Below are 115,343 nucleotides of genomic sequence, written 5' to 3' on the forward strand. Positions count from 1 at the left end.
GTGGCTGGGGCTGACCAACGTGCTCAGCAAGGGCAGCCAGGCCGTGGTGACGCTGGCGCTGGCGGCCCTGCTCACCGAGGGCGAACTCGGCTCGGTGGCACTGACCGTCGCGCTGGTGAACATCGGCCAGGTGGTGCAGTCCATGGGCGTCTACGACGTCATCAGCCGCACCGAGGGCGACCCGAAGCGGGTCGCGGGCACCGTGCTGACCCTCAGCGTGGGCGTCAGCGCCGCCCTCGCCCTGGCGCTCGCGCTCGCCGCGCAGCCGATCGCGACCGCCGTGGGCGGGCCGGAAGCGGCCTCCCTGGTGCGGTTGGCGGCGGTGAGCCTGCCGTTCTCGGCGATCGGCGGCGTGCAGATGGCCCTGATGCACCGCGACCTGGACTTCCGCCGCCGCCTCCTGCCCGACGCCGGGAGCGCCATCCTGGGCGCCCTGGTCACGGTCCTGCTGGCGCTCAACGGGTGGGGGCCGCAGTCGGTGGTGATCGGCGTGGTCGCCACGGCGGTGGCCCAACCGCTGCTCGGCGCCGCGATGGGCGTGCGGTCGGTCCCCGGCTGGGACACCGCCGCCGCGCGGGAGTCCCTGCGCTGGATCGCCGTCGTGGGCCCGGCCGCGATCGTGGCCATCCTGCTGGTGAACCTCGACTACCTGGCCATCGGCCGCGTGCTGGGCCCCGACGCGGTCGGGCTGTACTCGCTGGCCTACCGGATCGCCTGGATGCCCTACATCGCCGTGGCCGTCGTGCTCGGCGCGGTCGCCTTCCCGGTGTTCACCACGCTGCTGCGCACCCGCCGCCGCGACGAGCTGCCCACGGCGGTCAGCCGGTTCACCAGGGCGGTCCTGGTCCTCACCGGCGGGCTGTACCTGATCACCGCCCTGCTGGCGGACCGGGTGACCCTGCTCGGCGAACGCTGGGCACCCGCCGCCGGGGTGCTGGTGCTGCTCTGCGCCTACGGAGTGGCGATCAGCATCCTCCAGGTCTGGTACCAGGCGATCAAGGCCGCCGGGCACCCCCGGCGCTACCTCGCGCTGGAGACCGCCCACCTGGTCGCGTTCACCGCGGGCCTGATGTTCGCCACCCGGCACGGCATGGCCGCCGTCGCGCTCACCCAGGTGGTCGTCGCCTGGGCGCTGGTCGCCCTCACCTGGTGGGTGATGGTGCGCTCGGCGGTGGCCTTCCCGCTCGCCGAACTGACCCGCATGGGGGCGGGCGTGGCCTGCTCCGGGCTGCTGTGCGCGGCGGCGGCACTGGTCATGACCGTGGTCGGCGTGCCCCAGACCCTCGGGGGAACGCTCGTCGAAGGCGCGGTGCTGGTGCTGGTCTACACCGGTGCCACCCTGCTGACCCAGCGCGGCACCCTGAGCGAGCTGCGCGCGGTCAGCCCACGGCCTTCCCGCGACACCCCCGCGCGCACGGGGGACCGCCGGTGAAGGTCGTGCACGTGACCCAACCGGTGGAGGCGGGCGTGGCCGCTGTGGTCCTGCACCTGGCCGTCGCCCAGCGGGACCTCGGCTGGTCGGTCGGCATCGCCTGCCCGCCGTCGGGTTGGCTGCCCGAGCGGGCCCGCGCCGTGGGAATCCCGGTCCACCCCTGGCCCGCGACCCGCGGACCGGGGCCGGGCACCCTGGCCGAGACGACCGCGCTGCGCCGCCTCCTGACCGCCGCCGCGCCCGACCTGGTGCACCTGCACAGCTCCAAGGCCGGGCTGGCGGGCAGGCTCGCCCTGCGCGGCGGCAGGCCGACGATCTTCCAACCGCACCTGTGGTCGTTCCAGACCGCCGACGGCCCGCTGGCCCTGGCCTGCTCGCGGTGGGAGCGGCTGGCCTCCCGCTGGACCCACCACCTGGTCTGCGTCAGCGACGACGAACTCGCCGCGGGCCGCGCCGCGGGCGTCATTACCGACGCGGAAGTGGTGTGCAACGGGGTCGACACCACCCACCTGCGGCCGGGGGACCGGGCAGCCGCACGACGACGCCTGGGCCTCCCGGCCGACGCGCCCACCGCGGTGTGCGTCGGCCGCCTGGCCCACCTCAAGGGGCAGGACCAGTTGCTCTCCGCCTGGCCGTCGGTCCTGGCCGAGGTGCCCGACGCCCGCCTCCTGCTGGTGGGCGACGGCCCGATGGGTGCCGCGTGGCGGACCGGGCACCCGGCGGGCGGGCACGCGTCGGTGCGGTGGTGGGGCCACAGCCCCGCCCCGGCCGACTTCTACACCGCCGCCGACGTGGTCGTGGTGCCCTCCCGGGCCGAGGGGATGGCCCTGGTGCCCCTGGAGGCCATGGCCTGCGGGCGCCCGGTGGTGGCCTTCGACGTCGGCGGGGTGCGCCAGAGCGTGGCCGCTCCCGGCGCGGTGGTCCCCGCCGGGGACACCGGCGCACTGGCCGCGGCGGTCACCCGGCGGCTGACCGACCCGGCACTGGCGGCCGCGGAGGGGTGCCGGGGCAGGCAGCGGGTCGAGCACCTGTTCAGCCTCGACCGGATGACCGACCAGGTCGCCACCCTCGTCGACAAACTCGTCCCCTCGGGAGGAACACCGTGACCCGGCGCCTGCGCGTGGCCCACCTGCTCACCCAAGACCGCGGCGGCCCCGTGGACGTCACGCTGGACCTGGCCGCGGCGCTCCTGGCCACCGGCGAGGCCGACGTCCGGATCTTCGGCCCACCGCCCGCCCGGGGCACCGACGCGATCGCGGGCCACCACGAACCGGTCGACCTGCCCCGCAAGGGCGACCTCGCCGCCGGGCTGCGGGTGCGCGACGCGCTGCTGGCCTGGCAGCCGGACGTGGTCCACGCCCAGGACCGCCGCGCGGGCCTCGTCGCGGCGAGCCTGCGGCGGCGGCTCCCGGTCGCCCACACCTACCACGGCGTGCCCGACGACGTCGGCGAGCCGTGGTTCCGCCGCCAGTCCGGTGCCCTGGGGCCCTCGGCCTACACCCGCGTCGTGCTCACCGCCGACTCCGCGCTCACCCGCGCCCTCGACCGCACGGTCGTCCCCTCGCCCACGATGGCCCGCTTCCTCCGCGATCGCCTGCGCGTGCCCGCCGAGCGGATCACCCACATCGACAACTGCGTGCGGCTGCCGGAGAGCTCCCCACCCACCGATCCCGTGCGGCGCCTGGTGTTCGCGGGCCTGCTGGTGGAGCGCAAGGGGCTGCTGGACCTGCTGGAAGCCCTGGCCACCCCCGGCACGATGCCCGCGGGCGCCACGCTGACCGTGGTCGGCGACGGCCCCCAGCGGCAGACCGCCCAGCGGCGGGCCCGCCGCCGCGACCTGGCCGGGCGGGTGCAGTTCCTGGGCTTCCGCGCCGACGTGCCGCGGTTGCTGCGCGAGCACGACGCGCTGGTGCAGCCGTCGCGGATGGAACAGCAACCGCTGGTCGTCGCCGCGGCGATGGCGGCGGGCAAACCGGTGCTGGCGACCGACACCGGCGGGGTGGCCGACATGCTCGCCGTCCCGGGCGCGGTGCCCTACTTGGCCGAACCCGGGAACGTCGCCGACCTGGCACGCGTGCTGCGCGCCTTGTTCGCGGATTCCGACCCCGGTCGCACCGGCAGGCTGCTCGCCGCCCGCGCCCGGGAGCGGTTCGCGCCCGAGGTCTGCGCGGACCGCCACCTGGCGTTGTACGGGGAACTGCTGCGGTCCCGCGAAGACCGCGGGCAGCCGGTGCCGGTCAGGGAGCGGGAACGGAGCTAGGAACGGGACCAGGGGTGGGGATGGCGGTGGGCGTGGGAACCGGAACGGCGCTGGGCGCGGGGATGGAAGTGGGAACGGCGGACGTGGGCGCGGGAACGGACGTGGGGGTGGGCGCGGGCGGGGCGTTGAGCAGCACGGCGCCGTCCGCCGCGGCCAACTCCAGGTCGGTGACCGCTCGCCCGTCCAGGTCGACCAGCCCGGTCGGCGGGGTGACGCGCACGCTCGCGGCCGTGGGGTTCACCGCGACCCAGCCCCGGGTGAACCGCCGGGTCCACACACCGTTGCCCTGGCGGCCCGCCGCGTCGACGGCCTCCCCGAGGTCGATCTGCTGGTAGCGCGACCACTCGGCGTTCATGTAGGTGGGCGTGGTGGCGCCCAGCCAGCAGGTGTAGGGACCGGCCAGCAGGGCGGCGCTGGCGTACCCGGCGCGTTCGCCCCGGACGTCGTTCACGCGGGTCACCAGCAGCAGCCAGGACTCGCCGAGGGCGGCCTGGGCGCGCAGCTCCTTCCACTCGTTGCCCTGGAAGGTCAGCAGTTCCCCGGTGCCGCCGTCGTCGTGGAAGCCGAAGTTCTCCTCCATGGCCCCGCTGAACCGGGAGTGCGCGGTCCAGCGGCCCGGGATCAGGTGCGTCTCCGACACGTTGGGCACGAAGATCTTTCCCGCGTCGCGCAGTGATCCGCCCGCCACGCCCAGGAACGCGTCGAGGCCCTCGCGCAGCACCCGGTCGGTCTCGGCGGTGTCCTTGGTGCCCTTCAGCACGGCGGGGGAGTAGTGGCTCAGGGAGTTGAAGTCGTTGTCCGCCAACACCCCGTCCCACCCCTCCCGGACGACCTCCTCGGTGACCGCGGCCGCCCACGCCTTCTGGTAGGCCGGGTCCCACACGGTCATCTGCCAGTGCTTGGGGTAGCCCCGCCACTCGATGCGCCGCCCGGCGGTGTCCTCGGCGAACCACTCCGGGTGCGTCTTCCGCGCCGCGTTGTACCCGATGCCGCTGGGCAGCCGGTCGGCGTCGGTGTCGCCGTTCACCGCCCCGGGGTAGTTGCGCGTGCTCGACAGGTCCTTGTAGACCAGGATCTTGACCTTCGGGTTCAGCTTGCGCAGCTTGCGCATGGCCTCGGCCTCGGTGGCGTTGAACACCACCAGGTCGTAGCGCTTGGCCGCGAGCGCGAGTTCGGCGTCCGCCGGCGGTTTGCCGATGCCGTACCACCACGCGCACGGCGCCAGCGGGACCGGCGAGGGCTTGGCGGGCTGTTCCGCCCACCCGGACGAGCACCCCGAACCGGGGCCGCACAGGACCAGGACGAGCGCGCAGAGCAGCACGTGCCCCACCCGGCGGCTCACCGATTTCCGCGCCACAGCAGCTCCCCCACGGTCAACAGCACGATCTTCAGGTCCAGCCACAGCGACCAGTTGGCGATGTAGTAGTTGTCGTACCGGGACCGGTCGGCGATCGAGGTGTCGCCGCGCAGGCCGTTCACCTGGGCCAGGCCGGTCAACCCGGTGGGCACCCGGTGCCGCGCCCAGTACAGCTCGTGGATGGCGGAGAACTCGCGCACGAACCCGGGCCGCTCCGGGCGCGGTCCGACGATGGACATGTCGCCGCGCAGGATGTTCCAGAGCTGCGGCAGTTCGTCGAGCGACGTGCGGCGCAGGAAGCGCCCCACCGGGCCCACCCGGTCGTCGCCGACCACCGACCACCGGCTCTGCGAGTCGTCGACGCGGCCCTGGCGGACGCTGCGCAGCTTGAAGATGGTGAAGGTGCGGTTGTCCATCCCCACCCGGACCTGCCGGAAGATGATCGGCCGACCGCTCTCCAGCAGCACCGCCACCGCGCACAGGGCGATCACCGGCGCCAGCGCGACCAGCGCCGTGGCGGCGAGCACCACGTCGACGCCGCGCTTGACCCACCAGCTCGGGCGGCTGGTGGGCGCGGTGCTCAGCCGCATCAGCGGGTAGCCGCGCAGCCGCTCCACGTCGAGCCCGTCGGGGCACAGCTCGAACATGCGGGGGACCACGAGGGTGGTGCAGCCCAGGCGGTGCGCGGTGATGGCGGAGTCGACGACGGGGGACTCCTGGGCGTGGGAGAAGGCCAGGACGACCGTGCCCGCCCGCTCCCGCCGGATCGCCGTGGCCAGGTCCTCGTCGAGGAGGGGGGCGGGCAGGCGGTCGTGGTCGGTGTCGCAGTGCGGGTCGATGAAGCCCACCGGCCGCAGCCCGTACTCGGGGTGCTGGAGCATGGTCCGCACCAGGTCGACCCCGACCTTGCCCGCGCCGACCACGATCGACCGGTCGCAGCGGTCGAACCGGCGCCTGCACCAGCGGCCGAACGCGAACACCAGCAGCCGGGCGACCTCGCTCGCCCCCGCGAAGAGCAGCACGGTCCCCTGCACCGCCGTCGCCGCGGCGGTCTGGTGCCCGACCAGCAGCGCCAGGCAGGTGCTCAGCGCGAAGGCGGTCATGGTCGTGGTCATCGACCGCGGCAGGTCGTGGAACCACGACAGCCACAGGCGCCTGCGGTAGACGCGCCCGCTGGTGCGCACCCCCAGCAACGCGCCCGCGGTGACGAGCGCCCACCCCGGGTTCGGCTCCACGACCGCGGCCGCGCCCGCGAAGGCCAGCACGTCGACCACGACCAGCAGCACCGCCACGGCGTTGACCCGGCGCAGCACGTCCTGCAGCGGCGTCTCGCGCGCCGGTCGCCCGGGCAGCCTCGGCGACCACCGCCGGACGGGCACCGGGGTCGTGGCCGTCGCGGTCACCTCCGCCACCGCGATCCGCCCTCCGGGCGTGTCCGGTCGAGCCGCCCCGCTGCCGCCGGTGCACCCCCGGCCGCGTCCCACCGCATCCTGCGATCCTCTCCTCCCGCACCGATCCGGTGATGTCGTCGCGAGTGCCGCGATCGAAGGTTCGTCGCGTTTCCGGTCCTTCGGGGCCCGCACCGACAGGACCATGGTTCTCCATTCGAGTGAACTCAGCGCATCCGTTTCGCTGTGTCACTCTTTGGGGGTAGGAAAATCCCCCGGTCGGTGACAGTTTCGCGTGGACACTCGGATCTCATTGTCGTCCGCTGGCACATTTTCGCAGCACAGGGAAAGCTTCGGCGAGTCGGTCGGACATCCGCCGGCCCCCGGGGGCGGACCATTCCGCCGCCATTCGACGACGAACTACGACAAGAGGACCTGTGGCACTGGAAGAAACTCAGCCGCGCGTCGTGTCGATCCCGCTCCCGCGCCCGGTCGAGGTGACCGGGCCCGCGCGCGACGGCGGCCGGACGCACGTCGTGCTGCCCGCCTACAACGAGGCGGCGAACCTGCCCGCGCTGCTCGACCGGTTCGCCGCGCTGGAGTTCGCCGACGGGGTGACCGTCTGGGTGGTCGACGACGGTTCGTCCGACGACACCGCGGCCGTGGCGCTCGGCGCCGCCGGGGTGGATCTCCAGTTGGTGCGCCACGAGGTGAACCGCGGCCTAGGCCAGGCCGTGCACTCGGGGCTGCGGGCGGTCCTTCGGGTGGCCCACCCGGACGACATCGTGGTGGTGATGGACGCCGACGACACCCACGACCCCGCCCTGATCGAACCGCTGTGGGCGGAGGTCGCCGCCGGGGCCGACGTGGTCATCTGCTCGCGCTTCGTCGACGGCGGCGACGACGCCACCGCCCCGCCCGTGCGCAGGCTGCTGTCCCGCTGCGCCGCCGCGCTGTTCCGGCGGATCGTGGCGGTGGAGGGCGTGGCCGACTTCACCAGCGGCTTCCGCGCCTACCGGGTGAGCCTGCTCGACCGCGCCGCGCGCCACTGGGGCGAGCGGCTGGTCGAGGAGAAGGGCTTCGCGTGCATGGTGGAGCTGCTGCTCAAGCTGCGCCACTGCGAACCGGTGATCAGGGAGGTGCCGCTGCTGCTGCGCTACGACCGCAAGCGCGGGGCGAGCAAGCTGCGGCTGCGCCGCACCCTGGCGCAGTACCTGCGGCTGCTGGTCCGCGACCGGCTCGCGCCGCCGCCGCACTGGGCGCTGCGAGGCCCCGGTGCGTGACTCGCCCGACCACGTCGTCGTCCTCGGCGGCGGCATCTGCGGTCTCGCCGCCGCCCACGGCCTGGCCCGCGCGGGCAACCGGGTCACCCTGCTGGAGGGCAGCGACCAGCTCGGTGGGCTGGGCACGTTCTTTCCCTGGCGCCAGGCGTGGGTGGAGCGCTTCTACCACTGCGTCATGCCCACGGACGACGACCTCCTGGAGTTGTTGGGGGAACTGGGGTTGCGCGACGAGGTGCGGTGGCGCCGCACCAGGATGGGCATGGTCGTCGACGGCCGCCACCACCCGTTCAACACGGCCGGGGACCTGCTGCGCTTCACCCCCCTCGGCCCGGTGGACCGCCTGCGCTTCGGTGTCGTCTCGCTGCTGCTGCGCAGGCTCGGCAAGGGCAAGGACCTCGACACCACGCGGACCGAGGACTGGCTGCGCGGCCTCTACGGCGAGACGGTGTGGACGACCCTGCTGGCACCGATGTTCGGCTCCAAGTTCGGCGCGTCCTTCGGCGACGTGCCTGCGCTGTACGTGTGGCAGCGGCTGGGACGGGAGAGCAACGTCTCCACCCGCGGCTACCCCATCGGCGGCTACAAGCGGATCATCGACACCCTGGCCGCCGCCCTGCGCGCCGCCGGGGTCGACGTGCGCACCCGCGCACCCGCGGTGGGCATGTCCACCACGACCACCTCGGCCCGGATCACCACCGCGGGCGGCGAGGTCCTCGACGCCGACCGCGTGGTGTCCACGCTGCCGCTGCCCCTGCTGCGCGGCATCGCCGACGCCGACCTCGCCGACCACCTGCCGTGCCCGTCGGTGTCCTACCAGGGCGTGGTCAACGCGGCGTTCTTCCTCAAGCGCCCGCTGTCCGGGCACTACTGGACACCGGTCCTGCGCTCCGGCACGGACTTCGACGGCGTCGTGGAGATGTCCGCCCTCACCGGAACCACCCCGTACGAAGGCCGCCACCTCGTCTACGCCATGCACTACACCGACCGGGGATCACCGCTCTACCTGGAGGACGACCGCACCCTCGCCCACCGCTGGACCGAACAACTGGTCACCCTCTACGCCGACTCAGGCCTCACCGCCGACGACGTGGAGGAGGTGCGCGTGTTCAAGGCACCGTTCGTCGAACCGGTGTACCCCCTGGGTTTCCTCGCGTCCCAACCCGCCGTCCGCGTTCCCGGCGCACCGGTGTTCCTGGCCACCACCGCGCACGTCTACCCGGACGTCACAAGCTGGAACTCCAGCGTCCGCCTGGCGAAGCGGGTCGTGGCCCTGATGGGCGAGGCACCCACCACCCCACCCGCGGCGAAACCCCTCCACCCATCAGAACCAACCCGCACGGCCTAGCCAGGGGTCTGTCCTCAAGGCCAGCCCCCCACGAACCGGCGGCTCGGCCAAGCGACTACCAGGGTGGGTGGATGTGCGCTGGCCAGCCCACCACCCCGAAAACCGGCGACCCGGCTACGCAACTGCCAGGGTGGGCGGAGGCGCTTGCCCACCGGCCACCCCGAAAACCGCCGCCCCGGCGACCGAATGCCCGGGTGGGTGGATGCCCCGAACGCAGGCCGACCACCCCGAAAACCGCCAGCCCGACCAAGCAACTGCCCGGGTGGGTGGAGGTCCTGAACGCAGGCCGACCGCCCCGAGAACCGGCGGCCCGGCTGCGCGACTGCCCGGGTGGGTGGATGTGTTTGGCCGGGGGTGGCGATCATGTGACAGCCTCTCTGGGCGGTGGGGCATCTTTTCAGCCCCACCTGACACGCTGGAGCACATGATCGCCATAGGGGCCCCGGCCAAACACATCCACCCAGCCGGGCACCACCCACACAAAGACCGGACATCCCGGCCAAGCGCACCCACCCACCCCGGCAAGCCCAAAACCGGGCTTCGACGCTGTGCTACCCCACCGCGTGCGCAACCAGAGGCCGCCCGTCCACGTCGTGCCCGCGGGCCAGCGCGTCGACAGCGGAGGCGATGCGCAGCGACGGCGATCCCGTCCCGTACGGCGAGGGGATCTCCCGCAGCCGCGCCCGGTGCCGCCCGACGTCGTCCAGCCACCGCAGGACCTCCGTCCGGATGCGGGGGCCGGGCGGCACCAGCGTGCCGAAGCTGCCCTCGATCTCAGGCCGCTCCGTGCTGCGCCGCACCACCACGATCGGGCGCTTGAGCACGCTGACCTCCTCCTGCAGGCCGCCCGAATCCGACACCACCACCGCGGCGTTGCGGGCCAGGGCCAGGAAGGCCGGGTAGGACTGCGGTTCGATGGTGCGCAGGGCGGCGAGGCAGTCCCGCAGCCCGAACGCCGTGACGCGCTTGGCCGTGCGCGGGTGCAGCGGCAGCACCACCGGCAGCGGCAGGTTGCCCAGTTCGGCCAGGATCGTGCGCAGCGCCCCGGGGTCGTCCACGTTCTCCGGGCGGTGGATCGTCGCCAGGACGTAGTTGTCCGCCGCCAACCCGTGCGCGGCCAGCAGCGCGCCTTCCTCCTCGACCCCGGGCAGCGCGGCCGCGAGCGCCTCGACGACGGTGTTGCCGGTCACCGCGATCCGGCCCCGCGGAATCCGCTCGGCGAGCAGGTTGTCCCGGTTGAGGGCGGTCGGCGCGCAGCACAGGTCGGCGAGGTGGTCGATCACCACCCGGTTGTGCTCCTCGGGCATCGCCCGGTCGAAGCTGCGCAACCCCGCCTCGACGTGCACCAGCGGCAGGTCGTTCGCGTTGGCGGCCAACGCCCCGGCGAGGGCGGAGGTCGTGTCCCCCTGCACCAGCACGACCGCGCCCGGGTGCCCCCCGAGCACCCCGTCGACAGCGTCCACCGCCTGCCCCAACTGGGCACCCCGGCGCATCCCGCCGAGCGCCAGTTCGTGGAAGCTCCCCGGCTCGGCGACGTCGCGGCGGATGATGGAGTACATGGACCGGTCGTAGTGCTGCCCGGTGTAGATCACCGACGCCCGCTCGCCGAAGTGCCGGATCAGCGGCGCCAGCTTGATCAGCTCCGGTCGCGTCCCGCACACCATCGCCACCGTCGCCCGTTGCCCGCCGTGGTGATCGGTACCGCTCGCCGCGGCTCGCGGGGGGACTGACCTGCTCCGCGGTGGCGCGACCCACCCGGAAGGCTCCACGAACGACACGCTGTTTCCTCTCGACGCCCACCCCGGTGCGGCGCCCACCCAGGGATGACGCCGCACTCCCGATCAGGCAACGTACTTCTCCGCGTCCGCCGCCCGTGTGCGTCTCAGTCGATCGAGTGATCCCCTGTGTCGCGCTCCACCGCACCGCGGTCCCGCACTCCACGGCAGGCCGGAGTCCACCGCGTCGAGGATCGGCGGGAAAGCGCCGATTTGGGAGCGCTCCCAGAGCGAATCAACGCCGCTTGGCGGACAAAACTGCAGGTCAAGCGCTGCTCACCCCTGTTAGATGCTCTCAACCGACCTGAGAGGCGCTTGACAGCGGTCAGTAATCCGGCTCACACTCGGCGCATCCTGACTGGGAGCGCTCCCAGTCGCTTGTTCACCCGCCGGGGAGCCCCACTGACGAACCCGGCAGAGACCCCGAGGGGTTGATGTGCGCCAACGAATGCGGAGGGCTGTGGCCCTTTCAGTCGCCATCACGGTCGTGGGCGGGACGCTGGCCGCGTGCGGCGCGGGCGACGCGGACACCGGTGCCGACGGGAAGGTCGAGCTGAGCATCGGCACGTTCACCGAGTTCGGCTACGAAGACCTCCTGGTCGAGTACCAGCGGCTGCACCCGGACATCACGATCAAGCACAACAAGACCGGCCAGGGCGGCCCGTACCACCAGCAGTTGTTCACCAAGCTCGGCGCCAACCGGGGCCTGGAGGACGTGGTCGCGGTCGAGGAGGGCCACCTCTCCGACGTGCTGGCCAAGTCGCGGCTGTTCAACGACCTGGCCGAGATCGGGCCGAAGGACGTGACCGCCGACCGGTGGCTGGACTGGAAGTACAAGGCGGGCACGGACAAGAACGGCGCGCTGATCGGCTACGGCACCGACGTGGGGCCGCTGGCCATGTGCTACCGCAAGGACCTGTTCGAGGCCGCGGGCCTGCCATCGGACCCGGAAGCGGTCAAGCCGCTGTTCGCGACCTGGGAGTCCTACTTCGCCGCGGGTGACCAGTACGTCGCCGGGACCGGCAAGGCGTGGTTCGACTCCGACGCGCAGATCTTCAACGCCATGCACAACCAGTTGCCGACCGGGTTCTTCACCACCGCCGACAGCCTGGACATCGAGTCCAACCGGGACATCCGGGCGAACTGGGACGCGGTCACCGCGGCGGGTGCCCGCGGGCAGTCGGCGAAGCTGACCGCGTTCTCCAACGAGTGGAACTCCGGTTTCAAGTCCGCCGCCTTCGCCACCAAGACCTGCCCGGCGTGGATGCTCGGCGTGATCAAGGGCCAGGCGGGTCCGGAGAACGCGGGCAAGTGGGCGGTCACCGCGGCGTTCCCCGGCGGGGGCGGCAACTGGGGCGGGTCGTACCTGACCGTGCCCAAGCAGAGCGCGCACCCCAGGGAGGCCGCTGAGCTGGCCGCCTGGTTGACCGCGCCGGAACAGCAGGTCAAGGCGTTCGTCAAGACCGGGAACTTCCCCAGCCAGGTCAAGGCGCTGTCCGCGCCGGAACTGATCACGGCCACCGACGCCTACTTCGGCGGGGTCGAGTCCGGCAAGCTCTTCGCCGAGCAGGCGGGCAAGGTCGCCGAACCGCAGTACAAGGGCCCCGGTGACGGGCGCATCCAGGAGACCGTCACCACCCCGGCGTTGCAGGCCGTGGAGCAGGGCACCAGCCAGGCCGAGGGCTGGCAGCGCGTGGTCGACGGCGCGAAGAAGATCGCGGGCTAGCGGGTGGCCGCCGACACCCGGCAGTCCCCGGCTCCCGCACCCGTGCGGGAGCCGGGGCGCCCGCCCCGCCAGGTCTGGCGGGACCGGCTCACCCACTGGGACTACAAGGTCTCGCCCTACCTCTACATCGCCCCGTTCTTCCTCGTCTTCGCCGTGGTCGGGCTGTTCCCTCTGCTCTACACCGGGTACCTGTCGCTGTTCGACCGCGACCTGCTCGACGACAGCCCCACCTTCGTCGGGCTGGGCAACTACCTCGACCTGATGGGTGACGAGCAGTTCTGGAAGTCGCTGGTCAACACGCTCAGCATCTTCCTGCTCTCGACCGTCCCGCAGATCACCATCGCCGTCGGGCTCGCTGCGCTGCTCAACACCCGGCTGCGCGCGCCCACCGGCTGGCGGATCAGCGTGCTGCTGCCGTACGTGGCCAGCCTGGTTGCGCTCGGCATCATCTTCGCCAACCTGTTCGGCCCGCAGTACGGCCTGGTCAACGGCGTCCTGGAAACCCTGGGCCTGGACCGGGTGGACTGGCAGGCCGACCGGTTCTCCAGCCACGCGGCCATCGCGGTCATGGTGAACTGGCGGTGGACGGGCTACAACGCGCTGATCGTGCTCGCCGCGATGCAGGCGATCCCCAAGGACCTGCACGAGGCGGCCACGGTCGACGGCGCGGGCGCGTTCCGCCGGTTCCGGTCGATCACCCTGCCGCTGCTGCGCCCCACGCTGATCTTCGTCGTGGTCACCTCGACCATCGGCGGGTTGCAGGTCTTCACCGAGCCCAAGCTGTTCGACGCCATGCCCGGGTCCAACAACGGCGGCGCGGCCAACCAGTTCCAGACGGTGACCCTCTACATGTACCAGTCCGCGTTCGAGACCCAGCAGCTCGGTTACGCCTCGGCCATCGCCTGGGTGCTGTTCCTGGTGATCATCGTCATCGCGCTGGTCAACTTCCTGCTGACCCGGCGCCTGGCGGACTCCGGGGGTGACCGGTGACCACCACCCTGCCGCGCGCCCTGCGCCGGTCCGCGCGGAGCGAGGAGCGCTCCTCCGGCGGCCGCGCCCGGTTCTGGACCTACGGGCTGCTGCTCGCCTTCGCCGCCGGGTCCGCGTTCCCGTTCTACTGGTCGTTCCTCGTCGCCAGCCGCGACGCGAGCATCCTCACCGACAAGGTGCCGCCGCTGCTGCCGGGCGGGAACTTCCTGGCCAACGCGCAGCGCGTGTTCGACTCGGTGCCGTTCTGGAAGGCGCTCGGCAACAGCGTCGTCGTCTCCGGCACGGTCACCCTCACCACCGTGCTGTTCTCCACGCTGGCCGGGTTCGCCTTCGCCAAGCTGCGCTTCCGCGGTCGCGACGGGCTGTTCCTGTTCGTCGTGGCGACCCTGGCCGTGCCCACCCAGCTCGGCATCATCCCGCTGTACCTGGCCATGTCCGAGCTGGGCTGGGCCGGTGGGTTGCAGGCGGTGATCGTGCCCAACCTGGTGACCGCGGTCGGGGTGTTCTGGATGCGCCAGTACACCGTGGAGGCCGTGCCGTTCGAACTGGTCGAGGCCGCCAGGGTCGACGGCTGCTCGATGATCCGGGTGTTCTGGCACGTGGTGCTGCCCGCGGTCCGCCCGGCCGCGGCGTTCCTGGGCATGTTCACCTTCATGACGAGCTGGAACGACTTCCTCTGGCCGCTGGTCGTGCTCGACGCGGACAACCCGACCGTGCAGTTGGCCCTGGAGCGGCTGCAGTCGGGGTTCTACGTGGACTACTCGCTGGTGCTGGCCGGGACCACCCTGGCCGCCGTTCCCGTGCTCGTCGTGTTCCTCCTGCTCGGCCGCCACATCGTGGCCGGGATCATGCAAGGTGCCGTGAAGGGATGAAACCGTTGTCCGTGCAGAGCGAACCCACCACCGGTGCGCTGGAGTTCCCCCCGGGCTTCACCTGGGGCGCGGCGACCGCCGCGTTCCAGGTGGAGGGTGCCACCACCGCCGACGGGCGCACCGCGTCCATCTGGGACACCTTCTGCCGCGAGCCCGGCCGGGTGCTGGGCGGGCACACCGGTGACCCCGGCGCCGACCACTACCGCCGGGTGGCCGAGGACGTGGCGCTGATGCGCTCGCTGAACCTGGGCGCCTACCGGTTCTCCGTCTCCTGGCCCAGGGTGCGGCCCGACGGCGGCGACCTCAACCCGGCGGGCATCGGCTTCTACGACCGGCTCGTGGACCACCTGCTCGACAACGGGATCACCCCCGTGGCCACCCTCTACCACTGGGACCTGCCGCAGGCCCTGGAGGACCGGGGCGGCTGGGCGCACCGCGACACCGCCGCCCGCTTCGCCGAGTACGCCGAGACCGCCACCGCCGTCCTCGGTGACCGGGTCTCGATGTGGACCACGTTGAACGAACCGTGGTGCTCGGCGTTCCTCGGCTACGGCTCCGGCACCCACGCCCCGGGCCGGTCCGACCCGTCCGCCGCCCTCGCCGCCGCGCACCACCTGCTCCTGGCCCACGGCCTGGCCATGCCGGTGATCAGGGCCAACGCGCGCGACGCGGTCGCCGGGATCACCGTCAACCTGTTCCCGGTGCTGCCCGCGTCGGACTCCGCCGCCGACGCCGACGCCGCCCGCCGGGTCGACGGGTTGCAGAACCGGCTGTTCCTCGACCCGGTGCTGCGCGGCGCCTACCCGGCCGACGTCCTCGACGACGTGCGCCACCTGGGCCTGGCCGGGTGCGTCCGCCCCGGCGACGAGGAGGTGATCGCCGCCCCGGTCGACTTCGTCGGGGTCAACTTCTACCGCGACCACCACGTGGCCGCGGCGGGCGCGGGGGAGCGGGCGGGCGGGGCGTGGCCGGGCAGCGAGGACCTGGTGTTCCCGCCGCGCGACCTGCCGGTGACCGCGCTCGGGTGGGAGGTGCGCCCGGAGGGGCTCACGGAGCTGCTGGTCGGCCTGGACCGCGACTACCCGGGAACGGCCTGGTACATCACCGAGAACGGCGCCGCCTACGACGACGAGCCGGTGGGGGGCGAGGTCGACGACCACGACCGCGTGTCCTACCTGGACGGGCACGTGCGCGCCGCGCACGCGGCCGTCACCGCCGGGGTGGACCTGCGCGGGTACTTCGCCTGGTCGCTGCTGGACAACTTCGAGTGGGCCGAGGGGTACGCCCAGCGCTTCGGCATCGTGCACGTCGACTACGCCACGCAGGTCCGCACCGTGAAACGCAGCGGCCGGTGGTATGCCAAGGTGGCCGCGGACAACCGGGTACCCGGCGGCGCGGAGGTGTGGTGAGCGGACTGGACGCGGGGGAGCGCGACGCGGCGACCCTGGAGGAGGTCGCGCGGATCGCCGGGGTGTCCCGGTCGACGGTGTCGCGGGTGGTGAACAACGCCCCGGGGGTCAGCCCCCGGGCCAGGGCGGCGGTCGTCGAGGCGATCGCCGCCACCCGGTACGTGCCCAACCAGGTCGCCCGCAACCTGGCCACCCGGCGCACCAACACCGTCGCCCTGGTGGTCTCCGAGGACGGCGAACGGGTCTTCGGCGACCCGTTCTTCGCCGGGGTGCTGCGCGGCGTGTCGGCCACCCTGGCCGACGCGGACCGCCAACTGGTCCTGATGATGAGCCACGGCGGCGACCACGAGCGGCTGGAGCAGTACCTGGCCGCGGGCCACGTCGACGGCGCCGTGGTGGTCAGCCTGCACGGCATGGACCCGATGCCCCAGCGCCTCGCCGACTCCGGGGTGGCGGTGGTGCTGCTGGGCCGCCCGCTGGCCGCCACCACCGTCGCCCACGTGGACGCGGACAACCTCGGCGGCGCCCTGGCCGCCACCCGCCACCTGGCCGCCACCGGCCGCACGCGGATCGGCACCATCGCGGGCCCGCAGGACATGGGCGCGGGCATCGACCGCCTCCTGGGCTGGCGCCGCGCCATGGGCGAGCTGGGCCACCGCACCGACGCGGTCGCCCACGCCGACTTCACCGTCGAGGCGGGCGCGGCGGCCATGGCCACCCTGCTCGCCGGGCACCCCGACCTGGACGCGGTGTTCGCTGCGGCCGACCTGCTGGCGGTCGGTGCGCTGCGCCACCTCACCGCCGAGGGCATCCGCGTCCCCGACGACATCGCCCTGGTCGGATTCGACGACTCGGTGCTGGCGACCACCACCACCCCGAGGCTGACCACGGTCCGCCAACCGGTGGAGGAACTGGGCCGCACCACGGCGTGGCGGCTGCTGGCCCAGCTCTCCGGGGAGGAGAACCTGCCGCTGTCGATGCTGCTGCCCACCGAACTGGTGGTCCGCGAGTCAAGCTGAGCGGTGCTGCGACGACCACGGCCTGCGAGGATGGGTCATGACCGTGACAGCGACGGTCATGGACAGCGTGGACAGCGAGCGTGGGGCAACGGGGGTGGTCGTGGGCCGTGGCAGCGGGCGAATCATGTCCAGGAAGGCCCGGACGGGAATGGCGGCGATCTCGGCGGCCTTCCTCGCGTGGATGACCGTGGTCACGGTTCAGATAGCAACGGCACCGCGGGGAGGTGAGGAATCCCCGGAGCGGTTGCGCGCGGCGGTGGTCGACGCCCTCACCTCGGATGATGCGGGGCGGGTGCAAGCGCTCTTCCACGAGCGGACAGCGGGTTCGCACCACGCCGAGGCTCTGGTCGACCGGTGGGCGGGTGTCTCCGGGGTGGACGCGCGGATCGTGGAACGCGACCACCGGTACCTCCGGCTCTCCGCTCGGACCCCGTCGGGCGCGGAGTGCTTCGCCTGGCCGATCGGGGAGTCCGGAGGCCGCTGGTTCCTGGATGCGACGCCCGCGCCCGCGGACCTGTGCCGGGGATGAGGGCGCACCGGCAGCAGTCTCCGCCGAGGCCGGGTCGGGTGGCGGTACCAGGCGACTCCGGGACTCGCCAAGCGTGACGTCCATGCTGGTGGACTACTCCTTCCGGGTGGTCACACCATGTTCACGCGCCTGGCCGAGTTGACCTCTTCCGGGCGGTTGTCCCGCGTCGTAGCATCACCTCCGGTCGAATCCCGGCGGCACCATCGCATGGGGCGGAAGGTCCACTCACTCCGAGCACGAAGGTGTCAGCCGATGAGGTCGGTGGGTGTCGGGCGCGCGCTGCGCGGCGTGGTGTTGGCCATCGTGATCGCCACGGGGACCGCGACGGCGGCCGTGGCCCTGCCCCCGCCCACCGACAAGCCGGAGGCGGCGGAGGAACGCACCCCGCTCGCCGACGCCGCCAAGTCCCGGGCACCCGAGGTCCCCGACAGGACCTGGGAGGTGACCCCCGGTGGGGCGTTCAGCGACAAGATCCCGATCTCGGTCCCGGCCTTCCACGGGATCACCCCCGAGCTGTCGCTGGGCTACGAGTCCTCCGGCGGGAACGGCTGGGTGGGCGTCGGCTGGCGGGTGGACGGCGTCGGGGAGATCGAGCGGGCCGGGGCGGGGCGGGGAGCACCGCGCTACGACGCGACGGACGTGTTCGTGGTCGGTGGTGAGGAGTTGGTCCCCTGTGCCACGGGCAGCGCGAGCCCGAGCTGCACGACGGGTGGCACCCACTCCACGGAGAACGAGAGCTACGCCAGGTTCGCCCTGACCGGCACCGGGGCCGCCGGCCGGTGGACCGTGACGGCGAAGGACGGCACGCGACGGGTCTACGCGCCGGTCTACTCCGCGGGCACCGACCTGGTGTTCCGCTGGGGTCTGAGCCAGGTCGTCGACACCGTAGGCAACACCGTCACCTACACCTGGGGGAGCAGCCTGTTCGGCGGCGGCTGGGAGTACGTCGACTCGATCGCCTACAACGGCACCACCATCGCGTTCCGCTACGAGACCCGGCCCGACACCGAGCAGGCCGCCATCGGCAACGGCGCGCTGACCACCCTCCGGGGCCGGGTCAAGACCATCGACGTGAGCGTGGACGGCAACCGCCTGCGGACGTACCGGTTGGGCTACACCGTCAGCACCACCGGGCGGTCACTGCTGACCGGCGTGCAGCAGTTCGGCAAGGACGCCGTGCTGGACGACGCCGGAACCGTCACCGGCGGCACGAGCCTGCCCGCGCTGAGGAGCGCCTATTCCACCGCGACGACCGCGTTCGCCGCGGGCGCCAACGACACCAGCATGGGCTACAAGGCCGACTCCCGGTACCTGCCGATGGACATCAACGGCGACGGTCGGACCGACATGCTGGAGCTGTACCCGTCCTGGTCGTCCTACGAGCGGCACACCTGGCTCTCGAACGGGACCGGGTTCACCCTGGCGTCGAACGGGGTCGACGGCATCGGGCTCAGCACCGACACGCGCTTCCTCACCGGCGACGTCAACGGCGACGGCAAGTCCGACCTGATCGAGATCTTCCCCAACGGGTTCAGTTGGGGCAGGCGCCTGTACCTCTCCGACGGCACCGGCTTCGTCCGGCAGCCCGCCACGGGCAACTCCGCGGGCCGCTTCAGCGCGGACTCCCGCTTCTTCGCGATGGACGTCGACGGCGACGGCAGGTCCGACGTGGTCGAGCTGTACACCTGCGGGCTGTTCCCGGTGCACCTGTGCCGCGCCACCTCGTTGTCCACCGGCACCGGCTTCGCCCTCGCCTCCTCCAACGAGACCGGCATCGGCTCCGGCGCCGACCACCTGGTCCACCCCGCCGACGTCAACGGCGACGGCAGGCAGGACCTGGTCGAGCTGTACCCGGCGGGCCTCGGCGCGGGCGGCAGGCACATCTGGCTGTCGAACGGCACGGGTTTCGTCTCCGGCGCCATCGACACCGGCATGCAGTTCAGCACGCCTGCCGCCGACGGCACCGGCAGCCGGTTCCTGATGCTGGACGTCAACGCCGACGGCAAGACCGACATGGTCGAGCTGTACCCGTACTTCGCCATGTACACCCGCCGCACCTGGATCTCCACCGGCTACAGCTTCGTGCTGGCCGCCACCGACGGCGCCATGCCCTCGGCCGCGACCACCCGGCAACTCGTCGCCGACGTCAACGGCGACAAGCGCGACGACCTCATCGAGCTGTCGCCCTACGGGCTGTCCACCAAGCGGCGCATCTGGCTGTCCACCGGCGGCGGTTTCGCCGAGGGCGCGACCGACACCTCGATCGCGCAGTTCAGTTGCAGCAAGGGCAAGTGCACCAGCGAGTTCCTGGCGGTGGACGTCAACGGCGACGGTCTCGATGAGATGACCGAGCTGTACAACGCCAACTTCGGCGGGAGCAAGGGCCGCCGCGTCTGGGGGATCGGCGGGGCGGTGCCCGACCTGCTCACCTCCCGCACCAACGGCTGGGGCGGCACGACGAAGGTGGCCTACACCCCGTCGTCGGCGTGGCCGAACACCAACAACCCCACCCTGGTGCAGACCGCCTCGGCGGTGACCGTGGACGACGGCCGGGGCGGCGTGGCGACCACCGGCTACACGCACGCGGGCGGGGCCTACGACCGGGCCGAACGCCAGTTCCTGGGGTTCCGCCAGCAGCGGGAGACCCAGCCCTGCATCGCGGGGGAGACGACATGCCCCTCCACCGAGACGACCTTCCGCCAGGACCTGGGCGCGGCGGGCGCGGTGGAACGGGTGGACCGGCGCGCGGGTGACGGCGCGCTGCTGGCCTCGACAGTGCACGAGTACACCACCAACGGCACGACGGTGCCGAGGACGTCGTTGCCCACCGGCACCTGGCAGACCGCCCACGCGGGCGCGGCCTGCCCCGGCGCGGACTGCAAGCGCACCTATACGACCCGGCAGTACAACGCCTACGGCGAGGTCACTCGGCAGGTCGAGCACGGCGACAACGAGGCGGCAGGCGACGAGCGCACCACCACGACCGCGTTCGTGCCCAACACCGCCGCCTACATCGTCGACAAGCCCGCCGACGTGATCACGTACGAAGGCGTCGGCAGCGGCGGGGCCAAGCTCACCGAGACCCGCACCTCCTACGACGGCGCGGGCACCTGGAACCAGGCCCCGTCGGCCGGGCTGGAGACGAAGAGGGGGAAGTGGCTCTCCACCACCGGTTCGTTCGTCGAGACCGGCAAGGAGTACGACGCCCGGGGCAACCTCACCGCGGAGGTCAACGAGCTGGGCGCCCGCACCACCCTCGGCTACGACCCGGCCCACCGGTTCCAGACGTCGGAGACCAACGCCCTGTCCCAGCAGGTCACCGCCACCTGGGACGCGGGCTGCGGCGTGCCCACCCGGGTGACCGACCTCAACGGCCAGGCGACCACGGTGGCCTACGACGCGCTGTGCAGGCCGACCGAGAAGCTCGAACCCGGCGGCCGGTTCGAGCGCCGCCGGTGGGTCGACCTCGGCAACGCGGCGACGCAGCACGAGCAGGTCGAGCGGCCCGCGGCGGACGGCACGGGTGCCCCGCGGTGGAGCAGGCGCTACGTCGACGGGGCGCAGCGGCCGTGGCGCACCGTCGAGAAGGGACCGGACGCGGCCACCGGCGACATCCACGTGGACACCGCCTACAACGCGCGCGGGCAGGTCGCCTCGAAGACCGCCGCCTACTACTGGGTCGCAGGCCGGCCGCAGCCGACCACCCACCCCACGACCACCGACTACGACGCGCTCGACCGCCCGACCAGGGTGACCCTGCCCGGCGGTGCGACCCAGACCACGAGCTACGGCCCGTGGTCGAGGACCGACACCGACGAGAACGGCCACGCCACCACCGAACGGGTGGACGCCCACGGCAAGCGCGTCGCCAGCGAACAGGTGGTCGGCGGCGCCACCAGGACCGCGAACTACACCTTCGACCCGCGCGGCAACCTGATCCGCTCGACCGACCCGTCCGGCTACGTGATCAGCTACGACGTGGACTCCCTCGGCCGCACGACCAGGATGGTCGACCCGGACTCGGGCACCACCACCTACGAGTGGGACGCCGCCGGGCAGCTCACCGCCCAGACCGACGCCAAGGGCCAGCGCACGACCCTGCGCTACGACGCCCTCGGGCGCAAGACCGGCAAGACCACCAGGACCGGCACCCCGGGCGCCGTGACCGCGTCCTGGACCCACGACGAGGTCCGCGCGGGCTTCGCCAACATCGGCAAGGTCACCACCATGACCGACGGCGCCGGGACCAAGACCTCCGACCACGACGCCCTCGGCCGCGTGGTCAAGGGCGTGCGCACGATCGACGGCACCGGCTACACCTTCCGGTTCGGCTTCGACACCGCCGACCGACCGCTGTGGACCACCTACCCCGACGGCGACACGCAGGGCACCGCGGCCGACCCGCTGCGCTACGACGCCGCTGGGCGGCTGGTGTCCATCCCCGGCTACGTCACCTCGGCGCGCTACGACGCCGCGGGCGAGCTGATCCGGGTCGACAACGCCAACGGCACGGTCACCACCCGACCGCACGACCCGCGGCGCGGCTGGCTCACCGGCATCTCCACGACCGCGGGCGGCACGACGATCCAGGACACCACCTACACCCGCGACGCCAAGGGGAAGATCACCCGGGTGGACAGCCCGTTCCCGAACGAGCGCTGGACCTACGCCTACGACGAGGCGGGCCAGCTCACCACGGCGACCAACGGCGCCGTCGCGGCGCGCGGCCAGACCCTCGCCTACGACGGGATCGGCAACATCACCGCCAACGCCCGCGTCGGCGACTACTCCTACGACCCGGCGCACCCGCACGCGGTGACCACCGCGGGTGCGAACACCTACGCCTACGACGGGGCCGGTCTGATGACCTCGGGCGCCGGCCGCGAGCTGACCTGGGACGGGGACAACCTGCTGGCCTCGGTCACCCGGTCCGGGGTGACCACCACCCACACCTACGACGCCGAGGGCACCCGAATCCAGCAGTCGGACGGCACGGGCACCCACCGCCACCTGGGCGAGGGGTACGAGGTCGACGTCACCGCGGGCACCACGACCAAGTACGTCTCGATCGCGGGCGTCCTGGCGGCCCGCAAGGACGGGGCGAGCACGTACTGGGTGCACACCGACCAGCAGGGCTCGATCCAGGCCGAGACCGACGCGGCCGGGGCCGAGGTGCACCGCAAGGAGTACGCCGCCTTCGGCGAGATCACCGCCTCCGGCGGGTCGCTGGCCACCGAGCCGCGCGGCTTCACCGGCCAGCGCCAGGACGCCTCCGGGCTGGTCTACCTCAACGCCCGCTACTACGACCCGGTGCTCGGCCGCTTCATCTCGCCCAACCCGGTCGTCGACGGCGAGGACACCATCGGCCTCAACCGCTACGCCTACGCCGCGAACGACCCGGTGAACCACACCGACAAGAGCGGCCTCGACTGCCACGACGACTCCGGCGCCCCGTGCGACCAGGACAGGGTGGAGTTGGAGATCGACTACAACGACCAGGACAGCGGGGACTACTGCGGTCCGGCCTCGGTGCGCAACGCCCTGAGCGCGCTCGGGTACGACATCGACAACGTCTACACCGAGAACGCGCTGGCGTCGATGATGGACATCGTCGACCTCGCGCAGACCCCCACGGCCGAGTACACCACCAGGATGCTCAACCAGGCCACGGGGAGCAGCTTCTACGAAACCAAGTGGATTCCCGGCAGCATGGCCACCGACGCGGAGAAATCGCGGCTGCGCGCGGACGTCGTCTACGACATCGTCGAACGCAACCACCCGATCGTGGCCAACATCGCCGGCACCGGCAACGACATCTCCGACGACGAGAACAGCGCCCACACCTACAGCGGCGGGCACTACATCGCCGTCGTCGGGGCGACGCGCGGCGGCGATTACGTCAAGATCGCCGACTCCGCCTCCGCCAAGGAGACCTACTGGATGCGCACCGACAGCCTGGCCGACTGGATCGGCACGCGCGCCTACTCGGCGTGAGCGTCGCGGGTGCCACGCGGCCCCGGCCTGTTGCTACCGTCACCGGTTGTGGACGTTCGGGACATGGAGTTCTTGGTGGCGGTGGCGGAGACCCAGCACTTCGGGCGCGCCGCCGAGCGGTTGGGCGTGGGGCTGGAGGAGCTGACCCGGTGGTCCCGCGAGGTCGAACGGGAAACCGGGCTCGGGCTGTTCGAGCGGACCGTGCGGCGGGTGCGGCTGACCGAGACCGGCACCCGGCTCGAAGCGGGCGCGCTGGCGGCGCTCGCGGCGGTGCGCGGGGTGACCACGCTGGTGGAATCGTTGCGGCACGGGTGGTCCGGGTCGGTGGCGCTGGCCTACGTGCCGGGCTCGGCGCACCTGGTCCGGGGGCTGGTCGCGCGGGTGGAGCGGGACCGGGTGGGGTTGGAGGTGGAACCGCAGTCGATGTGGGGGGTGCGGGCGCTCGGGTCGCTGGGGCGCGGGGAGGTCTCGTTCGCCGTGGTGCGGGACCCGCTGCCGGAGGAGGGGGTGGAGTCGTTGGTTCTGGGGGCTTACCGGGATCGGCAGGTGGCTGTCGCTTCGCCCGGGCCGTTGGCGGGGCGGGAGCAGATCGGGCTGGCGGAGTTCGAGGGGCAGGGGTTCTTGCTGACCGAGCGGGAGGTGGGGCCTGCGGTGCACGACGCGACGGTGCGGTTCCTGGCCGAGCACGGGGTGGCTCCGGTGTGGCGGCACCACCGGTTGCAGGAGCAGGACCAGCAGTTGGCCCTGGTGGCCGCCGGGGTTGGTTCTGCTTTGGTGCATCCGCACGAGGATGAGGTCTTGCACCCGGGGGTGGCTGTGGTGCCGTTGCGGGAGCAGGGGCCTGAGCACCGGTTCCACCTGGTGTGGCGGGCTGATGACACCTCGCCGCTGGTCACTGCTGTGATCGCGGCTGCTGAGGCCATGACCACTGGGCGGCGGGCGGTGCAGCGCGGCTGATCGGTGTTGCTTGCTCCTTGGGAAAGCCCGGGATGTTGTGGGGATGCCCGGGTGGGTGGATTCGCTTGCTGTGTGGCGAGAATCGGGGATTTTGCGTGGGGTGCCCGGCTGGGTGGATTCGCCTGCTGTGTGTGAAGAACCGGGGATTTGTGTGGGGTGCCCGGCTGGGTGGATTCGCTTGGGTGGGGGCCCCTACGGCGATCATGTGCTCCAGCGTGTCAGGTGGGGCTGAAAAGATGCCCCACCGCCCGGAGAGGCTGTCACATGATCGCCACCCCCACCCAAGCGAATCCACCCACCCGGGCAGTTGCTCGTCGGGCCTGCGGTTGCGGGGGTGGTCGGCGGCTGCGCACGGTGGGGTTCCAGGTGGCCGGCCGCCGGGCGGCGGTCGTGGGGGTGGTCGGCGGCTGCGCCGCTGGGGTCCCGGGCGGCTGGCCGTTGGGCCGCCGGTATCGGGGGTGATCGTGGCGGCTGCGCGGGTGGTTGTCGGGTTTGGGGGTGGGCTCAGCCGAGGACGGCTGGTCTGCCGCCGAAGGGGATGCGGTCCGCTCCGCCCAGGACGATCTCGGTGTCGCTGCCGGTCAGGGGCTCGCCCACCAGTGCCCGCACTGTGGCGGCGGCCAGGCGCAGGGCGGGTTCGGCGGGCGGTTCGTCGGTGATGTCGAGGTGGTGCACGGCCAGTTCGACCGCCCAGGTGGCCAACAGGTCGCCGCTGGTGAGGACGTGGCCCTGGAACTCCACCGCCGTGTCGCCGAGTCGGTCGGCGGCGCGGGCCAGGCCCTCCAGGGTGGGGCGCAGGTGTCCGATCAGACCCGTGGGCCTGCGGTAGGCGGCGCTGATCCGGCGGGCGAACACCAGACCGTCGATCCCCTCGGCGTCGGGGTCGGTGGTGGGTGGGGTGGCCCGCCAGTAGTCGGCGGCGTCGGTGGTCGGTTCCGCACCGGTGGTGTGTTGCATTCCGAGCAGGAGTTCTTGGAGTCCCAGGTGGACGTGGGCGAGGACGTCGGCGACCACCCAACCGTGGCAGCGGCTGGGGTTGAGGGCGCGTTCGTCGGTCAGGGACTCGCACACGCGGTCGAAGGAGTCCAGTGCCGCCAGGAACGCCGTGAGTCCGTCAGCGTGGTCCACTCGCATTGCCCCACCCTGCCACGGGGTCCGGCTCCCGGCAGGGTGCCGGGAGCCGGACCGCTGGTGGGCGTCAGGGGTTGGGGCGGGCGCGGCGCCAGATCTCGCGGGAGGCCGGGATCGGGTACGGGCCGTCGGTGATCGGGGTGTTCCAGGTCCTGGTGTGCGGCTCGTCCAGGGTGAACTCGGGCCAGCCGGGGTCGCCGGTGGCGGCGAAGGTGGTCCACGACTCGCGCAGCGCCTCGGACAGGGGCTCGAAGTCCGGGGGGACCGGGGTGCCCAGCAGCAGGGCGCCGATCGGGGTGTTGCTGGTGCCGAAGGTGAACGGCACGTCGATGCTGTGGCAGGCGCCCAGGGTGGGGCCCGCCCAGGCGAAGTCGTAGAGCCAGGTGCGCCCGCCCGCCCTGGTGTGGGCCTCGGCGCTCCACGTGGTGGGCATCCGGAAGACCGCGTCGGACAGGATCACCTCGACCAGGGTGGCGTCGGGGAGGTCCGGGTAGGCGACGCGGTAGTCGGCGATGGCCTCGGCGGGCAGCCGCTGCGGGGCCGCCACGTCCTCCGGGCGCACGCCGGACATGTCGGTCAGCGCGGTGAACAGGCGGAACTCCTCGTGGGTGAAGCCGCAGACCAGGTCGACCTCGCGGCCCGCCCCGGTCTCCAGCACGTTCCACGGCCTGCCGGTGATCAGTTCGTGGTCGATGACCGGGCCGAAGGCGGTGATGCCCGCGACCTGCCCGCGCACCGGGACGTGCTGCACGGCCAGCAGCGCCTCCGGGGCCAGCGCGGCGAAGCCCTCGCGGGTGGCGGGCACGCCCAGCTCCGCCGCCAGCACGTCGGTGATCGCCCCGGCCTGCTCCAGGCTGCGGTAGCCCGTCGGGATGCTCTGGGCGATCGCCCGGCGGAACAGGCCCTTCGCCCGCGACGAACCCAGCAGCACGGCCACCGACCCGGCCCCGGCCGACTCGCCGAAGACCGTCACCAGGTCCGGGTCACCGCCGAACGCGGCGATCTCCGCGCGCACCCACTCCAGCGCCGCGAGCTGGTCCAGGTGCCCCCGGTTGGCCGGGGCGCCGGGCAGCACGCCGAAGCCCTCGAAGCCCAGGCGGTAGTTCATCGTCACGACCACCACGCCGTGTGCGGCCAGCCTCGACCCGTCGTAGGTCGGCAGCGCCGAGGAACCCTGCTGGTAGGCGCCGCCGTAGATCCACACCAGCACCGGCAGCCCGGAGCCGCCCGCGTCCGGCGCCCACACGTTGACCGACAGGTGGTCCAGCCCGTGCTCCGGCAGCCACGGCGACGGCATCCCCGGGGCGGGCGGAAGTTGCGGCGGGGACGCGGAGAACGCCACCGCGTCCCGGGTGCCTTCCCACGGCGCGGGCGGGGCGGGTGCGGCGAACCGCAGCGGGCCCTCCGGGGCGGCGGCGTACGGGATGCCCAGGAACCTGCTCACCCCGCCGTCGCTGACCCCGCGGACCGACCCCGCCGACGTGCGTACCACCCGATCCATGGCGTCCCCTTCGACGACTACTTCATGTTCGCCGCGAGCGTGCCCTGCTCGCCGAACAGCTCCGCGGACCATCGTCCCAGCAGTTCGGTGTTGTCGTTGTCCTCGGGGTGGAAACCGACCCGGTTGTAGTCCTTGACGCGGGCCACGACCTCCTTGCTCAGGAAGGGGGAGTGGCGCAGCGCGGCGATGCTCCGGAACAGCCGCTTCGGGTTGTAGGTGGCGCGGTCGGCCAGCATCGACAGCACCGTGTGCATGATGACGGCGAACAGGAAGCTGAACGTCATGAACCGCATGGTCTTGATCCGGCGCCGCTCCGAACCGCCCGCCGCCCGGTAGACGTCGAACGCCACCGACTTGTGCTCGGCCTCCTCGAAGGCGTGCCAGAGCAGCACCGAGCGCACCTCGCTGTCGCCGAGCATGGCCAGCGCGCGCTCGTCGGTCAGCAGCGTCTCGGCCAGCGCGGCGGTGTAGTGCTCCAGCGCGGCGGTCACGGCGAGGCAGGACAACGCGGGGAGCTTCTTCTCGTAGAGGCCCAGCCCCCGCTTCGCCGCCCGGTCCACCCGCCGCGTCGGGTAGCCCATCTCCTGGAGGCGGTCGTTGAGCGCCCGGTGCTCGCGGCCGTGGGTGACCTCCTGGCCGATGAACCCGGCCACCTGCGCCTTCAGCTCCGGGTCGGTGACCTGGTCGGAGAAGCGCCGCACCGACCGCACGAAGAAGTCCTCGCCCTCGGGGAACATCGCCGACAGCACCGCCACGATGTGGCTCATGACCAGGTCGCCCTGGACGTAGTGGCGGTCCACACCGGTCTTGAGGCCGGTCTTGTCGCCGTAGTCGAACCGGATGCGGCGCGGCTTGGGCAGGATGGGCATGGGGATCTCCTCGGGGGTCAAGCGGGGTCGAAGGCGACGATCTGCGGCATCGCCGAGACAATGATCTTGAGGAAGGCGCGCACCTCCGCGCCTCGGCCCGACCGGTCGCCGTCGGGCAGGGCGTTCAGCGCCAGGCCGCTGAACAGGGCGTGCACCGCGCGCAGCGCCTCACCCAGGAACGGCCGCCCGGCCAGCTCCGGGAAGAACTCGGCGAACACGTCCGCGCTGACCTCGGCGATCCGCTCCGGCACCGGGGCCATCACCTCGGCCAGCTCCCGGTTGTGCCGGGCGGCCACCATCAGCTCCAGCAGCACCAGGCCGCCGGTGTCGTCGTAGAACGACCACAGCACCGACAGCGCCTCGGCCGGGGTGCGGCGGTCCGGGGCCATGGCGGTGAACCGGTCCCGGAAGTCCTCGACCCGCCGCTCCAGCAGCCGCTGGGCCGCCGCGCTGACCAGGTCGGCCTTGGTGGGGAAGTGGTGCGCCAACGCCCCGCGCGAGACCCGGGCGCTGCGCACGATGTCGTTGGTGGACATCCGCCCGTAGCCCAGCTCGGCGACGCACTCGATGGTCGCGTCGATCAGCCGGGCGCGCATCGCCCCGGCCCGTTCGGCCTGCGACACCCGCGCCCGCTCCAGCGACGCCCGGCGGTGGTGGTGGCCCATGGCTCGACGGTAGACCCGGATCACACAAACAGGCAAGCCTGCCGGTTTGATTGACCGTGGTCGTGCCCAAGGTGGACCGTCCTCGGTTTGACCAGGTCAGACGCCTGCTTTGGCACTCGGGTGAGCGAATCCGGCCAGCGGTTCCCGGAGTGGTGGACCGGTCCTGTGAAGGTGCCTCACAAACTCCCGCGGATCTGGTAGGCCCGCTTCGGGTCCCGGTGGGCGGCGTCGAGGTGGTGGCGCAGGTCTGCCAGGGCGGCCTGGTAGTTCTCGCCGTGCACCTCGCCGTGGGCCTGGGCGGCTTCTCGCCACAGGGCGACCGAGCGGCGCAGGGCGGTGAGGGCTTCGGCCGGGCGGTCGAGGCGGTCCAGGCAGTGGGCGCAGGTGCGCAGGGCCGCCGCGAGCAGGCCGATCGTGGCGGTGGGGTTGGTGTCCATCAGCTCGCGGTGCACGGCGATGGATTCCTCGACCACCTTGAACGCCTCCACGTCCTCGTCGGTGGCGAGGAGGTGGGCGGCGAGGGCGTGCAGCCACGCGCCGAGGTGGGGCAGTGCCCGGGACCGGTTGTCCTCGGCCATTTCCCGGCCGTGTTCGACCGCCGCGCGCAGAGCGGCCACCGCGTCCCGGGGGCGTTCGGTGCGGCGCAGGCACTCGGCGCGGACGGTGAGGGCGGTGCCGAGGCCGCGCAGGTGGGCCCGGCGGTCCAGGGCGACCAGGACGCGGAAGTGGCCGAGCGCCTCGTCGACCACGGGCAGCGCTTCGCCGGGGCGGCCCGCCGCGCACAACCGGTCGGCGACCGCGAGCAGGGTGGTGGCCAGGTCGGGGATGCCGTTGGGAATGCCGTCGGGGAGGCGGCGGCGGTGCCGGAGGGCCTCCTCGACCGCGGTCAGCGCCTCGTCGGGGCGGCCCAGCTTGTCGAGGCGGTCGCTGAGGCTGGTCAGGACCGTCGCCAGGGCCTCCAGGTGGCCCGCGTCGTCCTGCCCGCGCAGGAGGGCCACCGCGGCGCGGCCGGTGTCGACGGCCTCGTCCGGTTTGCCCGCGAAGTCGAGGCTGACGCTGAGGCTGTCCAGGTCGCCCGCCAGGCGCAACCGGTCCTCCGGGGTCGCCGCCCGCCTGCCGGTGATCTCCGGCCGGGCCACCGCGACCGCCTCGTCGTAGCGGCCGAGGTGGCGCAGGCGGTCGACCAGGGTTGCCCGGACCCACCACAGCAGGGCGGCCGACCCGGGGACGTCCGCCCCGCGTTCGAGGACCCCGACCGCGTCCTGGGCGGCGGTGAGCGCCGCCTCGGGATCGCCCAGGTCGAGGAGGCAGTTGCTGATGGAGTTGAGCGAACCCGCCACGCCGAGCACGGTGTCGGCCCGCTCCCGCGCGCCCCGCCAGAGCGCCAGCGCCTTGCGGTGCGCCACGACGGCGGAGGTGGCGTTGCCGAGCACCCGCCACTGCGTCCCCACCACGTCCCACGCCCGCGCCGCGCTCGCCCGGTCGGTGTCCGCCCGCGCCAGCAGCCCGTGTATCCGGCGGACCGCGAGGGCGAGCCGCACCCGGGGGAACCCCGCCGGCGCCTCCTCGGCGGTCACGTCGACCGGGTGCGCGGACCCCCGCACGACGGCCGCCAGCGCGGAGTCCACCGCCGCGTCCTGCGACAGCAGGGTGAACACCGCGCGCAGAGCGGGACCGAGGAGGGCCTGGTTCGCGGTGAACGCGTGCGCCAGCAGCGGCAGGAACTCCGGGAACTCCTGGTAGGTCCTGGTGAGGGTGAGGAACACCGGGGTGGCGGAGTCCTCGGGCAGGCCGGTCACCGCCGGTTCGGTCAGGTGGCGGGCCAGCAGCCACGCCGCGACGAGCCGGGGGCGGATGTCCAACCGGTGGTCGGGACCCGGCGGGTGGCGCTGCCACGCCCAGTCGACGAGCGGGTACAGCTCGGCGGTGGGGCGGTCGGCGAACCGCGGTAGCGCCCGCAGCGCGATGACGGCGCGGTACTGGTCCGGGGCGGGCACCAGGGCCAGGGTCGCGACCGCCGCCAGCAGGTCCGGGTCGCCGACCGGCGCGCCGCGCCAGCGCGCCGTCTCCAGGGTCAGCAGCTCGGCGGCGACGTCGCGCGGGGTGGCCGAGCGCGGGTCGGACCGGTGCACCACGGCCAGCAACGCCCTGGCGTGCACCAGGAACACCGTGTCGCCGTCCGCGCCGACCGCGGCCGTGCCGAACGGCGGCAGCGCCCGGCCCAGCACCCCCGCGTACGCCCGCGCCGCGTCGGTGTACCAGCGAATCCGGTCGGTGGTGCCGCCGAAGGGCTTCAACACCAACGGGTCCGCGTCCAGCAGGTCCGCGAAACCCCGTGTGCGCAGGGAATCCCGCAGCCGCGGCGCGTCCCGGGCGATCAGCAGCACCCGCAGCGCCGCGGGCCCCCGCCGCACCGCCTCCAGCAGCGCGGGCAGGTCCGACCGCAGGTCCGCGTCGTCCACCAGCACCAGCGCCGGGCCGCGCACGACCTCCGCCAACCCCTCGACCCGGCGCAACCAGCCCGAGGACCACGCCCTCGGCAGCGCCTCGGCCACCGCCAGCGCCAACCGGCTCTTGCCGACCCCGGCGGGACCGCCGAGCACCCGCACCGCCGGACCACCGCCGACGCACCACTCGACGAGTTCGCGCCGCTCCCGCCTGCACCCCCAGAGCCGGGTCGCCGACCCCGGCGCGGTCAACACCCGCAGCGGCGAGGCCGGACCGTCCGGTCGCAACCGCTCCAGCACGCGTTCCCTGGCCGCGACCCGCCGGGCACCGCGCGCCCGCCGCCGCACCAGCCCAGCCGCCCCGACCAGTGCGGCCACCACCCCGCTCCCCACCACCACGCCCGCCGCGACCCAGTCCACACCCCACCTCCAGCGAGGTCGCGCCGCCCGTGGTCGTGGTACGGCCCGTCCACGGTCGCACACCCCCCGACCGTTCCCCAGCCTCCAGAAGAGCGGTCACCCCCGGCACTCTCCGCAGCAAACGGGAGGCCGGTCACCGGGGTCTGGTCACCCGTTCGGCCCGGTCCGCCGCCACGGGTGTGCTCCGGTTGGAATCGCCGCGTCCCCCGATTGCGCAAGCGGGCGGCGCGGGTGGGGTTCGGAGTTCCTGATCCAAGCCGCCCGTACTGGTTGGACTGGGCGCTCGGGGCAGGCGCGGCGCTGCGAGGGACGATGTCGAGCTACGAAATCAGTGGCGCCGCGCAGAACGTCGTCCAGGCGGACCGCGTCCTCGGCGGCGTGCACTTCCACCAGCACGCAGGTCCCGACCGGCCCGACCGGGTCGTCAGCGGCGCCCTGCCCGAGTCCCGCACCGGCTCCGCCGCACGTTCAACACCCGCGAGGACCCGGCCCTGCTCGTGTTCGACAACGTGACCGAGGCCGACGCGGTGCACCCGCACCTGCCCGCTGGGGGTGCGGTGCAGGTGGTCATCACCAGTCGGGCCGGGCATCGTTACGACGATGAACGTTGGCCTCGGCCAACAACCTCGCCATCGCGCTCCAGACCGACGGTCGGTCCGCGGAGGCGGTCGCCCTGAACGAGCAGGTGTGGCGGGCGCGGCGGAGGGTGTTGGGCGCCGACCACCCGCGAACGCGGTGCTGGAAGCAGCCGCAGCCGGTGCCTGCGGACTGCCCCGGGGCACGAGCTGCGCGAGGAGATCACCGAGCGGCTGGAACCACTGCGCTGACCAACCAGGTGGCCAGGTCGACGGTCTCATCAAGGCCGTGCGGGACACGGTTTAAGGTCCACTCACCCACCGCCCCGACCACCCGGGCGCGACCCGAGGCGCACCAGAAGGAAGGCAGTCCCATGCGGACCACCCGATCGGAGACCCCGGACGACACCGAGGCCATCCACGCCGTCAACGCCGCGGCCTTCCCGACCTCCGAGGAGGCCGACCTCGTCGACGCGCTGCGCGCCGACCCGCTGGCCTGGATCGACGGCCTGTCGATCGTGACCGAGACCGCCGACGGCGAGGTCGTCGGGCACGCCCTGCTCACCCGCTGCCACGTCGGCGACGCCCCGGCGCTCGCGCTGGCGCCGTGCGCCGTCCTGCCCGCCCACCAGCGCACGGGCGCCGGGTCCGCCGCCATCCGCACCGGCCTCGACGCCGCCCGCCGCCTCGGCGAGAACCTCGTCGTGGTCTTGGGCCACGCCGACTACTACCCGCGCTTCGGTTTCACCCCCGCCTCCCGGTTCGGCGTGCGCGCCCCGTTCGAGGTCCCCGACGACGCCTTCCTGGCACTGGCCCTCGACCCCACCCGCCCCACCCCGACCGGCGTGGTCCGCTACCCGGCGGCCTTCGGCGTCTAGCACGGCGCACCTCGTCGGCCGTACGGCCGGGGCGGGGCGGTCGAGGGCCGTTCGGACGCCGCCGTTGGACTGTCCGGTACCCGGGTTTGCGGCGCTTGTCCGAATCTCTCCGCCGGGGGCCGCCGCGCTGTTACGCGGCCGGTCCGCGACGCGATGGGCGGATCGACATCCGTGCCGCCGTTCGCGTTGCCGGTCAAGGAGACTGACGTGCGCCAGAGACGACGACTGCCCTCGGTCCTGCTGTCCGTCCTGGCGGTGGTCGCCTCGACGGTCACGGCCGTCAGCGCTCCCGCGCAGGCCGCACCGGCCCCCACCCCCGCAGCCGCAGCCGCTCCCGCCCGGGCCGCGGCACCCCAGGCCGACCCGCCGCCCGGCGCGGCGTCCTACGCCTACGACGCCGCGGGCAGGCTGGTGGGCGTCGTCGCCGCCGACGGGTCGATCGCGCGCTACACCTACGACGCCACGGGCAACGTCCTGTCCGTCGACCGGTTGGGCACCCCGGCGGTCGCCGTGCTGTCCGCCGTGCCGAGCCGGGTGCGGGCGGGGGACACGGTCACCCTGACCGGCAAGGGGTTCGCCACCACGACCTCGGCGAACACCGTCAAGGTCAACGGCACCACGGCCACCGTCAAGACCGCCGCCGCCGACAAGCTCACCATCACCGTGCCGACGGCCGCGACCAGCGGCGCGGTCACCGTCACCACCTCGGCGGGGACGGCGTCGCTGGCGGGTGTCACCGTTCTCGCCAACGACAAGCCGACGATCTCCGACTTCACCCCGAAGACCGCCGCGGTCGGCACCCCCGTCACGCTGACCGTCACCAACCCCGACCCCGAGTTCGCCAACAACCTGGTGCGGGTCAACGGCATCCTCGCCGCGGTCACCGCCCGCACCGCCACCACGCTCACGATCACCGTGCCGCCGGGCGTCGGCAGCGGCACCGTGCAGCTCAGCACCCCGGCGGGCACCGCCACCAGCACGGCCGTGCTGGTCGTGCCCCCGGGCGCGGCGACCCCGGCCACCCTCGACACCGCCGCCGCCATCCCGGTCGGCACCGCCACCCCGGTCCCGGTCGCGGCGGGCAAGTACGCCCTGCGCCACTTCGCCGCCGCCGACGGCGAGCGGTTCGCCGTCTCCCTCAGCGGTGGCACGTTCGGCTACTGCGGGCTGGACTCGTGGACCTACGACGAGCGCAACAAGCAGGTGGGCGCGGCGAACTGCGTCGGCACCGGCGGTTGGATCGAGCCCGGCCCGGCGACCGGCCCCGGCCTGCGCTCCCTGCTGCTGTACAACAACACCGGCTCGGCGGGCACCACCACCGTCACCGTCCACAAGGTCCCGAAGGACCTCGCCGCGGGCACCCAGCCGCTGACCGGCGCCGCCAAGGTCGTGACCATCGCCAGCCCCGGCCAGAACGCGTACACCACGTTCACCGGCGCGGTGGACCAGCGGGTGCTGATCCAGTCCAGCGCGGCGTCCCCGGCGTTCGGCTGCTGCGGGTTGGAGTGGTGGCTGGAGGCCCCGGACGGCACGCGGGTCGGCAGCACGTTCTACCCGAACTACACGATGAACACCACGACCCTCACCCAGGCTGGCACGTACAAGATCTGGATGAACCCCTCGGGCCCGAACGTCGGTTCGCTGACGTTCTCCGCCTGGACCGTGCCCGCCGACCTCAACGCCGGTGCGCAGCCGCTCAACGGCACGGCCAAGACCGTCAGCACCACCAACCCCGGCCGCAACGCCTACACCACGTTCTCCGGCACCGCGGGCCAGCGCGTGCTGATCCAGTCCAGCGGCGCCTCCCCGGCCTTCGGCTGCTGCGGCCTGACCTGGTGGCTGGCCGCCCCCGACGGCACCCGGGTCGGCAGCTCGCAGTACCCCAACTACACGCTCAACACGATCGCACTGCCGCAGACCGGCACCTACAAGGTGATCGTCGACCCGGACAACGCCCTGGTCGGCTCCCTGACCCTCACCGCGTGGAACGTCCCGGCCGACGCGGACGCGGGTGCGCTGCCGCTGACCGGCACGGCGAAGACCGTCACGATCGCCAACCCCGGTCAGAACGCGTTCACCACGTTCTCCGGCACCACGGGCCAACGGGTCCTCATCCAGTCCAGCGGCACGTCCCCGGCCTTCGGCTGCTGCGGCCTGAACTGGTGGTTGCAGGCGCCGGACGGCACGCGGGTGGGCGGCACGCAGTACCCGAACTACACGCTGAACACGACCACCCTGCCGCAAACGGGCACCTACAAGGTGATCGTCGACCCGGACAGCGCGTTGATCGGGTCGATCACGTTCACCGCCTGGAACGTCCCTGCCGACGCGGACGCGGGTGCGCTGCCGCTGACCGGCACGGCGAAGACCGTCACCATCGCCAACCCCGGTCAGAACGCCTTCACCACGTTCTCCGGAACCACGGGCCAGCGGGTGCTGATCCAGTCGAGCGCCACCTCACCCGAGTTCGGCTGCTGCGGGCTCACCTGGTGGTTGCAGGCGCCCGATGGCAGCCGCGTGGGTTCCACGCAGTACGCGAACTACACGCTGAACACGACCACCCTGCCGCAAACGGGCACCTACAAGGTGATCGTCGACCCGGACAGCGCCCTGGTCGGTTCCACCACCTTCACCGCCTGGAACGTGCCCGCCGACGCGGACACCGGCGCCCAGCCGCTCGACGGCACCGCCAAGACGCTCACCATCTCCACCCCCGGCCAGAACGCCTTCAGCACCTTCTCCGGCACGGCGAACCAGCGGGTGATCATCCAGTCGTCCGCCACCTCCCCGGTATTCGGGTGCTGTGGGTTGACCTGGTGGTTGCAGGCGCCTGACGGCAGCCGCGTGGGTTCCACCCAGTACGCGAACTACACGCTCAACACGACCACCCTGCCCCAGACCGGCACCTACAAGATCTGGGTCGACCCGGACAGCGCCCTGGTCGGCTCCACCACCCTGACCGCCTGGAACGTCCCCGCCGACCTGGACGCGGGTGCGCAGTCGCTCACCGGCACCGCCAAGACCGTCACCACCACCGACCCCGGCCGCAACGCCTTCACCACGTTCTCCGGCACGGCGAACCAGCGGGTCATCATCCAGTCGTCCGCCACGTCCCCGGTGTTCGGTTGCTGTGGGCTGACCTGGTGGTTGCAGGCCCCCGACGGCAGCCGCGTGGGCTCGACCCAGTACCCGAACTACACGCTCGACACCACGGTCCTGCCGCAGACCGGCACCTACAAGATCTGGGTGGACCCGGACAGCACGCTCGTCGGCTCCACCACCCTCACCGCCTGGAACGTCCCCGCCGACCTCGACGCGGGCGCCCTGCCGCTCACCGGCACGGCCAAGACCATCACCGTCACCAACCCCGGCCAGGACGCCTACTCCGGGTTCTCCGGCACGGCGGGCCAGCGGGTCGTCATCCAGTCCTCGGCCACGTCCGCCGCCTTCGGCTGCTGCGGGATGACCTGGTGGGTCACCGGCCCCGACGGCAGCCGGGTCGGCTCCACCCAGTACCCGAACTACACCCTCGACATCACCCTGCCCACCACCGGCGCCTACAAGCTGGTGATGGGTCCGGGGGCCGCGCTCGTGGGCGGCAGCACCTTCACCGCCACCGTCACCACCGCCCTCGCCGCCGTCCCGCCCGCCAACCCGCCGCCCGCGCCCAAGGCGACCCAGCCGGTCAGCCCGGTGGTGGCCGCGCAGGACGAGACCAAGCGCCTGGCCGCGCTCGACCGCACGCCCGCCCCGGTCGGTGCCCCGCCCACCCGCGAGGCCGTGGTCGACGCCGCCCCCGACTCGCCGAACGCCGCCACCCCGCTGCCCGACGGCGACCCGAGGACGTCCGCGGCCTGGAAGCCGGACGCGGGCAGCCTGGCGGGCCGCGACTGGCTGACCCGCCGCTCCGACCCCGGTCCGGTGGCCGACCTGGTGGCCGACAAGGGCGTCACCGCCGTCAGCGGCCACGTCCGCGGCCTCGACGGCACCCCGCTCGGCGGCATCCCCGTCCGGGTGGACAACGTCCGCACCACCACCGACGCCCAGGGCCGGTTCCTCGTCCGGGGGGTGCGCGCCAACGCCACGACGGTGATCGTCGACGGCCTCGCCGCGAAGACCGAACCCGCCCGCTACGGCACCTTCCGCATCCGCGCGAAGGTCGTCGAGGGCGCCACCACCGCGCTCGACGCCACGGTGTGGCTGCCGCGGCTGGACACCAAGCACACCCAGAAGCTCGACGCGCCGACCGCGCGGGACACCGTGCTGAGCACCCCGGACATCCCCGGGCTGGAGGTGCGCATCCCCGCCGGGTCGGTGGTGCGCGACATGGACGGCAACGTGGTGCGCGAGCTGGGCATCACCGCCATCCCGCTGGACCGGTCGCCGTACCCGCTGCCGCGCAACGGGATCGTGCCGGTGTACTTCACCGTGCAGCCGGGCGGGGCGTCGATCTTCCCGCAGGGCGCGAGCGTGGTGTACCCGAACTACACCGGGCTGCCCGCCGGGTCCGATGTGGACTTCTGGAACTACGACCCGCTGGACAAGGGCTGGTACGTCTACGGCCACGGCAAGGTCAGCGCCGACGCCCGCCAGGTCGTGCCCGACGACAAGACCCGGCTGTGGACCCTCGACGGGGCCATGTTCAACACCGGCGGCAACCCCAAGCCGGACAAGCCGTGGTGGCAGGACCTGCTCGACAAGCTCTCCGGCGACCCGGTGGACCTGTCCACCGGCCTGCTCACCGACACCCACACCGACCTCGGCCTCAACGACACCCTGCCCATCTCGGTCAACCGCCAGTACTGGCAGGGCGACAACCACAGCCGCGAGTTCGGCCTCAACTCCGGCTCCGACTTCAACCTGTTCCTGGCCTCCGAGCAGCAGTACCAGGAGGTCGACGTCTACACCCCCGGCGGCGGGCGGGCGCACTACACCCGCACCTCTCCCGGCACCGGGTACACCGACGCCGTCTTCGGCGCCGTCGGCTCACCCGGCAGGTTCACCGGCTCCACCATCGCCCAGGTCAACGGTGACTGGGTGCTGTCCCTGCGCGACGGCACCAAGTACTTCTTCCCCTGGTACGCCCGCGCCCGCGCCATGCAGGACCGCAACGGCAACCAGATCACCTTCGTGCGCAACGGCGGCAGCAACGGCGAGGTCTCGCAGATCCTCTCGCCCAGCGGCCGGTGGATCGCCTTCGACTACGACTCCTCGGCCCGCGTCACCCGCGCCTACGACAACATCGGCCGCCAGGTCCTCTACACCTACGACACCGCGGGCCGCCTGGCCACGGTGACCGACGTGGCGGGCAAGGTCTCCAGCTACACCTACGACTCCGCCAACCGCATCACCCGGATGACCGACGCGCGCGGCGTGGCCTACCTCGACGTCGTCTACGACGCCAACGGCCGGGTGCAGCGGCAGAACCTCGCCGACGGCGGCAGCTACCAGTTCGCCTACACCCTCGACGCGGCGAACGAGGTCACCGAGACCAGGGTGACCCAGCCCAACGGCTCGGTCCGGCGCGTCACCTTCGACGCCAACCACATGGTCGCCTCCGACACGACCGCGTTCGGCACATCGCTGGCCCGCACCACCACCTACGTTCGCGGCCCCGACAACCGCATCGATGCCGTCGTCGACCCCTACAACCGGCGCACCAATTACACCTACGACGCCCAGCAGCGGCCCACCGCGATCACCGCCCTGGTGGGCACCGCCGACCAGTACGTGACCGGGCAGGTCACCTACGGCCCGTTCGACCAGCCGCTGACCACGACCGACGCGGCGGGCAAGACCACCACCTACACCTACGACGCCAAGGGCAACCCGCTCACCGTCACCGACCCGCTGGGCCGCAAGTCCACCATGACCTGGACCTCGGCGGGCCGGGCGGCGACGGTCACCACCCCCGGCGGCGCCGTCACCACCATCACCCACGAGGCCGGGGCACCGGTCTCGGTCAAGGACCCGCTGGGCCGCGTCTCGACGATGTTCGTCGACGCCGCGGGCAGGCCGGTGAAGGAGACCGACCCGCTCGGCGCCTCGACGCTCACCCAGTACGACGCGCAGAACCAGCCGATCGCCATCACCGACCCGAACGGGGGCGTCAGCCGCTACGCCTACGACGCGGGCGGCAACATCACCACCTTCACCGACCAGCGCGGCAAGGTCACCCGCTGGGCCTACGACGGCCAGGACCGGGCCACCTCCACCACCGACCCGCTCAACCGCGGCGCCACCACCACCTACGACGCCGCGGGCCGACCCACCGCGTCGGTGAGCCGCGCGGGCCTGCGCACCGAGACCACCTACGACGCCCTCGACCGCCCGACCAAGACCCGGTTCGGGGTGACCAGCGCGACCGCGCAGCAGTCGCAGGTCACCTACACCTACGACGCCCTCGACCGGCTCACCGCGCTGACCGACAGCGCGGGCGGCACCACCACCCACACCTTCGACGCCCGCGACCGCCTGGTCAGCACCACCGGCCCCAACGGCACCGTCGGCCACGGCTACGACGCCGTCGACCGGCACACCACGACCACCCTGCCGGGCCTGCCCACCACGACCTACAGCTACGACGCGGCGGGCTGGTTCACCGGGGTCACCCGCGGCACCGAGTCGGTGACCGTCGCCCGCGACACCACGGGCAGGCCGACCACCGTCACCCTGCCCGGCGGCTGGACCCAGACCTACACCCACGACGCCGCCAACCAGGTCACCGGCATCGCCTACGCCCAGGGCGGCACCGCCAAGGGCGCCATCGGCTACGCCTACGACCCCACCGGCAGGCTCGCCGCGGTCACCGGCACCCTCGCCAGGACCACCCTGCCCACCGCCCGCACCGCGCAGACCTACAACGACGCCAACCAGCTCGTCGCCGCGGGCGTCACCTACGACAACGACGGCAACCTCACCTCCGACGGCACCACCACCTACACCTGGAACGCCCGCGGCGAGCTGACCGGGACAAGCAAGACCGGCCTCACCGGGACCTACTCCTACGACGCGGCGGGCAACCGCAGCGCCCGCACGGTCGGCGGTGTCACCACCAGGTTCCTCTACGACGGGGCGAACGCCGCCGCCGAACTCGACGGCACCGGCGCGCTGTCGGCGAGCCTGCTGTCCGGGGGAGTGGACCAGTGGTTCGCCCGCACCAAGGCCGGGACCACCGACACCACCCTCACCGACGCCCTCGGCTCCCCGATCGCCCTCGGCCGCGCCGACGGCACCACCGCGGCCGACCTGGCCACCGACCCGTTCGGCGTGCCGACGACCACCGGCGACAAGCGCGGGTCCGACCTCGGCTTCACCGGCCGCCAGGACGACGGCACCGGGCTGATGCAGTACCGCGGCCGCTACTACAGCCCCGGCACGCAGCGGTTCGTCTCCGAGGACCCGATCGGCATCCAGGGCGGCACCAACCTCTACGCCTACGTGGAGAACTCGCCCACCAACTACACCGACCCCTCCGGCAACAACCCCATCGTGGTCGGCTGCCTGGTCGGCGCCGCCTCCGGTGCCGCGATGGACTACCTCGGGCAGCGCCTCTCCGGCCGCAAGGTCGACTGGGGCTGGGGCGGTGTCGGCGGTTCCGCGGCGGCGGGCTGCGCGGTGGGCGCCCTCGGCGGCTGGCTCGGCTCGGCGGGCAAGTCCTTCCCGGGGATCAAACCCGGCTCCTCCGGCGGCCCCACCGCGGGCAAGCGGTTCCCGGAAAGCGTGCGGCAGCAGGCACTCAAGGAGAACCCGAGCACCTGTGTGTATTGTCGGATGGAGACCAAGACCCCGCAGGTCGACCACGCGATCCCCCGGGTGAAGGGCGGCGACGCCACCCTGCCGAACGCGCAGACGACCTGCCCGCACTGCAACGCGTCGAAGGGCTCCGGGACCGTGCCGAAGACACCGCCTGCGGGCTACCGCGGCAGTTGGCCGCCGAGCTGGTGGCCGCGGTGACCCAGGACGCCGTGCACCCAGAACCGGTGTGGCGGGAGCGCTCCGACTTCATCATCGGAGCGCCCCTGCCGGAACCCGGCCGCAGCGAGCAGTTGTGGGCCCGCAGGCTCGGCGAGCACCGGTTCGAGGTGTGCTGCGTCCCGTTCTTCCTCTACGACGTGGCCCTCGGCGACGTCGTCACCACCGACGCCGCCTACGACCTGGTCGAGGTGCGGGTGCGCTCCGGCCGCTCGGTCCTGCGCGCCTGGTTCGGCGAGTCCCCGCTCGGCAGGGCCGAACGCGACGCGGTCGCCGCCGACCTGGCCGCCGCGGGCGGCCTGCTGGAGTGGTCCTCGCCCAACCTGCTCGCCGTGGACGCCGCCGACGCGGCGGTGGCCGACGCGGTCACCGCCCGGCTGACCGCCCGGGAGGACCGGGGCCACCTGGTGTTCGAGGTCGGCAGCCGCCCCGGCGGCAGCTCCGGATGAGCCCGCTGACCCGGCGGGAACTGCTGGGCCGCGCGGCCGGACTCGCCGCCCTGGCCTGCCTCGCCGCCTGCGCCGACCCCGGTGCACCCCCGGACCGGTCCGGGTTGCACCCCGCGCTGCGCACCCCGCGCCCGGCGGGCGCCATCGCCTTCCTCGGCGCGGCCCCCGCCGCCCGCGAGGCGCTGCTGGCCGCCCGGGCCCCGGACGTCATGGTCGGCCTCGGCGCCACCCTGGCCCCCGAGGCGGGCCGGATGCCGGACTTCCCCGGTGAGGTCCTGCTCCCCGAACGCACCCACCCGGACGCCTTCGTCCAGGTGGAGGGCGACGACCAGGCCGAGTGCTCCCGCCGCCTCGACGACGTCCTCGCCGACCTCCCCGGCCTCGCGGTCCGCTGGCGCACCCCCGTCCGCCGCGACGTCGTGGACGCGGCGGGCAGCAAACCGTTGCAGCGCAACCCCTTCGGCTTCGTCGAAGGCCAGACCAACACCGCCGACGCGATCCTCTTGCCCTCCGGCGCGAGCCTCGTCGCCGTCCGGGTCATCCGCATGGCCCACCAACTCTGGGACGCCGACCCCCCGGAAACCCAGCGCCGCGTCCTCGGCCGCCACCCCGACGGCACCTGGCTCGACGGCACACCCCCACTGGGCACCCCCGACTTCGGCGCCGACCCCGACGGCGCCACCACCCCGCTGGACTCCCACGTGCGCACCATGAACCCGCGCACCCCCGGCACCCCGGCCCCGAGGATGCTCCGCCGCTCCTGGATCTACGAGGGCACCCCGGCGGGCGCTCCCCGCGACGACGGGGTCGTGTTCATGGCCTTCCAGGACGACTTCGCCACGGGGTTCGCCCTCGCCCAGCAGCGCCTGACCGCCGACGCCCTGCACCCGTACCTGCTCGCGGTGGGCGGCGGGTACTTCGTGGTCCCGGCCTGAGTGTGGTCCCGGCCCGGGGACTGTACGGTCTCCGCATGTCGGAACCGCCCCACCCGCCGCGCAGGCCCCACCCGGACCAGTGGCGCGAGCAGGGACACCCCGCGCAGCCCCACCGCGACCGGTACCGCGAACCCGGGCACCCGGACCCCGGGTACGGAGGCGGCAGCCACCAGGAACACGGGTACCAGGCCCACGGGTACCAGGAACACGGGTACCAGGACCACGGTCACCGGGACCGGTCGGGTGTCGGGTACCAGGACGGCGGCCACCAGCCCGCGGGCCACCGCCCGCGGCCCCGCGCCCAACGGCCGCCCGGCCCGCGACCCGAGCGGCCGCAGCGGTCCGAATCGGGCGGCGGCTTCCGCATCCCCGGCCTCGGCGTGGTGCTGGCGCTCCTCGGCACCCTGGTCCAGGTCGTCAGCCTCACCCTGCTGCCCTGGCTCACCGGCGCGGGCGGCGACTCCGCCTCCCTGATCGACCTGTGGAGAACCGTCTCCGCCGACGGCGGCCCCAAGGACTTCGGCGACTGGTACGTCCTGCTGTTCAGCTACCCGCTGGTCGTGCTCGGCGTGCTGCTGGCCTTCTCCGCTGTGCTGGAGTCGGTGGCGATGAAGGTCGTCTGGGGTGGGCTCGCCCTCCTCGGACTCGGGTACGTGGCACTGCGCTTCGGGCTGGGGCCGTTCACCGGGCTGTTCGGCGTCGAGCAGGGGTTCAGCGCCGAGCAGTTGGCGATCGGGGCGGGCGCGCTCGTGCTGGCGGTCGGCGTGGCGTTCGCGTTGAAGACGGCGATCAGCATGTTCCGCCGCATCGCCGGGGTGGTCCTGCTTGCGCTGTCCGGGGTGCACGTGTCCGCCGTGGTCGACCTGGCGAAGGGCGTCGACCTCGCCGACCTCAGCCTGGGCGCGTTCGGCCCCACCGTCGGCTACCTGCTCATCGGCATCGCCGCACTGGTCGGCCCCCGCCGGTTCGCCTGATCGGCACGCACCCCGGCCCGTCAGCGCAGGGGAGTGGCGTCCTCGGGCACCCGCTCGGACTCGCGGGTCGGGCCGGGCGGGGTGCCATCGCCGAAGGGCCTGCCGCCCAGGGACTCGCGGCCGTGCGGGGTGACCCAGTCGGACAGGTCGGGTCCGGCGGGGACGATGCCGGTGGGGTTGATGTCCTTGTGCACGATGTAGTAGTGCTGCTTGATCTGGGTGAAGTCGGTCGTGTCGCCGAAACCCGGGGTCTGGAACAGGTCGCGCGCGTAGGCCCACAGGGCGGGCATCTCGGTCAGCCGGTTCCGGTTGCACTTGAAGTGCCCGTGGTACACCGGGTCGAACCGGGCCAGGGTGGTGAACAGCCGCACGTCGGACTCGGTGATGGTGTCGCCGACGAGGTAGCGGCGGTCGGTGAGCCGTTCCTCCAGCCAGTCCAGCGCGGTCCAGAGCCGGTCGTAGGCCTTGTCGTAGGCTTCCTGACTGCCCGCGAACCCGCACCGGTAGACGCCGTTGTTGACCTCGGTGAAGACCCGCTTGTTGACCTCGGCCATCTCGTCGCGGTGCTCCTCGGGCCACAGGTCCGGTGCCCCGGCGCGGTGGTGCTCGCGCCACTCGGTGGAGAAGTCCTCGGTGATCCGCGGGAAGTCGTTGGTGACCACGGCGCCGGTGGTGGTGTCCACAATGGCGGGGACGGTGATGCCGCGCGGGTAATCCGGCTGCCGCTTGAAGAACGCCTCCTGCAACCGCTCGATCCCCAGCACCGGGTCCCGCCCGCCCGGGTCGAGGTCGAACGTCCACGACCGCGCGTCGTGCGTGGGACCGGCGAGCCCCATGGAGATCGCGTCCTCCAGGCCCAGCAGCCTGCGCACGATGATCGCCCGGTTCGCCCACGGGCACGCCCGCGCCGCGATCAGCCGGTACCGCCCGGGCTCCACCGGGAACCCGTCGCGCCCGTCGGCGGTGATCCGCGTGCTGATGTAGTTGGTGTCCCTGGTGAACTCCTTGCCCGCGACGGTGTACTTGCCGCCCTCGGTGTGCTCGGAGTTCTCGCTGCCTGCCGGGGTGTCCGTGCTCTGCTCTGCCACGCCACCAACCCTATCCCCGCCCGCGCGGGCAGGCAGCCCGTCCGGCGCGGTCAGTGGTCGCCGAGGACGTCGCGGAGTTGGTGGCGGCCGCTGATGCCCAGCTTCGGGTAGGCGGCGTGCAGGTGGGAGCCGACCGTGCGGTGCGACAGGAACAACTGCTCGGCGATCTCGCGGTTGCGCAGGCCGCGGGCGGCCAACCGCACGATCTCGCGCTGCTGCGACGTCAGGTCCGCGAGCGGGTCGGCCGCGGGCGCGGGGCCGGGTGCGGCGCCGCTGGCGCGCAGTTCGGCCCGGGTGCGGTCGGCGAGGTCGACCGCACCCAGCCGGGTGAAGGTGTCCAGTGCGGCGCTGAGCAGGGGGCGGGCCTCCAGGGCGCGGCGGCGCCTGCGCAGCCAGCGGGCGTAGTGCAGGCGGGCGCACGCCCGTTCCAGCGGCCACTGCTCACCGGCCGGGTCGACCACGGCCAGCCGGTAGGCGCGTTCGGTGTCGGCGAGCGGGGCCGGGCCGTCGGCGCGCTCGACCTCCCCGACCAGGGCTTCGGCGTGGCGCAGGAGCAGGCGCATCCGGGTGGTGGGCTGCCCGCCGTGGCGGGCGCGCTCGGCCGCGACCAGGGCGGCGGTGTCGTCGGCGTGCCCGGCGTCGCCGGTGAGGCGGGCGGCGGCGGCGAGGTCGGCGACGGAATGGGCGGACAGCACGTGGTGCAGGGGCGTCCCGTCGGCGGCGAAGAGGGCGCGGAGGTGGCGGTAGGCGGTCTCCCCGTCCCCGTCGACCAGGGCGGCCAGGCCCGCGGCGCGCAGGAGCCTGGCGTGGGTGGCGCGGTTCTCGTCAAGTTCGATCGACGGCCACCCCGGCGCCACCCGGGCCCCCGGACCGCCGCGCAGGACCACCAGCTCCGCGCGCAGCGCCGCCACGTCGGCGGCGAGGTGGTGCAGGCGGTGCACGGCCGCCACCACCGAGACCTCGTCGAGCAGGTCGTCGGCCTCGGCCCAGCGGCCGGTGGCGATCAACGCCGAGGCCAGGGCGGGCGCGCACCGGACGACCGCGCCGGTCGACCGCTGCGGGTGCGGCGCGGCGAGCGCCTGCCGGAACGCGGTGACGGCGGTGTCGGACTCGTCGGCGAGCCAGGCCACCGACCCCAGGCACAGCAGCCGGGTGACCTCGGCGGCCCCGGTCAGGCCCCGGTGCACCGCGGCGTGCTCGGACCGGACGATGCGGACGGCGTTCGCGGCGGGGTCGGCGTGGGCGAGCAGGTCCTCCCGCAGCACCGCCCACACCTGCGGAGCGGCCGGACCGGTCGCGTCGCGGTCGAGGCGGGCGAGCAGGTCCGGCAGTGGCGCGCGGTGCTCGGGCAGTCCTGACTGGACCGACACCGCGGCGAGCGCGCCGGTCAGCGCCAGCGCGGTGCCCACCGCCCGCGGGCGGTGCTCGCGCAGGCCGGTCAGGAGCAGGGTGAACGCCTCGCGCTGGCGCGCCGACAGGGACAGGGCGCGCCCGGCCCCGCAGGCCGCCACGCCCAGCACGTCCGGGTCGTCGGTCAGCCGGGTGACCTGCCGGTGCAGGTCGCGGACCCAGGCGGGGTCGCCGACGTCGTCGGCCGCGGTGATCGCCCCGGCGTACCGGCGCGCCCGCTCCCCGGGGTCGGGGGTGCACTCCGCGGCGCGTTCGAGGGCTCGCGCGGCGGCGAAGACCCCACCGTGCAGCCGGGCCAGGGCCGCGGTCCCCTCCAGGGCCGCGGCCACGTCCTCGTCCGGTCCGACCGCCGCCGCGGCCAGGTGCCAGGCCCGGCGGTCCGGGGTCGCGGCCAGGGCGTCGGCCAGGTCGCGGTGGGCGCGGGCGCGCAGCGCGGCGGGTGCGCCGTGGTAGGCGGCGGCGCGGACCAGCGGGTGCCGGAACCGCACCCGCCCGTCCGCGATGGACAGCAGGTCCGCGTCCTCCGCGGGCGCCCAGCGGGTCAGGTCGTCGCCGATGCCCGCGGCGGCCATGGTGGTCGCCAGGTCATCGTGGTCGGCGGCGGCGTAGACCAGCAGCCGCCGGGTGTCCTCGGGCAGGTCGCGCAGCCGGTCGGCGAAGACCTCCCGCACCCACGGCGCGGCGGTGCCGCCCACCGCCCGCGCCAGCTCCACCAGGGCCAGCGGGCTGCCCGCCGCCTGCCGCAGCACGTCGAGCCGGGCCCGGCCGGTCGGGGCGCCGGGCAGCGCGTCGAGGAGCCGGGCGGCGTCGCCCTCCGACAGCGGGCCCAGCACCACCGCGGGCACGGCCTCGTCGACCCGGGACGGTCGGACCGCGCCGCGCGCGGCCAGCAGCACCACCAGCCGCTCGGTGCTCAGGCGGCGCAGCGCGAAGCCCAGCACCGCGCAGGAGTCCCGGTCGGCCAGGTGCACGTCGTCGACCACGAGCAGCACCGGCCGCCGCGCGGACAGCGCCCCGAGCAGGGTCAGTACCGCCACCCGCAGCGACGTCGGGTCCGGCGCCCCCGGGACCAGGCCGAAGGCGGTCAGCACGGCGTCGCGCAGGTGCGCGGTCAGGTCGTCCACAGCGGTCAACACCGGGCGCAGCAATTGGTGCAGGGCGGCGAACGGCTGCTCCGACTCCGCCGGGCACCCCTGCCCGGCCAGCACCAGGTACCCGGCCGCGGTCGCACGCTCGGTGCCCGCGGCCAGCAGCGTCGTCCTGCCCTCGCCGGGGTCGCCGAGCAGCAGCAGCGCCCGCGGCCCGGAAGCCGCGCCGTCGACGGCGTCGCGGACGGCGGTGTGCTCCGCCGTGCGCCCGACCAGGTCCACACGCGCCTCCCGGGTGCTCCGCCGACAACCCCCTCGCCTGTCCCGGAACGGTACCTCCGAATGGCCGGGGAGTGGTGGGCGCGGCGCCCCGCGCCGTAGGATCACACCGAGGTGAAGCCGATGGAATCCGACCGGATCGACGTGGGTGACGTCCCCCCGGAGCGCGTCCCCGTGGTCCTCGACCCCGCGGTCGACCGGTTGGTGCGCGCCTCCGCCGCCCCGCCGCACCTGCAACAGCTCGGCCCGGACGACGGCAGGCTGGCCCTGCTGGAGTCCCAGGAGCACGCGGGCGACGACGAGCGCGTGCACGCCCGGTTCGCCGTGGCACCACTGGAACCGTCCGGCCTGGTGGGCTTCACCGTGTTCCGCCCGGCCCACCTGCCCGGGCCCCTCCCGGTCGTCCTCTACGTCCACGGCGGACGCTGGATGCTCGGCGACGGCCGCACGCACGCCAGGCTGGTCCGCGAACTCGCCCTCGCCTCCGGGGCGGCGTTCGTCGTCCCCGAGTACACCCGCACCCCCGAGGCCCGCTACCCGGTCGCGATCGAGGAGTGCTACTCGCTGCTGACCTGGGCCGTGGCCAACGCCACCGACCTGGACCTGGACGGCACCCGCCTGGCCGTCGCGGGCGACTGCGCCGGTGCGACCCTGGCCACCGCCCTGACCATGCTGTCCAAGCAGCGCGGCGGCCCCCGCATCCGCGCCCAACTGCTCTACTACCCCCTGACCGACCCCGGTTGCGGCAGCCGCTCACACCGCCTCTTCGCCGACGGCTACCTGCTCAGCAGCGAGCAGACCCACTGGTACTGGCAGGAGTACGCCGACCGCCCCGCCGACCTCACCGAGCCCACCGCCGCCCCCCTGCGCGCCACCCCGCAGCAGCTCACCGGCTTGCCCCCCGCCCTGGTCGTCTCCGCCGAAGCCGACGTCGTACGGGACGAGGCGGAGGAGTACGCCCGCAGGCTCCGGGCGGCCGGAGTGGCGGTCACCGCAACCCGCTACCTTGGCACCACCCACGACTTCGTGTCACTGCGTGCCCTGCAACACACCCCGGCGGCCCGAGCGGCGATCAGCCAGGGCGCCGCCTTCCTCAGCGAAGCGCTGGCACCGCGCTGACCCCACTTGCGTCGTTCGACCGATGCGCGACCGGGGCCGCGCGGCGCAGGCTGGCGGCATGACCGACACACCGGTACTCGAACCCGCCGCCCAGGAATTCGCCGACGCCACCAGCAAGCCCCCGTTCCTCTACGACCTCGGCCCGGTCGAGGGCCGCAAGGCCGTGGACGGTGTCCAGTCCGGCGAGGGCGTCGAGCGCCTCGACGCCGACATCACCGACCTGACGATCCCCGGCGGCCCCTCCGGTGAGGTGTCGATCCGCGTCGTCCGCCCCGCGGGTGCCACCGGCGTGCTGCCCGCCGTCCTGTACACCCACGGCGCGGGCTGGGTGTTCGGCAACGCGCACACCCACGACCGCCTGGTCCGCGAGCTGGCGGTCCGCGCGGGCGCCGCGGTGGTCTTCACCAACTACAGCCTCTCGCCCGAGGCCCGCTACCCGGTGGCGATCGAGGAGGTCTACACCGCGCTCCAGTGGATCGCCGCCAGCGGTGCCGAGCACGACATCGACCCGACCCGCATCGCCGTGGCAGGCGACTCGGTCGGCGGCAACATGACCGCCGCGATCACCCTGATGGCCAAGCAGCGCGGCGGCCCCGCCCTGGCCGCGCAACTGCTGTTCTACCCGGTCACCGACGCGAACTTCGACACCGCGTCCTACGAGGAGTTCGCCTCCGGCTACTTCCTGTCCCGCGACGGGATGCGCTGGTTCTGGGACCAGTACACCACCGACCCGGCCCAGCGCGCCGAGATCACCGCCTCACCGCTGCGCGCCACCCTCGACGACCTCGCGGGCCTGCCCCAGGCCCTGGTGATCGTCGGCGAGGCGGACGTCCTGCGTGACGAGGGCGAGGCCTACGCCGCCAAGCTGCGCGCCGCGGGCGTGCCCACGACCGCGGTCCGCTACCAGGGCATCATCCACGACTTCGTCATGGTCGACGCCATGCGCGACACGCACGCCGCGAAGGCCGCCACCCGCCAGGGCGGCGACTTCCTGCGCGACGCCCTGCACGCGTGAGCGCCGCCACCGTCGTCCTGGTCCACGGGGCCTTCGCCGACGCCTCCAGCTTCGCCCCGGTGATCTTCGCCGCCGACGTCATCGGCGAAGCCCTCCGCGCGGTGGGAGGGGACGCGTGACCCGGTCCGAACCGCCTGTCCTGGTCCTCGGGGCCACCGGCGGGCAGGGCGGCGCCGTGCTGCGCGCCCTGCGCGACGCCGGGCGGCCGGTGCGGGCGCTGGTCCGCGACCCGGCCGCCCCGGCGGCGGCCCGGCTGGCCGCCGCCGGGGTCGAGCTGGCGGTGGGCGGGTTCACCGACCGGGCCGCGCTGGCCGCCGCCATGTCCGGGGCGGCCGCGGCCTTCGCACTGACCACGCCGTTCGAGTCCGGTGTGGACGCTGAGGTGGCGCAGGGCCGGGCGATCCTCGGCGCCGCCACCGACGCGGGCCTGCCGCACCTGGTGTTCGCCTCCGTCGCCGGGGCCACCGCCGGGACCGGGGTGCCGCACTTCGAGAGCAAGGCCGCGGTGGAGCGGGAACTGGCCGCCGGGGACGTGCCCCACACGGTGGTGGCGCCGACGTACTTCTTCGACAACGCCCTCGGCGGCGCGGCGCAGTTGCGGGCCGGGGTGCTCGCGCTGCCGCTGCCCGCCGACCACCCGCTCCAGCAGCTCGACCGCGACGACCTCGGCCGGTTCGTCGCCGAGGTCCTGGCCGCCCCCGGCGAGTACGCGGGTGCCCGCGTCGAACTCGCGGGCGACGCCCCCACCCCGGCGCAGATGGCCCACGACCTGGGCGCGGCCCTGGGGCGGCCCGTGCGCCACGAGCACGTGCCGCTGGAGTCGATCACCAGCCCGGACATGTCCGCGATGTGGCGCTTCCTCAACGGCGACGGCTACCAGGCCGACATCGCCGCCCTGCGCCGCGATCACGGTACGGTCGGCTGGACCCGCTTCGGCACCTGGGCGGACCGCACCTTCTCCGGAGACAGCGACTGATGGAACTCTTCCCCCCGATCCCGTACGCCGAGTGGTCGGACACCCTGGCGACCCTGCACCGCTTCGCGCAGGTGGTCGGCAAGGTCCGCCTCGCGGCCAGCCCCCGCCGCAACCACTGGTGGAACGTGCCCTTCCACCTGACCGGCCGGGGCATCACCACCCGCCCGATGGGCGTGGACCCGACGTTCGCGGTGGACTTCGACTTCGTCGAGCACACCCTCGCGGTGAACGCCATCGACGGCCGGTCGGCGTCGTTCCCGCTCGGCGGCCACTCCGTGGCGAGCTTCCACGCCGAGGTCCTGGGCGCCCTGCGCGCCGTCGGGGTCGACCCGGCGGGCATCGTCGACGCCCGGCCGTTCGACCTGCCCGACGCGGACCGGCCGTTCGCGCAGGACACCGAGCACGCCACCTACGACCCGGCCGCCGTGACCCGGTACTGGCAGGTGCTCAGCCAGGTCAACGTGGTGCTGGAGGAGTTCGCGGGCCGGTTCTCCGGCAAGACCAGCCCGGTGCACCACTTCTGGCACACCTTCGACCTCGCCCTGACCCGCTTCTCCGACACGGTCGTCGACCACCCGCCGACGACCGACCCGGTGACCCGGGAGGCCTACTCCCGCGAGGTCGTCAGCTTCGGCTTCTGGTTCGGCGACCCGACCTTCCCCGACCCGGCGTTCTACTCCTACACCGCCCCCGAACCGGCGGGCACCACCGACCACCCGCTGCCCGCCGGGGCGACCTGGGTCGACCGGGGCGGCAGCCACCTGGCCGTCCTGCCCTACGACGCGGTCCGCGGGGCGGGCGACCGCCGCGCCGCCGTCCTCGACTTCTACGAGGCCGCCTACCGAGCGGGCGCCACCGGCGCGGGCTGGGACCTCGCCAAGTACGCCTGCGCCGACGGTGCCACCGACCCGGCCCTGGGCTGAGCGCGCCGATCACCCGGGACGCGCGGCGGTGACCCCCGGTCACCGCCGCGCGACCTTCACCGCCGCCTCCACGAAAGCGGCCAGCGGGCGCGAGCGGGAGTCCTCCGGCCAGGCGATCGCCATCGTCGTCATCGGGGCGTCGGTGACCGGGACGCTGACCAGGTCCGGGCGCAGGTGCTGCCTGGCTGACCCGGGCAGCAGCGCGATCGTGCGCCCCAGGGCGATCAACTGCATGAGCTGGGCGGTGTCGCGGACCAGCGGGCCCCCGTTGGGCGGGTGGCCCGGCCAGTGCGGGAACTGCTCGCCGTCCAGGTCCGCCATGGTCAGCGACCCGCGGGTGGCCAGGCGGTGCGTGCGGGGGAGCACGGCCACGTCCTGCTCGGTCAGCAGTTCCTCGTGGGCGAAGCCCGCCGGGTCGTCGTGGGGGAAGCGCAGCAGGGCCGCGTCCGCCTCACCCGCGCGCAGCAGCCCCGACTGCTCGCCGATGCCGCAGATCCGCACCTCCACCTCGATCGAGGCCGGGTCGGCCGCGTAGTCGGCGAGGATTTCGCCCAGCAGGTCGCCGTCGCTGACCGGTTTCATCGCCAGCACCAGGCGCGCACTGCCCGCCCGCTGGGTGCGCCGCTCCGCGGCCGTCAGCGCGGTCAGCGCCCGCCTGCCCTCGCGCAGCAGCACCTCGCCCGCGGCGGTCAGCGCCACGGAGCGGCTGGTGCGGTCGAGCAGCGCGACGCCCATCCTGCGCTCCAGGTGCTGGATCGCGCGGGACAGGGGTGGCTGCGCCATGCCCAGCCGCGTCGCCGCCCGGCTGAAGTGCAGCTCCTCGGCCACCGCGACGAAGTACCGCAGCTCTCGGGAATCCATACCCCCAGGGTATCGAGAGCCACCCAACCGGTCTTGGACCCCGCGCTGAGCAGGCACAACACTGGGGACATGACCACAGCACTGGTGACCGGCGCCACCAAGGGGATCGGCCTGGAGATCGTCAAGCAGCTCGTCGACCGCGGGCTGACCGTGCACCTCGGCGGCCGGGACGCCGAGCGGGGGGAGAAGGCCGCCGCCGACACCGGGGCGCGCTTCCTCCAACTGGATGTGACCGACCCGGCCTCGATCCAGTGGGCGGCGGCGAGCCTCGACCGGCTCGACGTCCTCGTGAACAACGCGGGGATCACCGGCGGCAAGCTCAACGCCCCCGGCGAAGCCGACCTCACCACGATCCGCGAGGCGTTCGAGACCAACGTCTTCGGCGTCATCGCCGTCACCGAGGCCCTGCTCCCGCTGCTGCGGGCGTCCGGGCACGGCCGGATCGTCAACGTCTCCAGCTCCGTCGGCTCACTGGCCGGGATGGCGGCAGGCACCTCACCCCCGTCGCTGGCCTACGTCCCGTCCAAGACCGCGCTCAACGCCGTCACCGCCCTCTACGCCAAGGTCGAACCGGGGCTCCGGGTCAACGCGGCCTGCCCCGGCCACTGCGCCACCGACCTCAACGGCCACTCCGGGCACCGCACCGCCGCCCAGGGCGCCGCCACCCCGGTGATGCTGGCGACCCTGGACGACGACGGCCCCACCGGCGGCTTCTTCGACGACGAGGGAACCGTCGCCTGGTGAGACCGACCCCGGGTGCCTCGAACGGGCACCCGCCCGGCGCGGATTCGCTAACCTCCGGTTCGGCGGTGACGTGGGGCCGGAGGGAGCGGGTCGTGCGCGTGGGTGTGCTCGTGGGGGTCGTGTCCTGCGTGGTGGCGGCCGGGTGCTCCACCACCGTGTCCGGTACCGCGTCGGACGCGGGTGTCAGCCGGGACGCGGGCGGGGTCGCGGAGTTCCGGCCGGTGTTGTCGGCGGTGGCGCCCGCGGTGGGCTCGGCGGTGCCGACCTCGCCGGGTGCCGTCGCGCCCCCCGCCTGCGCCGAGTACCGGGACCGGCCGTCGGTGGAGGCGGGGAAGGCGTGCAGGCAGGACCCGCTGCTGGGGATCTCGGACGAGTACCGGGCGGGAGTGGCCTCCGCGTTCGGCTGCGGCGACCGCGCGCTGGACGGCAAGACCGACTCCGACCTGCCGCTGGCCACCTGCGACGAGGACGGCGCCGAGTCGTTCGTGCTGGACCGCGCGATCCTCGGTGGCGACGACATCTCCGCCGCCACCGCCTCCCCGGACCCCAACGGCACCGGGTGGACCGTGCAGTTGTCCTTCCGCTCCGCCGCCCAGGCGGTGTGGGCGGAGTACACGGGGGAGCACGTGCAGGAGCGGGTCGCGTTCACCGTCGACGGCCGGGTGGTGTCCGCGCCGACCATCCAGTCCGCGATCGTGGGGGAGACCACGGTGTCCGGCGGGCAGGGCGGGTTCACCGAGGAAGAGGCGACCACCCTCGCCGCCCGGCTCGGCGGCTGAAGCCCACCGCGCCCAGCCGTGGAACGAGCCCGCGTCCAGTTCGTGCAGCGGCACCCAGTCCGGGTCGGCGGGCGGGGCCACCGCCGCACTGTCCACCCGCAACTCCACCGCAGGCGCGGGCCGCTCGTCCACCCGCATGGACAGCGCGTACAGGGTCGCGAGGACGTGGACGCAGGGGCGTTCGCGCGTCCGGCAGCCGCACGTGCCCACCTGCTCGCCGATCGGGACCGCGATCCCGGCGGCCCGCAGGTCGGCCTCCAGCGAATCCGGCAGGTCCCCGGTGGCCAGCCCCCGGTGGGCCGCCAGCGCCCCGGCGATCAACCGCTCCGCCGCCGCCCCGGTCTCCGCGCGGCCCTGGGCGCCGTGCGGCTCTCCGAACCCCCATCCGGAGAGTCGCACGGCGCCCCATCTCTTCGTGCGGCGGGTGGGGTACTGCTCGATGTCCCGCCACGTCATCGACGTTCACCGCGGCCACGCCGCACTGCCCAGCGCGGGTCACCACCCGTCGGTGCCTGCCGCTGCGGACAACCCCGCGCGGCCGCTCGACCCACGTCAGGGGGACAGTGCCGCCCAGCGCAGTGGGCGGTCGATCGCCCCGCCGATGACGCGCATCCCCCGCGGCGTGATCGTGGAACCCGGTCTGACGGTGGACTCCGCCCTGGTCGGGCCGGACCGGCCCGATCACGGACGAGCCGCGTTCACGAACTGGTCGTGGTCGGTTCGTGCCGGACGGGGAAGTTCACCGAGTTGGCGATGAAGCACGTGTCGTGCGCCCGCTCGTGCAGCGCCTCGGCCCGCTCGACCATGGCCGGGTCGGCGACGGTCACCTCCGGCCGCAGCACGACCTCGGTGAACCGGCCGCTGTTGCCCGGTTCCTCCCGCATCGCACCGGTGGCGGCGTCCACGTAGCCGGTCACCACGACGCCTGCCCGCGCGCACAGCGACAGGAAGGTGAGCATGTGGCACTCCGACAGGGAGGCGACCAGCAGCTCCTCCGGGTTCCACCGCTCGGACGTGCCGCGGAACGCGGGGTCGGCGCTGCCCTTCAGCACCGGCTTGCCCTCGACGACCACGTCGTGGTCGCGCACGTAGTCGCGGTAGCCCGCTCCGGTGTCGCCGCTCCAGCGCACCGTGACCCGGTAGTCGTGCTGCCTGCTCACGTTTCTCCTCCTCGTTCGGTGAGAACGGACATCGTGGACAGGACGTGTTCACGCGCGTGGGCGGCAGCCCGCTGCGGATCGCCCGCCGCGATGGCGTCGATCAACTGCCGGTGCTCGTCGTCCACCAGGACCGGCCGGGCAGGCGCGGTCAACGAGGCCCGCGTGGAGACGGTGATCTGGTCCCAGATCCGAACCAGCACCTCCGACGCCGCCGGGTTGTCCGCGAGCGTGGCGACGTACCCGTGGAACACCCGGTTGTGCCGGACACCCGCGACCAGGTCCCCCTGCCGCGTGGCCTGATCAGCCAGGTCGGCGTGCTCGACGAGCCGGGCGAGGTTCGCCGGGGACAGCTCGCCGTCCCGCTGCCTGCGCGCGGCCGACTCCGCGGTCAACGCCTCCAAGCAGGCGCGCACGAGGTAGGCGTCCCGCAGCGCCTTGGCATCCAGTTCGACGACGGTCACACCGCGCCGCGCGGCCCGCACCAGGCCGTCGCCCTCCAGGCGCCGCAACGCTTCCCGGACCGGCGTGCGGCTGACGCCGAGCCGTTCGCACAGCTCCAACTCGGTGATCGGCTGTCCGGCGGGGTACGTGCCGAGCACGATCAGGCCGCGGACCTCGTCGTAAACGTCCATTGCATGCAATGTATACAAACAGCGGGTCGAGCGGAAGGGGCTCCACCGACCCGGCCGAGCCACGCGGTGTCCCCGGCGGCCGTGTCGGTGGCGGCCAGGTCGGGTTGGCCATCGGCTTGCTCACATTCCGGGGCATGGCGAAATCGCCGCGGTGCTCGGGATGGCGGTGTCGAACCAGAGCGGTGTTCGGGGTTCGCACCGGGGGAGTGGTTCCCGGCGGGGCCTGGCTCCGATTCGTGGACCTTCGTCGAATCGGAGGCGGGTTTTCATCCGGCTTCCCATCGCCGCTTCGGCCAAGGCGGGTTCGAGTTGTCAGGGTGTGTTTCGAGGCGTGTTCACCTGCGCACGCGAGTGGTGGGCGCTCTGCGCGCCCGTGCGCGGTGCGGGTACGGTAAGTCCGTTTCGTGGACACTCGGGCTGGAGAATGACAATGGGACACGCTGTCCCCTCGGTGGCTTCCGCTGCGGAACTGCGCTCGATCATCGGTGCCGACCTGGAGTTCCTGGCCTCCGAGCAGGCGGACATGTTCCTCGCCGTGTGCGTCGAGATGGTGGCCAACGCCTTCGACCACGGCGGCGGCATCGGCGGCTTCCGCGTCCGCCACGACCACTCCCGCGGGCTGCTCACCGTCGAGATCGACGACTTCTCCAGCGCGCCACCGCGCGTGGTGTCCGGTGACCCGACCCGGCTGCGGGGCCGGGGGATGGCCATCGTCGACGGGCTCACCGAGTGGGGGGTCCGCCGCTCCCGCGACGGCAAGACCGTGTGGGCCGTGATGACCTGCGTGTGCAGGTCGTCGACGAGGTGTGCGGTCAGCGCGGGCTGATCCGCTCTCCCACTCCCGCGCCACTTCGAACGCTGCACCACCTAGAGGCGACTGATCGCTCCCAAATCAGGTATTCACTTCAACTAACCTGTATCAAGATAACCAGAAACACCGTCAGCACCGATCACTGCCGAACCAAGACCCGCTGCGAGGCCGAGAGGCTGGGGTCGGGTGGAGTGGCAGGGCTCCGGGGCGCTGAGCTGCGGGATTTGACCTGGAGCGCACTCCAGTTCCTAGCCTGGTCCCATGACAGTCAGCCAGCAGCACAAGATCGGTTCCGGTTTCAACGGGCGAACCACGGCGGCCGAGGTCCTGGCCGGGATTGACCTCGACGGCAAGCTCGCCATCGTCACCGGTGGCTACTCCGGGATCGGCCTGGAGACCACCCGCGCCCTCGCCGCAGCGGGTGCGCGGGTCGTCGTTCCGGCGCGCAGGCCCGCGGTGGCGGCGGAGGCGCTGGCGGGGATCGAGGGGGTGGAGACGGCCGCGCTCGACCTCGGGGACCTGGAGGGCGTGCGCGCGTTCGCCGACGGGTTCCTGGCGTCGGACCGGGGGATCGACCTGGTGATCAACAGCGCGGGCGTCATGGCGTGCCCGGAGACCCGCGTCGGCCCCGGGTGGGAGGCGCAGTTCGCGACCAACCACCTGGGCCACTTCGCCCTGCTGAACCGGTTGTGGCCCGCGCTGCGGCCGGGTGCGCGGGTCGTGGCGGTGTCGTCGTACGGGCACCACCGCTCGCCGATCCGGTGGGACGACCCGGACTTCACCTCGGGCGACTACGACAAGTGGGAGGCCTACGGCCAGGCGAAGACGGCCAACGTGCTGTTCGCCGTGCGGCTCGACGCGCTCGCCCGCGCGCACGGGGCGCGGGCCTTCGCCGTGCACCCCGGGGGCATCCTGACCCCGTTGCAGCGCCACCTGAGCCGCGAGGAGATGGTGGAGCGCGGGTGGTACGCCGAGGACGGCACGGTCCTGGTGGACTTCAAGTCCCCGGAGCAGGGTGCCGCGACCCAGGTCTGGGCGGCCACGTCCCCGCGGCTCGACGGGTTGGGTGGTCTCTACCTGGAGGACTGCGAGGTCGCGGAGCCCGCCGAGGCGGGTGCCCCGTCGGGTGTCCGCGACTACGCCGTGGACCCGGAGCAGGCGGCGCGGTTGTGGGACCTGTCGGCTCGGCTGACCGGGGTGGACGCCTTCCGCGGGGTCGGCGCGTAGGTCGCCCGCCGTGTCGGGCGGCGCGTGGCTCAGGTTCGGCAGCCGCGCGCGGTGTAGAGGGCCAGGCCCGCGACGCCGAGCGCGCCCGCGGTGATCGTGGCCGTCGTGCTGTCCAGTGGTTGGACGGGCCAGGTCAGCAGGCGCAGGGCGAGCGGGTCCGCCACCGGTGGCATCGCCGCGGCGACCGTCGCCCCCGCCACCGGCAGGGTCCAGGCCAGTTGCCTGCCGAGCAGGGTGGCCGCGAGGGCGGTGAGGCCCGCGAGGCCGACCGCGGCGCGCAGCACGAACCCGGTCGGTGCGCTGGTCGCGGCCAGCGCCGTGGTCGCGACCGCCGCCGCGGTGGCCAGCACGTGCGCGGCCCGGCGCGGTGGCCAGCGCAGGGACGCGGTCCGCTCCAGTGCGGGGTCCGCTCCGCCGAGCCCGTAGCCGAGCACGGCCAGCCCGATCGCGAGGGCCAGCACCGCGGACGCCACGGCCGCCTGGGGGTTCGTCGACCCGTTCCCGAGCAGTCCGATCGTGGTCACCGCCAGTACGGCCCCGGGCAGCCCGGTGGGTACCTGCCGTGATCGCAGGTACAGCACGAGCAGTCTCATCGCTCGACCCCCCGGACGCACTGGAGGCCGATCGTGCGGATCGCGGTGACCCGGCGTACCTGTTCGTCGCGGGGCAGGGCGCGCAGGTCGTCCCATTCGGCTTGGCGTGCGGCGTACCACTCGATTTCCCGCGCTGAGGCCTGCTCGGTGGGTGGCTCCGCTCCCGGCAGGGGGAACCGGCCGAGCAACCACGCCGTTGCCAGCGCCCGGCCCTGGTCCACCTGTTCCGGGCAGGGCCGGGTGCCGCCGCCTGCGAGGACGCGCATCACCAGTTCGTCGCCCGTGCCGAGCCAGCTGCCGCCGGGGAGGTGGTTCTCGATGTCGAGCCACACCTCGGTGGCGGGTTGCGGTCCTGGTCGGTCGGCGGGCACCTCGTGCACGGACGTCGGGGCGTCCGGCAGCTCCGCCAGCAGGGCCAACGCGGTTCGGGCCGGTCCGACCAGGGCGGCCAGGTCGTTCTCGTGGACCTTGAGCACGCACACCGCCGGTCCGCCGTCGGTGGTGCAGACCTCTGCCGTGGCGGCGGGGTCGGTCGCCAGGCCGGATGCGGGGGCCGCCGTGAGCACCGGGAGGGCGATGCCCAGCCCCAGCACCGCGGGCACGACCGCCAACGCCGCCGTGCGGCGGCGGGTCACCGCGAGCAGCACGAGGCCGCTGAGGGCCAGTGCCGCGAACCACGCCGACTGCCCGAGGCTGACCGGGGTGGTGACGGTGGTGACCTCGTCGAGCGGTGAGGTCAGGTTCGGCGTCAGCAGGGCCGCCGCGCCCGTCGGGCCGTCCTTGGCCAGTTGGACCGGGACCACCAGCAGGAGGAACCCGGCCACCGCGAGCACGGGTGGGGTGTACTGCGAGGGCAGCAGTCTGCCGATGCCGAGTCCGAGCCACCCCGCCGCCACCAGGGACAGCGCGCCTGCCACGGCGATGGGCGCCCAGCCGAGGTGTCGGTAGGGCGTCGACACGCCCAGCGCGCCCGCCGCGAGGACCAGCAGGTACCCGAGGCCGAGGCAGATGCCCATGGCCAGGGCCGGGGGCAGGGCGCGGGACCGGATCGGCCGCGGTGTGGTGGTGAGCAGTTCCTCCATCCGGGAGCGCCGGTCCCGCCTGGCCTGCCAGGCGCCCGCGCCCAGGGCGAGCGGCCACAGGACGACCAGCATGATCCGCTGGATGCCCGCCAGCATGGTCCACTGCGGTGCCCACAGGCCGGTCTGGTCGCTGAGGACGAGCACGTAGAGCCCGGCGGTGCCCGCGGTGGCGACGGCGGCGCCCGCGGTGAGCGCGGTCGAGCGGCGCAGTTCGGTGCGCAGGACGCGGCCGTTCACCGGGTCACCTCGGCGGCGAGCAGGGCGGAGTAGCCGCGTTCCATCGGGCTGTCGCCGACGTCGTCGGTGCCGCCCGCGGCGACCACCTCGTCGGGGGTGCCCTGGAACACCGACCGGCCGGTGGCCATGAGCACGACCCGGCTGCACGCCGCGGCGACGTCCTCGACCAGGTGGGTGGAAACGAGCACGCACGACCGTTCGCCCAGTGCGCGCAGCAGTGCGCGGAACTCCAGTCGTTGGGCGGGGTCGAGGCCGACGGTGGGTTCGTCGAGCAGCAGCAGGTCGGGGTCGTTGACGACGGCCTGGGCGATGCCCGCGCGGCGCAGCATCCCGCCGGACAGCGTCTTCATCCGGTCTTCGGCGCGGTCGGCGAGTCCGACGCGTTCGATCGCCCGTTGCACCGCGCCCGGGATGTCCTGCTTGTCGACCTCCTTGAGCCAGGCCATGTACTCGACGAATTCGCGCACGGTGAACTTCGGGTAGTAGCCGAACTCCTGGGGCAGGTAGCCGAGTCTGCGGCGCAGTGCCCGCAGGTCGGGATGTCCGTTGACGGGCACGCCGAGCAGTTCGAGGTTTCCGCCCGCCGGGTGCAGCACGGTTGCCAGTGCCCGGATGAGGGTTGTCTTGCCCGCGCCGTTGGGGCCGAGCAGCCCGTGCACGCCGGTGCCCAGGCGCAGGTCGAGTCCGTCGACGGCCATTCGCTTGCCCGCGCGCACCCGCAGTCCGCTCGCCTGGACCTCCCACGCGTACCGCGTGGGTGCCGACTCGGTCGGGTTCACCGCCCGAACCATGGTTGTCTCCTCTGGTTGAAGTGTTGTCAGTTCTTGTCGGACAGGGCGGTGAACGACCTGGCCCGCGCGGTCAGGACCACTGCGGCCACCGCCGCGGCTATGGCCCAGCCGGGGAGTCCGGCCTGCCGCAGCGGTTGCGGGGCGCCCAGGTTCATCAGGGTGGGCGCGATGACGAGCGCGGTCCACAGCAGACCGAGGACCAGGGCCGCGCGGTCGACGCCGAAGACCGTGCCCAGTGCGAGCGCGCCGGTGGTGAACGCCAGGCAGGGCAGCAGCCACAGGGCGGGGTTGAGGCCGGTGAAGGCGCCCGCCACGGCGAGCACGGGGATCACCGCGGCCAGCACCACGGCCGTGCGGCGCAGCACCACGGCCAGTCCGGCCCGGGGTGTCGAGGCGGTCAGCTCGTGCAGCGGGTCGAGCCGCCGGGACCACGCCGCCGCGACGCCGAACAGCGGTGCGACCGGTGCCACCAGCAGGACCAGTGGGGTCGGGGTGTGCTCCGGTGCGATGAGGTCGACCAGGAACGCCACCAGGGCCACCAGCACCCCGGTCGTCAGTCGCGGTGCCAGGGTCGGTGGCGCCCACGTGCGGGCCCACCGCGACCAGGCGGGTCTGCCGGGTGCGGGGGTTCGCGGTGCGCGCGCGTCCAGTTCGGTCCAGACCCGCCGCAGTGCGCTGTCGAGGGTGGGGTCGCCGATCCGCACGGCGTCGGCGAGGTGGGTGCGGCAGTCGGCGCAGGTCTCCAGGTGCGCTTCCACCGCCCACTCGGCGGCGGCGGGCAGCGCGGGGTCGCCGGTGGCGTAGGCCGCGATGGCCGCGCGCGAGGCGTGCGCGCCGGTGTTGTCGGTCATGACATGGCCTCCCGCAGCATCAGGCGGGCGCGGCGCGCCCTGGTCTTGACGGTTCCCTCGGGGATGCCGAGCAGGTCCGAGGTCTCCCGCACGGTCAGGCCGTCGAGGACCATCGCCCGCAGCACCTGCCGCAGTTCCGGTGCCAGGGCGCCGAGCGCGGCGCCGACGTCGCCGGACAGGGTCCACTCCAGCAGCGCGTCCTCGGCGGCGGGTGCGGCTGCCGCCGAGGTGGCGGTGGCGGCCTCGGTGGCGCTGCGGTGCCTGCCCTCGCGGCGGAAGGCGTCGACGAGCCTGCGCGCGGCGACGGTCCACAGCCAGCCGAGCGCGTCGTCGACCGCGGCCCCGTCGGCGAAGGAGCCCGCGGCCCGCCACACCGCGAGGTAGGTGTCCTGCACGACCTCGGCGACGAGCTGTTCGTCGGCGCAGCGCTTGCGCAGCCGCACGGCCAGCCAGGGGGAGGTGCGGGTGTAGAACTCCTCGAACGCGGCCCGGTCGCCCGCGGCGGCCCGGCGCAGCAGCGCCCGCTCGTCCATCCCGGTCGTTCCCTTCCGCATGTGACTGGGTCGCCGGGGGACGGCCTGCCGGTTCTCCCCGCTCAGGTGACCCGCGTCACACGTGTCAGAGGTCGTGGAGGAAGGTGAGCAGGGCGGTGTTGAACTCCGCGGGCCGGTCGAGGTTCGCCGCGTGCCCGCAGTCCTCGATCGTCACCGCCCGGCCGTCGGCGGTGTCGCGCACGGCGGCCTCGGCGTGCGCGGCGGGCCAGTACTGGCTCTGCGCGCCCGCGACCATCAGCACCGGCACGTCGGCGCGGGCGACGACGTCGCGCCAGTCCTGCTGGGCGTGGTCGCGCAGCAGCGCCTCGGTGCCCTCGGGGCGCACGCCCAGCGCGGTGGGGTCGCCGAGGCGTTCGACGAGGCGGGTGTAGGCCGGGAGCGACTGCTCCGGGGTGAGTCCCCGGCCGGTCTGTGGTACCCCGTCGGCGAAGAAGGTGCCGCCGTTGTCGTCGGTGAGCCCGTAGAACCCGTTCTCCCAGTCGGCGGAGTTGATCATCTTAGGGGTCTGGTCGACGCTGACGACCCCGCGCACCGACCCGGTGCCGAACAGGTCGAGCATGGCCCAGATCGCGCTCGCGCCCATCGAGCCGCCGACGAGGGCCACCGGCCCGAGGTCGAGCGCGTCCAGCACCTCGCGCAGGTCCTTGCCGTGGCGGGACACCCGGTGCCCGAACGGGGGGTTGTCCGACCGGCCGTGCGAGCGCCGGTCCACGCACACCGCCCGGTACCCGGCGGCGGTGAGGGCGTCCACCTGGAACACCCAGGACGCGGCGGTGGCGCCGTACCCGGCCACGAGCACCACGGCCGGGCCGCTGCCCGTCGCGCTGACGTGCAGCGACACCCCGTCACCGGTGCGCACGGTGGTCTCCGTCGTCATCGGCGTCCTCCTGTCGGCGGTTGCGTTGTCCCACCATGCTCGACCAGTCCGCGCGACCGTGCCAGGCCACGGCGCCCGGGGGGTCAGCGCGGCGCGGGCGGGTCCGGCAGGTGCCCGGGGGCGTCGGGGCCGAGGACGTCGGCCACCACCCCGTCGGGTCCGAGCAGGGGCCGCCCCCACGCCCGGGCGATCTCGTCGGCCCGCAGCAGCCAGGTGTGCCGCGGCGGCGGCCGTTCGCCGAACTCGACGGCGATCTCGTCGGCGCGCAGCGACCGGTTCCAGCGGTGCACGCCGAGGAATTCCGGGTCGGGTGCGTGGTCGAGCAGTTGGCGCACCAGGCGCGGGTGGAACGGCGGGATGTGCCCGTGGACGCCCTCGCCGCCCTGGAAGACGCTGTCCACGAGGGACCGCACGGTGAAGTCGTCACCCCGGCTGGCCAGGACGTAGTTGTTGAACGGGCCCTCGGAGAGCGATTCGAAGCCGGGTCTGGTGAACGCCACCGCACCTCCTCCGCCGACGACCTGTCTCGGCACCAGTATCACCGGCCCGGGGCGCGGGGGTGCCACGCGGGCCCGCCGCCGAGTCACGTGAAGGTTGCGAACAACCGGATCGACGGTTTTCGTCGTACCGCCTCGGTACCGTCTCGCCCGTCATCGCAGTGATCTCATCGGCAGTGATCGAATCGCAGGAGGAACCGTGGGCTGGCTCGACGCCGCGTCCGGCTACCAGGTGCGGCTCGGGGAGAGCGGGCGGGTCCAGTGCCGCAACGGCAAGGGAAAGCAGCTCTCCTCGGTGCCCGCGTCCATCCAGGACGACCCGCGGGTGGTGCGGTTGCGCCAGCTCGCGGAGTGGCTGTCCCGGCACGAGGCCGAGTGCCTGTCCGCAGTGGACGGCTGGATGGTCCGGTCGCTGCCGGTGCCCACCGCGGTGCTCCTCGAGGTGTGGGCCGACCCGGCGTGGGCGGGGGTGCTGCGCGACCTCGTGGTGAGCACCGGCGACGAGACCGGGTTCCTGCGCGACGCCGACCCCGGGCGCGGGCTGGGGGTGGTGACCCTCGACGGTGACACCGTGCGGGTGCGGCCGGAGGCCGTGTCCATCCCGCACCCGGTGCTGCTCGACGACCTCGACGAACTGCGCGAGTTCGGCGCCGAACTCGGTGTCGAGCAGAAGGCGCAGCAGTTGTTCCGGCAGACCTTCGCCAGGCCCGCCGCCTTCCCCGCTGGCAAGTCCGAGGTGGACGACTACTCCCGGGGCCGGTTCGAGCAGCTCAACCACGCGGTGGGCCGCTGCCGGACCCTGGGCTACCCGGTGCGCGGTGGCGAGGCGGTGTACTCGGCGTTCGAGGGCGGCCGGACCGTGGAGGCGCGGTTCTGGATCGGCTCGGACCACCCCGAGGGCGAGACCTGGACCGGTGGCCTGCGCTGGGCGCTGGACGACGGCACCGCCGTGCCGTTGGCCGAGGTCGGTGCGGTGGCCTGGTCGGAGGGGATGCGGATGGCGTCGGCGATCCACGCCGGTCGGGTCGTCGAGGAAGCGGTGGCGCGGTGAACACGTCGGAGAACACGTTGGACCCGCGCGTGGACGCGGCACTGCTGGCCGCGGGCGCCATCCTGCCCGGCACCTCCGCGGCCGGGCCGGACCGCGACACGGTCACCGCCCGCCGCTACACCCACCCCGCCCTCGACGACCGGGTCGTGGTCCGGCTGGTGCCCGAGGTCCTGGGCCGCGCCGAGGACCTGACCTGCGAGTACCTCGGGTTCGACGCCCCGGTGCGCGCCGAGGGCGTGGGGACCGGGCGGCGCAGCGCCCTCGGGTTCCCCGCCTGGGCGCTGGTCAACGACCCGGCCAACGCCCACCACGCGCTCAACCTGGTCAAGGACGTCGAGCGGCTGGCGCGCACCGCCAAGTCCAAGGCCAGCGCCGCCAAGGACGGCTTCACCGCGCTGGGCGACATGCTCGGCCGCTCCGCCCCGCACTTCCTGCCCACCTTCTACGAGCAGGCCGGGCGGATCTTCCTGGAGCACGCCAACCCGACCTACGCGGCCACCATGTTCGGCAAGGCCCGCGAGGCCGAGGAGGTGCACGACCTCGCCGTCGACCCCGAGCGCACCCGCGAGGTGTTCCTGGAGTTCGCCTTCGCGGGCGCGCTGACCGCCAAGGCGCTGTCCGCGCACGCCAAGGGCCTGGCCCGCAAGCACGACCCGGGCGCCGCGCACGAACTGTTCCTCACCCTCTGCGTCGAGCGCACCCGCGGCGGCCTGCCGCCCTACACCGGGATGCCCGAGGACCTGCGCAGGCTGGCCAGGGCCGCCGGGCGCGACGTCGCCGCCGAGGACGAGCGACTGCTGCGCGCGATCCTCGACAGCCCGGCGATCAAGGGCGCGGGGGCGGCGTTCTGGAAGTCCCACCGCGACACCCTGGTCGCGATGGCCACCGCCGACGCCCGCGTGCGCTCGCAGCTACTGGCGTTCGTGCCGTCCGCGGCGTCGACCCGGCCCACCCTGGACCTGTGGCTGGACCTGCTGTCGGCCTGCGGCGCCGACCGCGCGCTGGTCGAACCGGGAGCCGGGGCGGCGCCGACCCCGGCCGCGTGGCTGTCGACGGTGTTGGGCGTGCGCGGGTCCGGTTACGGGACCGGGTCCGGCCGGTCGGAGCGGCTGCTGGAGCTGATCACCGCCATGGCCGACCGGTTGGTCGCCGACGCCGAACCGGTCCGGGTCCTGCGCGGGTGGCGGCAGGGTGAACTGGACGTGCTGGACCTGATGGTGGCCCACGGCATCCCCATCGCCGAGGGGGACCGCGACACCCCGCGGCTGGACGTCGGCGGGTGGCTCGGCGACGACGGCCCCGGCCGCCGCGACCTGGTGGCGCTGGCGGGTGACCAGCGCTTCGTCGGGCCGCTGGGGGAGGGCTTCGTCCAGCACGCCCGGTCCGCCGCGCGCTCCGGGGCGGTCAGCCGCGAGGCGCTGCTGCCGGTGCTGGCGGTGCCCGGACTGCGCGCCGCCCTGCGGCACTGGCTCACCGCCCGCGCCGCCGAGACCGCGGCCACCGGCCTGCCCGGGCTGGCCGAGCGGTTGCAGGCGGTGGCCGTGCTGCGGCTGCCCGAGGCGTTCGCCGACGTCCCGGAGGCGGCCGAGGCGATCGCCGCCACCGACGTCGCCGCCGCGCTGCGCGCGACCCTGCGCGCCGGTCTGCTCGACGAACTGGGCTGGCCCGCGCTGGAGGACGCCGTCGCCCGGCTCACCGCCGCGTCGGCCGCCCAGAACGAGGGGGTCGTGGTGTGCGGCGAGGGCTGGCCCGCGCTGGTGCTGCGCCGCGGTGAGTCGTTCGTCGTGGTCGGCCCGGACGGGGTCCTCGCCGAGCACCTGTCCCGCATCCCGACCGAGCGCAGGCACCGGTGGGCGTTCGCCCCGACCGCCCTGTGGTGCGACGGTGTGCTGCTGGTGCGCTGGCAGACCGACGACGGCGAAAGCGCCTACTGGAGCGACGCCCCCGACCGGGTCTTCGACCCCGGCGAGCACACCGCCCACTACGGCCGGGACCTGCCCGCGCCGTCGATCGCCCTGACCGGCGGCGGGCGCGGCACGGGTGGTCGCGCGGTGCACCCCGGCGACACCCAGGTGTCCCGGGGCGGCCGGGTCTTCGGCGACGGCACCACCCTGTGGACCGACCGCTACTCCGACGGCGAGTGGCGCTGGGTCGAACTCGACCCGGCCACCGGCGAACGCGGTCGGGCCAGCCTGCCCCGGTTCATCGAGGACTTCGCCCTCGACGGGGCGGCCCTGCAACCGCAGTGGTGCGACCTGCGGCCCGTCGCCGCCGCCACCTCGATGAGCCCGCTCGGGGCCGCGGGCGGCCTGCACGGCTGGCGGGTGCGCCGCGAGGCAGACGGGTCCTGGACCGGTGAGGGCGTCGACGGCAGGCGCGCCCGCCTGACCGGGGGCCGGGAGGGACCGGCCGGGGTGCTGCGCCTGCCCGGCGGTGGTGAGGTGGTGCTCAGCAGGCGCCAGGGCCACCTGACCCTGCACGCCACCGACGGCAGTGCCCTGGGCGCCGTGTCCGCCTCGGACCGGCACCCGGCCTACGCCGCGGGCACCCCGTTCGTCGCACCCGTCGAGTGGTGGCACCTGCTCACCCCGCGCGACCCCGCCGGATCGGCGGCGCTGCGCGAGGTCGGCCGCGAGGCGGTCGAACGGGTCCTGGAGGCGGCACTGGCCGAACCCGCCGACGACGCCCGCCGCCCGGCGGACGAGGTGTTCGCCGACCTGGTCGCGGGCAAGCGCGGCGGGCTGGCCGGTGCGGTCGCCGACGCCCTGCCCGGCCTGACCCACCCCGCGCTGCTCGCCGGTGTCCTCGACGTCGTGCGGCGGGCGGCGGGCCTGCTGCGCGAGCACCGCGGCTACGCCCCGATCGCCGACGCGGCCCGCCGGGTCGACACCGCCCTGTTCGCCCCGGTCGGCCCCGTGGTCACCGAGGAGGACCTCAACGCGGCGCTGTCCTGGTTCGGCACCTACCGCTCCCACCGCGGCCACGGGTCCGTGCCGACGAACCTGCCCGACCTGCTCACCGCACTCGGTGAGACCGCCGCCGAGCCCACCCCGGCGGCCGGGGCGCTGCCGGAGTCGACCAGCCCGGACTGGTACGACGTGCTGCCCCACACCGCCGCCCTGGCCCACCGCGCCGCCTCCCCGTTCACCCCGGACGCCCAGCGCGAAGCCCTGGTGCTGTTCCTGCGGTCGGTCGCCGCGGCCGGTCTCGTCGACGGCACCGGGCACTGGCGCACCGTGGGCCTGCTGGTCCCGAACGGCTCACCGGACCCCAAGACCCGGGTCGTGCCGGTGGACGGCGGGTTCGTCGCCGTGTTCGAACAGCAGTGGCGCCACGACGCCGACAACCGGTTCGACGGCGTCCAGTACACCCGCACCCCCGGGGTGTTCGACCTGCCGCGCGGGTGGCGGGTCGAGGCCGCCGAGGAGATCCGCCCGTCGTTCGGGCCCGACCGGGTGGCCGCGTTCCTGACCGCGCTCGCCGAACGCGGCCCGGCGCCGTGGTTCCCCGAGGCGGTGCCCGCTCTGGTCGAGCGCACCGGCATGGGGATCGCCGAGGCTACGGTCCTGCTGGCCGGGATGCCCGGGGTGGACCGCTGGGACGCCCACTACCTCAGCACCGAGGAGCGCCGGGCGCTCGGCCTGTCGGCGGGCGCGGCCAAGGCGGCCAAGGAAACCCTCCGGCCGCTGACCGACTCCTTCCGCCGCGCGCTGCTGGCCGCCGCCGTGCCCGCCGACCCCGCCGACCTGTGGACCACCGGGCCGGACGTGGACGCCGTCGCCGAGGTGTGGACGGCGAAGTTCGGCCGCCGCACCCCGGTCCCCGACGACGTGCTGGTCGACGCGACGAAGCTGCTGCCGCTGCACAACAGCGGCGAGTACGTGACCGGCGTGCTCAACCCCGGGCTCACCCCGTGGCTGGCCGCCAGCCAGGGCGTGCGCGTGGACGAGCAGGGCGCCTCGGTCGTCGACAACCCGGGCGGGTTCGACCGGTCCACGCTGCGCGCCGTGCCGCAGGTGCTGCTCTGGCTCGCGCAGCGGCTGCCCGCCGGGTCCCCGCTGCGGGCCCGGCTGCCCGAGGCGCTGGACCTGGCCCGGCGGCGCGTCGCCGACCCCGGGTTCGCCGTCGAGCTGACCCACTGGGCGGACAACGACCAACTGCGGGCCCTGCTCGGCCTCGACGGGCCCGACGACGAGCTGTTCGGCACCCACCGCGGCTGGCTGGAGGTGGGCAGGTACCGCGACGAGCGCTCCAGGTTGGTCGTCCGGCCCGGCCTGATCGGTCCGCAGGACCGCGACCTGTTCACCGCCCTCGCCGAGGTCTGGTACTGCGGGGACCTGGTGACCGCCGCGGACCTGCTGGCCTCCGCCGGGCTGACCGCCGCCTGCGCCGCCACCGCGGCCGAGGGCACCGACCCGGCCGCGTACTTCCAGGACCCGGCGGTGTCCGCGCCGCACCTGGTAGCCGAGGTGGCGGGGAAGTTCGGGCTCGCCGAGGACGCCGCCGTGCTCTACCTGCAACTGCTCGCGCTACCCGACCCGACCGACGCCAACACCGCCCGGTGGACCGGGTGGAAGCCCGCCCGGCTGCGCAAGGCCCGCGCCGCGCTCGCCGAGACCGACCTGGTGCTCACCGCCAAGCGGGCCAGGGCCGGGCGGTCGCTGTTCCTGCCCGGCGGCTGGCTGCCGCTGAGCGCCCCGCACCTGCCACTGGAAACCTGGAAGGCCCCGATGTTCGGCATCACCGGCAAACCCGACTCGGCGATCGTCGCCCGCGAACCCGCCGCCGACCTGTTCACCCGCGCCTGGCGGCGCGTCCTCGACGGCGACGCCCCCGCCTACGAGGAGCTCAAGACCGGAGGCCGCCGGTGAACGCCCCCAGGCAGGTCGACCCGGCCGAGGACGCCCACCACGCGGAACTGGCGTTCCTCGCCGCCCACGACAGCGGCCCCCGACCGCCGGGTTGGCGGCTGACCCCGCGCGCGGTCGTCACCTTCGTCACCGGCAGCGGCGGCGACGCGCTGGCGCTGCCCGCGGGCGCCGAGGCCGACGGCTTGGCCGCGCGGATGGTGATCAGCCCGAAGTTCGTCGGCGAACGGGCCCTGGTCGAGCGGGCCGTGGTCACCCTCGCCGGGGAACGCGGGCTGCTGCTCGTCGGCGAGCCCGGCACCGCCAAGTCGATGCTGTCGGAACTGCTGGCCGCCGCCGTGTCCGGCACCAGCCAACTGGTCGTGCAGGGCACCGCGGGCACCACCGAGGACCAGTTGCGCTACGGCTGGAACTACGCGCTGCTGCTGGCCGAGGGACCCAGCCCGCGGGCGCTGGTCCCGTCCCCGGTGCTCACCGCCATGCGCGGCGGCGCGGTCGTACGGGTCGAGGAGGTCACCCGCTGCCTGCCGGAGGTGCAGGACGCGCTGGTGTCGATCCTGTCCGACCGGCGCATCGCGGTGCCCGAGCTGTCGGGCACCGACGGCGCCACCGTGCACGCCGCACCCGGCTTCACCGTCATCGCCACCGCCAACCTGCGCGACCGGGGCGTGTCGGAGATGTCGGCCGCGCTCAAGCGGCGCTTCAACTTCGAGGCGGTCGGCCCCATCGGCGACCTCGCCGCCGAGACGGCGCTGGTGCGCAGGCAGGCCACCGCCGCGCTGGAGCGGGTCAGCGCGCCGTTCGCGGTGGACGACGTGGTGCTGGAGGCGCTGGTCACCGCCTTCCGCGACCTGCGCAACGGCGTGTCGCAGGAGGGGTGGGCGGTCGAGCGGCCCTCCACCGTGATGAGCACCGCCGAGGCGGTGTCCGTGGCGGCCTCCCTCGGCCTGGCCGAGGCGTACTTCCCCGGCGACCGCGACCCGCTGTCGCTGCTGCCCGGGCACCTGCTCGGCGTCGTCCGCAAGGACGACCCCGGCGACGCCGCCCGGCTCCTGGGCTACTGGGACGGTGCGGTGCGTCGGCGCGCGGAGACCGGGGCGCGCACCTGGCGACGGCTGTGGGAGCTGCGCGATGTCCTCGACTCGTGAGGACGTCCTGGCGGCCGAGGCCGCCCGGCTGGCCGAGCACCGCGCCCCGCACCTGATCGGCGTGCGCCACCACTCGCCCGCCCTCGCCGCCGCCGTGCCCGCCCTGCTCGACGCCGCCGCGCCCGAGCTGCTGCTGGTGGAGCTGCCCGAGGAACTGGGGGAGTGGCTGCCGCACCTGGCCGACCCGGCGCTCACCGCACCGGTCGCCCTCTCCGGCGCCGCCCGCGACGGCAGCGGCCTGGCGTTCTACCCGTTCGCCGACTTCTCCCCCGAACTGGCCGCGCTCCGCTGGGCGCACCGCAACGGCGTCGAGGTCCGCCCGTGCGACCTGCCGCTGCACCTGCGCGGGCCGGGCCACCGGGCACCGGGGTGGGCGGCGAGCCCATTGACCGACGCGCTGCGGCGCACGGTGACCGGCCGCGACGGCGACGACCTGTGGGACCGGCTGGTCGAGGCCACCGCTCCCGGCCAGAGCCCCGAGGCCGTGCGCCGGGCGGCGCTGCTGGTCGGCTGGGCGATCCGCCGCGACGCCGAGGGCGCCGGGGTCGACCCGTTCGACCTGCGCCGCGAGGCCTGGATGCGCCGCGCCGTCGCGCGGGCGGACGGCAGGCGCTGCACCGCGGTCATCGGCTCCTTCCACGCCGCCGCCCTGCTGCACGGCCCCGGGCACGACGCCCCGGAGGACACCGGGGCAGGCCCGGAGGTCGTGACGTCGCTGGTGCCGTACGGGTTCGCGCTGCTCGACGAACGGTCCGGCTACCCGGCGGGCATCCGCGACCCGGAGTGGCAGCAGGCGGTGTTCGAGGCCGGTGGCGACCCGGCCGCGGTGGAGGCCGCCGCCGCGTCGGTCATCGTGCGGATGTGCGCCCGCATCAGGGAACTGGGCCACCCGGCAGGCCCCGGCGAGGCGCGGGAGGCGCTGCGGCTGGCGGTCGACCTGGCCCGGTTGCGCGGCCTGCCCGCCCCCGGGCGCGGCGAGGTCGTGGAGGCGGTCCAGACCGTGCTCACCCACGCCGAACCGCTGGGCCGGGGCCGGGTCGTGGCCCGCGCCGCCGGGGACGTGCTCGTCGGCCGCCGCACCGGACTGCTCGCCCCGACCACACCCCGCTCCGGCCTGGCGCCCGCGGTCGAGGCGCTGCTGGCGGACCTGCGGCTGCCCGGCCCCGGCAGCGGCAAACCCGCCGTGCTGCGGCTCGACCCGCTGCGCTCCCCGCTCGACAGCCGCCGCGAACTGGCGCTGCGCAGGCTCGCCGTCCTCGGCATCACCTACGCCGAGGAGACCGCCACCACCGGCGTCGGCGGCGGCGACGCGCTCACCACCCGCTGGACCGCCACCTGGACCCCGTCCACCGCCGCCACCCTGCCCGTCGCGGGCCTGTGGGGGGCGACGCTCCCGCTCGCCGCCCTCGGCAGGCTGCGCGCCCGCCGCGCCGCCCGCACCGAGCAGGGCGGCCACACCCCCGCCGACGTCCGCGCCGACCTGCTCGACGCCGCCGCCTGCGGCCTGCCCGACCTCGTCGACGACCTGCTGTCCGACGCCGCCACCGTCCTGCCCGCCGCGGGCACCCCGCACGACCTGCTGTCCTGCCTCGACCTGCTGGACCGACTGCGCGCGGGCCACCTCCCCGGCACCCCCGCCACGGTGCTCGACGCCCACCCCCGCCTCGCCCACGACCTGGAGACCGCGGCGGTCGCCCAACTCGACGGCCTCGCCGGGTCCGAGGACGTCGCCGACGCCCGCGCCCTGGTCGAACTCGGCCAGCGCCACCACACCCACGGCACCGGCCTGCGCCTGACCGCCACCCTCCGCCGCCTCGCCGACGAGGCCGCCCCCCTCATCGCGGGCGCCGCGGGTGCGACCCGCGTCCTGCTCGGCCTGAGCACCCCCCAGGCCCTGGGCGAACGCGTGGCGTCCTGGATCGACACCGCCACCACCCCACCCCGCCGCGACACCCTGCGCCGCGGCCTGACCGGTGTGCTCGCCGCCGCGGGCCCGCTGCTGGAAACCCCCGAGGCACTCGACCCCCTCCTGGAACGCGTGGAAAGCTTGGCGGACAAGGACTTCCTCGACCGCCTGCCCGCCCTGCGCGGCGCGTTCACCTCGATCGGCCCGGCCGCCCGCTCCCGCGTGCTGGCGGTGGTCGAACAGCGGACGGGAACGCGCGTCGACACCGCCACGGCACCGGACCCGGAACTGCTCGCGGTGTGGCTGGAAGCCGAACAGGCGGGCAGGCAGGCCCTCATCGAGCACGGCCTCACCGATTCAATGTCCACAGTGGACGATGTCGGTGGAATCGCCGTCCAGGAGCCCGCGACGAGTGACCACCCCGACGCCGACCTCCTGGCGCACGACGGGCCCGCGCCCGGCGGCGCGGCGGCGGGGGAACTGCCCGCCGGGTTGCGGTGGCAACTCCTGCTCGGGGCGCGCGGCCAACGACCCGCCGGAGCGGCCCGGTACGCGGCAGCGCTGGACGAGCTGTACGGGCACGACCGCGGCGAAGGCGCCGCCCGCGGAGACCTCGGGGCGGACCGCACCAACCCGTTCCCGGACGTCCGCGACTGGTCCGACGAACTCCGGGACCTGTTCGGCGACCACATCCGCGAGGAGGTCCTGGCCGCCTCAGCGGAGGGCGGCAGGCTGGAGGCGGCACTGGAGATCGACCCCGCGTCGGTGCGCCCCTCGGTCGAACTGCTGCGATCCGTGCTGTCCCTGGCGGGCGGCCTCTCGGAATCCGCACTGGCCCGCCTGCGCCCCCTGGTCGCCCGGCTGGTCCGGGAACTGACCGCGCAACTGGCCAACCGCATCCGACCCGCGCTCACCGGCATCCAACTGCCCACACCCACCCGCCGCCCCGGCGGTCGCCTGGACCTGCCCCGCACCCTCCGCGCCAACCTGACCACCGCCCGCCGCGGCACCGACGGCCGGGTGCGGGTCGTCCCCGAACGCCCGGTGTTCCGCACCAGGGGCCGCCGCTCCTCCGACTGGCGACTGGTCCTCGTGGTCGACGTGTCGGGCTCCATGGAGTCCTCCACGGTCTGGGCCGCGCTGACCGCGTCGGTGTTCGCCGGGGTACCCGCCCTATCCACGCACTTCCTGGCGTTCTCCACCGAAGTCCTCGACCTCACCGACCGGGTCACCGACCCGCTGTCCCTGCTGCTGGAGGTCCGCGTGGGCGGCGGCACCCACATCGCGGGCGCCCTGCGCCACGCCCGCTCCCTGGTCACCGTCCCCGAACGCACCATGGTCGTCCTCATCAGCGACTTCGAGGAGGGCGGCCCCCTCGGCTCCCTGATCGCCCAGGTCCGCGAACTCGTCACCGCGGGCGTCACCGTCCTCGGCTGCGCCAGCCTCGACGACACCGGCACCGCCCGCTACTCCACCTCGGTGGCAGGCCGCCTGGTGGCCGCCGGAATGCCGGTCGCCGCCCTCAGCCCCCAGGAACTGGCCCACTGGGTCGGGGAAAAGGTGCGCACATGACCCCACCCCCGATAGCCCCCACCGTCCTGGCCGACGTCCTCGACGAACTCCCACCCCGCCTCCGCAAACGGGTCGACGCCGCCCTCTCCCGCGCAGCCGAGTGGACGATCACCCACACCCCCGAGTCGGCCCGAGCCGAACTGGACCCCGACACCACCCTGGTCTGGGCCCTGCACTCCGGCATCCTCACCACCGCCACCGACCTCACCTGCACCTGCCTGCTCGCCCCCCGGTGCCTGCACCGCGGCATCGCCGTCGCCGCCGCCGACATCGCCGAACCCGCCCCGGACCCGGCCGCTCCTGGTCCTGATCCGGGAAACCCCGATCCGGCGCCCGGCGCGGGCACGCCGGACCCCGGGGAAGCGGCCACCACCGCTGCCGATCCAGGTGCGACCACTCCGGCAGACCCGAGTGACCCGTCGGCGGCAGCGGGCGGCCCGAGTGGATCGGTGGGAGCAGCGGGTGCGCCGGGTGGCCCGGTCACCAGGGCGGACGGGTCAGGTGGATCGACCACCCCGGCGGCAGGCCCGGATGACTCGCCCGCAGAGACGGGCGGGCGGAGTGGGTCGGCCACCGGGGCAACCGGGCCGGATGGAGTGGCCACCCCGGCAGCCGGAACGAGTGGTCCGGCTGCTGCGGGCGAGCCGGGTGGCTCGCCCGCAGCAGCGGGTGGGCGTGGTTCGGCTGCTGTGGTGGCCGGGTCGGGTGGTTCGGCCGCGACGGCGAGTGGGTCGGGTGAACCGACCGGCCCGGTGTCCGAGCCGGGTGGTGCGGATATCGCGGTGGGTGGGTCTGATGACTTGCCCGCAACGGCGGGCGGACGCAGCGGGTCGGCCGTTGCGGTGGCCGGGTCGGGTGGCTCGGCCGCAATGGTGGGTGGGCGCGGTGGATCGGCCGCTGTCGTGGCTGGGGCGGATGGATCGGCGACGGCAGCGGGTGGGCCGGGCGGGTCGGTTGACTCGGCCACCGGGTCGGGTGGATCGGCCGGGCTGGCGGCTGGGTCGGGTGGTGCGGCTGCTGCGGTGGGTGGGCCGGGTGGCTCGCAGGCGGCAGCGGGTGGGCAGAGCGGGTCGGCCGTTTTGGTGGCCGGATCGGGTGGATCGGCTGGGGCGGGTGGATCGACTGCGGCGGTGGCTGGGGCGGGTGGGGTGGCCACCGCTGCGGGGGCGGGTGTTGCGGTCGGTGGGGTTGGGGGGTCGGGTTCGGGTGGGCCGGGTGCCGGGGTGCCTGTGGCGGGTGGGGGCGGGGCCGAGGTCGTGGCTCCGGTCCGGGCTGCTGAGCGGGCGGCGGCGGGTGCGTTGTGGGCGGCCTGCGCCACCGTGTTGCGGTCCGGGGCGACCGGGAGTGGCGCCGTGGTGCGGGCTGAGGTGTTGCGGGCCGCGCACACCGCTCGTGTTGCCGGGTTGCACCGGGCTGCTGCCGGGGGGCTGCGGATCGCTGCCTCCCTTGCGGCTGGGCGGGCCGGGGACTCCGCGTTCGACCGGGAAGTGCTCGCCGCCGACCTCGTCGATCTCATGCTGGTGTGCCACGACCTGCGCACCGGGCACGGTGACCCGGCTGAGCTGCGGGGTACGGCCCGGCGCGAGTACCGGCCGATCGGTTCTCTGCGCCTGTACGGCCTCTGCACCGAGGCGGTTGTGGCGGCCACCGGTTACGGCGGTGTCGTCACCCACCTCGTGGACCAGGGGGGCACCCTGTGGACCATCCCGGCGATCACCCCCGGTGGTGCTGAACGGGTGCCCGCCGCCGCGAACGGTCCGGTGGCCGTTGGGGAGTCCGGTCTCACCCACCGCGGGTTGGGGCGGGCCGGGCTGTTGCTCTCCGGGGGGACCGCCTCGGCCGACCGCCGCCTCGGGGCGGGCAAGGCGGTCCGCGCCGTCGCCGCTTCCGGTGCCGCCTGGGACGCGCCGCCGCTGGCTGACCTGTGGGCGCAGCCCCTGGCCGATCAGGTGACCCGCGCCTTCGCCGCCGACACCCGCCCGGACGCGCACCGGCCCGCAGGCGCCGACCTGCTGTTCCTCGACGCCACCGTGCTCGGCGCGGCGGCGGGCGCCCTCCGCGTCAGCACCGGTGACGCGCACATCGACCTCGTCGCCGACGGTGGGCGGTCGCTGGACAACCTCCGCGTCCTCGCGGGCGCGGCGGGGCTGCGGCTCCGCGTCGTCGCCCGGCTCCTGCCCGACCGCCCCGCCACCGCCCTGGCCATCGCCGTGTCCGGCGCCCCGGAGCACCTGTCGCTCCCCGTTGACCACCACGGCCGCGTCGACCTGGGCCTCGACCACCTCCAACGCTCCCACGTGGTGCCCACCGAACCCCGCGACCTCCCCACCCACCCCGAGCCGACCCACCACACGTCGACCGGCTCCGAGGCCGCCCCCTGCGCATCGACCGATCCCGAGCACGCACGCCGCACATCGACCGAGCCCGGGCAGACCCATCGCACGCCGACCGACTTCGAGCTGTCCCACAGCAGTCCTGCCGATCCTGAGCAGGCCCACCGCAGTCCTGCCGATCCCGAGTCGACCCGTCGCATGGTGACCCACCGGACGCCAGCCCCGCTGCGCCCGCTCGAACTGCTCCTGCACCGGATCGCCCTCGGCGGTCGGGCCGTTGCCGCCACCTCCACCGCGGCCCGCGAGATCGCCGCGCTCACCGGCAACGGCCTCACCACCACCGCTTCCCTGTTGGCCGACATCGCCGCCACCGCCCGCGACCGGGAACGCGACGCCTTCGGCCGGGTCGTCCGGGACACCGGGGACGCCTTCCCGCTGGCCTGGCTGCGCGGGGGTCTGCACCTCCGCGAGGTCAACCGGGCACTGGCGCGCCGTGCTTGGCTGGCGGCCACCACCCCGCCCACCTGACCTCCACAGCCCACGAGCGCTGCGGCCCGCACGGTCCCGCACACCGCCGGACGCCTCGATCGCACTGCGGGGCGGTCGCGGAGTTGTGCGGGCTCATCGCCCACCGCGTGCAGTGCCCGGCGACCTCGTTCGACCGGGTGGTCGACCTGGTCGTGCTGGGCAACCCGGCAACGGCGGTCCTGGCGGTCGGTTGGGCGGGAGGCGATCCTCAGGGGACGACCGTGATCGAGCAGCACGGGCTCCCGCTCGGACCGGGCGCCGGGGTCGTCCCCGGGATCGGTGACATCTGCGGGGTCCGGGGCACCGGGCTGTTCTCCACGGTGGTCACCGGTTCCACGCTCGGCGCGGGTCCTGGCACCGCGGGCGGCACGGGTTCCGGGCGCATCAGGGCGAAGCTGGCGACCAGGACACCGACGACGGTGAAGGCCGAGGCGGTGATGGCCGCTGTCCGGCGGCGGCGCTGGATGCGGCGGCCGCGCTCGATGACGGCGGTCGGGTCGGCGGCCCCGGTGGGTCGGTAGTCCTGCTCCGCCTGGTCCAGGGCGGCGCGGATGTCGTCAGCGTGCATAGCTTTCCCTGCCTTCGGAGAGCCGGGCGCGCAGTGCGGCCAGCGCCTTCGAGGTCTGGCTCTTGACCGTACCCGGCGCGCAGCCGAGCGCGGCCGCCGTGTCGTTGACGTCGAGGTCCTGCCAGAAGCGCAGCACCAGCACCGCGCGCTGCCGCGGCGGCAGCGCGGAGATCAGGTCCCAGAGCACCACCCGGTCCTCCCGGTCCGGTTCCACCACCGGCGACTCGGGTGGTTCGTCCACACCGGACTCCCGACGCCACCAGGCCCGGCGGCGGTCGGTGAGGAACTCGCGCACCACGACCTTGCGCAGGTAGGAGTCCAGGTGTTCGTGCTCGTCCAGGCGCGACCAGGCCAGGTAGAGCTTGAGGAACGCGGCCTGCGTCAGGTCCTCGGCGCGGTGCCGGTCCCGGCAGAGCAGGTAGGCGGTCACGCGGACCGAGTCCACGTGCCGGTTGAAGCACGCGGTGAAGGCGGAGGTGTCCGTCGACGCCCCCGCGGCGGAGAACCGCACAGTGCAACGCCTTCCGGCCGGTCGGTGCGCACTCCCGGGCGGGCGCACCGATCCTGGCAGCAGTCGAGGTCAGCCCGCGGTGGTCATCGGGGCGGGGCTGGGGGCGGGCCGTCCCGGCGCGGGGGACGGGGTGACGGCCGGTGCGGGCGCCGGGCGGCCGGGCAGGGGGCTCACGACCGGCGCACCGGGAGCGGGCCGCGGGGTCACGTCCGGCTGCTCGGGCACGGGCCGGGGGGTCACGCTGGGCTGCCCGGGCGCGGGGTGCGGGGAGGGCAGGGGCGAGAGTTCCGGCCCGCCCGGGGTAGGCAGCGGGGCCGGGCTGGGCTGGGGGACCGGGCTGGGCTGGGGGGACAGGCCCGGCGACGGCTGGGGGGACACCGCGGGCGGGGAGGTCTCCACCCCGGGCTGGGGCTGGGCCGGTCCGGTCACGGCCGACGCCAGGATGGGGACGCCCGCCACCGCCGCGCCGGTCGCCAGGACCCCGCCGACGATCATCATTCGAACTCGCACACGTGCTCCAGGTCTCCGGGAGCACCGCCTCGTGCGGTGCTCTCACCGGTAACCCACGCGGTGCGGTCGTCGGGTGGTTGCCCCGGTCGGGGCAGAATCCGGGCGGGAACACCTCGGCGGGTGCCCCGGGTGGTCAGTCGAGGCCCATCGAGCGGCGGATCTCGGCCAGCTTGGCCCGGCCCGCCTCGTCCCGCTCGGCCAGCTTCTTGTCCAGGGACTCCACGTCCGGGCCGGTGCCGCCCAGGCCCGCGAGGTCGACCGAGCCGGTGGCGGTGTGCACGCGGTTCTCGATCCGGTCGCGGACGTAGTCGAAGCTGGGCACCCCGTCCGCGGAGTAGTCCGACGGCGGCAGCACCGGCTCGACCAAGGCCGGGGCGGGGGACTTCTCCTCCACCACCTCGGCGTCCACCACGTTCTCCTCGTCGTTCCCGGCCGTGCCCATCGCCTGCTCCATCCGTTCGACCGTGCGCTCACCCGACCATAGCCCGACCCGGCCACCGCCTGATCGCCCGCTGACGGGCCGCTGAACACACCCCTGCCCCCGCCGGTCGACGGCACCGTGCGGTTCTAGCAGGTTTGTGTCAGACCTGGTGCGAAACGCAAGCGATATGGGGTATGTAGGGGCCTCTTGTTGTAGGGTTCCCACAACTCAGCGGCCTCGTCCTGCGCGATGCGGACATTGGTGTACCGGCCGGTAATCGGACAGGGTATGGACCCAGGTGCAGGCGACGATCCGAGACCCGGACGTCACCTTCTGCGTGTGGGTACTTGGGAGGCTCAGCCGGTGTTCAGTCGTGTCGCCATTGTCAACCGTGGAGAGGCCGCGATGCGGCTCATCCACGCGGTCCGGGACCTTTCGGCCGAAACCGGGACGCGGATCGAGACGGTCGCCCTCTACACCGACGCGGACCGGGGGGCCACGTTCGTGCGGGAGGCCGACGTCGCCCACCCGCTGGGCCCCGCCTCGGCCCGGCCCTACCTGGACCTCGCCGTGCTGGAGCGGGCGCTGGTGGACACCGGCGCCGACGCCGCCTGGGTGGGCTGGGGGTTCGTCGCGGAGGACCCGGCGTTCGCGGAGCTGTGCGAGCGGATCGGGGTCACCTTCGTCGGCCCGAGCCCGGAGGCCATGCGCAAGCTCGGCGACAAGATCGGCGCCAAGCTGATCGCCGAGGAGGTCGGCGTCCCGGTGGCGCCGTGGAGCCGCGGCGAGGTCGCCACCCTCGAGGACGCGCTGCGCGCGGGCGAGGAGATCGGTTACCCGCTGATGCTCAAGGCCACCGCGGGCGGCGGCGGGCGCGGCATCCGCATGGTCGCCTCGGGGGAGGACCTGGCCGAGGCCTACGAGCGCACCAGCCAGGAGGCGCTGCGCGCCTTCGGCTCCGGTGTCGTGTTCCTGGAGCGCCTGGTCACCGGCGCCCGGCACGTCGAGGTGCAGGTCATCGCGGACGGGCAGGGCACCGCGTGGGCGCTGGGCGTGCGCGACTGCTCGGTGCAGCGGCGCAACCAGAAGGTCATCGAGGAGTCCGCCTCCCCGGTGCTGTCCCCGGAGCAGACCGCCGAGCTGAAGGCGTCGGCCGAGCGGCTGGCGGTGGCGGTGGGCTACCGCGGCGCCTGCACCGTGGAGTTCCTGTACCACCCCGGCGACAAGCTGTTCGCCTTCCTGGAGGTCAACACCCGGCTCCAGGTCGAGCACCCGATCACCGAGATCACCACCGGCACCGACCTGGTCCGCCTGCAACTGCACGTGGCGGCGGGCGGCAGGCTGGAGGGCCCGCAGCCGGTCGAGTCCGGGCACGCCGTGGAGGCCCGGCTCAACGCCGAGGACCCCGACCGCGACTTCGCCCCCGCCCCCGGCCGCATCGCGCGCTTGGTGCTGCCCGTGGGCCCCGGCATCCGCGTCGACACCGGGGTCAGCGAGCGCGACACCATCCCGGCCGACTTCGACTCGATGATCGCCAAGATCATCGCCTACGGCACCGACCGCGAGCAGGCGCTGGGCAGGCTGCGCCGCGCGATGGCCGAGACCACGGTGATCATCGAGGGCGGTGCCACCAACAAGAGCTTCGTGCTCGACCTGCTCGACCAGCCCGAGGTGATCGACGCCGGCGCCGACACCGGCTGGATCGACCGGGTGCGCGCCGAGGGCCGCCTGGTCAACCACCGGCACTCCGCGATCGCCCTGGCCGTCGCCGCGATCGAGGCCTACCAGGACGAGGAGGAGGTCAGCCGCAGGCGGCTGCTGTCCACCGCGTTCGGCGGGCGCCCGCAGGTGCAGCACGAGAGCGGCCGACCGCTGGACCTCAAGCTGCGCGGGGCCGCCTACCGGGTCAGCGTGTCCCGGGCCGGTCAGCAGCGCTTCCGCGTCGGGGTGTCCGGCGGCGGGGACGCGCACCCGGCGGACGTCGAGGTGCGGCGGTTCGACGCGCACAGCGGCCAGATCGTGGTCAACGGCCACCGCTTCCGGGTGGTGTCGGCCACGCACGGCCCGATCCACCTGGTCGAGGTCGACGGCGTCACCCACCGGATCAGCCGCGACGAGGGTGGTGTCGTCCGCTCGCCCGCGCCCGCGCTGGTCGTGGCCACGCCGCTGGCCGTCGGCGACGAGGTCGACTCCGGGGCGCCGATCCTGGTGCTGGAGAGCATGAAGATGGAGACGGTGCTGCGCGCGCCGTTCCGCGCCAGGGTCCGCGAGTGCCCGGTGTCGGTGGGCAGCCAGGTGGAGACCGGCGCCCCGCTGATGCGCCTGGAACCCCTCGCCGACGAGGGTGCCGAGGCGGAGGCCGCGGGCGAGGTCGTCGAGATCGACCTGCCCGCCGAGCCCGCGGCGCTGTCCGCGGCGGAGCGGGCCGAGCGGGGCCTGCACGACCTGCGCGGCCTGCTGCTGGGCTTCGACGTGGACCCGCACGACCGCGAGCGCGTGCTGTCGGGCTACCTGGCCGCGCGGGCCGAACTCGGCGGCAGGCCGCTGCCGGGCGAGGTCGACCTGCTGACCGTGTTCGCCGACCTGTCCGAGCTGAGCCGCAACAAGCACGGCGGCGAGGTCGAACTGGAACCGGGCAACCCGGTGCACAGCCCGCGCGAGCACTTCCACACCTACCTGCAGAGCCTCGACGTGGAGCGGGCGGGCCTGACCGAGGGCTTCCAGGCCAAGCTCAAGCGGGTGCTGGAGCACTACGGCGTCGTCGACCTCGACCGCACGCCCGAGCTGGAGGAGGCGGTCTTCCGCATCTTCCTGGCGTTGCAGCGGATGACCACCGACGTCACGGTCGTCTCGGAGCTGCTGCGCCAGTGGCTGGCCGGGTCGCCGCCGCTGGAGTCGCTGAGCGAGCGCGCGGGCCTCGCCCTGGAGCACGTCGTCGAAGCCACCCAGGTGCGGTCCCCGGCGGTGTCGGACCTGGCCCGCGGCGTGGTGTTCCGCTGGTTCGCCCAGCCGCTGCTGCGCCGCAACCGGGCGACGGTCTACGCCGCGGTGCGCGACCAGCTTCGCCACCTCGACCGCAACCCCGACGCCCCGGACCGCGCCGAGCGCATCCAGAAGATGGTGGCTGGCCCGCAGCCGCTGGTCCGCATCCTCGGCCAGCGCATCGGCCGCCCCGGTCACGACCACGCCCCGCTGCTGGAGGTGCTGACCCGCCGCTACTACGGCAACCGCAACCTCTCCGAGGTCACCGTGCACGAGGAGGGCGGCTGCAAGCTGCTCAGCGCCGCGCACACCCGGGAGAGCGGGGTGACCCGCCTGGTCACCACCGCCGTGGACATCACCGGCGCGGCCGAGGCGCTGGCCGCGCTGCGCGCCTTCGGGGCGCGGGCGGGCGGTGGCGGGGTGGTCGCCGACCTCTACCTGACCTGGGAGTCGCAGCCCGACGAGGAGGGCATGGCGGTGCGGCTGCGCGAGCTGCTCGTCGAACACCTCACCGAGGGCGTCCGCCGGATCACCACCACCGTCGCCGGGGCCAGCGGCGCGGTGATGCACCACCACTTCAGCTTCCGGCCCGACGGCGCGGGCGGCTTCACCGAGGACCGGCTCATCCGCGGCCTGCACCCGCAGATCGCCCGCCGCCTGCAGTTGCAGCGGCTCAGCGAGTTCGACCTGACCCGGCTGCCCTCCTCCGACGAGGAGATCTACCTCTACCAGGGCGTGGCCCGCAGCAACCCGGCCGACGAGCGGCTGTTCGCCCTCGGCCAGGTCCGCGACATGGCGCCGCTGCGCGAGACCGACGGCAGGCTGGTGTCGCTGCCCGCGGTGGAGGACGTGTTCACCGGCTGCCTCGACGCGATCCGCACCGCGCGGGCCCGCCGCGCGCAGAACAAGCGGTACGACACCAACCGGATCATGATCTACATCTGGCCGCAGACCCGGCTGACCGCCGAGGAGATCGACACGGTGGTCCAGCGCATCCTGCCGATCACGGTGGGCGCCGGGCTGGAGGAGGTGCAGTTCGTCGTCCGCACCCGCACCGAGGCGGGCCGCTCCGCCGAGATCGCCGCGCGGATCACCCTCAACGCCTCCGGCGGCTACCGGCTGCACGTCGGCGACACCACCGACGAGCTGGTGCGGCCGCTGGACGACTACCGGTTGAAGGTGCTGCGCGCGGCCCAGCGCGGCAACACCTACCCCTACGAGCTGACCGGCCTGCTCTCCGGGCCCGACGGCGGCTTCACCGAGCACGACCTCGACGACAGCGGTGCCCTGGTGCCGGTCGACCGGCCCGCGGGGAAGAACACCGCGGCGATCGTGGCGGGCGTGGTGACCACCCCGACCGCGCGCCACCCCGAGGGTGTGACGCGGGTGGTGCTGCTCGGCGACCCGACCAGGGCGCTGGGCGCGCTGTCGGAGCCGGAGTGCTCGCGGGTGATCGCCGCGCTCGACCTGGCCGAGCGGATGCGGGTGCCGCTGGAGTGGTTCGCGCTGTCGGCGGGCGCGCGCATCTCCATGTCGTCGGGCACCGAGAACATGGACTGGATCGCGGCGGCGCTCAAGCGGATCGTCACCTTCACCCAGGGCGGCGGTGAGATCAACATCGTGGTCGCGGGCATCGCCGTCGGCGCCCAGCCGTACTGGAACGCCGAGGCGACGATGCTCATGCACACCAAGGGCGTGCTGGTCATGACGCCGGACTCGGCCATGGTGCTCACCGGCAAGCAGTCGCTGGACTTCTCCGGTGGCGTGTCGGCCGAGGACAACTTCGGCATCGGCGGCTACGACCGGGTGATGGGCCCCAACGGCCAGGCGCAGTACTGGGCGCCGAACCTGCCCGCCGCCCGCGAGGTGCTGATGGCGCACTACGACCACACCTACGTGGTCCCCGGTGAGGCGGCGCCGCGCCGGGCGGAGACCAGCGACCCGGTCACCCGCGACGTGTCCTCGTTCCCACACGCGGTCGTCGGCAGCGACTTCACCACCGTCGGCGAGATCTTCTCCGCGGCGCACAACCCCGACCGCAAGAAGCCGTTCGACATCCGCACGGTGATGCGCGCCCTGTCCGACCAGGACCACCCGGTGCTGGAGCGCTGGGCTGGCATGGCCGACGCGGGCACCTCCGCGGTGCAGGACGTGCACATCGGCGGCTGGCCGGTCTGCCTGGTCGGCATCGAATCCCGCTCGATCCCGCGCCGCGGCTTCCCGCCCACCGACGGCCCGGACACCTACACCGCGGGCACGCTGTTCCCCAGGTCGTCGAAGAAGACCGCGCGGGCGATCAACGCGGCGTCGGGCAACCGGCCGCTGGTGGTGCTGGCGAACCTGTCCGGGTTCGACGGTTCCCCGGAGTCGATGCGCAAGCTGCAACTGGAGTACGGCGCCGAGATCGGCCGGGCCATCGTCAACTTCGACGGCCCGATCGTCTTCTGCGTCATCTCCCGCTACCACGGCGGCGCGTTCGTGGTGTTCTCCAAGGCGCTCAACCCGAACATGACCGTCCTGGCGCTGGAGGGCTCCTTCGCCTCGGTCCTCGGCGGCGCCCCGGCCGCGGCCGTGGTGTTCTCCGGCGAGGTGAACAACCGCACCGCCACCGACCCGAGGGTGACCGACCTGCAGGCCAGGGTCACCGCCGCGGGCGGCGCGGAGCGGGCGGCGCTCACCCTCGAACTCGCCGAGGTGCGGTCCGCGGTGCGGGCGGAGAAGCTGGGTGAGGTGGCGGCGGAGTTCGACCGGGTGCACAGCATCCAGCGCGCGGTCGAGGTCGGCTCGGTGGACGCCATCATCAGCGCCGCCGAACTGCGGCCCCGCATCATCGAGGCCATCGAACACGGCATGAAGCACTGACACCACGCGGAACCGGCCGCCGCCCGAACGGGCGGCGGCCGGGTGTCACTCCGTGCGGATGGCGAACCGCATGGCCACGGTGGTGCCCGCGCCGACGCGGATGTCCACGGTGGCGGCCAGCGCGCGCATGATGCCGACCCCGCGCCCCCGGTGCAGGGTGGCCTCGGGGGTGGGTTCGCGCCACCGCCCGTGGTCGGAGACGGTGATGACCAGTGCGGCGGTCGGGGCGGCGAGGTGGGCGGTGACGGTGACGCTGCCCGGGGGCAGGTCCCGGTAGCCGTGCTCGACGCTGTTGGCCACCGCCTCGTCGACGACCAGCAGGACGTCGGTCACCAGTCCGGCCGGGACGACCTGCGCGCCCAGCCAGGCCCCCAGCGTCCGCCGGATCACGGCGAGTTCGGTGCTGATCGCCGGAACGGCCAGCACGAGGCGGTGCGCACCGGTGGCGTCACCGGCCGCCTGCGCCGGGTCCACCGCGCCGATGGGCGCGCGACCCCGTGCCACCTCCCGACGCGGGTTCACAGCGGGACTGGGTCGGACGGCGCGGGCTCCCCGGTGGGCGCCTGCGCGGGCGGTGACGAGTTCATCTTGGCTGCATACCCCACAGCGCCGTGCCCAACCGTCGAGTTCGCCCGCCCGGGGCGGGGTGCACCTGGCACCGGTGGCGCGGAAACGCGCAACCTCCGCCGCGGTGTCCGGATCGACCACGTCCCTCGATTCTCGGCGCAATGGTGACAATGGTGTCCGAATGGGGTGCCCGGTGGTCGGAATAAGTGCTGATCACGGGGTTGAGCTGCATGAACATGCCATTGGGGACCGAATCCGATTTCGGTGTGGCAGGGTTCTGCGGTGTGGTCCGGGGAGGGGAGATGTCGCCCCGGGCTCGTCCACAGTCGATTCTTCCGATCCCGCGCTGCCGGTGGTCGGAGTTCAGGGAGTGACGATGAAGCGAAAGCTGGGGGCGGCCTCGTTCGCCGTGCTGTCGGCCGTCGCGCTGGTCGCCGTACCGCAGGCGTCCGCCGATGTGCGGGTCGCCGCGTGCGCGACCGTGGCCGTCTTCGAGACCGACGGCTACAACTCGGGCGAGACGCTCAGCTCGTGGCGGGCGTCGGCGTTCAACCAGAACCCGCCCGCGGGCTACGAGATCGTGGAGGTGCCCTACTACGCGGGCGTGTTCCCCGTGGTCGACGCGCAGGCCCTGGACGAGTCGGTGGCCAACGGCGCCGCCGAGCTCGACGCCGCGGTTCGGCGGTACCACGCCGCGTGCCCGGACACCCAGCTTCGGTTGGCCGGGTACTCCGAGGGCGCGGTCGTCGCGGGTGAGGTGCTGGAGATGTACGCCAACAGCACCGTCATCCCGCACGACAAGCTGTCCGGCACCCTGTACGGCAACCCGCGGCGGTCCTTCGGCGACGGCGGTCGCGGCGGGGTCGCGGGCGGCATCGAGACCAACCTGCCGACCTTCCTGCCCGGGGTCACCATGCGCGGCGGCCGGGACTTCGGCGACATCCCGGTGCGCGACGTGTGCAACGAGAACGACGGCATCTGCAACTCCACGAACATGATCACCAACCTGCTGGCGTTCGCCAACGGGCTCTACGGCTACGCCGCGGGCGACCACGCCTACGTCCTGAACCCGGCCGTGGACACCGGCGCGGGCCTCACCCTGCACCCGCAGGCCCCGAGGATCGGCTACGGCGCGCCGCTGCCGATCCCGGTGGGCACGCCGTGGCAGATCCAGCAGCTCCTCGGCGGTGTCAGCCCGCGGCAGGCGGTGGTCACCGCCCGCGACTCGGTGGAGTCGGTGCTCCCCGCCTCGGTGCTCGCCCAGCTCCAGTCCGACCCCTGGTACCAGCTCATCGCCGCGGCCTGACAGCGGTCCCGGGCGACGTAGGGCGGTTGGTGGTGCGGCTCGCAGCCGCGCCACCAACCGCCCTACGTCGTTCCCATAACCTCGCCGAGCCCGCCCAACTGGTGCGGAGTTGGTGGCCCGTGCCAAGGTGCGAGCGGAATTTCGTCACGACGGGCAGGTTTGCGCGTTGGGCTGGTGGGGTATTGGGACACTTTACGAGTCAGAAAGGGGACAGGCCGTGACCTCGTCCGCCGATCGTGCTGACCTGTTGGTGGCCGGGCGTTACCGACTGCTGGAGCCGCTGGGTGTGGGCTCGACGGCCGAGGTGTACCGGGCCCTCGACACCAGGCTCGACCGGCCGGTGGCGGTCAAGGTCCTCACCGGCACCGCCGAGATCAGCGACCCCCGCCGCTTCGCCAACGAGATCCGGACGCTGGCGGGCCTGTCGCACCCGAACCTGGTCGCCGCCTACGACGCGGGCACCGAGGGCGGCACCCCGTTCGTCGTGCTCAGCCTGGTCGAGGGGTGCACCCTGCGGGAGCTGGTCAAGCGGGGGCCGCTGTCCGTCGCCGAGGTCCGCCGGATCGGCGCGGTGCTGGCCGACGTGCTCGCCCACGTGCACGAGCACGGCATCGTCCACCGCGACGTCAAGCCCTCGAACATCCTCGTCGACACCGCGGGTGAGCCGCACCTGACCGACTTCGGCTTGGCCCTGCTCACCGGGGGCACCCGGTTGACCCACAGCGACCAGATGGTCGGCACCGCGGCCTTCCTGGCCCCGGAGCAGGTGCGCGGCTCCGAGGTGGGCTCGGCCGCCGACGTCTACGCCCTTGGCCTGGTGCTGCTGGAGTGCCTGACCGGGCGCCGCGAGTACGTGGGCACCGAGGTCGAGGCGGCGGTGGCCCGCCTGTACCGGTCCCCGGAGATCCCCGACGACCTGCCCGCCGACCTGGTGCGGCTGCTGTCGCTGATGACCGCCCTGACCTCCCGTCGCAGGCCCACCGCCGCCGAGTGCGCGGCGGTGCTGCGCGGTCCCGGCGAGGAGCCGGTCCCCGCCATCCCGGTGGAGAGCGCCGCCCCGGTGGAGACCGCTGTCCTGCCGGTACCCATGCCCCGGCGGCAGGTGCCGCGGAAGTACCTGGTCACGGCGGGTATGGCCCTGCTCAGCGCGGTCGGCACCACGTTGGTCCTGACCGCGGGCAGCACACCCCCGGAATCGGTCTCCTCCCCGCCGGAGCCCCCGGCGAGTTCGTCCCCCGTGGCCGTGGTCCCACCGGCCGTGGGGGTGGCGAGCAACGTCATCACCGGCCGGGACGAACAACCCCGCCAGGTGGCGGACCACCCGGTCGAGCAGGTCGCCCCCGTCGCCCCCGGTGGGGCGGGCAAGCCCGCCGACGTCGCGGCGGACAACAGCGGGCCGGGGAAGAACTCCTCCGCCAACAGCGGTGGGGGGCCCGCGGAGCAGGCGGCGAAGAAGCCCGCCAAGGGGAAGAAGGAGAAGTAGGCTCCCCCTTCCCCGGGCGGGTGGGCGCCTGCTCTCAGCAGACCCTGCCTCAGAAGACGGTGTCCACGTCCTCGCTGATCAGCTCGTCGAGTGCCCGTTCGGCCACCGCGGCGATGGTCATGGACGGGTTGCACGCGGCGGCGGTCCCCGGCATCAGGGCGCCGTCGAGCACATAGAGGCCGCGCTGGCCGAGCACCCGCCCCGCCAGGTCGCACACCGACCCCATCGAGGCGCCGCCCAGCGGGTGCCAGGTGGAGGGGGCGACCGCGGTCGTGTCGAGCAGGACGCCGAAGGTGCCCGCGATGCGGGAGATGCGGGTGTGGATGCGCTCGCTGAGCGCCTTGTCGGCGTCCTTGGGCCACTGCAGGACCGCGTCGTCCTTCGCGGAGTCGTAGACGAAGCGGCCCCGGCCCTGGCTGACGCCGTAGCCGACGAGCATGGTGGTGCGCAGGTTCGGCGTCGGGGGCAGGGAGGCCTGGATGACGGTGTTGGCCGTGGCCGGGTCGCCCCACTCCTTGGTGCCGTAGATGACCGGCCCGCCCTGGGGGGTGCCGAAGTCGTCGGCGAAGTTCGTCCAGGTGTAGATCCGGTCGCCGTTGGAGCCCCAGTTGGTGCCCAGGTCGTCGGGCATGTCCGGGATGTCGCCCTTGGCCGCGGCGCGCATCAGCAGCCGGGTGGTGTTGGCGGTCCCGGCGGCCATCACCAGCGCCCGGGTGGTGATGATCTTCTTCTCCAGCACCTCGCCGCCGGTGCCGATCCGGTCGGTGTGCACCTGCCAGCGGCCGTCCGGTGCCAGCACCACGTCGGTGACGTTGTGCTGGGTGGCCACGATGCAGCGCCCGGTGGCCTCGGCGGCGGCGACGTAGGTGACGTCGACCGAGTGCTTGCCGCCGTTGTTGACCCCGAGGGCGCAGTCGCCGTTGGTGTAGGACGGCTTCATCTCGCCGTTGAGTTCGCGCCGCGCGAAGTCCCAGTCGATCGGCATCGGGATCTTCTCCACGGCGTAGCCCGCGCGCTCGGCGTTGCGCGCGAAGATCCGGGACGCGGCGTAGGTCTTGCTGTTGACCACGTCGTCCGGTGCGACCCGCGGCCGCAGCATGGCGGCGACGCGCGGGTAGTACACGCCGTCCATCCGGGCGTAGTCGAGTTCCTGGGGGAAGGTCGCGTTGAACACGTCGGCTTCGGGTTGCAGCGTCATGCCCTGGTAGACCAGGGAACCACCGCCCACGCCCGAGGCGCACATGATGTCCATGCCGTTGCCCGCGACCCGCTCCAGCAGGCCGGTGTACCGCTCGAACGGCACGTTCGGGATGCCCGGGATCGTCGGCGCGGAGCCGAGCCAGAAGATCCGCTTGTCCGGCGAGGTCGGGTGCGGGAACGTCTCCGCGTCGGGGCCGGTGGGCCAGCGCAGGCCGCGTTCGAGCACCAGCACCGGCACCCCGGCCTGGGCCAGCCGCAGCGCGGTCACGCCCCCGCCGAAGCCCGACCCGACCACCACGACCCGGTGCTCCTCGCGCGTCACCGGCACCCGGCGGGGAGCGGCGATCCCGGTCGCCACCCCGACCGCCGACAACCCCGCCGCCGCGGCGGCTCCCAGGAGGACGGAACGTCGGGTGACAGCGGGCATCAGCACTCCTCGGGGGACGGCGGTGGCAGGGGCAACGGTAGGGAGGGCAACCGAGAGAAGGAACCGATTGCCGGTCTCACTACTTACCGGTAACATCGTCCGGCGTGCGCCCCGCGAGGTCATCGACGTCTGGTCGCGCTGACGCCCGCCGCAACCGCGAGGCCATCCTCCGCGTCGCCGACGAGGCCTACGCCGAGGGCTCCGAGGTCGTCCCGCTCGACGAGATCGCCCGCCGCGCGGGCCTGGGCCGGGCCACCGTCTACCGCCACTTCCCCGACCGGCGGTCCCTCGGCCTGGCCGTGGCGACCGAGCGGCTGGCCTGGCTCAGCCGCGTCGATGCGACGGGGGAGGTCTGCTCGTTCCGGGAGTTGCTGCTCATGGTGCTCTCGGTGCAGGTCGAGCGCCGCTCCCTGGTCAACCTGTTCCGCAACCTGCCGAACCGCTACCAGCAGCAGTACGCCGAGGCGCTCATCTCGGTGCTCAAGCCCGCCTTCGAACGCGCCAGGGAGCAGGGCGACCTGCGCCCCGACATCGAGCTGAACGACCTGGTGCTGGTCTTCGAGATGGTCGAGGCCGCCCTGCTGGCCGACTTCGCCTGCGTCCACGGCGACGAGTCCACCCAGCGCCTGATCAACGTGATCGTCGACGGGTTGTTCGTGCGACCGGGCGCCTGAGCACCCCGACCTGCGCCGCGTACCAAATCCCCGCCCGGCTCTTGACCGCCCGCGCGCACTTCGCACCCGCCAAGGTCTTCGTGTTGCCGGTCACGGTCACGTCTGTCCTAATGGGCTTCCGCCCAGTCCGTCCGGAACGCCCGCCCGGCCGTGCGCGGAACCAGCACCAACATGAAAGAACCTGCCGGAAAGGCACTCGCATGACCCCATTGCGCACCGCGCTCGCCGCAACAGCCGCCTGCGCGGCCGTCCTCGCGGCCGCGGTCCCGGCGTCCGCGGACCCGGCCATCCCCAGCTTCGTCGTTTCCTTCACCTACACCAAGCTCGCCCCCGAGGCGACCCCGCCCGGGGCCAACGACTGGGCGTGCCGCCCCGACGCCCGGCACCCCCGGCCGGTCGTCCTCGTGCACGGCACCTACGAGAACCGGTACAACGACTTCGCCGCCATGTCACCGGCACTGGCCGCCGACGGGTTCTGCGTCTTCGCGCTGAACTACGGCGACACCGACGACAGCCTGGCCTCGGTGCCGCCGTCGATCAAGGCGACCGGCGACATCCGCCGCTCCGCGCGCGAACTCGGGGCCTTCGTCGACCGGGTGCGCGAGGCGACCGGGGCACCCCAGGTCGACATCGTCGGGCACTCGCAGGGCGGGCTGATGCCCCGGCGGTACCTCAAGGACGGCGGCGCGTCCGCCGTGCGCAACCTGGTGACCCTGGGCGCCACCCACCACGGCACGACGCTCGACGGCATCGCCACCCTGGTGGACACCCTGGGGCTGCTGGGGTTCACCCCGCCCGCGATCGGCAAGGCCGCCGCCCAGCAGGTCGTCGGTTCGGAGTTCCTGCTCGACCTCAACGCCGGGGGCGACACCGTGCCCGGCGTGTCCTACACGGTCATCGCCACCCGGTTCGACGAGATCACCACGCCGTACCGGTCCACGTTCCTCAGCGCCGGTCCCGGTGCCCGGGTGAACAACGTGACCCTGCAGGACGGCTGCCTGCTGGACCTGTCCGACCACCTGACCATGACCTACTCGCCCCGGGCCATCGGCATCGTCCGCCGCGCCCTCGACCCGACCGCACCCGCACCCCCCTGCCTGCCCGCCCTGCCGCTCCTCTGATCGACTCCCCGTGCGGGACCGGTCGCACGGGGCGCACGCGGTACCGGAATGCGCGGTGCCGACCATGAGGGTGGTCGGCACCACGCATTCCGCTGTGCTCACAGCTCCGCGTTGATCAGTGCCTCCACCAGGGTGCGGCCGGTGCCGGTCAGCTCGACCAGTCCGCGCGCCCGGTCCACCCGGGCCAGGTCCCGCCCCGCCAGCCGGTCGAACGCCGACGCCCACGGTTCGGCGAACAGCGACCGGCCGAACCGGGCCCGGTGCAGGTCTTCGCGCAGCGGTCGCAGCGTGGTCAGCGCCATCTTCACCGCTCGGGCCGCTTGGGCCTCCGGGGTGAACCGGGTGGCCGAGCCCAGGGGGATGCGGCCCTCGCGCACGGCCTGGGCGTAGCGGTCGCGGTTGGTGTCGGTGATCGCCTCGGAGGCCCGGCAGGAAGAGCTGCCGCCGAGCCCGATGGCCACCTCGGCCTCCTGCTTGTCCTGGTCGACCATGATGGCCTTCCACTTCTCCGGTGGCAGCCCGGACCGGGCGAAGTACATCGTCGGGTGCTCGGTGTACCCGGCGGCGGTCAGGCCCTCGGTGAGCAGTTCGCGCATCTGGTACTGCTCCCCGAGGGAGGGCCAGTGGTGGCCGGTCTCGCCGAGCCTGCGGCGGTAGTCCGGGAACTGCCAGGCGGCGGGCTTCTCGCCGGTGACGCCGGTGCGGGTGTCCGCGTAGGACATCAGGTGCAGCTTGGTGCACACCACCGCGTCCACCCCGTGCTCCAGCACCACGTCCAGGTCGCGGCGGACGCTGTCCACGGTCTGGTCGAGCAGCCCGTACATCAGGTCGATGCTCGCCCACTCGAAGCCGAGCGCGCGGGCGTTGCGCACGAAGTCCACGCACATCGCCGACGAGTGCTCCCGGCCGCACTCCCGCAGCACCGTGTCGTCGAAGGACTGCACGCCGCTGGAGATCTTGGTGCAGCCCAGTTCGCGCAGCAGTTCCAGCTTCTGCGGGGTGAACGTGCTCGGGTCGCCCTCGAAGCGGATCGTGGTCTCGGCGGTGAAGCCGAAGTTCTCCCGGTAGAAGTCCAGCAGCCTGCGGATGGCGTGGGCGGGCAGCATCGACGGGGTGCCGCCGAAGACGTTGAACTCGCCGACCGGTGCGCGGCGCAGGTTGGGCACCGCGTCGAGCCACAGCCGGGCCTCCTGGATGTTCCAGTCCACCCACTGCGCCGCCTTGGTGTCCATCACCTCCGGTGCCCCCTTGACCAGCACCACCGGGTACTGGCAGAAGCGGCACCGGTAGGCGCAGGTCGGGATGTAGGACCACAGGTGGATCGGGGCGGTGTCGGCGAGTTGGGCGTCGAGGTCGGCCAGGAACGCCTCCGGCGGGTGACCGGGCACGTTGCCGGGGAACACGTGCGCGCCGAACGGGTCCTCCTCCAGGTACTCCAGCAGGTGCGCGTTCACCGGGTCGGCCAGCGCGTCCAGCACGGCGGGCCTCGGGTACGCCGGGTCCAGCCGGTGCAGCGACTCGCGGGCGGTCGACATCAGAACACGCCCCCGTTGCCGAAGTGGTTGTGCGCCTCGCCGGATTCGCGGTCCTCGCAGTAGTAGCGCACGAACTCGGCGAACCGCTCCTCGGGCACCTCGCGCAAGCAGTCCGGCAGCGGCGGCGGGGCGCCGATGTCCTCGCCGACCGTGCGCCGCAGCACCGCGAACAGCTCCTCGCGGAACTCCAGGTAGAGCCGGTAGGACGGGGTCTTGTAGGTGTGGATGGGGGTGAAGTCGACCACCCGCATCTCGTCGCGGATCTCCGCGATCCGGTCGCGCAGCCGGGCGGCCAGGTCCGCCCCGAAGAAGTCCACGACCCGCTGCTCCTCCAGCAGAGCCGGGGTGAGCAGCACCGGCAGCACGACGTTCTTCGGGGTGAAGTCCTTGATCGAGAACTCCCAGGCCTGCCGCGCCTCGGCCGGGGTGAGGTCGCTGTCGCGGGCGGGCGCCGGGTCCGCCACCCGGATGTCGCGCATGACGATGATGCCGTCGTTGCCGTAGGCGCGACCGGTGATCACCTCCTCCAGCGCGTGGTTCACCCGCCGCGGGTTGATCTCCACCCGGGACCTCGGGGCGTAGGCGATGTCGTGGCCGCTGCTGCGCACCTTGATGCCGAAGTCCCAGTCGTCGGAGAGGTGGTTGACGAACCGCCCGTCCTGCACCTGGTAGAAGACCTCGATCCCGCCGACCGCCGCGTACGCCTCCCGCTCCACGGCGAAGCCCTTGCCGTCGGGGAACCCGCCGAACACCGACCAGGCCACCACCCGGCAGCGCAGCGTGCGCTGGATCGCGTCCCACAGCCGCGGCCTGCCCGCGAAGTGCTCGGCGGTGTAGTAGTAGTCGCACACCCCGATGGCGGCCTTGCTGGACTCCATGGCCGAGAACAGCTCCCACAGCCAGTCCGGGTCCACCACGCAGTCCGCGTCCGCCGACACCAGGTAGCACCGCTCGTCCGGGTCGGCGAACGGCCGCGCCCGGCTGCGGTGCACCGCGAAGTCCATGCCCGCCCGCCGCGCGCACGACACGCCCTGCTCCGCCTCGGTGATCAGGTGCACCGCGAGGTCCGGGTGCGCCTCGGCGAACCGGCGGGTGATCGCGGCGGTGTCGTCGGTGGAGTTGTTGTCCACCACCACGACCTCGAACAGCTCCCGGTCCAGCGGACCGCCCGGGCCGCGCTGGTCGCGCAGCCCGACTAGCACCCGCTCCAGGTGCGCGGCCTCGTTGAACACCGGCAGCACCACGCTCAGCCGGGTGCGCGCGCCCATGGGCGCCGGGAACAGCCGCGCGACCGCCTCGCCCACCCGGTCCTGGCCGAAGTGCCCGGCACCCAGCCGGTGGTTGTGGGTCATGACCGCGTTCCACCTCTCCCGATCGGTGATCAGCTCCGCCACCTCGGCCACGAACTCCCCGGTGGGCAGGTCGTGCGCGGTGACGTCGAGCAGCGGCGCCCGGAACCCGAGCCTGCCGTAGACGGCGTCGTACAGCTCGTAGCGGCTCGCGGCGTACGGCGTGCCGGAGGCGATCGCCTCACCAACCGGGTTGCCGTAGCTCTCGTAGTCGTAGGAGGTCAGGAACAGCGCCAGGTCAGCGTGCGCGAGCAGGTCCCGCACGCTGTACCGATCACCGGGGGAGTCGTAGGGCGCGAGCCTGCCGCCGAACACGACCCGCTCGCGCACCTCCAGTTCCTCGGCCAGGGCGACCAGGCGGGCCTGCTCGGGTGCGGATTCGGTGGGGTCACCGGCCACGAACAGCACCGCGTCCACACCCCGGGCGAGCAGCCCGGCGAGCAGGTGCAGGTCCCGGTCGACCCGCTTCTGCGGGATGATCCGGGTGAACCTGGCCAGCAGCGCCGCGCCCGCCGGGATGCCGAAGTCGGCGCGGAACCGGGCGTTGCGCCCGTCCACGCGGGCGGGCGCGTGGGTGAAGGTGTTGGGCAGCACGCTGATGTTGCCCAGCCCGGGGACCCATTCCCTGGTGCGGCGCAGCGCGTGCTCGTGCAGGGCGAAGTAGTGGATGTGCTGGCTGTCGCGGGGGCGGGGGGTGGTCGGGTGCGGGAACGCGCCGTACTTGCCGGTTCCCGGTTCGCTCTGCCACATCAGGTCGTGGTCGCGCCAGAACACGAAGCGGCCCAACCGGTGCCGTGCGCCGTACCGCTCGATCGCCAGGTAGAGCGCGGTGGTGTAGGTGATGTTCTCCGGCAGGGTCCCGTTCTCCACCACGACCAGCGTGACCCCGCACTCCTCCCAGGTCGCCACGATCCGGTCGGCGACCGCCTCGGCGACCCGCCGCACCCGGGGCAGCAGCGCCTCGTCCCCCGCCGCCACGACCTCGCTCAGCACGCGGGCGACGAACTCCTGGTCATAGCCGGGCACGGTGTGCAGGTCGGCCACCCGGTCGAGGGTGACCCAGTCAGGCAGCAGGTCGGCTTCGCCGTCGTAGGGGCGGAAGAACCGGTGCTTGTCGGCCTTGATGTCGTAGCCCAGGTCCAGCCGGACCCGGTGGCCCCGGCGGGCGAACTCGCGGGCGACCTTGACGAACTCGACCACGACCCCGGAGATGGCGGCCCCGTCGAAGGACACACCCCACAGCGTCGGCGCCGATGTCACGCCTCCCAGTATCGGGTTCGCCGGGTGGGCGCACCACCCGCCACTCGGGCCGGATCACGGGGAGCCGGGGTCAGCGGGGTGTCAGCGCTTCTCCCGGACCGCCTCGACCGTCTCGACCATCGCGGGGTCGATCGGGCGCGTGCCGGTGGCGGTGAGGTGCAGGTGCCGCAGGAGCAGGTCGGCCAGCCGGGTCGGGTGCAGGCCCGGTTCCTTCCGGGAGAACCGGTAGCGCAGGGCGGTCAGGCGCAGGGCCAACCGGAACGCCGCGGCCGGGAGCACCTTGACCGGGCGGGGACTGCCCGCCGCGGCGGCGAGCCCGCCGATCATCTCCGCCCAGGTCAGGTTCCCGTCTGCCGCCGGGAGGTCCGCACCGGAGGCCGCTTCCAGGGCGTCGACCGCGATGTCCGCGACGGTCTCCGCGGTGGTCACCGCCGTGCCGCCGGTCGGGGCCAGCAGCGGGGACTTCGAGCCGACCCAGCCGACCAAGCCCTCCGCCCACGCCGGGAACCGCTCACCCGCGCGGCCGAACACGAACGGCACCTCCACGACCGCCACCGGCAGGCCCGGCCCGGCCGCCGTCCGCCCCTCCGCCGCCTGCGCGACCCGGCTGCGGATGTAGGGGTGGGCACCGGCGAGGTCCCACTCCGGGTGCTCCCGGTTGAAGTGCGTGAAGTACGAGCCGAGCACGACCGCGCGGGTCACGCCCGCCTGCCGCGCGGCGGTGAGCAGGGTGACGACCGGGACGACGTTGCCCGCGTGGAACGCCGAGTACGCGGGCCGCGCGGGCACCTCGCGGTCGTCGGCACCGGCGGCGAACACGACGCCGTCGCAGCCGGTCAACAGCGGCAGCCAGGTCTGCACCTCGGCCGTGGTGGCGTCCACCGCGTGGTCGATCCCGTCCCGTGCTGTGCGCGCGACCGCGACCGCGGTGTGCCCGGCCGCGTGCAGCCGGGTCACGATCTGCCGACCCAGCAGGCCACTTGCGCCGACCACGAGAACCCTCATGGGGGACGATGATCGCACCGCGCCCCCGCGGTCGTCGCGCGGGTGCCCGATGGTGAGTATTGCCGAGCGCCCGGCTCCGCACTTTGGTAGACCGGTCCACGACAACGGCGGCCACCGGGCCGCCGGGGGACTGGGGGATGCCCGTGAGCTGCCGCATCAGCGAGATCGTCGTCGACGCCCGCGACCCCGGGCGGCTGGCCCGCTTCTGGTCGGACGTGCTGGGCTTCGTCGAGCTGTCGCGCGAGGACGGCGCGATCGAGATCGGCCCGGCGTCCGGCTTCGGCGGCCCGCAGCCCACCCTGCTGTTCATCCCCGTCGCCGAGCCCACCCCCGGCAAGCTGCGCCTGCACTTCGACGTCAACCCCACCGACGGCGACCAGGAGCGGGAGCTGACCCGGCTGCTGGAGCTGGGCGCCCGCCCGACCGACGTGGGTCAGGCCGACTCGGCGAGCTGGCACGTGCTCGCCGACCCGGAGGGCAACGAGTTCTGCCTGCTGCGCCAACGGCTCGACCAGGCCTGACGGCTCACCCCACGACCAGGATGTGCAGGTTGCGCGGGCCGTGGACGCCCTCGACCCGGTTGAGTTCGATGTCGCTGGTGGCGCTGGGCCCGCTGATCCAGGTCTGCGGGCGGCGCGGGTCCAGCGCGGCGATGGCGGCGGGGACGTCGGGGACCACCCGGTCGGCGCGAACCAGGCACAGGTGGGTGTCGGGCAGCAGGGTCAGGGCTCGGCGGCCCTGGCCCGCGGTGTGGTCGAGGACGAGAGTGCCGGTGGTGGCGATCGCCAAGGCGGCGGTGGTGACCACGGCATCGACCCGGTCCAGTTCGGCGGTGCTCTCGCCCGCGTCCACGGGTATGGGCAGGGGGTAGGGGAAACCGGGCGGCACCAGGACGCGGGTGAGGCCGCCCAGTGCCGAGGCGACGGCGGCGGGGACGTCCGCTTCCGCGCACCGGACCACGTGCGCCCGGTAGTCGGCGGCGCGCTCGACGAACAGGCCGACGACGTCGGCGGGCGGCGGGGCGTCCCGGTAGGCGCGCGGCACCGGGGTGTCCGCGCGGTCGGCGCCCGCCAGGGCGCTGCGGACGGCGGCCAGGATTTCCTCACGGGCGCTCATCGGCGGTCCTTCCACCAGTTGCGGAACGAGCGGCGCGGTGGGGCGGGCAGGTCCCGGGCGCCCGTCCACAGCGACCCCGGCCACGGCAGCCACCCCAACGCCCGCCGCCCGCCCGGCAGCACCCGCCGCCCCAGCCGGGAGGCCAGCCCGCTCGCGCCCTCGGCGGCGGCGAGGCGGCGGGCGTCGCCGAAGAGCCAGCCCGCAGTGCGCATGGCCAGGACCTCCGCCGACGGTGGACCCGACCGGTGCGCGTCGACCACCCGGGAACGCAGGTGGACCAGCACCTCCGGGATGTCGATGCGCACGGGGCAGACCTCGAAGCAGGCACCGCACAGCGTCGACGCGTACGGCAGCGAGTCGGTCTGCGCGTCCTCGCCGACCCCCTTCATCAGCGGGTTCAGGATGGCCCCGATCGGCCCCGGGTAGACCGACCCGTAGGCGTGGCCGCCGGTGCGCTCGTAGACCGGGCACACGTTCAGGCACGCCGAGCAGCGGATGCAGCGCAGCGCCTGCCGCCCCACCTCGTCGGCCAGCACCCTGGTCCGCCCGTTGTCCAGCAGCACCACGTGCATCTCCTGCGGCCCGTCCCCGGGGGTGACCCCGCTCCAGGTGGAGGTGTACGGGTTCATCCGCTCCCCGGTGCTGGAGCGGGGGAGCAACTGGAAGAACACGTCGAGGTCGGACCAGGTGGGCACGACCTTCTCGATGCCGACCACGCTGATCAGCACCTCCGGCAGCGTCAGGCACATCCGCCCGTTGCCCTCGGACTCGACCACCACCAGCGTCCCGGAGTCCGCCACGGCGAAGTTCGCCCCGGACACCGCGACCTTCGCCCGCAGGAACTTCTCCCGCAGGTGCCGCCGCGCCGCCGCGGCCAGTTCCGCCGGTTCGTCGGACAGGCCCTCGGGCGCGGGCATCCCGACCGAGCCCATCTTGTCGCGGAACAGCTCGCGGATTTCCGCGCGGTTGCGGTGGATGGCGGGCACCAGGATGTGGCTGGGCAGGTCGTCGCCGAGTTGGACGATCAGCTCGGCCAGGTCGGTCTCCCAGGCGGCGATGCCGTGCTCGGCCAGCGCCTCGTTCAGGCCGATCTCCTGGGTGGCCATGGACTTCACCTTGACCACCTCGTCCACCCCGTGCCCACGGGCGATCGAGGCGACGATCGAGCAGGCTTCGGCGGCGTCCCGCGCCCAGTGCACGGTGACCCCGTTGCCCTGCAACGACTCCTCCAGCCGCAGCAGCGTCTCGTCCAGCGAGCGCAGCGCGTTGTCCTTGATCGCCGCGCCCGCCAGCCGAAGCTGCTCCCAGTCGTCGACCTCGGCCACCACACCCGCGCGCTTGCCGCGGATGGTGCCGGTGGCGTGGGCGAGGTTGTGCCGGAGCTGGCTGTCGGCCAGCGCGGCGCGCGCCGCGGTGGGGAACGGGGGCATCCCCAGGAACGTGCCGCTCACCGCTGGTCCTCCGTGCTCGCCAGGACCTCCGCCAGGTGCGCCACCCTGGTGCCCGCCCGCTGCCGCGACAGCACCCCGCCGATGTGCATCAGGCACGAGTTGTCCCCCGCCACCAGCACCTCGGCGCCGGTGGCGCGGACGTGGCGGGCCTTGTCCGCGCCCATGGCGACCGAGGTGTCGGCGTTCTTCACCGCGAAGGTGCCGCCGAAGCCGCAGCACTGGTCGGCGGCGGGCAGGTCGAGCAGCCGCAGGCCGCGCACCGCCCGCAGCAGCCGCAGCGGCCGGTCGCCGACGCCGAGCAGGCGCAGCGAGTGGCAGGTGGGGTGGTAGGCCACGGTGTGCGGGAAGTACGCGCCCACGTCCTCGACCCCGAGGACGTCGATCAGGAACTCGCTGAGTTCGTGGGTGCGCGGCGAGGTCTCGGCGATCGCGGCGGCCAGGCCGGGGTCACCGCTGCGGCGGCCGACGATCGCGTGCTGGTGGCGCACTGACCCGGCGCACGACCCGGACGGGGTCACGACGGCGTCGTAGCCGGAGAAGGCGTCGACGAACGCGCGGACGGCGGGCACGGCCTCGTCCAGGTACCCGGTGTTCACCATGGGCTGCGCGCAGCAGGTCTGCGCCGCCGGGAAGTCAACCTCGACGCCGAGCCGTTCCAGCAGCCGCACCACCGCCTTGCCGGTGTCCGGGAACAGCGCGTCGTTGACGCAGGTGACCATCAGGGCGACCTTCATCCGCGCGGCTCCCACAGTCCGGCCGAGACCAATCGGGCCTCCACAGCATCCCACCGCGCCGCGTCGGCGCCCGGTCGGTGCGGGCGGGGGGCGTGCGTGTCGGCGATCAGCGCGCGCATCGCCCACCGGTCCGGCAGGTCGGCGCCCAGCGCCCTGGCCTGCACCACCACGTTGCCCAGGGCGGCGGCCTCGACCGGCCCGGCCAGCACCGGGACCCCGCACGCGGCGGCGGTCAGGTCGCACAGGAGTTCGTTGCGCACACCCCCGCCCACCAGGTGGATGACCTCGACCGGGTGGCCGGTCAGCTCGCCCAGCTCGCGCACCGCCCGCCGGTAGGCCATGGCCAGGCTCTCCAGGACGCACCGGACCACCTCGCCGGTGGTGCGCGGCGGGGCCTGTCCACTGGCCAGGCAGGCCCGCTCGATCCGGGCGGGCATGTCGCCGGGCGGGAGGAATTCCGGTGCGTCGATGTCGACCACCGGCCCGAACGCGGGCGCCTCGGCCGCGGCGGCCAGCGCCTCGGCCAGGGTGGTCGTGCGCCAGCCGCGCAGGCACTCCGACAGCACCCACAGGCCCATGACGTTGCGCAGCAGCCGGATCGTGCCGTCCACCCCGCCCTCGTTGCCGAACCCGGCGGCCTGGGCCGCCTCGGTGGTGACCGGCGCGTCCAGCTCCACCCCGACCAGCGACCAGGTGCCGGAGGAGATGTAGGCGAAGCGGGTGCCCTGTGCGGCGGGGACGCCGAGCACGGCGGAGGCGGTGTCGTGCGAGCCGACCGCGACCACCGGCACCTCCGCGCCCAGTTCGGCACTGACCTCGGGGGTCGTGCGGCCGATCAGGTCCCCGGCCGAGCGCAGCGGCGGCAGCAACCTGCTCGGCACGCCCACCCGTTCGGCCAGGTCGGCGGCCCATTCCCCGGTCGCGGCGGCGTAGAGCTGGGTGGTGGAGGCGTTGGTGCGCTCGGCGCCGACGCGGCCGGTGAGCCAGTAGGCGAGCAGGTCCGGGATGAGCAGCAGCGTCTCCGCCGCGCCCAGCCGGGCACCACCCACCTCGGCGGCGAGCTGGTAGAGGGTGTTGAAGGGCAACTGCTGCAACCCGGTGACCGAGTACAGCTCCCGGGGTGGAACCAGCTCGTGCACCCGGGCGGGGACGCCGTCGGTGCGGCTGTCGCGGTAGTGCACGGGATTGCCCAGCAGCGCCCCGGACGCGTCGAGCAGCCCGTAGTCGACCGCCCACGAGTCGATGCCGATCCCGTCGAGCGGCCCGGGCGCCAGCGCGGCCCGCAGCCCGGCGAGCGTTTCCCGGTACAGGTCCAGGACGTCCCAGTGCAGGGTCGGACCGAGGCGCACCGGCTCGTTGGGGAAGCGGTGGACCTCCTCGGTGGACAGGCTGCCCGGCCCGACCGACCCCACCACGACCCGGCCGCTGCTCGCCCCGAGGTCGACCGCCGCCACGCGGATGCCGCTCACCGCACCACCACCAGTTCCAGCCCCAGCAGGCTCGCCACGGCCTCCAGCTCGGCCACCCGGTGCCCGGTGCCCAGCGCCCAGTGGTGCGCGACGCCGGTCGCCGACCACTCGTCGGTCCACTCCGCCGGGTCGCGCCCGAAGTCCACCCGGGAGGTGGTGTTGCCGATCCGCAACAGCGGCCCGCCCACCACCGCGCCCTCCGCTGCGACCAGGGTGAACGTGCCGTCGCGCTGTTGGCCCAGCCCCAGCAGGGTGACCGGGCCGTGCGCCACGTCGAACTCCACCGACACGCCCCAGCCGCGCTTGCCGTGCAGCACGTCCAAGCCGCGCAGCAGCGGCCTGCCGGAGCTGATCGCCAGGTGCGCCGGGCCGTCGTGGCCCATCTCCACCACGCCGTCGCGGAAGTTCAGCGCCTGCAACTCGGTGAACGACCCGCCCGCGCCCAACCGGTCGGTGATCAGCATCGCCAGCGAGGTGCGCAGCTCGTACTCCCCGCAGGCCGGGACGCCGCGGGCGGTCAGCAGCGAGCAGCCCAGGATCATCCCGGCGCCGACCCGCTCGTGCACCTCCCCGTCCAGGCCGCGGTGGTAGTAGGCCAGCGAGTCCAGGCCGAAGTCCTCGACCAGCCGGTCCAGCCCGACCGACACCCGCGCCGCCCACTCCAGGTCGTCGTCGGCCACGGACTCGTCGAGGGTGAACACCTCGCGGGCGAGCGCGACCCTGGCGGCGGCCTCGGCGTCGGTCACCCGCTCGACCCGGACCCGCACGTCGTCGACCTCCAGCACCTCCACGTGCCCGCCGAACTGCGCGGTGACCAGGGTGGGGTCGGTGGCCACGTCCATCATCCCGGGGTAGAGGTGCCCCAGCAGCCCGTGCCTGCCGTGCCGCAGCGCCGCGCGCACCCCCGCCGCCGCGACCCACCGCCCGATGCGCGCCCACGCCCGCTCGTCGGCCAGGTACCCGGACACCGACCGGAACTCCACACCGACCCGGCGGAAGGCGTTGGCCATCTCCGGCAGCGGGCAGGCCCCGCAGTAGGCCAGCCACGCCCCGGTGTCGAAGGTGGCGTGGTCCATCGCCTCGGTCGGTTGCAGGTTGATGAGTAACACCGGCGCCCCGCTGCGCCGCGCGACCGGGACCAGCATCGAGGCGGTCAGGTAGGTGGTGAGGAAGCCGACGATCAGGTCGCAGTCGGCCACCCGCAGCCGCTCGGCCGCCGCGGCGCCCTCGCGCTCATCGGAGACGAACCCGACGTCGACGACTTCGCAGTCCAGCGCGCCCAACCGCTCCGCGACCGCCGCCGCGGAGCGCTGGAGCTGGGGCAGCAGCTCGGGGAACTGCGGCCAGTACGCGCCGAGCCCACCCGCGATCAGGCCGACCCGGGTCCTGCGCGGGGTGATCCGCTCCAGGCCCGCGACCCCGGCGGCGCCCATCAGCGGAGGAAGGCCGCGGCGACGCCCGCGTCCACCGGGATGTGCAGGCCGGTGGTCTGGCTGAGGTCGCCGCCGGTGAGGGCGAAGACCGCCGCCGCGACGTGCTCGGGCAGGACTTCGCGCTTGAGCAGGGTGCGCTGGGCGTAGAAGGCACCCAACTCCTCCTCCGGCACGCCGTAGACCGCGGCCCGCTGCGCGCCCCAGCCGCCCGCGAAGATCCCGGAACCGCGCACGACCCCGTCGGGGTTCACCCCGTTGACCCGGATGCCGTGCTCACCCAGTTCCGCCGCCAGCAGCCGGACCTGGTGCGCCTGGTCGGCCTTGGCCGCGCCATAGGCGAGGTTGTTCGGCCCGGCGAACACCGAGTTCTTCGACGAGATGTAGACGATGTCACCGCCGAGGCCCTGGGCGACCATGGCCCGGGCGGCGGCCTGCGCGACCAGGAACGAGCCCTTGGCCATGACGTCGTGCTGCACGTCCCAGTCCCGCTCGGTGGTCTCCAGCAGGGACTTGGAGATGGACAGGCCCGCGTTGTTGACGACCAGGTCCACCCCGCCGAAGGCCAGCGCGGCGGCGTCCACCGCGGCCCGCACCGCCTCGGCGTCGGTCACGTCGGCGGTGACCGCGACCGCCTTGTCCGGTCCGCCGATGCCCTCGGCCACGCCCTCGGCCGCGGCGGCGTCGAGGTCGGCGATGACCACGCAGGCGCCCTCGGCCGCCAACCGCTCGGCGATGGCCTTGCCGATGCCGGACCCGGCGCCGGTCACCAGCGCGACCCGCCCGGCCAGCGGGGCGGGCGCGGGCATCCGGCGCAGCTTCGCCTCCTCCAGCTCCCAGTACTCGATGCGGAACTTCTCCGCCTCGTCGATCGGGGCGTAGGTCGACACCGACTCCGCGCCGCGCATCACGTTAACGGCGTTGACGTAGAACTCGCCCGCCACCCTGGCGGTCTGCTTGTCCTTGCCGAAGCTGAACATGCCGACCCCGGGCACCAGCACGATCGCCGGGTCGGCGCCGCGCATCGGCGGGCTGTCCGGGGCGGCGTGCCGGTCGTAGTAGGCGCGGTACTCGGCGCGGTAGTCCGCGTGCAGCTCGCGCAGCCGGGCGACGACGTCGGCGACCGGGGCGGCGGCGGGCAGGTCGAGCACCAGCGGGCGAACCTTGGTGCGCAGGAAGTGGTCCGGGCACGACGTGCCCAGCGCCGCGAGCGGTGCCAGCTTCTCCCGGGACAGGAATTCCAGCACGGCGTCGCTGTCGGTGAAGTGGCCGACTTGGCGCAGGTCGGTGGAGGCCAGACCGCGCACCACCGGGGCCAGCGCGGCGGCCTTCGCCCGGCGCTCGGCCTCGGGCAGCGGTTCGTTGCCGGGCACGACCGCGCCGAACGGCTCAGCGGAGCCGCGCTCGGCCAGGAACCGCTCAGCGGTGCGGATGATGTCCAGGGAGTTGGCCCGGCACTCCTCGGACGTCTCGCCCCAGGCGGTGATGCCGTGCCCGCCCAGGATCACGCCGATGGCCTGCGGGTTGGCCGCCTTCACCGCGGCGATGTCGAGCCCGAGCTGGAACCCGGGCCGCCGCCAGTCCACCCAGGCCACCCGGTCGCCGAAGCACTCCTTGGTCAGCGCCTCCCCGTCGGCCGCGGTGGCCAGGGCGATGCCCGAGTCGGGGTGCAGGTGGTCGACGTGCGCGGCGTCGACCAGGCCGTGCATGGCGGTGTCGATCGACGGGGCGGCGCCGCCCCGGCCGTGCAGGCAGTAGTCGAACGCGGCGACCATCTCGTCCTCGCGCTCGACACCCGGGTACACCTCGACCAGGGCGCGCAGCCGGTCCAGCCGCAGCACGGCCAGCCCGGACTCCGCCAGAGTTCCCAGGTCGCCGCCGGAACCCTTGACCCACAGCAGTTCCGTGGGCGCGGCGGTCACCGGGTCGATGACGCTGCCCTTGGCCGAGGTGTTGCCCCCGGCGAAGTTGGTGTTGCGCGGGTCAGCGCCGAGGGCGTTGCTGCGGGCGACCAGCTCGGCCGCCGGGGACTGCTCGGGCATGTCCGCCTTCCTGTCCTGTGTGGGGTTGGTGGGTGCCGGGGTCACGCGCCCCAGCCCGCCTGCTCGCCGCCCGCCCGGTCGGCGGTGATCTTCTCCTGGTACCCGCTGCGCTTGTAGGCGGCGACCGGGTCCGGGTCCAGGCCCTGGTCGGCGCGCACCTCGGCCAGCAGCGGGCGCACGTCGGTGTTGTAGGCGTCCATGAACACCGCGTTGGCCTCCAGCACGTCCCCGCAGCGCTGGGCGGCGGCCAGGGCGGCGCGGTCGACCAGCAGCGCCTTGGCGGTGGCCTCCTGCACGTTCATCACCGAGCGGATCACCGCGGGGATCTTGGCCTCGATGTTGTGGCACTGGTCGAGCATGAAGTTGATGCCCCGGGCCGGGTCCAGCGCGTCCGCCCGGACGATCTCGTACATGATCCGGAAGAGCTGGAACGGGTCGGCCGCGCCCGCCATCAGGTCGTCGTCGGCGTAGAAGCGGGAGTTGAAGTCGAACGCGCCGAGCCGGTCCTGGCGCAGCAGGAACGCCACGATGAACTCGATGTTCGTGCCCGGCGCGTGGTGGCCGGTGTCGATGCACACCGTCGCCTTGGGCCCCAGCTCCACGCAGTGCGCGAACGAGGTGCCCCAATCCGGGACGTCGGTGGCGTAGAAGGCGGGCTCGAACAGCTTGTACTCCAGCAGGATGCGCTGGTCGTCGCCGAGGCGGTCGTAGGCCTCGCGCAGGGCGGTGGCCAGCCGGTCCTGGCGGTCGCGCAGGTCGTCCTGGCCGGGGTAGTTGATCCCGTCGGAGAACCACAGCTTGAGGTCGCGCGAACCGGTGGCGTCCATGACCGCCACCGCCTCCAGCAGGTGGTCGGTGGCCTTGCGGCGGATGCCCGGGTCCGGGTTGGTGACCGAGCCCAGCTTGTAGTCGTCGTCCTGGAAGACGTTGGTGTTGATCGCCCCCACGCTGACCCCGAGGTCCCCGGCGTACCGGGCGAGGGCGGCGTAGTCGTCGACCCGGTCCCACGGGATGTGCAGGGCGACGCTGGGCGCGGCTCCGGTGAACCGGTGCACGGTGGCTGCGTCGGCGATCTTCTCCTCCGGGGTGCGCGGCACCCCGGGCTGGGCGAAGACCTTGAACCGGGTGCCGGAGTTGCCGAAGGCCCAGGACGGGGTCTCGATGCGCTGTGCGGCGAGGGCTTGCTTGACTGCGGACAGGTCGGGCACGGCGATCACGTCACCTCTCGGGTTGCCGGGGTGGGGCGGGTTAGGTCGTGTTTCGGAAGTCTCGTTCGATGAGAGTCGTGATCGAGGTGGTTCCTGGTGGTGCGGGACGAGGGCGCCGATACCGGGGTTGTATCGGTGTCCTCGTCCCGTGCCGCCAGGGGCCGCCTCGGCGCGGCTATCGCGAACACGGGCTTTCGAAACACGGCCTAGCTGCTCGTCGAGGTCGAACACCGGTTCCAGCAGCAGGAAGCCCTCGTCGGGCGCGCGGTCGCCGAGGTCGGCGAAGAACCCGGCCATCTCCGCCTGCCAGCGGGCGTTGACCTCGGTGCGGGCCATCGCGGCCTGGGCGGCCTCCAGCGACTCCGCGCGCACGTGGCCCACCAGCAGGCCGTCCGCGCGCAGGAACAGCGCGTAGTCGTGCCAGCCGGTGTCGCGCAGCGCGGCCAGCATCTCCGGCCACACCGCCCGGTGCCGCTCGACGTACTCGGCCATCCGCTCGGGTCGCACCTGTAGGCAGAAGCAGTACCGCCGCACCGGATCTCCTCACCGGTCGGGCCGCGGCGGGCCGGGGCGACCCGGCCCGCCGGGCGGTCAGAAGTCGAACTGGTCGATGTTGGTGGCGTCGAAGACCGTCGGCGGGCCGAGGACGATCTCCCCGTCCGCGCCGATGGTGTACTCGCCGAGCTTGCCCGCCTTGAACTTCTCACCCTGCTTGCCGGTGATCTGCCCAGACTTGAGCGCCACACCCGCGTAGGCGGCCAGGTAGCCGATGTCGGCCGGGTTCCACAGGGCGAACTTGGTGGCGGTGCCGTTCTTGACGTACTCGCGCATGGCGTTCGGGGTGCCCAGGCCGGTGATCGCGACCTTGCCCTTGTAGCTCGACGAGCTGACGTAGCGGGCGGCGGCGGCGATGCCCACGGTGGTCGGCGAGACGATCACCTTGAGGTTCGGGTAGGACTGGAGCAGGCCCTGGGCCTCCTGGAACGACTTCTGGTCGTCGTCGTTGCCGTAGGCGATCTTCACCAGCTTCAACCCGGCGTTCTCCGGCTTGGCCAGCGCGGTCTTCACGACCTCGATCCAGGCGTTCTGGTTGGTGGCGTTGGGGGTCGCCGACAGGATGGCGATCTCCCCCGAGCCGCCCGCCAGCTCCTTGGTCATCTCCACCAGCTTGTCGCCGATGCCCTGGGTGGTGGCCTGGTTGACGAAGGCGTCGCGGCAGTCCTTGGCGGCGTCGGAGTCGAAGGACACGACCTTGATCCCGGCGGCGCGCGCCTGGTTCAGCGAGGGGCAGACCGCGTTGGGGTCGTTCGCGGCGACCGCGATGACGTCCTGCTGCTGCTGGATGAGGGTGTTGATGTAGCTGACCTGCGAGGAGGCGCTGGCGTCGTTCGGCCCGACCAGCTTGTACTCGCCCTTCAGCTCGTCCAGCGCCGTCTTGCCGCCGCCCACCTCGATGTCGGTATAGGGGTTGTTGAGCTGCTTGGGCAGGAACGCGACCTTGAGGCCCTCCCGCAGCGCGGCGTTCGGGTCGGCGGTGGCGGCCGCGGCGGTGCCGCCGGGGGCCGAACCGGAGTCGGAGCCCTTGGTGGTGCCGCCGCAGGCGGTCAACCCGACGGCCAGCGTGGCCGCCGCCGCGGCCGCCACGGCGCGGGAGGTGAGGGTACGGGACATCGTTGTCGCCTCTCTGGGACGTTCGGGGATCGTGGGGGAGGGGTGCGGGTCAGGTCTGCCGGACCACGCGGTGCCGCCTGCGGCGCAGCGCGGCGCGCAGCGAGCGGCCCAGGTTCGGCAGCAGCACGGAGACGACCAGCAGCACCCCGGTGACGACGTTGAGCGCTTCGTTGGTCACGTCCGACAGGCGCAGGGCGTTCTGCAACGTGGCCAGCAGGACCACGCCCGCCAGCACACCCGGCAGCGCGCCCCGGCCGCCGAAGATCGACACCCCGCCGAGCAGGACCGCGGCCACCACCGCCAGTTCCAGGCCCAGCCCGTTGTCGGCGCGGGCGCTGGAGTAGCGCAGCGTCCACAGCACCCCGGCCAGGCCCGCGACCGCGCCGCTGACCACGTAGAGCCAGAACCTGAGCCGGTCGACGCGGATGCCGGAGAACCGGGCGGCCTGCTCGTTGGCGCCGACGGCGAACACCGCGCGGCCGACCGGGGTGGCGTGCAGGACCACACCCGCCACCGCGGCCAAGAGGACCAGCAGCACCAGCACGTTCGGGATCGGGGTGCTGCCGGTGGTGCCGGTGACCCAGGAGGTGAACGAGGCCGGGAAGTCGGCCACCGCGCCGTCGCCGAGGACGACGAACGCCAGGCCGCGGAACAGCGCCAGGGTGCCGATGGTGACCGCCAGCGAGGGCAGCTTGAACACGGTGACGAACAGGCCGTTGACCGCGCCGAGCACCGCCCCCAGCAGCACGCACAGCGGGATGATGGTCTCCATCGGCAGACCCCGGTTCCACAGCGACCCGAGCACCGCCGAGGTCAGGCCCAGGGTGCTGGCCACCGACAGGTCGATCTCGCCGGTGATGACCACGAACGTCATCGGCAGCGCGATCAGCGCGATCGGCAGCAGGTCCAGCACCAGGAAGCCGAAGTTGCGGCCGGTGCCGAAGTTGTCCACCGCCCCGGCGGCCACCGCCAGCACCACCACGGTGACCACGATGATCGCCGCGTCCCACCAGGAGATCCGCGACAGCAGCCGCGGCGCGCGGTCAGTCGACATGGGAGCCGCCCTTCTTCAGTGCCCGCGTCTTCAGTGCCCGCGTCTTCAATGCCCGCGCGGTGCGCAGGGCGACCAACCGGTCGACCGCGATGGCCAGCAGGATCAGCGCGCCGACGATGGCCTGCTGCCAGAACTGGTCGATGTCGAGCACGGCCAGGGAGTTGCCGATGACGGTCAGCAGCAGCGCGCCCAGCGCCGCGCCCCACACGGTGCCGCTGCCGCCGAACACCGCCACCCCGCCGACCACGGCGGCGGCGACCACGTTCAGCTCGTAGCCGGTGCCCGCGGCGGCGTCCACGGTGCCGAACCGGACCGCGAACAGCACCCCGGCCAGCCCGGCGAGCGCGCCGCTGGTGGCGAAGGCGACCAGGGTGTTGCGGCCGACCTTGATGCCGACCAGGGTGGCCGCCTCCGGGCTGGAGCCCATCGCGTACAGCTCGCGGCCCAGGCGGTAGTTGCGCAGCAGCACACCCGCGGCGACGGTCACCACCACGGCGATGACCACCAGCCACGGCACGCCGAGCAGCGAGGCGTCGGCGAAGCCGAGGAAGTCGCGCGGCAGCTCGTCGGCGGTGATCTGCTGACCGCCCGCCCACAGGTAGGTCGCGCCGCGGTAGGCGTAGAGCGTGCCGAGCGTGACCACCAGCGCGGGCACCTGCCCGTAGCGGACGAGCACGGCGTTGACCAGCCCGCACACCCCGCCGACCGCCAGCCCGGCGAGCAGCGCCACGACCACCGGCAGACCGGGGTTGTCCTGCACCAGCGAGCCGACGGTGAACGCGCTCAGGCCCAGCACCGCCCCGACCGACAGGTCGATGTTGCGGGTGATGATCACGACCGCCTGGCCCACGGCCAGCACGGCCAGGATCGAGGTGCCGAGCAGGATGTCGCGGATGCTCTGCCCGGACAGGAACCGCGGGTTGGCGACGGTGGTGCAGCCGACCAGCGCGACCAGGGCCAGGACGATGCCCAGCTCGCGGGCCCGCACCACCGACGACCACCAGGACGCGCCGGAGGTGACCCGCACGGGTGCGGGCGCGGTGTCGAGCGCGGTCACGCGACCACCCCCTGCCCCATCGCGGCGAACATGACCGCTTCCTCGGAGGCGTCCGCCCGGTCGATCTCCGCGACGACGCGGCCCTCGCGCATAACCAGCACCCGGTCGGCCATGCCCAGCACCTCGGGCAGCTCCGAGGACACCATCACCACCGCCACCCCGTCCGCTGCCAGCTCCGACATCAGCCGGTGCACCTCGGCCTTGGTGCCGACGTCGATGCCGCGGGTGGGCTCGTCGACGATGAGCACCCTGGGCCTGGTGGCCAGCCACTTGGCCAGCACCACCTTCTGCTGGTTGCCGCCCGACAGCGTGCCGACCGGGTCACCGAGGTCGCCGTACTTGGTCTGCAACCGCTCGGTCCAGCGCCGCGCCTCCCGCCGCTCGGCCCCGCCCAGGAGCAGGCCGAAGCCCGCGAGCGCCCCGGATCGGGGCAGGGTGACGTTGCGCTGGATGGACAGGTCCATCACCAGCCCCTGCTGCCTGCGGTCCTCGGGGACCAGCGCCATGCCCGCGGCCATCGCCGCCCGCGGCGAGCCCGCCCTGACCGCGCGGCCGTCGACGTGGACCGTGCCGCCGTCGCGCCCGTCCACCCCGAACACCGCCTGCACGACCTCTGAGCGCCCGGAGCCGACCAGCCCGGCCAGCGCCACGATCTCCCCGGCCCGGACCTGGAAGGTGACGTCGGTGAAGACCCCCGCCCGGCGCAGGCCGCTGACCTCCAGCACCACCTCGCCGGGGTCGACGTCCTGCTTGGGGAACAGCGCGCCCAGTTCGCGGCCGACCATCCGGCGGACCATCTCCGGAACGGTCAGGTCCTCGATCGGGTCGGTGGACACGTGCGCGCCGTCGCGCATGATCGTCACCCGCTGGCACAGCGCGGTGATCTCCTCGAACCGGTGGGAGATGAACAGCACCGCGGCGCCGTCCGCGCGCAGCGCCCGCACCACCGCGAACAGCCGCTCCACCTCGACCCCGGTCAGCGCGGCGGTCGGCTCGTCCATCACCAGCACCCTCGCCCGCCCGGCCAGCGCCTTGGCGATCTCGACGATCTGCTGGTCGGCGATGGACAGACCGCGGGCGGGGCGGGCCGGGTCGACGCGCACGCCGAGCCGCTCGAACAGCGCCAGCGCCTCCCGGCGCATGGCGGCCCGGTCGATCCCGCCGAAGCGACCGGTCGGGTGCCTGCCCATGGCGATGTTCTCCGCCACCGACAGGTCGGGGAACAGCGTCGGCTCCTGGTAGATGACGGCGATCCCGGCGGCCTTGGCCTCACCGGGCGTACCGAAGTCGACCGGCTTGCCGTCGACGCGGAGGGTGCCCCCGTCGGGTCGGTGCACCCCGGCGAGCACCTTCACGACGGTCGACTTGCCCGCGCCGTTCTCGCCCACCAGCGCGTGCGCCTCTCCGGCGTACAGGGGGAAGGAGGCCCCGCGGACGGCCGCGACGGCGCCGAAGGACTTCACGACGTCGCAGACCTCGAGCAGGGGGGTGGCGTCCGGCCGCGCCATCGCGGCACCTCCGTAACTGGAGTGACAATGAAAGGTTTCAATTCAGTGCCGGGAACGTATATGTCGGCGGTCACAACCGTCAAGGGGTGTCGTTGCTGATCAGCGCGGTGACCGGCGCTTTCCCGCCACGGCTGGCCGGGCTACACTCGCCGCGCTCCACATGAACGTTTCAAAGAGGGGGTCGCATGACGGTGTCCGACCGCGGGTCGGCAGGCGGGCACCGGCAGGTGGGCGTCAAGGACGTCGCCGCCGCCGCCGGGGTCTCGCTGGGCACGGTGTCGAACGTGCTGAACCGGCCCGAGCTGGTGAGCGCGCGGACCCGGCTGCGGGTGGAGACCGCGATGAGCGAGCTGGGCTTCGTCCGCAACGAGTCCGCCAGGCAACTGCGCGCGGGGCGCAGCCGCACCCTGGCCTACGTCCTGCTCGACGGCGCCAACCCGTTCTTCACCGACGTCGCCCAGGGCATCGAGGAGGTCGCCGAGGCCGAGGACCTGTCGGTGTTCCTGTGTAACAGCGACAACCGCGCCGAGCGCGAACTGTCCTACCTGACCCGCCTGGAGCAGCAGCGGGTGCAGGGCATCCTGATCACCCCCGCCGACCCGCACGCGGCGATCCTCGACGAACTGCCCCGCCGCGGCACCCCGGTCGTCATCGTCGACCGCACCCGCGGCGGCGACACCACCCACTGCTCGGTCGCCGTGGACGACGGCCTGGGCGGGGAACTGGCCCTGGGCCACCTCGTCGAACGCGGCCACGAGCGCATCGGCTTCGTCGGCGGCCCCCTCACCCTGGGGCAGGTGCGCGACCGCAAGCAGGGCGCCGAACGCGCCCTGGCCGCAGCGGGCCGCCCCCCGGACAGCCTGCTGCACCTGGAAACCACCGCACTGACCGTCCCGGAAGGACGCAACGCCGGGCAACGACTGGCGGGCCTGCCCGCGGCGACCCGCCCCACGGCGGTGTTCTGCGCCAACGACCTCCTGGCGCTGGGCCTGCTGCAACAGTGCGTCACCACCGGCATCCGGGTCCCGGACGACCTGGCGATCGTCGGCTACGACGACATCGAGTTCGCCGCCGCCGCGGCCGTCCCGCTGACCTCGGTCCGCCAGCCCCGCCGCAAACTCGGCGCCACGGCGGCGGAGTTGCTGCTGCGCGAGGTCCAGGACCCCGACCACGTGCACGAACAGGTCCTCTTCACCCCTGAGCTGGTCGTCCGCACCTCCAGTCAAACCCCCTGACCGCCGACCGGGGGAATCCTGTGTCCCGGGCCCTGTCGACCTTCGCCGTGCTGACCTGATCCGGGTCGTGACCGCCACGTCCTGGCGTCGGGTGGATCGTCAGACGATGACCCGACAGCCAGGACGCACCTCCGGCCCGCGCTACTGCTCGTTGATGTACCAGCGCTGGTCGGGGTCGCCGAAGTCGCACCCTTCCAGGCGCGGGCTGCGCTCGTGCCCGTCGTAGGTCACGCAGGTGCCGAACTCGTCGTTCACGATCACCCGGGAGTTCCCGCTGCCCTCGCGCCACCACAACTGGCCCGGGTCGCCGGGATCGCACGCGCGGCCCTTCAGCACGCCGCCGATCGCGGCCGCGCACAGACCGGTGCCGAGGTTCCTGATGAGGTTGTCACCGCTGCCCAACGCCCACACCTGCCGAGCGTTGCCGCGGAAGTCCTCCACGATGATCGGTTTGGTGTCCCAGAGCGTCTGCAACCACACGTCCTCCGAACCGTTCGCGCTCTCGATCACCGCCACGGTCTCCCGCGCGGCGGGAACGTCGGCTCCCGCCACCTCCGCGCCTGCGGTCGGCGCGCACACCGCCGCCGAACCCGCGACCACCAGGGCGACCAGGGTCTTCCGCAATGCCATGAGATCCACCTCTCGAGTGTTTCCGGGCAACGTGACCGGCGGCCCGGATCGCCGAACCTGCGGCCCACCAAGTAGAACGGGGCGGGTCGGCACGGTCAACGGCGCGACACGTGTGGGCGGGAAAGCAAACCCGTTGCGGTACAGGTGAATGACGGGCACCACGCACCGCATCCGTTCCCCGGGTCCCCGCGTCAAGCCATCGTGCACCGGCACCTCCGCGGTGGGTGTTCCGGTGGTCGCGGTGCACTCTTGGGAACGGAGCCGGGAGTTCGTGGGTGTGGCGGCTCGCCGGACGTGATGACCGGCTGCCGGCGCGGTCGGAGGTCCGGCCGTCAGCCGCGGTCGAGGGTTTCGCGGGCGGTGCGCAGCACGGCCGGGTCGAGGAAGTGGCCGTCGGGGTCCACGGCGGTCGACTCGTCGGCCGGGACGCGGGCCAGCAGTGCCTCGGCGGCGGCCACCTCCTCGGCGGTGGCGGTGAAACCCGCGTTGATCACCGGGACCTGGCGCGGGTGCAGGGCGGTGCGGGCGCGGAAGCCCTGGCGCAGCAGGGTCGCGGTCGTGTGCGCGAGCCGGTCGGTGTCGGTGACGTTGGTTTCGACCGGGCCGACCGGGGCGGGCAGGCCGGTGGCGGCGCAGGCCAGCACGACCTGCAACCGGACGCCGTGCAGTTCGGTCCGGTCGGGGTCCGGGCGCACCCGCAGTTCGCCCGCCAGGTCGGCTTCGCCGATGCCGAGCCGGACCACCCGGGGCGCGCGGCACACCTCCTCGGCGTGCAGGACCCCGGCGGCGGTCTCCACGAGTGCCACGACCGGGACGGCGCCACCCGGCAGACCCCGCTCGCGTTCCAACCCGGTGAGCAGGTCGTCGAGCCGGGCCAGTGCGGCGGGTTCGGCCTTGGGCAGCCACACCCCGGCGAGCCCCGGCCCGACCACCGCCGCGAGGTCGGCGGCCAGGTCGTCGGCGCCCGGGTTGACCCGCACCCACAGCGGCGTTCCACCCGACCCCGCCCGCAGCGCCGCCGCCGCGGCGGCCCGGGCGGTGGCCTTGGCCGCGACCGGGACGGCGTCCTCCAGGTCGATGATGACCGCGTCGGCGGCCGACGCCGCGGCCTTGGGCACCCGGTCGGGTCGGTGGCCGGGCACGTAGAGGTAGGAGCGGGCGGGCATCAGGTCCCCCGGAGCATCTCGGAGACGGTGGCCGCCGCGGCGACGACGGCCGGGCCGCAGGTTTCGCGGGCCGCCTCGGCCAGTCGGGCGTGCGGGCCGCAGACGCTGAAGCAGGCGAAGGCCCGCGAGCCGCGGCCGGTGATGGGTGCGGCGACGGCGGCGGCGTAGGCGTCGCGCTCGCCCCGGCTGTCGGCGTAGCCGCGGGCCCGGTCGGCGGCCAGCACCTCGCGCAGCGTGTCGCGGTCGCGGACGGTGTGCTCGGTGAGCGGGGTCAGCTCGACCTCGTCGAGGTACTGGTCCAGCTCGGTCTCGGTGAAGGTCATCAGCAGCGCCCGGCCGGACGCGCCCGCGTAGAGCGGGGCCCGCCTGCCGACCTCGACGGTCATCCGGACGTCCTGCCTGCTCTCGGCCTGCGCCACGTACACGCGCATCGAGCCGATCAGGAAGCTGAGGGTGACCGTCTCACCGGTGGTGTCGCGCAGCTCCTCCATGACCGGCAGGGCCAGCGCCCGGACGTCGACGGTGCCGAGGGTCGCCAAGCTCAGCTCGGTGGCCCTCGGGCCGAGCCGGTAGCGGCCCCGCTCCTGCTCCTTGGTGGTGAGCCCGGTCTTGGTCAGCGCCTCCAGCACCCGGTGCACGGCGCTCTTGGGCAGGTCCAGGCGCTGGGCGATGTCGGTCACCCCCAGCTCCGGCTCACCCCTGGTGAAGCACAGCAGCACCCCGGCCACCCGTTCCACCGACTGCATCGCGTTGTCCTCTCGTCACAACCTGCCGCGGAGCGCGGCCGCGGCTGCTGGTGTCTGTGCCCCGCCGGTCGCCGCCAGGCCCGCGAGCCTGCCGTCGAACGCGGCTTCCAGGGCGGAGCGGGGCGCGTGGGCGTCCCCGACGACGGTGTGCCCGACGCCCAGGTCGCGCAGCGGGCCCGCCAGGTCCGCCAGGGCGGTGGGCGGTCGGAGGAAGACCACCGACGAGACGCCGTCCACCGCCTGGGTCCGCCCGGACAGCGGATCGGCCAAGATCATAGAACCTTCCGTCACCCGAACGGGCGACCGCATGAGCAGGGCGGAGAAGTCCCGGCCGCGCAGCCGCTCCACCAGGGCGGGCCTGGTGTAGAGCGACACCCGCCAGGCCAGGGCGGGTCGGTCGGTGACCAGGGTGACCCGGCTGCCGCGGTCGAGCAGCAGCTCCGCCAGGGCCAGGCCGGTCGTTGAACCCTCGGTGTCGACCAGCACCGCGTGCCCGCCCGCGCGGGCCGGGTCCTCGACGACCGCGCGCAGCGCGAGCGCGGGGAAGTCCACGTCCCCGGGTTCGGGCCGCTCGACCGCGCCGGTGGCCAGGACGACGTGGTCCCAGCCCTCGGCGAGCAGGTCGGGATCGGCGGTGGTGTTCAGCCGCACCTCGGCGCCGGAAGCCCGCACGGCCGCGGCGAGCTGGTCGACGTAGAGCCGGTAACCGGACCGCAGGACGGCGGCGAGGGTGAGCGCGCCGCCCAGCCGGGAAGCCGCGTCGACCAGGGTCACCCGGTGGCCCACCCCGGCGGCGGCCAGCGCGGCCTCCATCCCGGCGGGCCCGCCGCCGACGACGAGCACCCGGCGGCGCGGGCCGTCCGCCGCGGCGGTGCGCAGCGCGGCCCACTC

At 73.7% G+C, this 115,343-nt stretch carries 84 protein-coding genes and 2 pseudogenes (2 of these 86 cut by a window edge); 41 read left to right on the forward strand and 45 right to left on the reverse strand.

Annotation, left to right across the window (positions count from 1 at the left end):
- The 3 genes in view from DFQ13_RS03040 to DFQ13_RS03050 are tightly spaced (at most 11 nt apart) and all read left to right on the forward strand, a layout consistent with a single transcriptional unit that may run on beyond the window.
- On the forward strand, window positions 1-1,432 hold the 3' portion of the coding sequence (locus DFQ13_RS03040) for an oligosaccharide flippase family protein (protein WP_233438237.1). 41 nt of this gene lie to the left of the window's left edge; the window shows 1,432 of its 1,473 coding nt (coding positions 42-1,473); its start codon lies beyond the left edge, outside the window; it ends in the stop codon at window positions 1,430-1,432.
- Between the two features lie 11 nt (window positions 1,433-1,443).
- On the forward strand, window positions 1,444-2,538 hold the full coding sequence (locus tag DFQ13_RS03045; RefSeq protein ID WP_233438238.1) for a glycosyltransferase: 1,095 nt from the start codon (window positions 1,444-1,446) through the stop codon (window positions 2,536-2,538).
- Window positions 2,535-3,692: a glycosyltransferase family 4 protein gene (locus tag DFQ13_RS03050; protein WP_233438239.1), complete on the forward strand. Its 1,158-nt coding sequence runs from the start codon at window positions 2,535-2,537 to the stop codon at window positions 3,690-3,692. The genes DFQ13_RS03045 and DFQ13_RS03050 overlap by 4 nt, the downstream gene beginning before the upstream one ends.
- Here the strand turns inward: DFQ13_RS03050 and DFQ13_RS03055 are convergent.
- Together DFQ13_RS03055 and DFQ13_RS03060 are read right to left on the reverse strand one after the other, a co-directional pair.
- Window positions 3,670-5,049 carry a putative glycoside hydrolase gene (locus DFQ13_RS03055; RefSeq protein WP_110078697.1) on the reverse strand — a complete coding sequence of 460 codons (1,380 nt, stop codon included), beginning with the start codon at window positions 5,047-5,049 and terminating at the stop codon, window positions 3,670-3,672. The two genes, DFQ13_RS03050 and DFQ13_RS03055, sit on opposite strands and share 23 nt — an antisense overlap.
- Window positions 5,031-6,452 carry a sugar transferase gene (locus tag DFQ13_RS03060; RefSeq protein ID WP_233427860.1) on the reverse strand — a complete coding sequence of 474 codons (1,422 nt, stop codon included), beginning with the start codon at window positions 6,450-6,452 and terminating at the stop codon, window positions 5,031-5,033. Before DFQ13_RS03060 ends, DFQ13_RS03055 begins: the two co-directional genes overlap by 19 nt.
- Window positions 6,453-6,904: 452 nt before the next feature.
- Between DFQ13_RS03060 and DFQ13_RS03065 the strand changes: the two genes are divergently transcribed.
- Together DFQ13_RS03065 and DFQ13_RS03070 are read left to right on the forward strand one after the other, a co-directional pair.
- Window positions 6,905-7,720, forward strand: a complete 816-nt coding sequence (locus DFQ13_RS03065) for a glycosyltransferase (protein ID WP_233427859.1) — start codon at window positions 6,905-6,907, stop codon at window positions 7,718-7,720.
- A complete protein-coding gene (locus DFQ13_RS03070; RefSeq protein ID WP_110078699.1) occupies window positions 7,713-9,065 on the forward strand; it encodes an FAD-dependent oxidoreductase in 1,353 nt (450 codons plus the stop codon). The genes DFQ13_RS03065 and DFQ13_RS03070 overlap by 8 nt, the downstream gene beginning before the upstream one ends.
- 551 nt (window positions 9,066-9,616) lie before the next feature.
- On the opposite strand, the gene wecB is transcribed toward DFQ13_RS03070, so the two are convergent.
- A complete protein-coding gene (wecB, locus tag DFQ13_RS03075; protein WP_110078700.1) occupies window positions 9,617-10,729 on the reverse strand; it encodes a non-hydrolyzing UDP-N-acetylglucosamine 2-epimerase in 1,113 nt (370 codons plus the stop codon).
- Window positions 10,730-11,288: 559 nt separating this feature from the next.
- Here wecB and DFQ13_RS03080 point away from each other — a divergent pair.
- The 8 genes from DFQ13_RS03080 (at window position 11,289) to DFQ13_RS03115 (ending at window position 24,336) form a co-directional block, all read left to right on the forward strand.
- Window positions 11,289-12,566, forward strand: coding sequence for an ABC transporter substrate-binding protein (locus DFQ13_RS03080; protein ID WP_110078701.1), 1,278 nt, complete (start codon window positions 11,289-11,291; stop codon window positions 12,564-12,566).
- A 42-nt stretch (window positions 12,567-12,608) separates the two neighbouring features.
- Window positions 12,609-13,556, forward strand: coding sequence for a carbohydrate ABC transporter permease (locus DFQ13_RS03085; protein ID WP_233438254.1), 948 nt, complete (start codon window positions 12,609-12,611; stop codon window positions 13,554-13,556).
- 8 nt (window positions 13,557-13,564) lie between these two features.
- A complete protein-coding gene (locus DFQ13_RS03090) occupies window positions 13,565-14,428 on the forward strand; it encodes a carbohydrate ABC transporter permease (protein ID WP_110078828.1) in 864 nt (287 codons plus the stop codon).
- A complete protein-coding gene (locus DFQ13_RS03095) occupies window positions 14,425-15,837 on the forward strand; it encodes a GH1 family beta-glucosidase (protein ID WP_110078703.1) in 1,413 nt (470 codons plus the stop codon). The genes DFQ13_RS03090 and DFQ13_RS03095 overlap by 4 nt, the downstream gene beginning before the upstream one ends.
- Window positions 15,834-16,856 (forward strand): LacI family DNA-binding transcriptional regulator, encoded by a 1,023-nt coding sequence (locus DFQ13_RS03100; RefSeq protein ID WP_233427766.1) that lies wholly within the window; start codon window positions 15,834-15,836, stop codon window positions 16,854-16,856. Before DFQ13_RS03095 ends, DFQ13_RS03100 begins: the two co-directional genes overlap by 4 nt.
- A 37-nt stretch (window positions 16,857-16,893) precedes the next feature.
- Window positions 16,894-17,385: a hypothetical protein gene (locus DFQ13_RS03105; RefSeq protein WP_110078704.1), complete on the forward strand. Its 492-nt coding sequence runs from the start codon at window positions 16,894-16,896 to the stop codon at window positions 17,383-17,385.
- Between the two features lie 252 nt (window positions 17,386-17,637).
- Window positions 17,638-23,379 (forward strand): RHS repeat-associated core domain-containing protein, encoded by a 5,742-nt coding sequence (locus DFQ13_RS03110; RefSeq protein WP_181399808.1) that lies wholly within the window; start codon window positions 17,638-17,640, stop codon window positions 23,377-23,379.
- Window positions 23,380-23,442: 63 nt separating this feature from the next.
- Window positions 23,443-24,336 carry a LysR family transcriptional regulator gene (locus DFQ13_RS03115; protein WP_110078706.1) on the forward strand — a complete coding sequence of 298 codons (894 nt, stop codon included), beginning with the start codon at window positions 23,443-23,445 and terminating at the stop codon, window positions 24,334-24,336.
- A gap of 504 nt (window positions 24,337-24,840) precedes the next feature.
- On the opposite strand, the gene DFQ13_RS03120 is transcribed toward DFQ13_RS03115, so the two are convergent.
- From DFQ13_RS03120 to DFQ13_RS33540, 5 genes are all read right to left on the reverse strand, one after another.
- Complete coding sequence (locus DFQ13_RS03120; RefSeq protein ID WP_181399809.1) at window positions 24,841-25,464, reverse strand: maleylpyruvate isomerase N-terminal domain-containing protein; 624 nt, start codon at window positions 25,462-25,464, stop codon at window positions 24,841-24,843.
- Between the two features lie 70 nt (window positions 25,465-25,534).
- Window positions 25,535-26,968 (reverse strand): carboxylesterase/lipase family protein, encoded by a 1,434-nt coding sequence (locus DFQ13_RS03125; protein WP_110078708.1) that lies wholly within the window; start codon window positions 26,966-26,968, stop codon window positions 25,535-25,537.
- Window positions 26,969-26,985: 17 nt separating this feature from the next.
- A complete protein-coding gene (locus DFQ13_RS03130; RefSeq protein ID WP_110078709.1) occupies window positions 26,986-27,837 on the reverse strand; it encodes a metal-dependent hydrolase in 852 nt (283 codons plus the stop codon).
- 17 nt (window positions 27,838-27,854) lie between these two features.
- A complete protein-coding gene (locus DFQ13_RS03135; protein WP_052021063.1) occupies window positions 27,855-28,502 on the reverse strand; it encodes a TetR/AcrR family transcriptional regulator in 648 nt (215 codons plus the stop codon).
- A gap of 176 nt (window positions 28,503-28,678) precedes the next feature.
- Window positions 28,679-31,369 (reverse strand): tetratricopeptide repeat protein, encoded by a 2,691-nt coding sequence (locus DFQ13_RS33540; protein ID WP_181399810.1) that lies wholly within the window; start codon window positions 31,367-31,369, stop codon window positions 28,679-28,681.
- A gap of 312 nt (window positions 31,370-31,681) precedes the next feature.
- Here DFQ13_RS33540 and DFQ13_RS33545 point away from each other — a divergent pair, with 312 nt between their 5' ends.
- The 7 genes and pseudogenes from DFQ13_RS33545 (at window position 31,682) to DFQ13_RS03160 (ending at window position 43,154) form a co-directional block, all read left to right on the forward strand.
- Window positions 31,682-31,882 (forward strand): hypothetical protein, encoded by a 201-nt coding sequence (locus DFQ13_RS33545; RefSeq protein ID WP_161784452.1) that lies wholly within the window; start codon window positions 31,682-31,684, stop codon window positions 31,880-31,882.
- Between the two features lie 94 nt (window positions 31,883-31,976).
- Window positions 31,977-32,084: pseudogene (locus DFQ13_RS35890) on the forward strand (tetratricopeptide repeat protein); the annotation flags it as partial.
- A gap of 234 nt (window positions 32,085-32,318) precedes the next feature.
- Window positions 32,319-32,822, forward strand: a complete 504-nt coding sequence (locus DFQ13_RS34690; RefSeq protein ID WP_035281754.1) for a GNAT family N-acetyltransferase — start codon at window positions 32,319-32,321, stop codon at window positions 32,820-32,822.
- 207 nt (window positions 32,823-33,029) lie between these two features.
- Window positions 33,030-40,778, forward strand: coding sequence for an RHS repeat-associated core domain-containing protein (locus tag DFQ13_RS03145; RefSeq protein WP_181399811.1), 7,749 nt, complete (start codon window positions 33,030-33,032; stop codon window positions 40,776-40,778).
- A complete protein-coding gene (locus DFQ13_RS03150; RefSeq protein ID WP_200873367.1) occupies window positions 40,775-41,245 on the forward strand; it encodes a DUF4265 domain-containing protein in 471 nt (156 codons plus the stop codon). Before DFQ13_RS03145 ends, DFQ13_RS03150 begins: the two co-directional genes overlap by 4 nt.
- On the forward strand, window positions 41,242-42,180 hold the full coding sequence (locus DFQ13_RS03155; protein ID WP_110078711.1) for a Dyp-type peroxidase: 939 nt from the start codon (window positions 41,242-41,244) through the stop codon (window positions 42,178-42,180). Before DFQ13_RS03150 ends, DFQ13_RS03155 begins: the two co-directional genes overlap by 4 nt.
- Window positions 42,181-42,215: 35 nt before the next feature.
- Window positions 42,216-43,154, forward strand: coding sequence for a hypothetical protein (locus DFQ13_RS03160; RefSeq protein ID WP_146241065.1), 939 nt, complete (start codon window positions 42,216-42,218; stop codon window positions 43,152-43,154).
- A gap of 20 nt (window positions 43,155-43,174) precedes the next feature.
- Here the strand turns inward: DFQ13_RS03160 and DFQ13_RS03165 are convergent, their stop codons facing one another.
- Window positions 43,175-44,134 (reverse strand): glutathione S-transferase family protein, encoded by a 960-nt coding sequence (locus DFQ13_RS03165; RefSeq protein ID WP_052021066.1) that lies wholly within the window; start codon window positions 44,132-44,134, stop codon window positions 43,175-43,177.
- A gap of 158 nt (window positions 44,135-44,292) precedes the next feature.
- A complete protein-coding gene (locus DFQ13_RS03170) occupies window positions 44,293-47,022 on the reverse strand; it encodes an AAA family ATPase (RefSeq protein WP_219994239.1) in 2,730 nt (909 codons plus the stop codon).
- 120 nt (window positions 47,023-47,142) lie between these two features.
- Here DFQ13_RS03170 and DFQ13_RS03175 point away from each other — a divergent pair, with 120 nt between their 5' ends.
- From DFQ13_RS03175 to DFQ13_RS03190, 5 genes are read left to right on the forward strand one after another with little or no spacing between them, the layout of a single operon-like run.
- Complete coding sequence (locus DFQ13_RS03175; protein ID WP_110078713.1) at window positions 47,143-48,138, forward strand: alpha/beta hydrolase; 996 nt, start codon at window positions 47,143-47,145, stop codon at window positions 48,136-48,138.
- Between the two features lie 58 nt (window positions 48,139-48,196).
- On the forward strand, window positions 48,197-49,153 hold the full coding sequence (locus DFQ13_RS03180; protein ID WP_110078830.1) for an alpha/beta hydrolase: 957 nt from the start codon (window positions 48,197-48,199) through the stop codon (window positions 49,151-49,153).
- The gene (locus DFQ13_RS35475) at window positions 49,150-49,272 is read left to right on the forward strand and encodes a hypothetical protein (protein ID WP_267897630.1); all 123 of its coding nucleotides are present in this window, start codon (window positions 49,150-49,152) and stop codon (window positions 49,270-49,272) included. The genes DFQ13_RS03180 and DFQ13_RS35475 overlap by 4 nt, the downstream gene beginning before the upstream one ends.
- Window positions 49,269-50,129: an NmrA family NAD(P)-binding protein gene (locus tag DFQ13_RS03185; protein ID WP_110078714.1), complete on the forward strand. Its 861-nt coding sequence runs from the start codon at window positions 49,269-49,271 to the stop codon at window positions 50,127-50,129. The genes DFQ13_RS35475 and DFQ13_RS03185 overlap by 4 nt, the downstream gene beginning before the upstream one ends.
- On the forward strand, window positions 50,129-51,052 hold the full coding sequence (locus tag DFQ13_RS03190; RefSeq protein WP_110078715.1) for a DUF5996 family protein: 924 nt from the start codon (window positions 50,129-50,131) through the stop codon (window positions 51,050-51,052). The genes DFQ13_RS03185 and DFQ13_RS03190 overlap by 1 nt, the downstream gene beginning before the upstream one ends.
- Before the next feature lie 39 nt (window positions 51,053-51,091).
- Here DFQ13_RS03190 and DFQ13_RS03195 read toward each other — a convergent pair whose 3' ends face one another.
- Window positions 51,092-51,913, reverse strand: a complete 822-nt coding sequence (locus DFQ13_RS03195; protein ID WP_110078716.1) for a LysR family transcriptional regulator — start codon at window positions 51,911-51,913, stop codon at window positions 51,092-51,094.
- Window positions 51,914-51,982: 69 nt separating this feature from the next.
- Between DFQ13_RS03195 and DFQ13_RS03200 the strand changes: the two genes are divergently transcribed.
- Both DFQ13_RS03200 and DFQ13_RS03205 read left to right on the forward strand, forming a co-directional pair.
- Window positions 51,983-52,657 (forward strand): SDR family oxidoreductase, encoded by a 675-nt coding sequence (locus DFQ13_RS03200; protein WP_110078717.1) that lies wholly within the window; start codon window positions 51,983-51,985, stop codon window positions 52,655-52,657.
- Between the two features lie 92 nt (window positions 52,658-52,749).
- Window positions 52,750-53,436 carry a SecDF P1 head subdomain-containing protein gene (locus tag DFQ13_RS03205; protein WP_110078718.1) on the forward strand — a complete coding sequence of 229 codons (687 nt, stop codon included), beginning with the start codon at window positions 52,750-52,752 and terminating at the stop codon, window positions 53,434-53,436.
- 698 nt (window positions 53,437-54,134) lie between these two features.
- Here DFQ13_RS03205 and DFQ13_RS03210 read toward each other — a convergent pair.
- Together DFQ13_RS03210 and DFQ13_RS03215 are read right to left on the reverse strand one after the other, a co-directional pair.
- Window positions 54,135-54,596, reverse strand: coding sequence for an OsmC family protein (locus DFQ13_RS03210; RefSeq protein WP_110078719.1), 462 nt, complete (start codon window positions 54,594-54,596; stop codon window positions 54,135-54,137).
- A complete protein-coding gene (locus DFQ13_RS03215; RefSeq protein WP_035281738.1) occupies window positions 54,593-55,228 on the reverse strand; it encodes a GntR family transcriptional regulator in 636 nt (211 codons plus the stop codon). The genes DFQ13_RS03210 and DFQ13_RS03215 overlap by 4 nt, the downstream gene beginning before the upstream one ends.
- A gap of 430 nt (window positions 55,229-55,658) precedes the next feature.
- Between DFQ13_RS03215 and DFQ13_RS03220 the strand changes: the two genes are divergently transcribed.
- Window positions 55,659-56,054, forward strand: coding sequence for an ATP-binding protein (locus tag DFQ13_RS03220; protein WP_146241067.1), 396 nt, complete (start codon window positions 55,659-55,661; stop codon window positions 56,052-56,054).
- 246 nt (window positions 56,055-56,300) lie between these two features.
- Window positions 56,301-57,266, forward strand: coding sequence for an SDR family NAD(P)-dependent oxidoreductase (locus tag DFQ13_RS03225; protein ID WP_110078720.1), 966 nt, complete (start codon window positions 56,301-56,303; stop codon window positions 57,264-57,266).
- 29 nt (window positions 57,267-57,295) lie between these two features.
- Here DFQ13_RS03225 and DFQ13_RS03230 read toward each other — a convergent pair whose 3' ends face one another.
- From DFQ13_RS03230 to DFQ13_RS03260, 7 genes are all read right to left on the reverse strand, one after another.
- Window positions 57,296-57,859, reverse strand: coding sequence for a hypothetical protein (locus DFQ13_RS03230; RefSeq protein ID WP_035281734.1), 564 nt, complete (start codon window positions 57,857-57,859; stop codon window positions 57,296-57,298).
- Complete coding sequence (locus DFQ13_RS03235) at window positions 57,856-59,178, reverse strand: hypothetical protein (RefSeq protein ID WP_110078721.1); 1,323 nt, start codon at window positions 59,176-59,178, stop codon at window positions 57,856-57,858. The genes DFQ13_RS03230 and DFQ13_RS03235 overlap by 4 nt, the downstream gene beginning before the upstream one ends.
- The gene (locus tag DFQ13_RS03240; RefSeq protein WP_110078722.1) at window positions 59,175-59,969 is read right to left on the reverse strand and encodes an ABC transporter ATP-binding protein; all 795 of its coding nucleotides are present in this window, start codon (window positions 59,967-59,969) and stop codon (window positions 59,175-59,177) included. Before DFQ13_RS03240 ends, DFQ13_RS03235 begins: the two co-directional genes overlap by 4 nt.
- Window positions 59,970-59,995: 26 nt before the next feature.
- Window positions 59,996-60,820: a zf-HC2 domain-containing protein gene (locus tag DFQ13_RS03245; RefSeq protein WP_110078723.1), complete on the reverse strand. Its 825-nt coding sequence runs from the start codon at window positions 60,818-60,820 to the stop codon at window positions 59,996-59,998.
- Window positions 60,817-61,353, reverse strand: coding sequence for an RNA polymerase sigma factor (locus DFQ13_RS03250; protein WP_110078831.1), 537 nt, complete (start codon window positions 61,351-61,353; stop codon window positions 60,817-60,819). The genes DFQ13_RS03245 and DFQ13_RS03250 overlap by 4 nt, the downstream gene beginning before the upstream one ends.
- 85 nt (window positions 61,354-61,438) lie before the next feature.
- A complete protein-coding gene (locus tag DFQ13_RS03255; protein WP_110078724.1) occupies window positions 61,439-62,251 on the reverse strand; it encodes an alpha/beta fold hydrolase in 813 nt (270 codons plus the stop codon).
- A gap of 83 nt (window positions 62,252-62,334) precedes the next feature.
- Entirely contained in the window at window positions 62,335-62,751 is a 417-nt protein-coding gene (locus DFQ13_RS03260) for a hypothetical protein (protein WP_035281725.1), read from the reverse strand.
- Between the two features lie 196 nt (window positions 62,752-62,947).
- On the opposite strand from DFQ13_RS03260, the gene DFQ13_RS03265 reads away from it, so the two are divergent.
- The 5 genes from DFQ13_RS03265 to DFQ13_RS33555 all read left to right on the forward strand — a co-directional run bounded on the left by DFQ13_RS03265 (window position 62,948) and on the right by DFQ13_RS33555 (window position 76,154).
- Window positions 62,948-63,799 carry a DUF4132 domain-containing protein gene (locus tag DFQ13_RS03265; RefSeq protein WP_110078725.1) on the forward strand — a complete coding sequence of 284 codons (852 nt, stop codon included), beginning with the start codon at window positions 62,948-62,950 and terminating at the stop codon, window positions 63,797-63,799.
- Complete coding sequence (locus tag DFQ13_RS33550) at window positions 63,796-68,670, forward strand: hypothetical protein (protein WP_233438240.1); 4,875 nt, start codon at window positions 63,796-63,798, stop codon at window positions 68,668-68,670. The genes DFQ13_RS03265 and DFQ13_RS33550 overlap by 4 nt, the downstream gene beginning before the upstream one ends.
- Window positions 68,667-69,815: an ATP-binding protein gene (locus tag DFQ13_RS03275; RefSeq protein WP_110078726.1), complete on the forward strand. Its 1,149-nt coding sequence runs from the start codon at window positions 68,667-68,669 to the stop codon at window positions 69,813-69,815. The genes DFQ13_RS33550 and DFQ13_RS03275 overlap by 4 nt, the downstream gene beginning before the upstream one ends.
- Window positions 69,799-73,293 (forward strand): DUF5682 family protein, encoded by a 3,495-nt coding sequence (locus DFQ13_RS03280; RefSeq protein WP_110078727.1) that lies wholly within the window; start codon window positions 69,799-69,801, stop codon window positions 73,291-73,293. The genes DFQ13_RS03275 and DFQ13_RS03280 overlap by 17 nt, the downstream gene beginning before the upstream one ends.
- A 1,352-nt stretch (window positions 73,294-74,645) precedes the next feature.
- Complete coding sequence (locus DFQ13_RS33555; protein ID WP_181399812.1) at window positions 74,646-76,154, forward strand: hypothetical protein; 1,509 nt, start codon at window positions 74,646-74,648, stop codon at window positions 76,152-76,154.
- Between the two features lie 208 nt (window positions 76,155-76,362).
- Here the strand turns inward: DFQ13_RS33555 and DFQ13_RS33560 are convergent, their stop codons facing one another.
- The 4 genes from DFQ13_RS33560 to DFQ13_RS03315 all read right to left on the reverse strand — a co-directional run bounded on the left by DFQ13_RS33560 (window position 76,363) and on the right by DFQ13_RS03315 (window position 78,197).
- Window positions 76,363-76,722: a hypothetical protein gene (locus tag DFQ13_RS33560; protein WP_181399813.1), complete on the reverse strand. Its 360-nt coding sequence runs from the start codon at window positions 76,720-76,722 to the stop codon at window positions 76,363-76,365.
- On the reverse strand, window positions 76,712-77,233 hold the full coding sequence (locus DFQ13_RS03305; protein WP_035290339.1) for an RNA polymerase sigma factor: 522 nt from the start codon (window positions 77,231-77,233) through the stop codon (window positions 76,712-76,714). The genes DFQ13_RS33560 and DFQ13_RS03305 overlap by 11 nt, the downstream gene beginning before the upstream one ends.
- A gap of 69 nt (window positions 77,234-77,302) precedes the next feature.
- Entirely contained in the window at window positions 77,303-77,743 is a 441-nt protein-coding gene (locus tag DFQ13_RS35480) for a hypothetical protein (RefSeq protein WP_146241069.1), read from the reverse strand.
- Window positions 77,744-77,876: 133 nt separating this feature from the next.
- The gene (locus tag DFQ13_RS03315) at window positions 77,877-78,197 is read right to left on the reverse strand and encodes a hypothetical protein (protein WP_233427925.1); all 321 of its coding nucleotides are present in this window, start codon (window positions 78,195-78,197) and stop codon (window positions 77,877-77,879) included.
- A gap of 330 nt (window positions 78,198-78,527) precedes the next feature.
- Between DFQ13_RS03315 and DFQ13_RS03320 the strand changes: the two genes are divergently transcribed.
- Complete coding sequence (locus tag DFQ13_RS03320) at window positions 78,528-84,008, forward strand: ATP-binding protein (RefSeq protein ID WP_110078731.1); 5,481 nt, start codon at window positions 78,528-78,530, stop codon at window positions 84,006-84,008.
- 45 nt (window positions 84,009-84,053) lie between these two features.
- On the opposite strand, the gene DFQ13_RS33565 is transcribed toward DFQ13_RS03320, so the two are convergent.
- Window positions 84,054-84,512: an ATP-binding protein gene (locus DFQ13_RS33565; protein WP_181399814.1), complete on the reverse strand. Its 459-nt coding sequence runs from the start codon at window positions 84,510-84,512 to the stop codon at window positions 84,054-84,056.
- A 439-nt stretch (window positions 84,513-84,951) separates the two neighbouring features.
- Between DFQ13_RS33565 and DFQ13_RS03330 the strand changes: the two genes are divergently transcribed.
- Window positions 84,952-85,881 (forward strand): cutinase family protein, encoded by a 930-nt coding sequence (locus DFQ13_RS03330; protein ID WP_181399815.1) that lies wholly within the window; start codon window positions 84,952-84,954, stop codon window positions 85,879-85,881.
- A gap of 217 nt (window positions 85,882-86,098) precedes the next feature.
- A complete protein-coding gene (locus DFQ13_RS03335; protein ID WP_181399816.1) occupies window positions 86,099-87,364 on the forward strand; it encodes a serine/threonine-protein kinase in 1,266 nt (421 codons plus the stop codon).
- A gap of 49 nt (window positions 87,365-87,413) precedes the next feature.
- Here the strand turns inward: DFQ13_RS03335 and DFQ13_RS03340 are convergent, their stop codons facing one another.
- Entirely contained in the window at window positions 87,414-88,991 is a 1,578-nt protein-coding gene (locus DFQ13_RS03340; RefSeq protein WP_110078832.1) for a GMC oxidoreductase, read from the reverse strand.
- 104 nt (window positions 88,992-89,095) lie between these two features.
- Here DFQ13_RS03340 and DFQ13_RS03345 point away from each other — a divergent pair, with 104 nt between their 5' ends.
- Both DFQ13_RS03345 and DFQ13_RS03350 read left to right on the forward strand, forming a co-directional pair.
- Window positions 89,096-89,665: a TetR/AcrR family transcriptional regulator gene (locus tag DFQ13_RS03345; protein WP_035290346.1), complete on the forward strand. Its 570-nt coding sequence runs from the start codon at window positions 89,096-89,098 to the stop codon at window positions 89,663-89,665.
- Window positions 89,666-89,865: 200 nt separating this feature from the next.
- Window positions 89,866-90,786 (forward strand): esterase/lipase family protein, encoded by a 921-nt coding sequence (locus DFQ13_RS03350; protein ID WP_110078735.1) that lies wholly within the window; start codon window positions 89,866-89,868, stop codon window positions 90,784-90,786.
- Between the two features lie 98 nt (window positions 90,787-90,884).
- On the opposite strand, the gene DFQ13_RS03355 is transcribed toward DFQ13_RS03350, so the two are convergent.
- From DFQ13_RS03355 to DFQ13_RS03365, 3 genes are all read right to left on the reverse strand, one after another.
- Entirely contained in the window at window positions 90,885-92,321 is a 1,437-nt protein-coding gene (locus DFQ13_RS03355) for a radical SAM protein (RefSeq protein WP_110078736.1), read from the reverse strand.
- The gene (locus tag DFQ13_RS03360) at window positions 92,321-94,930 is read right to left on the reverse strand and encodes a glycosyltransferase (RefSeq protein ID WP_233438241.1); all 2,610 of its coding nucleotides are present in this window, start codon (window positions 94,928-94,930) and stop codon (window positions 92,321-92,323) included. The genes DFQ13_RS03355 and DFQ13_RS03360 overlap by 1 nt, the downstream gene beginning before the upstream one ends.
- 81 nt (window positions 94,931-95,011) lie before the next feature.
- Complete coding sequence (locus DFQ13_RS03365) at window positions 95,012-95,935, reverse strand: NAD-dependent epimerase/dehydratase family protein (RefSeq protein ID WP_110078737.1); 924 nt, start codon at window positions 95,933-95,935, stop codon at window positions 95,012-95,014.
- Between the two features lie 143 nt (window positions 95,936-96,078).
- On the opposite strand from DFQ13_RS03365, the gene DFQ13_RS03370 reads away from it, so the two are divergent.
- Window positions 96,079-96,456, forward strand: coding sequence for a VOC family protein (locus tag DFQ13_RS03370; protein WP_110078834.1), 378 nt, complete (start codon window positions 96,079-96,081; stop codon window positions 96,454-96,456).
- Between the two features lie 4 nt (window positions 96,457-96,460).
- On the opposite strand, the gene DFQ13_RS03375 is transcribed toward DFQ13_RS03370, so the two are convergent.
- The 12 genes and pseudogenes from DFQ13_RS03375 to DFQ13_RS03425 all read right to left on the reverse strand — a co-directional run bounded on the left by DFQ13_RS03375 (window position 96,461) and on the right by DFQ13_RS03425 (window position 110,675).
- On the reverse strand, window positions 96,461-97,051 hold the full coding sequence (locus DFQ13_RS03375) for a LutC/YkgG family protein (protein ID WP_110078738.1): 591 nt from the start codon (window positions 97,049-97,051) through the stop codon (window positions 96,461-96,463).
- Window positions 97,048-98,481 carry a lactate utilization protein B gene (locus DFQ13_RS03380; RefSeq protein WP_110078835.1) on the reverse strand — a complete coding sequence of 478 codons (1,434 nt, stop codon included), beginning with the start codon at window positions 98,479-98,481 and terminating at the stop codon, window positions 97,048-97,050. The genes DFQ13_RS03375 and DFQ13_RS03380 overlap by 4 nt, the downstream gene beginning before the upstream one ends.
- Before the next feature lie 17 nt (window positions 98,482-98,498).
- Window positions 98,499-99,236: a (Fe-S)-binding protein gene (locus DFQ13_RS03385; protein ID WP_110078836.1), complete on the reverse strand. Its 738-nt coding sequence runs from the start codon at window positions 99,234-99,236 to the stop codon at window positions 98,499-98,501.
- Window positions 99,233-100,696: a rhamnulokinase gene (locus tag DFQ13_RS03390; RefSeq protein WP_181399830.1), complete on the reverse strand. Its 1,464-nt coding sequence runs from the start codon at window positions 100,694-100,696 to the stop codon at window positions 99,233-99,235. Before DFQ13_RS03390 ends, DFQ13_RS03385 begins: the two co-directional genes overlap by 4 nt.
- Window positions 100,697-100,701: 5 nt before the next feature.
- Window positions 100,702-102,138, reverse strand: coding sequence for an L-fucose/L-arabinose isomerase family protein (locus DFQ13_RS03395; protein ID WP_110078739.1), 1,437 nt, complete (start codon window positions 102,136-102,138; stop codon window positions 100,702-100,704).
- Window positions 102,138-104,177 carry a bifunctional aldolase/short-chain dehydrogenase gene (locus DFQ13_RS03400; RefSeq protein WP_110078838.1) on the reverse strand — a complete coding sequence of 680 codons (2,040 nt, stop codon included), beginning with the start codon at window positions 104,175-104,177 and terminating at the stop codon, window positions 102,138-102,140. The genes DFQ13_RS03395 and DFQ13_RS03400 overlap by 1 nt, the downstream gene beginning before the upstream one ends.
- A gap of 41 nt (window positions 104,178-104,218) precedes the next feature.
- Entirely contained in the window at window positions 104,219-105,394 is a 1,176-nt protein-coding gene (gene rhaI / locus DFQ13_RS03405; protein ID WP_219994275.1) for an L-rhamnose isomerase, read from the reverse strand.
- Window positions 105,395-105,601: 207 nt separating this feature from the next.
- Window positions 105,602-105,877 (reverse strand): annotated as a pseudogene (locus DFQ13_RS34335) (L-rhamnose mutarotase); the annotation flags it as partial.
- Window positions 105,878-105,976: 99 nt separating this feature from the next.
- Window positions 105,977-107,056 carry a rhamnose ABC transporter substrate-binding protein gene (gene rhaS / locus DFQ13_RS03410; RefSeq protein WP_110078741.1) on the reverse strand — a complete coding sequence of 360 codons (1,080 nt, stop codon included), beginning with the start codon at window positions 107,054-107,056 and terminating at the stop codon, window positions 105,977-105,979.
- Window positions 107,057-107,105: 49 nt separating this feature from the next.
- Window positions 107,106-108,110, reverse strand: coding sequence for an ABC transporter permease (locus DFQ13_RS03415; RefSeq protein ID WP_110078742.1), 1,005 nt, complete (start codon window positions 108,108-108,110; stop codon window positions 107,106-107,108).
- A complete protein-coding gene (locus DFQ13_RS03420; protein WP_233438255.1) occupies window positions 108,100-109,137 on the reverse strand; it encodes an ABC transporter permease in 1,038 nt (345 codons plus the stop codon). The genes DFQ13_RS03415 and DFQ13_RS03420 overlap by 11 nt, the downstream gene beginning before the upstream one ends.
- Window positions 109,138-109,163: 26 nt before the next feature.
- The gene (locus DFQ13_RS03425) at window positions 109,164-110,675 is read right to left on the reverse strand and encodes a sugar ABC transporter ATP-binding protein (RefSeq protein WP_035286906.1); all 1,512 of its coding nucleotides are present in this window, start codon (window positions 110,673-110,675) and stop codon (window positions 109,164-109,166) included.
- 185 nt (window positions 110,676-110,860) lie between these two features.
- Here DFQ13_RS03425 and DFQ13_RS03430 point away from each other — a divergent pair, with 185 nt between their 5' ends.
- Window positions 110,861-111,910 (forward strand): LacI family DNA-binding transcriptional regulator, encoded by a 1,050-nt coding sequence (locus DFQ13_RS03430; protein WP_035286908.1) that lies wholly within the window; start codon window positions 110,861-110,863, stop codon window positions 111,908-111,910.
- 141 nt (window positions 111,911-112,051) lie between these two features.
- Here DFQ13_RS03430 and DFQ13_RS03435 read toward each other — a convergent pair whose 3' ends face one another.
- The 4 genes from DFQ13_RS03435 to DFQ13_RS03450 form a co-directional block, all read right to left on the reverse strand.
- Complete coding sequence (locus DFQ13_RS03435) at window positions 112,052-112,540, reverse strand: ricin-type beta-trefoil lectin domain protein (RefSeq protein ID WP_035286911.1); 489 nt, start codon at window positions 112,538-112,540, stop codon at window positions 112,052-112,054.
- Between the two features lie 332 nt (window positions 112,541-112,872).
- Window positions 112,873-113,706 (reverse strand): HpcH/HpaI aldolase/citrate lyase family protein, encoded by an 834-nt coding sequence (locus DFQ13_RS03440; RefSeq protein ID WP_035286914.1) that lies wholly within the window; start codon window positions 113,704-113,706, stop codon window positions 112,873-112,875.
- Window positions 113,706-114,452, reverse strand: a complete 747-nt coding sequence (locus DFQ13_RS03445) for an IclR family transcriptional regulator (RefSeq protein WP_035286917.1) — start codon at window positions 114,450-114,452, stop codon at window positions 113,706-113,708. Before DFQ13_RS03445 ends, DFQ13_RS03440 begins: the two co-directional genes overlap by 1 nt.
- A gap of 15 nt (window positions 114,453-114,467) precedes the next feature.
- A protein-coding gene (locus tag DFQ13_RS03450; protein WP_233438242.1) for an oxidoreductase crosses the window boundary here: on the reverse strand, window positions 114,468-115,343 show its final stretch. It continues 1,152 nt past the right edge of the window; 876 of the gene's 2,028 nt are visible here — the last part of the coding sequence; its start codon lies off the right edge, out of view — the gene reads right to left on this strand; it ends in the stop codon at window positions 114,468-114,470.

The organism is Actinokineospora spheciospongiae (genome assembly GCF_003182415.1).
GTDB lineage: Bacteria > Actinomycetota > Actinomycetes > Mycobacteriales > Pseudonocardiaceae > Actinokineospora > Actinokineospora spheciospongiae.

Bases quoted from the DNA above. Each gene is read 5' to 3' on its own strand.
- wecB (WP_110078700.1), bottom strand. From the start codon at position 10,729: ATGGTGTGCGGGACGCGACCGGAGCTGATCAAGCTGGCGCCGCTGATC.
- DFQ13_RS03080 (WP_110078701.1), top strand. From the start codon at position 11,289: ATGCGGAGGGCTGTGGCCCTTTCAGTCGCCATCACGGTCGTGGGCGGG.
- DFQ13_RS03095 (WP_110078703.1), top strand. From the start codon at position 14,425: ATGAAACCGTTGTCCGTGCAGAGCGAACCCACCACCGGTGCGCTGGAG.
- DFQ13_RS03105 (WP_110078704.1), top strand. From the start codon at position 16,894: ATGACCGTGACAGCGACGGTCATGGACAGCGTGGACAGCGAGCGTGGG.
- DFQ13_RS03110 (WP_181399808.1), top strand. From the start codon at position 17,638: ATGAGGTCGGTGGGTGTCGGGCGCGCGCTGCGCGGCGTGGTGTTGGCC.
- DFQ13_RS03115 (WP_110078706.1), top strand. From the start codon at position 23,443: ATGGAGTTCTTGGTGGCGGTGGCGGAGACCCAGCACTTCGGGCGCGCC.
- DFQ13_RS03125 (WP_110078708.1), bottom strand. From the start codon at position 26,968: ATGGATCGGGTGGTACGCACGTCGGCGGGGTCGGTCCGCGGGGTCAGC.
- DFQ13_RS03130 (WP_110078709.1), bottom strand. From the start codon at position 27,837: ATGCCCATCCTGCCCAAGCCGCGCCGCATCCGGTTCGACTACGGCGAC.
- DFQ13_RS03135 (WP_052021063.1), bottom strand. From the start codon at position 28,502: ATGGGCCACCACCACCGCCGGGCGTCGCTGGAGCGGGCGCGGGTGTCG.
- DFQ13_RS33545 (WP_161784452.1), top strand. From the start codon at position 31,682: ATGTCGAGCTACGAAATCAGTGGCGCCGCGCAGAACGTCGTCCAGGCG.
- DFQ13_RS34690 (WP_035281754.1), top strand. From the start codon at position 32,319: ATGCGGACCACCCGATCGGAGACCCCGGACGACACCGAGGCCATCCAC.
- DFQ13_RS03155 (WP_110078711.1), top strand. From the start codon at position 41,242: ATGAGCCCGCTGACCCGGCGGGAACTGCTGGGCCGCGCGGCCGGACTC.
- DFQ13_RS03160 (WP_146241065.1), top strand. From the start codon at position 42,216: ATGTCGGAACCGCCCCACCCGCCGCGCAGGCCCCACCCGGACCAGTGG.
- DFQ13_RS03175 (WP_110078713.1), top strand. From the start codon at position 47,143: ATGGAATCCGACCGGATCGACGTGGGTGACGTCCCCCCGGAGCGCGTC.
- DFQ13_RS03180 (WP_110078830.1), top strand. From the start codon at position 48,197: ATGACCGACACACCGGTACTCGAACCCGCCGCCCAGGAATTCGCCGAC.
- DFQ13_RS03190 (WP_110078715.1), top strand. From the start codon at position 50,129: ATGGAACTCTTCCCCCCGATCCCGTACGCCGAGTGGTCGGACACCCTG.
- DFQ13_RS03195 (WP_110078716.1), bottom strand. From the start codon at position 51,913: ATGGATTCCCGAGAGCTGCGGTACTTCGTCGCGGTGGCCGAGGAGCTG.
- DFQ13_RS03200 (WP_110078717.1), top strand. From the start codon at position 51,983: ATGACCACAGCACTGGTGACCGGCGCCACCAAGGGGATCGGCCTGGAG.
- DFQ13_RS03215 (WP_035281738.1), bottom strand. From the start codon at position 55,228: ATGGACGTTTACGACGAGGTCCGCGGCCTGATCGTGCTCGGCACGTAC.
- DFQ13_RS03220 (WP_146241067.1), top strand. From the start codon at position 55,659: ATGGGACACGCTGTCCCCTCGGTGGCTTCCGCTGCGGAACTGCGCTCG.
- DFQ13_RS03225 (WP_110078720.1), top strand. From the start codon at position 56,301: ATGACAGTCAGCCAGCAGCACAAGATCGGTTCCGGTTTCAACGGGCGA.
- DFQ13_RS03230 (WP_035281734.1), bottom strand. From the start codon at position 57,859: ATGAGACTGCTCGTGCTGTACCTGCGATCACGGCAGGTACCCACCGGG.
- DFQ13_RS03240 (WP_110078722.1), bottom strand. From the start codon at position 59,969: ATGGTTCGGGCGGTGAACCCGACCGAGTCGGCACCCACGCGGTACGCG.
- DFQ13_RS03245 (WP_110078723.1), bottom strand. From the start codon at position 60,820: ATGACCGACAACACCGGCGCGCACGCCTCGCGCGCGGCCATCGCGGCC.
- DFQ13_RS03250 (WP_110078831.1), bottom strand. From the start codon at position 61,353: ATGGACGAGCGGGCGCTGCTGCGCCGGGCCGCCGCGGGCGACCGGGCC.
- DFQ13_RS03255 (WP_110078724.1), bottom strand. From the start codon at position 62,251: ATGACGACGGAGACCACCGTGCGCACCGGTGACGGGGTGTCGCTGCAC.
- DFQ13_RS03280 (WP_110078727.1), top strand. From the start codon at position 69,799: ATGTCCTCGACTCGTGAGGACGTCCTGGCGGCCGAGGCCGCCCGGCTG.
- DFQ13_RS33560 (WP_181399813.1), bottom strand. From the start codon at position 76,722: ATGCACGCTGACGACATCCGCGCCGCCCTGGACCAGGCGGAGCAGGAC.
- DFQ13_RS03315 (WP_233427925.1), bottom strand. From the start codon at position 78,197: ATGGAGCAGGCGATGGGCACGGCCGGGAACGACGAGGAGAACGTGGTG.
- DFQ13_RS03330 (WP_181399815.1), top strand. From the start codon at position 84,952: ATGAAGCGAAAGCTGGGGGCGGCCTCGTTCGCCGTGCTGTCGGCCGTC.
- DFQ13_RS03340 (WP_110078832.1), bottom strand. From the start codon at position 88,991: ATGCCCGCTGTCACCCGACGTTCCGTCCTCCTGGGAGCCGCCGCGGCG.
- DFQ13_RS03350 (WP_110078735.1), top strand. From the start codon at position 89,866: ATGACCCCATTGCGCACCGCGCTCGCCGCAACAGCCGCCTGCGCGGCC.
- DFQ13_RS03355 (WP_110078736.1), bottom strand. From the start codon at position 92,321: ATGTCGACCGCCCGCGAGTCGCTGCACCGGCTGGACCCGGCGTACCCG.
- DFQ13_RS03365 (WP_110078737.1), bottom strand. From the start codon at position 95,935: ATGAGGGTTCTCGTGGTCGGCGCAAGTGGCCTGCTGGGTCGGCAGATC.
- DFQ13_RS03375 (WP_110078738.1), bottom strand. From the start codon at position 97,051: ATGAGCGCCCGTGAGGAAATCCTGGCCGCCGTCCGCAGCGCCCTGGCG.
- DFQ13_RS03380 (WP_110078835.1), bottom strand. From the start codon at position 98,481: ATGCCCCCGTTCCCCACCGCGGCGCGCGCCGCGCTGGCCGACAGCCAG.
- DFQ13_RS03385 (WP_110078836.1), bottom strand. From the start codon at position 99,236: ATGAAGGTCGCCCTGATGGTCACCTGCGTCAACGACGCGCTGTTCCCG.
- DFQ13_RS03395 (WP_110078739.1), bottom strand. From the start codon at position 102,138: ATGGGCGCCGCCGGGGTCGCGGGCCTGGAGCGGATCACCCCGCGCAGG.
- DFQ13_RS03400 (WP_110078838.1), bottom strand. From the start codon at position 104,177: ATGCCCGAGCAGTCCCCGGCGGCCGAGCTGGTCGCCCGCAGCAACGCC.
- rhaS (WP_110078741.1), bottom strand. From the start codon at position 107,056: ATGTCCCGTACCCTCACCTCCCGCGCCGTGGCGGCCGCGGCGGCGGCC.
- DFQ13_RS03415 (WP_110078742.1), bottom strand. From the start codon at position 108,110: ATGTCGACTGACCGCGCGCCGCGGCTGCTGTCGCGGATCTCCTGGTGG.
- DFQ13_RS03425 (WP_035286906.1), bottom strand. From the start codon at position 110,675: ATGGCGCGGCCGGACGCCACCCCCCTGCTCGAGGTCTGCGACGTCGTG.
- DFQ13_RS03430 (WP_035286908.1), top strand. From the start codon at position 110,861: ATGACGGTGTCCGACCGCGGGTCGGCAGGCGGGCACCGGCAGGTGGGC.
- DFQ13_RS03435 (WP_035286911.1), bottom strand. From the start codon at position 112,540: ATGGCATTGCGGAAGACCCTGGTCGCCCTGGTGGTCGCGGGTTCGGCG.
- DFQ13_RS03440 (WP_035286914.1), bottom strand. From the start codon at position 113,706: ATGCCCGCCCGCTCCTACCTCTACGTGCCCGGCCACCGACCCGACCGG.
- DFQ13_RS03445 (WP_035286917.1), bottom strand. From the start codon at position 114,452: ATGCAGTCGGTGGAACGGGTGGCCGGGGTGCTGCTGTGCTTCACCAGG.